107 protein-coding genes and 2 pseudogenes (1 of these 109 running past the window's edge) are annotated in these 115343 nt (G+C 56.3%); 67 read left to right on the forward strand and 42 right to left on the reverse strand.

Annotated features, from left to right (window positions below; translation table 11 throughout):
- Window positions 1-319: 319 nt before the first annotated feature.
- On the reverse strand, window positions 320-769 hold the full coding sequence (locus CPJ18_RS23350; protein WP_103660194.1) for an Rrf2 family transcriptional regulator: 450 nt from the start codon (window positions 767-769) through the stop codon (window positions 320-322).
- 132 nt (window positions 770-901) lie between these two features.
- Here CPJ18_RS23350 and CPJ18_RS23355 point away from each other — a divergent pair, with 132 nt between their 5' ends.
- Window positions 902-1825 (forward strand): NAD(P)/FAD-dependent oxidoreductase, encoded by a 924-nt coding sequence (locus CPJ18_RS23355; protein ID WP_103660195.1) that lies wholly within the window; start codon window positions 902-904, stop codon window positions 1823-1825.
- 73 nt (window positions 1826-1898) lie between these two features.
- Entirely contained in the window at window positions 1899-2483 is a 585-nt protein-coding gene (locus CPJ18_RS23360) for a class I SAM-dependent methyltransferase (protein ID WP_103660196.1), read from the forward strand.
- 64 nt (window positions 2484-2547) lie between these two features.
- Here CPJ18_RS23360 and repC read toward each other — a convergent pair whose 3' ends face one another.
- From repC to repA, 3 genes are all read right to left on the reverse strand, one after another.
- A complete protein-coding gene (gene repC / locus CPJ18_RS23365; RefSeq protein WP_103660197.1) occupies window positions 2548-3786 on the reverse strand; it encodes a plasmid replication protein RepC in 1239 nt (412 codons plus the stop codon).
- 151 nt (window positions 3787-3937) lie between these two features.
- Window positions 3938-4960 (reverse strand): plasmid partitioning protein RepB, encoded by a 1023-nt coding sequence (repB, locus tag CPJ18_RS23370; RefSeq protein WP_103660198.1) that lies wholly within the window; start codon window positions 4958-4960, stop codon window positions 3938-3940.
- Window positions 4957-6165: a plasmid partitioning protein RepA gene (gene repA / locus CPJ18_RS23375; protein WP_080803875.1), complete on the reverse strand. Its 1209-nt coding sequence runs from the start codon at window positions 6163-6165 to the stop codon at window positions 4957-4959. The genes repB and repA overlap by 4 nt, the downstream gene beginning before the upstream one ends.
- Window positions 6166-6539: 374 nt before the next feature.
- Here repA and traI point away from each other — a divergent pair, with 374 nt between their 5' ends.
- From traI to CPJ18_RS23480, 21 genes are all read left to right on the forward strand, one after another.
- Window positions 6540-7178, forward strand: a complete 639-nt coding sequence (gene traI / locus CPJ18_RS23380) for an acyl-homoserine-lactone synthase (protein WP_103660199.1) — start codon at window positions 6540-6542, stop codon at window positions 7176-7178.
- Window positions 7175-8146 carry a P-type conjugative transfer ATPase TrbB gene (gene trbB / locus CPJ18_RS23385; RefSeq protein WP_103660200.1) on the forward strand — a complete coding sequence of 324 codons (972 nt, stop codon included), beginning with the start codon at window positions 7175-7177 and terminating at the stop codon, window positions 8144-8146. The genes traI and trbB overlap by 4 nt, the downstream gene beginning before the upstream one ends.
- Window positions 8136-8540 carry a conjugal transfer pilin TrbC gene (gene trbC, locus CPJ18_RS23390; protein WP_077122578.1) on the forward strand — a complete coding sequence of 135 codons (405 nt, stop codon included), beginning with the start codon at window positions 8136-8138 and terminating at the stop codon, window positions 8538-8540. Before trbB ends, trbC begins: the two co-directional genes overlap by 11 nt.
- Window positions 8533-8832, forward strand: a complete 300-nt coding sequence (locus tag CPJ18_RS23395; RefSeq protein ID WP_077122579.1) for a conjugal transfer protein TrbD — start codon at window positions 8533-8535, stop codon at window positions 8830-8832. Before trbC ends, CPJ18_RS23395 begins: the two co-directional genes overlap by 8 nt.
- A gap of 9 nt (window positions 8833-8841) precedes the next feature.
- Window positions 8842-11310, forward strand: a complete 2469-nt coding sequence (locus CPJ18_RS23400) for a conjugal transfer protein TrbE (protein WP_103660201.1) — start codon at window positions 8842-8844, stop codon at window positions 11308-11310.
- Between the two features lie 19 nt (window positions 11311-11329).
- Window positions 11330-12091 (forward strand): P-type conjugative transfer protein TrbJ, encoded by a 762-nt coding sequence (trbJ, locus tag CPJ18_RS23405; protein ID WP_245445474.1) that lies wholly within the window; start codon window positions 11330-11332, stop codon window positions 12089-12091.
- Entirely contained in the window at window positions 12088-12315 is a 228-nt protein-coding gene (gene trbK, locus CPJ18_RS23410; protein WP_103660203.1) for an entry exclusion protein TrbK, read from the forward strand. The genes trbJ and trbK overlap by 4 nt, the downstream gene beginning before the upstream one ends.
- Window positions 12309-13499, forward strand: coding sequence for a P-type conjugative transfer protein TrbL (gene trbL / locus CPJ18_RS23415; RefSeq protein ID WP_103660204.1), 1191 nt, complete (start codon window positions 12309-12311; stop codon window positions 13497-13499). The genes trbK and trbL overlap by 7 nt, the downstream gene beginning before the upstream one ends.
- A 17-nt stretch (window positions 13500-13516) precedes the next feature.
- A complete protein-coding gene (locus CPJ18_RS23420; protein WP_103660205.1) occupies window positions 13517-14194 on the forward strand; it encodes a conjugal transfer protein TrbF in 678 nt (225 codons plus the stop codon).
- 17 nt (window positions 14195-14211) lie between these two features.
- Window positions 14212-15063 carry a P-type conjugative transfer protein TrbG gene (gene trbG, locus CPJ18_RS23425; RefSeq protein WP_103660206.1) on the forward strand — a complete coding sequence of 284 codons (852 nt, stop codon included), beginning with the start codon at window positions 14212-14214 and terminating at the stop codon, window positions 15061-15063.
- Window positions 15063-15539, forward strand: coding sequence for a conjugal transfer protein TrbH (trbH, locus tag CPJ18_RS23430; protein ID WP_077122584.1), 477 nt, complete (start codon window positions 15063-15065; stop codon window positions 15537-15539). Before trbG ends, trbH begins: the two co-directional genes overlap by 1 nt.
- Window positions 15540-15550: 11 nt before the next feature.
- The gene (gene trbI / locus CPJ18_RS23435) at window positions 15551-16873 is read left to right on the forward strand and encodes an IncP-type conjugal transfer protein TrbI (RefSeq protein ID WP_103660335.1); all 1323 of its coding nucleotides are present in this window, start codon (window positions 15551-15553) and stop codon (window positions 16871-16873) included.
- Between the two features lie 197 nt (window positions 16874-17070).
- The gene (locus CPJ18_RS23440) at window positions 17071-17586 is read left to right on the forward strand and encodes an RNA polymerase sigma factor (RefSeq protein ID WP_103660207.1); all 516 of its coding nucleotides are present in this window, start codon (window positions 17071-17073) and stop codon (window positions 17584-17586) included.
- A 166-nt stretch (window positions 17587-17752) separates the two neighbouring features.
- Window positions 17753-18700 (forward strand): FecR family protein, encoded by a 948-nt coding sequence (locus CPJ18_RS23445; RefSeq protein WP_103660208.1) that lies wholly within the window; start codon window positions 17753-17755, stop codon window positions 18698-18700.
- Between the two features lie 107 nt (window positions 18701-18807).
- Complete coding sequence (locus CPJ18_RS23450) at window positions 18808-21309, forward strand: TonB-dependent siderophore receptor (protein WP_103660209.1); 2502 nt, start codon at window positions 18808-18810, stop codon at window positions 21307-21309.
- A 75-nt stretch (window positions 21310-21384) separates the two neighbouring features.
- Complete coding sequence (locus tag CPJ18_RS23455; RefSeq protein WP_245445475.1) at window positions 21385-22347, forward strand: iron-siderophore ABC transporter substrate-binding protein; 963 nt, start codon at window positions 21385-21387, stop codon at window positions 22345-22347.
- The gene (locus CPJ18_RS23460) at window positions 22347-23177 is read left to right on the forward strand and encodes a siderophore-interacting protein (RefSeq protein WP_103660211.1); all 831 of its coding nucleotides are present in this window, start codon (window positions 22347-22349) and stop codon (window positions 23175-23177) included. Before CPJ18_RS23455 ends, CPJ18_RS23460 begins: the two co-directional genes overlap by 1 nt.
- Window positions 23174-24241, forward strand: a complete 1068-nt coding sequence (locus CPJ18_RS23465) for a FecCD family ABC transporter permease (protein ID WP_245445476.1) — start codon at window positions 23174-23176, stop codon at window positions 24239-24241. Before CPJ18_RS23460 ends, CPJ18_RS23465 begins: the two co-directional genes overlap by 4 nt.
- Window positions 24238-25302: a FecCD family ABC transporter permease gene (locus CPJ18_RS23470; RefSeq protein WP_103660213.1), complete on the forward strand. Its 1065-nt coding sequence runs from the start codon at window positions 24238-24240 to the stop codon at window positions 25300-25302. Before CPJ18_RS23465 ends, CPJ18_RS23470 begins: the two co-directional genes overlap by 4 nt.
- Window positions 25299-26117 carry an ABC transporter ATP-binding protein gene (locus tag CPJ18_RS23475; RefSeq protein WP_103660214.1) on the forward strand — a complete coding sequence of 273 codons (819 nt, stop codon included), beginning with the start codon at window positions 25299-25301 and terminating at the stop codon, window positions 26115-26117. Before CPJ18_RS23470 ends, CPJ18_RS23475 begins: the two co-directional genes overlap by 4 nt.
- Complete coding sequence (locus CPJ18_RS23480; protein WP_103660215.1) at window positions 26110-27858, forward strand: ABC transporter ATP-binding protein; 1749 nt, start codon at window positions 26110-26112, stop codon at window positions 27856-27858. Before CPJ18_RS23475 ends, CPJ18_RS23480 begins: the two co-directional genes overlap by 8 nt.
- A 157-nt stretch (window positions 27859-28015) precedes the next feature.
- Here CPJ18_RS23480 and CPJ18_RS23485 read toward each other — a convergent pair.
- The 7 genes and pseudogenes from CPJ18_RS23485 to CPJ18_RS23520 all read right to left on the reverse strand — a co-directional run.
- Window positions 28016-28411 (reverse strand): annotated as a pseudogene (locus tag CPJ18_RS23485) (transposase); the annotation flags it as partial.
- Window positions 28412-28540: 129 nt separating this feature from the next.
- Window positions 28541-28903: an IclR family transcriptional regulator domain-containing protein gene (locus CPJ18_RS23490; protein WP_167397971.1), complete on the reverse strand. Its 363-nt coding sequence runs from the start codon at window positions 28901-28903 to the stop codon at window positions 28541-28543.
- A gap of 551 nt (window positions 28904-29454) precedes the next feature.
- Complete coding sequence (locus CPJ18_RS23500; protein ID WP_103660218.1) at window positions 29455-30072, reverse strand: outer membrane protein; 618 nt, start codon at window positions 30070-30072, stop codon at window positions 29455-29457.
- 99 nt (window positions 30073-30171) lie between these two features.
- Window positions 30172-30408 (reverse strand): hypothetical protein, encoded by a 237-nt coding sequence (locus CPJ18_RS23505; RefSeq protein ID WP_103660219.1) that lies wholly within the window; start codon window positions 30406-30408, stop codon window positions 30172-30174.
- Window positions 30409-30841: 433 nt separating this feature from the next.
- A complete protein-coding gene (locus CPJ18_RS23510) occupies window positions 30842-31081 on the reverse strand; it encodes a flagellar hook protein (RefSeq protein ID WP_103660220.1) in 240 nt (79 codons plus the stop codon).
- A gap of 63 nt (window positions 31082-31144) precedes the next feature.
- Window positions 31145-32383 carry an HlyD family secretion protein gene (locus CPJ18_RS23515; RefSeq protein ID WP_103660221.1) on the reverse strand — a complete coding sequence of 413 codons (1239 nt, stop codon included), beginning with the start codon at window positions 32381-32383 and terminating at the stop codon, window positions 31145-31147.
- A complete protein-coding gene (locus CPJ18_RS23520; RefSeq protein ID WP_210251751.1) occupies window positions 32380-34512 on the reverse strand; it encodes a peptidase domain-containing ABC transporter in 2133 nt (710 codons plus the stop codon). Before CPJ18_RS23520 ends, CPJ18_RS23515 begins: the two co-directional genes overlap by 4 nt.
- Before the next feature lie 504 nt (window positions 34513-35016).
- Here CPJ18_RS23520 and CPJ18_RS23525 point away from each other — a divergent pair.
- Window positions 35017-35241, forward strand: coding sequence for a hypothetical protein (locus CPJ18_RS23525; RefSeq protein ID WP_146258720.1), 225 nt, complete (start codon window positions 35017-35019; stop codon window positions 35239-35241).
- A 136-nt stretch (window positions 35242-35377) separates the two neighbouring features.
- Here the strand turns inward: CPJ18_RS23525 and CPJ18_RS27670 are convergent, their stop codons facing one another.
- The 7 genes from CPJ18_RS27670 to CPJ18_RS23565 form a co-directional block, all read right to left on the reverse strand.
- A complete protein-coding gene (locus tag CPJ18_RS27670; protein ID WP_103660223.1) occupies window positions 35378-35644 on the reverse strand; it encodes a cysteine hydrolase family protein in 267 nt (88 codons plus the stop codon).
- Between the two features lie 506 nt (window positions 35645-36150).
- Entirely contained in the window at window positions 36151-36867 is a 717-nt protein-coding gene (locus CPJ18_RS23535) for a hypothetical protein (RefSeq protein ID WP_103660224.1), read from the reverse strand.
- A gap of 44 nt (window positions 36868-36911) precedes the next feature.
- A complete protein-coding gene (locus CPJ18_RS23540; protein WP_103660225.1) occupies window positions 36912-37283 on the reverse strand; it encodes a hypothetical protein in 372 nt (123 codons plus the stop codon).
- Window positions 37284-37429: 146 nt separating this feature from the next.
- A complete protein-coding gene (locus tag CPJ18_RS23545; protein ID WP_103660226.1) occupies window positions 37430-38092 on the reverse strand; it encodes a DUF3313 domain-containing protein in 663 nt (220 codons plus the stop codon).
- A gap of 117 nt (window positions 38093-38209) precedes the next feature.
- Window positions 38210-39574 carry an ATP-binding protein gene (locus tag CPJ18_RS23550; RefSeq protein WP_103660227.1) on the reverse strand — a complete coding sequence of 455 codons (1365 nt, stop codon included), beginning with the start codon at window positions 39572-39574 and terminating at the stop codon, window positions 38210-38212.
- Window positions 39571-40335 (reverse strand): response regulator, encoded by a 765-nt coding sequence (locus tag CPJ18_RS23555; protein ID WP_281063049.1) that lies wholly within the window; start codon window positions 40333-40335, stop codon window positions 39571-39573. The genes CPJ18_RS23550 and CPJ18_RS23555 overlap by 4 nt, the downstream gene beginning before the upstream one ends.
- Before the next feature lie 706 nt (window positions 40336-41041).
- A complete protein-coding gene (locus CPJ18_RS23565; protein WP_103660228.1) occupies window positions 41042-41515 on the reverse strand; it encodes a hypothetical protein in 474 nt (157 codons plus the stop codon).
- A 1012-nt stretch (window positions 41516-42527) separates the two neighbouring features.
- Here CPJ18_RS23565 and CPJ18_RS23575 point away from each other — a divergent pair.
- Entirely contained in the window at window positions 42528-43709 is a 1182-nt protein-coding gene (locus tag CPJ18_RS23575) for an efflux RND transporter periplasmic adaptor subunit (RefSeq protein ID WP_103660230.1), read from the forward strand.
- A 6-nt stretch (window positions 43710-43715) separates the two neighbouring features.
- Window positions 43716-46853 (forward strand): efflux RND transporter permease subunit, encoded by a 3138-nt coding sequence (locus CPJ18_RS23580; RefSeq protein WP_103660339.1) that lies wholly within the window; start codon window positions 43716-43718, stop codon window positions 46851-46853.
- A 30-nt stretch (window positions 46854-46883) separates the two neighbouring features.
- On the opposite strand, the gene CPJ18_RS23585 is transcribed toward CPJ18_RS23580, so the two are convergent.
- The 5 genes from CPJ18_RS23585 to CPJ18_RS23605 form a co-directional block, all read right to left on the reverse strand.
- Window positions 46884-47519, reverse strand: coding sequence for a TetR/AcrR family transcriptional regulator (locus tag CPJ18_RS23585; protein WP_103660231.1), 636 nt, complete (start codon window positions 47517-47519; stop codon window positions 46884-46886).
- Between the two features lie 384 nt (window positions 47520-47903).
- The gene (locus CPJ18_RS23590; protein WP_103660232.1) at window positions 47904-48785 is read right to left on the reverse strand and encodes an NAD(P)-dependent oxidoreductase; all 882 of its coding nucleotides are present in this window, start codon (window positions 48783-48785) and stop codon (window positions 47904-47906) included.
- A gap of 31 nt (window positions 48786-48816) precedes the next feature.
- Window positions 48817-49704, reverse strand: a complete 888-nt coding sequence (locus CPJ18_RS23595; RefSeq protein WP_103660233.1) for an amidohydrolase family protein — start codon at window positions 49702-49704, stop codon at window positions 48817-48819.
- On the reverse strand, window positions 49704-50726 hold the full coding sequence (locus CPJ18_RS23600) for an amidohydrolase family protein (protein WP_103660340.1): 1023 nt from the start codon (window positions 50724-50726) through the stop codon (window positions 49704-49706). Before CPJ18_RS23600 ends, CPJ18_RS23595 begins: the two co-directional genes overlap by 1 nt.
- A gap of 146 nt (window positions 50727-50872) precedes the next feature.
- The gene (locus tag CPJ18_RS23605; protein ID WP_245445477.1) at window positions 50873-52162 is read right to left on the reverse strand and encodes a LysR substrate-binding domain-containing protein; all 1290 of its coding nucleotides are present in this window, start codon (window positions 52160-52162) and stop codon (window positions 50873-50875) included.
- A 229-nt stretch (window positions 52163-52391) separates the two neighbouring features.
- Between CPJ18_RS23605 and dctA the strand changes: the two genes are divergently transcribed.
- The 13 genes from dctA to CPJ18_RS23670 all read left to right on the forward strand — a co-directional run bounded on the left by dctA (window position 52392) and on the right by CPJ18_RS23670 (window position 67653).
- Complete coding sequence (dctA, locus tag CPJ18_RS23610; RefSeq protein WP_103660235.1) at window positions 52392-53723, forward strand: C4-dicarboxylate transporter DctA; 1332 nt, start codon at window positions 52392-52394, stop codon at window positions 53721-53723.
- A 40-nt stretch (window positions 53724-53763) separates the two neighbouring features.
- Window positions 53764-54435 carry a 4-carboxy-4-hydroxy-2-oxoadipate aldolase/oxaloacetate decarboxylase gene (locus CPJ18_RS23615; protein WP_103660236.1) on the forward strand — a complete coding sequence of 224 codons (672 nt, stop codon included), beginning with the start codon at window positions 53764-53766 and terminating at the stop codon, window positions 54433-54435.
- Window positions 54428-55492, forward strand: coding sequence for a 4-oxalomesaconate tautomerase (locus CPJ18_RS23620; protein ID WP_103660237.1), 1065 nt, complete (start codon window positions 54428-54430; stop codon window positions 55490-55492). The genes CPJ18_RS23615 and CPJ18_RS23620 overlap by 8 nt, the downstream gene beginning before the upstream one ends.
- Window positions 55493-55651: 159 nt before the next feature.
- The gene (locus CPJ18_RS23625; RefSeq protein WP_407026493.1) at window positions 55652-56605 is read left to right on the forward strand and encodes a Bug family tripartite tricarboxylate transporter substrate binding protein; all 954 of its coding nucleotides are present in this window, start codon (window positions 55652-55654) and stop codon (window positions 56603-56605) included.
- A gap of 195 nt (window positions 56606-56800) precedes the next feature.
- The gene (locus CPJ18_RS23630; protein ID WP_103660341.1) at window positions 56801-57751 is read left to right on the forward strand and encodes a VOC family protein; all 951 of its coding nucleotides are present in this window, start codon (window positions 56801-56803) and stop codon (window positions 57749-57751) included.
- Between the two features lie 579 nt (window positions 57752-58330).
- Window positions 58331-59692 (forward strand): CapA family protein, encoded by a 1362-nt coding sequence (locus tag CPJ18_RS23635; RefSeq protein WP_103660342.1) that lies wholly within the window; start codon window positions 58331-58333, stop codon window positions 59690-59692.
- Window positions 59693-59796: 104 nt separating this feature from the next.
- On the forward strand, window positions 59797-60810 hold the full coding sequence (locus CPJ18_RS23640) for an ABC transporter ATP-binding protein (protein ID WP_103660239.1): 1014 nt from the start codon (window positions 59797-59799) through the stop codon (window positions 60808-60810).
- Entirely contained in the window at window positions 60807-61751 is a 945-nt protein-coding gene (locus CPJ18_RS23645) for an ABC transporter ATP-binding protein (RefSeq protein WP_103660240.1), read from the forward strand. The genes CPJ18_RS23640 and CPJ18_RS23645 overlap by 4 nt, the downstream gene beginning before the upstream one ends.
- 4 nt (window positions 61752-61755) lie before the next feature.
- The gene (locus CPJ18_RS23650; RefSeq protein ID WP_103660241.1) at window positions 61756-62709 is read left to right on the forward strand and encodes an ABC transporter permease; all 954 of its coding nucleotides are present in this window, start codon (window positions 61756-61758) and stop codon (window positions 62707-62709) included.
- Window positions 62706-63656 (forward strand): ABC transporter permease, encoded by a 951-nt coding sequence (locus CPJ18_RS23655; protein ID WP_103660242.1) that lies wholly within the window; start codon window positions 62706-62708, stop codon window positions 63654-63656. The genes CPJ18_RS23650 and CPJ18_RS23655 overlap by 4 nt, the downstream gene beginning before the upstream one ends.
- A gap of 34 nt (window positions 63657-63690) precedes the next feature.
- Window positions 63691-65382 (forward strand): peptide ABC transporter substrate-binding protein, encoded by a 1692-nt coding sequence (locus CPJ18_RS23660; protein WP_103660243.1) that lies wholly within the window; start codon window positions 63691-63693, stop codon window positions 65380-65382.
- Window positions 65383-65435: 53 nt separating this feature from the next.
- Window positions 65436-66443: a D-2-hydroxyacid dehydrogenase family protein gene (locus CPJ18_RS23665; RefSeq protein ID WP_103660244.1), complete on the forward strand. Its 1008-nt coding sequence runs from the start codon at window positions 65436-65438 to the stop codon at window positions 66441-66443.
- Between the two features lie 10 nt (window positions 66444-66453).
- The gene (locus CPJ18_RS23670; protein WP_103660245.1) at window positions 66454-67653 is read left to right on the forward strand and encodes an MFS transporter; all 1200 of its coding nucleotides are present in this window, start codon (window positions 66454-66456) and stop codon (window positions 67651-67653) included.
- A gap of 14 nt (window positions 67654-67667) precedes the next feature.
- On the opposite strand, the gene CPJ18_RS23675 is transcribed toward CPJ18_RS23670, so the two are convergent.
- Window positions 67668-68573, reverse strand: coding sequence for a LysR family transcriptional regulator (locus CPJ18_RS23675; protein ID WP_103660343.1), 906 nt, complete (start codon window positions 68571-68573; stop codon window positions 67668-67670).
- 117 nt (window positions 68574-68690) lie between these two features.
- Between CPJ18_RS23675 and CPJ18_RS23680 the strand changes: the two genes are divergently transcribed.
- The 7 genes from CPJ18_RS23680 to CPJ18_RS27305 all read left to right on the forward strand — a co-directional run bounded on the left by CPJ18_RS23680 (window position 68691) and on the right by CPJ18_RS27305 (window position 75967).
- A complete protein-coding gene (locus CPJ18_RS23680; RefSeq protein WP_080803447.1) occupies window positions 68691-68894 on the forward strand; it encodes a rubredoxin in 204 nt (67 codons plus the stop codon).
- Between the two features lie 27 nt (window positions 68895-68921).
- Entirely contained in the window at window positions 68922-70133 is a 1212-nt protein-coding gene (locus tag CPJ18_RS23685) for an NAD(P)/FAD-dependent oxidoreductase (protein WP_103660246.1), read from the forward strand.
- A 40-nt stretch (window positions 70134-70173) separates the two neighbouring features.
- The gene (locus tag CPJ18_RS23690) at window positions 70174-70914 is read left to right on the forward strand and encodes a hypothetical protein (RefSeq protein ID WP_103660247.1); all 741 of its coding nucleotides are present in this window, start codon (window positions 70174-70176) and stop codon (window positions 70912-70914) included.
- The gene (locus CPJ18_RS23695) at window positions 70896-71675 is read left to right on the forward strand and encodes a transporter substrate-binding domain-containing protein (protein WP_245445479.1); all 780 of its coding nucleotides are present in this window, start codon (window positions 70896-70898) and stop codon (window positions 71673-71675) included. The genes CPJ18_RS23690 and CPJ18_RS23695 overlap by 19 nt, the downstream gene beginning before the upstream one ends.
- Window positions 71676-72172: 497 nt before the next feature.
- On the forward strand, window positions 72173-73315 hold the full coding sequence (locus CPJ18_RS23705) for an L-dopachrome tautomerase-related protein (protein WP_103660249.1): 1143 nt from the start codon (window positions 72173-72175) through the stop codon (window positions 73313-73315).
- Between the two features lie 224 nt (window positions 73316-73539).
- The gene (locus tag CPJ18_RS23710; RefSeq protein WP_245445480.1) at window positions 73540-75243 is read left to right on the forward strand and encodes a carboxylesterase family protein; all 1704 of its coding nucleotides are present in this window, start codon (window positions 73540-73542) and stop codon (window positions 75241-75243) included.
- Between the two features lie 229 nt (window positions 75244-75472).
- Window positions 75473-75967, forward strand: a complete 495-nt coding sequence (locus tag CPJ18_RS27305) for a carboxylesterase family protein (RefSeq protein WP_245445489.1) — start codon at window positions 75473-75475, stop codon at window positions 75965-75967.
- A gap of 299 nt (window positions 75968-76266) precedes the next feature.
- On the opposite strand, the gene CPJ18_RS23720 is transcribed toward CPJ18_RS27305, so the two are convergent.
- The 5 genes from CPJ18_RS23720 to CPJ18_RS23740 form a co-directional block, all read right to left on the reverse strand.
- Window positions 76267-77724 carry an NAD-dependent succinate-semialdehyde dehydrogenase gene (locus CPJ18_RS23720; protein WP_245445490.1) on the reverse strand — a complete coding sequence of 486 codons (1458 nt, stop codon included), beginning with the start codon at window positions 77722-77724 and terminating at the stop codon, window positions 76267-76269.
- Between the two features lie 110 nt (window positions 77725-77834).
- Window positions 77835-78917, reverse strand: coding sequence for an ABC transporter substrate-binding protein (locus CPJ18_RS23725; RefSeq protein WP_103660251.1), 1083 nt, complete (start codon window positions 78915-78917; stop codon window positions 77835-77837).
- A gap of 28 nt (window positions 78918-78945) precedes the next feature.
- The gene (locus tag CPJ18_RS23730) at window positions 78946-79680 is read right to left on the reverse strand and encodes an ABC transporter permease (RefSeq protein WP_407026491.1); all 735 of its coding nucleotides are present in this window, start codon (window positions 79678-79680) and stop codon (window positions 78946-78948) included.
- A 109-nt stretch (window positions 79681-79789) separates the two neighbouring features.
- On the reverse strand, window positions 79790-80653 hold the full coding sequence (locus CPJ18_RS23735; RefSeq protein WP_407026492.1) for an ABC transporter permease: 864 nt from the start codon (window positions 80651-80653) through the stop codon (window positions 79790-79792).
- Between the two features lie 35 nt (window positions 80654-80688).
- Entirely contained in the window at window positions 80689-81804 is a 1116-nt protein-coding gene (locus CPJ18_RS23740) for an ABC transporter ATP-binding protein (RefSeq protein WP_103660254.1), read from the reverse strand.
- A 180-nt stretch (window positions 81805-81984) separates the two neighbouring features.
- On the opposite strand from CPJ18_RS23740, the gene CPJ18_RS23745 reads away from it, so the two are divergent.
- From CPJ18_RS23745 to traR, 9 genes are all read left to right on the forward strand, one after another.
- Entirely contained in the window at window positions 81985-82671 is a 687-nt protein-coding gene (locus CPJ18_RS23745) for a GntR family transcriptional regulator (RefSeq protein ID WP_103660255.1), read from the forward strand.
- 112 nt (window positions 82672-82783) lie between these two features.
- Window positions 82784-84118, forward strand: a complete 1335-nt coding sequence (locus CPJ18_RS23750; RefSeq protein WP_103660256.1) for an aspartate aminotransferase family protein — start codon at window positions 82784-82786, stop codon at window positions 84116-84118.
- The gene (locus tag CPJ18_RS23755; protein ID WP_103660257.1) at window positions 84118-85833 is read left to right on the forward strand and encodes an acetolactate synthase catalytic subunit; all 1716 of its coding nucleotides are present in this window, start codon (window positions 84118-84120) and stop codon (window positions 85831-85833) included. The genes CPJ18_RS23750 and CPJ18_RS23755 overlap by 1 nt, the downstream gene beginning before the upstream one ends.
- Window positions 85830-86609 carry a 3-oxoacyl-ACP reductase FabG gene (gene fabG, locus CPJ18_RS23760; protein WP_103660258.1) on the forward strand — a complete coding sequence of 260 codons (780 nt, stop codon included), beginning with the start codon at window positions 85830-85832 and terminating at the stop codon, window positions 86607-86609. Before CPJ18_RS23755 ends, fabG begins: the two co-directional genes overlap by 4 nt.
- A 36-nt stretch (window positions 86610-86645) precedes the next feature.
- Complete coding sequence (locus tag CPJ18_RS23765; protein WP_077122595.1) at window positions 86646-87326, forward strand: winged helix-turn-helix domain-containing protein; 681 nt, start codon at window positions 86646-86648, stop codon at window positions 87324-87326.
- A gap of 540 nt (window positions 87327-87866) precedes the next feature.
- Window positions 87867-88607, forward strand: coding sequence for a winged helix-turn-helix transcriptional regulator (locus CPJ18_RS23775; protein ID WP_103660346.1), 741 nt, complete (start codon window positions 87867-87869; stop codon window positions 88605-88607).
- Between the two features lie 108 nt (window positions 88608-88715).
- Entirely contained in the window at window positions 88716-89957 is a 1242-nt protein-coding gene (locus CPJ18_RS23780; protein WP_103660260.1) for an 8-amino-7-oxononanoate synthase family protein, read from the forward strand.
- Window positions 89958-90166: 209 nt separating this feature from the next.
- Window positions 90167-91084 (forward strand): nucleotidyltransferase and HEPN domain-containing protein, encoded by a 918-nt coding sequence (locus CPJ18_RS23785; RefSeq protein WP_103660347.1) that lies wholly within the window; start codon window positions 90167-90169, stop codon window positions 91082-91084.
- Between the two features lie 117 nt (window positions 91085-91201).
- Window positions 91202-91906, forward strand: a complete 705-nt coding sequence (traR, locus tag CPJ18_RS23790) for an autoinducer-binding transcriptional regulator TraR (protein ID WP_077122600.1) — start codon at window positions 91202-91204, stop codon at window positions 91904-91906.
- Window positions 91907-91964: 58 nt separating this feature from the next.
- On the opposite strand, the gene CPJ18_RS23795 is transcribed toward traR, so the two are convergent.
- The 5 genes from CPJ18_RS23795 to traA all read right to left on the reverse strand — a co-directional run bounded on the left by CPJ18_RS23795 (window position 91965) and on the right by traA (window position 98097).
- The gene (locus CPJ18_RS23795; protein ID WP_077122601.1) at window positions 91965-92270 is read right to left on the reverse strand and encodes a transcriptional repressor TraM; all 306 of its coding nucleotides are present in this window, start codon (window positions 92268-92270) and stop codon (window positions 91965-91967) included.
- Between the two features lie 177 nt (window positions 92271-92447).
- On the reverse strand, window positions 92448-93074 hold the full coding sequence (locus tag CPJ18_RS23800) for a TraH family protein (RefSeq protein ID WP_103660261.1): 627 nt from the start codon (window positions 93072-93074) through the stop codon (window positions 92448-92450).
- Window positions 93075-93087: 13 nt separating this feature from the next.
- The gene (locus CPJ18_RS23805; RefSeq protein ID WP_103660262.1) at window positions 93088-94353 is read right to left on the reverse strand and encodes a conjugal transfer protein TraB; all 1266 of its coding nucleotides are present in this window, start codon (window positions 94351-94353) and stop codon (window positions 93088-93090) included.
- On the reverse strand, window positions 94274-94801 hold the full coding sequence (traF, locus tag CPJ18_RS23810) for a conjugative transfer signal peptidase TraF (protein ID WP_103660263.1): 528 nt from the start codon (window positions 94799-94801) through the stop codon (window positions 94274-94276). Before traF ends, CPJ18_RS23805 begins: the two co-directional genes overlap by 80 nt.
- A complete protein-coding gene (gene traA / locus CPJ18_RS23815) occupies window positions 94798-98097 on the reverse strand; it encodes a Ti-type conjugative transfer relaxase TraA (RefSeq protein WP_103660264.1) in 3300 nt (1099 codons plus the stop codon). Before traA ends, traF begins: the two co-directional genes overlap by 4 nt.
- Before the next feature lie 259 nt (window positions 98098-98356).
- On the opposite strand from traA, the gene traC reads away from it, so the two are divergent.
- The 6 genes from traC to CPJ18_RS23845 all read left to right on the forward strand — a co-directional run bounded on the left by traC (window position 98357) and on the right by CPJ18_RS23845 (window position 101990).
- Window positions 98357-98653, forward strand: a complete 297-nt coding sequence (traC, locus tag CPJ18_RS23820) for a conjugal transfer protein TraC (protein ID WP_077122605.1) — start codon at window positions 98357-98359, stop codon at window positions 98651-98653.
- Window positions 98654-98657: 4 nt separating this feature from the next.
- Window positions 98658-98873 carry a type IV conjugative transfer system coupling protein TraD gene (traD, locus tag CPJ18_RS23825; RefSeq protein WP_077122606.1) on the forward strand — a complete coding sequence of 72 codons (216 nt, stop codon included), beginning with the start codon at window positions 98658-98660 and terminating at the stop codon, window positions 98871-98873.
- Between the two features lie 31 nt (window positions 98874-98904).
- Entirely contained in the window at window positions 98905-100830 is a 1926-nt protein-coding gene (gene traG / locus CPJ18_RS23830) for a Ti-type conjugative transfer system protein TraG (protein WP_153367005.1), read from the forward strand.
- Window positions 100827-101267, forward strand: coding sequence for a thermonuclease family protein (locus CPJ18_RS23835; RefSeq protein WP_080803310.1), 441 nt, complete (start codon window positions 100827-100829; stop codon window positions 101265-101267). Before traG ends, CPJ18_RS23835 begins: the two co-directional genes overlap by 4 nt.
- A 96-nt stretch (window positions 101268-101363) precedes the next feature.
- A complete protein-coding gene (locus tag CPJ18_RS23840; protein WP_103588107.1) occupies window positions 101364-101630 on the forward strand; it encodes a WGR domain-containing protein in 267 nt (88 codons plus the stop codon).
- Between the two features lie 81 nt (window positions 101631-101711).
- Window positions 101712-101990 (forward strand): HU family DNA-binding protein, encoded by a 279-nt coding sequence (locus CPJ18_RS23845; RefSeq protein WP_003518435.1) that lies wholly within the window; start codon window positions 101712-101714, stop codon window positions 101988-101990.
- Between the two features lie 45 nt (window positions 101991-102035).
- Here the strand turns inward: CPJ18_RS23845 and CPJ18_RS23850 are convergent, their stop codons facing one another.
- On the reverse strand, window positions 102036-102344 hold the full coding sequence (locus CPJ18_RS23850) for a DUF736 domain-containing protein (protein ID WP_080803823.1): 309 nt from the start codon (window positions 102342-102344) through the stop codon (window positions 102036-102038).
- A gap of 938 nt (window positions 102345-103282) precedes the next feature.
- Between CPJ18_RS23850 and CPJ18_RS23855 the strand changes: the two genes are divergently transcribed.
- Entirely contained in the window at window positions 103283-103486 is a 204-nt protein-coding gene (locus tag CPJ18_RS23855) for a cold-shock protein (RefSeq protein ID WP_067653483.1), read from the forward strand.
- Between the two features lie 63 nt (window positions 103487-103549).
- Here the strand turns inward: CPJ18_RS23855 and CPJ18_RS23860 are convergent, their stop codons facing one another.
- The 3 genes from CPJ18_RS23860 to CPJ18_RS23870 are packed head-to-tail and all read right to left on the reverse strand — an operon-like array spanning window position 103550 to window position 108994.
- Complete coding sequence (locus tag CPJ18_RS23860; protein WP_077122610.1) at window positions 103550-106813, reverse strand: error-prone DNA polymerase; 3264 nt, start codon at window positions 106811-106813, stop codon at window positions 103550-103552.
- Window positions 106810-108321, reverse strand: a complete 1512-nt coding sequence (locus CPJ18_RS23865; RefSeq protein WP_103660265.1) for a Y-family DNA polymerase — start codon at window positions 108319-108321, stop codon at window positions 106810-106812. The genes CPJ18_RS23860 and CPJ18_RS23865 overlap by 4 nt, the downstream gene beginning before the upstream one ends.
- Entirely contained in the window at window positions 108242-108994 is a 753-nt protein-coding gene (locus CPJ18_RS23870) for an ImuA family protein (RefSeq protein WP_077122612.1), read from the reverse strand. The genes CPJ18_RS23865 and CPJ18_RS23870 overlap by 80 nt, the downstream gene beginning before the upstream one ends.
- A gap of 329 nt (window positions 108995-109323) precedes the next feature.
- Between CPJ18_RS23870 and CPJ18_RS23875 the strand changes: the two genes are divergently transcribed.
- Together CPJ18_RS23875 and CPJ18_RS23880 are read left to right on the forward strand one after the other, a co-directional pair.
- The gene (locus CPJ18_RS23875) at window positions 109324-110100 is read left to right on the forward strand and encodes an exonuclease domain-containing protein (RefSeq protein ID WP_077122613.1); all 777 of its coding nucleotides are present in this window, start codon (window positions 109324-109326) and stop codon (window positions 110098-110100) included.
- Window positions 110097-110417 carry a hypothetical protein gene (locus CPJ18_RS23880; protein WP_077122614.1) on the forward strand — a complete coding sequence of 107 codons (321 nt, stop codon included), beginning with the start codon at window positions 110097-110099 and terminating at the stop codon, window positions 110415-110417. The genes CPJ18_RS23875 and CPJ18_RS23880 overlap by 4 nt, the downstream gene beginning before the upstream one ends.
- 18 nt (window positions 110418-110435) lie before the next feature.
- Here the strand turns inward: CPJ18_RS23880 and CPJ18_RS23885 are convergent, their stop codons facing one another.
- A complete protein-coding gene (locus CPJ18_RS23885) occupies window positions 110436-111452 on the reverse strand; it encodes an NADP-dependent oxidoreductase (RefSeq protein WP_077122615.1) in 1017 nt (338 codons plus the stop codon).
- A 247-nt stretch (window positions 111453-111699) separates the two neighbouring features.
- On the opposite strand from CPJ18_RS23885, the gene CPJ18_RS27675 reads away from it, so the two are divergent.
- Together CPJ18_RS27675 and CPJ18_RS23895 are read left to right on the forward strand one after the other, a co-directional pair.
- The gene (locus tag CPJ18_RS27675) at window positions 111700-112038 is read left to right on the forward strand and encodes a GCG_CRPN prefix-to-repeats domain-containing protein (RefSeq protein ID WP_080803331.1); all 339 of its coding nucleotides are present in this window, start codon (window positions 111700-111702) and stop codon (window positions 112036-112038) included.
- A gap of 142 nt (window positions 112039-112180) precedes the next feature.
- A complete protein-coding gene (locus CPJ18_RS23895; protein ID WP_077122617.1) occupies window positions 112181-112474 on the forward strand; it encodes a PRC-barrel domain-containing protein in 294 nt (97 codons plus the stop codon).
- Window positions 112475-112575: 101 nt separating this feature from the next.
- Here CPJ18_RS23895 and CPJ18_RS23900 read toward each other — a convergent pair whose 3' ends face one another.
- On the reverse strand, window positions 112576-113370 hold the full coding sequence (locus tag CPJ18_RS23900) for an alpha/beta hydrolase (RefSeq protein WP_245445481.1): 795 nt from the start codon (window positions 113368-113370) through the stop codon (window positions 112576-112578).
- A 189-nt stretch (window positions 113371-113559) separates the two neighbouring features.
- Here CPJ18_RS23900 and budC point away from each other — a divergent pair, with 189 nt between their 5' ends.
- Complete coding sequence (gene budC / locus CPJ18_RS23905) at window positions 113560-114321, forward strand: meso-2,3-butanediol dehydrogenase (protein ID WP_077122618.1); 762 nt, start codon at window positions 113560-113562, stop codon at window positions 114319-114321.
- A 116-nt stretch (window positions 114322-114437) separates the two neighbouring features.
- Here budC and CPJ18_RS23910 read toward each other — a convergent pair whose 3' ends face one another.
- Window positions 114438-114662 (reverse strand): hypothetical protein, encoded by a 225-nt coding sequence (locus CPJ18_RS23910; RefSeq protein ID WP_103660266.1) that lies wholly within the window; start codon window positions 114660-114662, stop codon window positions 114438-114440.
- A gap of 152 nt (window positions 114663-114814) precedes the next feature.
- Window positions 114815-115343: pseudogene (gene xth, locus CPJ18_RS23915) on the reverse strand (exodeoxyribonuclease III) (its annotated part continues 183 nt past the right edge of the window); the annotation flags it as partial.

Below are 115343 nucleotides of genomic sequence, written 5' to 3' on the forward strand. Positions count from 1 at the left end.
CGCGAAGGGAAGGGGGAGGGGGAGGGGGAGGGGGAGGGGTGAGAATGTTTTGACAATCTTACTCTAAGAAATCGACCTAAGTGAGCGGAATAATGTCGTCATTTTGCCGAGGATTATTTCGGTTCGGTCGAACGAGTTTGCGGACCAACGATGCAGGCCTGCTGGATCAATTGTTGGGTGGTCGACTTCCTAAATCTGCTTGAAACGACTAACGCCAATTTTGGATGTATCGATAAGGCTATCAGTTTCGACGTCTTAGGCATCTAATGTCGACCTAAGCTCCGCACTGGGTCCACACGCCATCTCAGGTGCAAGCTACTTAAGGCCCGCAGCGCGCACTGCTAGTATGCTCGCTAATCTTGGTGAAACTTTTTGCCACGTCAGCAAGTGTCATTTCCGCAAACCTCTTCCGCAGAAGTTTATCTGCCTCGCAGAACACATCCTTCAACGTCCCATTGACAGCCTGCTCGATGAGGCATCCAGGCATGTCGTAGGCGGGGCCAACCGCAAATATGGAAGGTTCTCCCACGGCACGGTAAACGTCGAGGAGGGTAATTTCCGCAAGTGGACGCGCCAAAGTCCAGCCGCCGCCATGACCCTTTACTGAGCTTACATATCCCTCGTCGCGCAGCCCTGCCATTGTGCGACGGATTACAACAGGATTGGCGTCCAGCATCTGCGCGATCACGTCGGACGTCATCGCTCCATCATGGCGTCCCATGTGGATCAAGACGTGGAGCATGCGAGAAAGTCGACTGTCTTGCCTCATATCTTTTCCTTCTTTCCATGATTGCCCGACAACAGTAGCACGAAGCGCTCTTACGATACAATCGGAGTATCATGAGTATTGACAAGCCACTATCACGGTACTTATGTTGTTACATGAAACGGGAGAAAGTTTATGAGCGACACCATTTACGACGTCATCATCATTGGCGGGAGTTATGCCGGACTGTCGGCCGCGATGCAGCTTGGTCGCGCTCGGCGCAAGGTACTGATCATCGATGAAGGCCTCAGGCGAAACCGTTTCGCTCCGCATTCCCACGGCTTCATCACTCAAGACGGTACCGATCCGGCTATATTAGCTGCAGAAGCTCGTGCTCAGGTAATGAGGTACAGCACTGTAGAATGGCTGGCTGGTCGTGCAGATGCTGTACAACAAAAAGGGGAGGCGAGTTCGCAAGACCTCTCATTTGAAATCATGGTTGGAGAAACCCGTCACATATCGCGCTTCCTGATCCTGGCTCTTGGTGTGAAAGATAATCTTCCTAAAATCGATGGCTTGGCGGAGCGCTGGGGTAAAAGTGTGTTCCACTGCCCGTACTGCCATGGATACGAATTGAACCAGGGCAAGATTGGCGTTATCGCTGGCTCTGAGCTTTCCATGCACCATGCGTTGATGCTTCCTGATTGGGGTCCGACAACTCTACTCCTTAACGACTCCTTCGAGCCCAACCCGGAACAGCTTGCACGTCTCGCAGCTCGCGACGTCATCGTTGAGCGCGTCGGTATTAAGTCCATCAAAGGTCACGCCGACGTCCTGCTTGCCGACGGTAGGACCATTTCCTTTTCCGGCTTGTTCGCTCTTGCTCCCTTTGAAGTCGCAACCCCAATTCTACAGCAGCTTGGCCTCGACATGGAGCAGGGACCTCTTGGCTCTACTATCAAGACTGATGCGATGAAGCAGACTTCCATTCCGGGTGTCTTTGCCTGTGGAGACGCCGCACGTCCTATGGCGTCTGTTGCTTTGGCTGTGGGAGATGGGAGTCTGGCAGGCGTCAATGCACACCGGTCGTTGATGTTCGGTGCAATCTCCCATGGCTAAGTTCGACGGGCAACATGAAAGATATATTGAAGGTGCAATGCGTAATGTGCCTGGTCTGGACTGTCTCCATCGAATGACGGGTCAGCTTCTGGCGGAACGCGTTCCAGGAGATGGACGGGTGCTTGTTGTCGGGGCAGGTGGAGGCCTTGAACTGAAAGCACTGGCTGAGCAACACCGTGGATGGTCATTTGATGGCATTGATCCCTCAACTGATATGCTCATGTTGGCAAAAGAGACAACAGCCAGCGCTGCAGGGCGGATCGGATTCCACCAGTGCGACATCTCGTCTGCCCCCGATGGTCCCTTCAATGGGGCGGTCTGCCTTCTGGTATTCCATCACCTCTCATTTGAGGAGCGGGCAGCAGCGCTTCATGGTATCAGCCGACGTCTGCATCCAGGATCACCCTTTGTGCTCGCTCATATCAGCATCTCTCAGCGCGAGCCGGACCGCTCGCTTTGGATAGACCGACACATCGCATTCGGCGCGAAGGCAGAAATACATAGGGACAAGCCGGATGCTGCCAGAATTGCGATGAAAGAGCGTCTCTTCATTTCCTCTCCGGAGCAAGAAGAAGCCAATCTACGACATGCCGGGTTCACCGGAATTGCGCAGTTCTATCAGGCATTCAGCTTCCGAGGTTGGGTCGCTTACGCATGAGTGGCTGCCCAAAACCGGAGGCGACGAGGTGGTTGACGAATACCAGCTATAGTTCGTTATATGGTCACGCAGTTTGAAGATTACCTTCACCATTTGCCTTCAGCAATGCGATGACCATTGGCCCAAGTGAAAACTCACCACGCTCCGTCCGCTTCGTCAGATCACGAAGATATCCACCTGGTGAATTGATGAAATTCGCCCGCTCCAAAATACAGGAAATCGCCACCGCAGCATTTTCCGGCCCCATTGCCGCACAAGCCTGTTCGTAGGCCGATGGGCTCACTCCCAGCATTGATCGCACAACGATCGCAGCCGTCATCAACTCCCGCCAGTTGGATATTTTCCCACCCGGCCCATAGTCGTTTATCATCGGGCAGGCCCTCAGAACCATAGACAGGGGGAACGCCTTTAGTTGTTCTCTATTCCGATTAGCTTTCGGCAGGCTTTCCGTTTCAGATCCAGCATCCAGCTTTCCGGCCTGCTCTTCTTCGGAGCAAGGTTCAAGTTCATTAAGGGAGTTGGTATTTGAATTCTGTATGTGACGCTCGATTTGAGCGTCATTGGCGCTCTTATTTCGTGTATTTCCGTTAGTTTCCATATGTTTCACCACTCGGGCCTGCAGTGCCTTCATCTCCTCGAGCAATTGCATCAGGTTTTCTCGCGTAGCCTTTCGCGGAATCCGGGCGACAAGGGCGACATACACAGCCTCTATTGCTTGCCAGTCTCCTTCAACGTCTTCCTCAATCGCGACAGAAATCAATTTGCGAACATCCCGGCGGCACACAGTCAGGGCTTCCTTTGCGTTTTTGAACGCCGTTCGCTCATCAATCACTGTCTGGGCTAAGACCGCGAGCTCTTCGGAACGCGCCAGCAAGGGCGACAAATCAAAGCCGTAAGCAGTATCAATCTCCCCGTTGCTGTCCTTCCGCGCAAAGCGCTTGCCATTCGCACTGTCCTTTCGAGTGATAAGGCCCGCTTGGACCAAGACCGCAATGTGTCGACGCAACGTAGCGCCAGCCATGCCATGTGCTCGAAGACCTAGCTGAAGGTTTGACGGAAAAACAATCAGACTGGCATCTTGCCGCAGTTCTGTTTCGGGATAGAAACTCAACAGCGCATCAAGGACGGAGAGACTATTAGACTGCACACCCAACAAACTCATTGCAGCTGAGGCATCTCTCAAAATTTTCCACTTATCCGCTGCTTTGCCCGGCTTTATATTGGCCGTGGCCGACTGTCTCTGCACGAGGGCAAGCGTCATCGGCCGCCGCCCAAAGGGCGTCGTTATATTCCCAGTCTGCATCGTCTCTCACCTTTCAAAAGGCAAAAGAAATCAGCTCACCAAATCGGTGCCAAAAACTCTTGACGTGGATTCGTGGAAATGCGATTCTCTAGTTGCTTAGACATCGAGAAGGGCTTCCACGGGCAACCGTTGGGGCCTTTTTCTTTACCGCTTAGTCTCCGTGTTTCGTTTTCGCTTCGGCACGATACTCTTGGAAGAGTCTCGGCAATTGTTCGAGCACAAAGGCCGCAAATTCCGGCGTCGTCTTCCTGTCGATAATGATTTCCAGCTTGCTCTTGCTTTTGCTTACCTGAGCAAGCCTATCTCCATCAGGCGTCGCCATGACCTCTGGAACTCCGCGTGCAGTGCGTGCGGGCTTCAGCTTTGCCACCACCGCCTTGAACCGGTCGGCAGATGGGAGAGATTGGACTTCCTTACAGACCGCATAATCGATGGCATCTTTCGGCGACGATATTTTCTGAAACAGCTCTGCGAATTGCTGCCAACTCGGCCGACCAATCCCGGGAGCAGCCCCGATTGCATCAACAAGTTCAGGGGGGAGGGCATCAATCAGCAGGATCATCTTTGACAAATTGCTTCTGTCGATCGAAAGTGCAGCTATGACGACATCGCGCGAAAACTGGCTGTTTAACTTATGCGCAAAGCGTGCCTTCTCAATAAAGGTTAGATCTTCACGTTCGTTGTTTTCCTGACCCTGTGCGACGACCAGCTGTTCATCTGTCAGATCACGCACGACAGCTTTGATCCGCAGTCCTAACTCCGAGACTGCTCTCAATCTGCGGTGCCCGAAAGCGACCTGATAACGATCAGAGTGATCAGGATGAGGGCGAACCAGAATCGGGACTTGCTGGCCTTGCTCCTTAATCGATGAAATTAACCCATCAATTTCACCTTGCATTCGGTCTTGGACAAACGACGGTTCAACTGCATCTGTATCCAGCTCAATGACCGCCTGGCCTTCAGCAAGTCGGCGTTCTATATCTTCTGCACGGGTCAGCCGTTCGTTTTGCTCACGTAGGGCGTTTCCAATACTCGCCGTCAGTTTCTTCGAAGGATCTCGCTCTTTGCGCTCAACACCCAAAAGCGGCATTGGACGGTTCTTTGACGTCCGCGCTTCGGGGAATTGGCTATCAGTTGCTTCTGTAGAAACGCCAAGGATCTGTTTTCTGCTCATGTTCTTCCCCATGCAGTCTTGATCAAGGCTTCAATCTCACCATTGACTGCATTCATGGATTCCAGTGCGCGGTCGTAGGTTGACCGTGTAAACTGGCTGCGTTCGACTTCAAAAAGCGTCTGATTGGTCAAACCTGCATCCGATACAGCCGTCGTCTTGAGCATCGGAAAATTGAGTACGTTTTCTCCAAAGATCGACCGCAAGTATCCGACCATCTGGTTTTGTGGCCCATCACTCGGTTCAAAGCGCGTGATCAGATATCGCATCCAATTAAACTTGAATTCGGCACCGGCGTTTTCAATTTCCCGCAGAAGATTGGACGTCATCGCCAGAAACTGGTTCATCGACATGACGTCGAGCATCTGTGGATGCACGGTGACAAGAATTGACGTGGCGGCAGTCAGCGCCGACAAGGTGAGGTATCCCAGTTGTGGCGGGCAATCGATCACCACGACATCGTAATTATCAGCGATATCCTCAATAACCTGGCTGATACGGCTGTAGAAAAGCGTATCGCCCTCTTTGCGTTTCATCAGAGCGCGAGGCGTGTCATGCTCAAACTCCATGAGTTCAAGATTACCTGGAATGAGGTGGAGGTCAGGAATATATGTACCCCGTACGACCTGTTCGATCGGCACCTGTTCCTCGTCATAGCGGATCGCGCCGTATAGGGTTTCGTTCGGCCCGACGTCTGTTTCCGGCTGGCTGCCGAACAGAGCTGATAAGCTTGCCTGAGGATCAAGATCGATAGCGAGTACTCTATAGCCACGCATTGCGAGATACTGAGCAAGGTGCGCAGCGGTCGTCGTCTTGCCAGAACCGCCCTTGAAGTTCATGACGGAAATGACCTGAAGCTGCTCGTCATCTCTGCGATGAGGAAGATAGCGCCGGCTACCGCGGCCCTGATCCATATGTTTGCGAATCGCGTGGATATCTTCAATCGAGAAAATGCGCCGGCCACCTGGACTTGTTCCGACGTTGAGCTCTGGCATCTCCGACGCAGTTTGCCGTAAATAGGATTCACCAACACCCAGAAGCTTCGCGGCTTCCGAAGGTGCAAATGTCCGTATCCCCTTCTCGGCTGTCGGAGGGAATATCTTGAGGTGATGTGCCTGCAACTGGGTCGACAGAGCGTCAGCGTGACGCTCCATCAACGATGTCAGTCCCTCAACCACGGACGGTGCCTTAGAGGCGGTCTTCGCCATTTCAAAACCCATTTTCTGCCATCGGCGATATTTTTCGCGAAACAGCTAAAGTTCCGCCACTCGTAGTTAGCTCCGATTCGGAATTCTGGGCAAGAGGTTTTAGGTTAATCAATCTTTAACGATAGGTGACGGCCTGCTAGACATGCCAGTGGTTTTCGTGTTGATAAACAGATATTTACATCACTTTTCTAAACGCCCGAGGGCGAAACCGACGTGCAGATTTGCACACGTCTTTCCCATTAACAATTGATTATTGCCCTTTCGACTCTGGGTCCCGGGCGAGATTTAACAGAATCATCCGGTGCAGTTCTGCACATTTGCAAATCCCGAGTGACATGATTTTCTTCCCTCATGCCCACTAAGCGGAGATCAACATGCAGGTTTTGACCGTTCCCCCTAACCGATATGCGGTTCATTCACACCTTCTGAGAGAGATGCATCGCTTACGCTGCGTGGTTTTTCGCCAACGTCTGGGCTGGGACGTCTCGATTACTGATGGCGCAGAGGAAGACGAGTACGACAGTCTCGGCCCGACATACATTCTAGCGGTCACAGACGAAGAGAGGGTCGTCGGTTCCGCTCGTCTGCTTCCGGCGATAGGTCCGACCATGCTGGTGCGGACGTTTCCGCAGTTGCTCGCAACCGGTTCAATAAGAGCTTCTTCCCATATGGTTGAAAGCTCCCGCTTCTGCGTCGACACATCCTTGCCCAAAGGAAGGGTAGGGGGCCAGATCCACTACGCGACACTTACAATGTTCGCCGGGATCATCGATTGGTCGATGAGGAATGGTTACGACGAGATCGTAACTGCAACAGATCTCCGTTTTGAGCGGATCTTGAATCGGGCCGGATGGCCGATGAAACGACTTGGCGATCCCGTGGCGATCGGCAACACGGTGGCCGTCGCCGGAACCCTGCGAGCAAATCGGGAAAGTTTTGAACGAGTTTGCCCGCATGGCTACCGCTCGATCGCCGCCGAAGATCACAGCCGTCAGATCCGGAGTGCTGCGTGACCCAGCTCCGCTCTCATCCCCGCCTCGTCCGCAAACTGCAGGACGCACTCGGCGACCAACTCTGCATCGCGCTCGACGATGCAACCGTCGTGGAGATCATGCTCAATCCAGACGGCCGCCTTTTCATCGAACGTCTAGGGCACGGCGTGGCATCGGCCGGCGCAATGAGCACCGCCGCAGCCGAAGTTGTCATCGGCAGTGTTGCGCATGCCCTGCAGTCGGAGGCCGACGACGAGCGGCCGATTGTATCTGGCGAACTTCCGATTGGTGGGCACCGCTTCGAGGGCATATTGCCACCGGTGGTCTCCGGACCAGCATTCACGATCCGCCGGCGCGCGTCACGCCTTATTCCACTGACAGAGTTTGTGATGTCGAAGGCGATGACCGAAGCCCAGGCATCGGCCATTCGAAGCGCGATCGACGCTCGTATGAACATCGTCATCTCCGGTGGCACGGGGTCGGGCAAAACGACGCTCGCCAACGCCATCATCGCCGAGATCGTGGCTGCTGCCCCGGACGATCGGATGGTCATCCTCGAAGACACGGCAGAGATCCAATGCGCGGCCGAAAATGCCGTGTCGCTTCACACCAGCGACACCATCGACATGGCGCGCCTGCTAAAGAGCACGATGCGTCTGCGACCCGACCGAATCATTGTCGGCGAGGTCCGCGATGGCGCGGCACTGACGCTGCTCAAGGCCTGGAACACCGGCCACCCAGGCGGCGTCACAACGATCCATTCCAACACGGCGATGTCAGCCCTGCGCCGGCTCGAGCACCTGACGGCGGAAGCCAGCCAGCAGCCGATGCAGGAGGTGATCGGCGAAGCCGTCGATCTCGTCGTTTCTATAGAACGAACGGGAAAGGGGAGGCGGGTTCGCGAGGTCATCCACATCGAAGGATACCGCAACGGCCGCTACCAGACCGAACATTATGCCCAGATCGATGAGGACAGCCATGTCGCGTAAAATCAATATTCTTCTCACCTGTGCGGCACTGGCCGCCGTCTCTGTTGGCCTAGCAGAACCGGCGCTCGCTTCGGCGGGTGGAGGAGGCCTTCCTTGGGAGTCACCGCTGCAACAGATCCAGCAATCGATCACCGGGCCTGTCGCCGGGTTTATCGCGCTGGCCGCTGTCGCCATCGCCGGCGCCATGCTGATCTTCGGCGGCGAGCTGAACGATTTCGCGAGACGGCTTTGCTATGTCGCACTGGTCGGCGGGGTACTCCTCGGAGCCACCCAGATCGTCGCTCTCTTCGGTGCGACCGGCGCCTCGATCGGCGAGGGCCACGCACAGGCCGAGCAAGGAAGTTCCGAACCGAAGGCGACGCCGGCCATAGCGGGGGAGGGGGCTCATGGCTGAGGCCGGATCTTCTCTTGCGCGGTCGCGGGTACACAGGGCGCTATCGCGCCCAAACCTGTTGATGGGCGCCGACCGCGAGCTCGTGCTGCTGACGGCGCTGGCCGCCATCATCCTGATCTTCGTTGTCCTGACCTGGTACGCGGCACTGTTCGGCATTGCGATCTGGCTGGTCGTCGTGGCGGCACTCCGCATGATGGCCAAATCCGATCCGCTGATGCGCCGGGTCTATCTCCGCCACATCTCCTACAAGACGTCTTATCGCGCGACGTCGTCGACGTGGCGCAAGTTCTGAGGGACTGAGATGGTTGCCCTCAAATCGTTCCGCCATTCCGGGCCGTCCTTCGCCGATCTAGTGCCTTACGCCGGCCTGGTCGATAACGGCGTCATCCTGTTGAAGGACGGCTCGCTGATGGCCGGCTGGTATTTTGCCGGGCCGGATAGCGAGAGCTCGACGGACGCTGAACGCAACGAGGTGTCGCGACAGATCAACGCCATCCTGTCGCGGCTTGGCTCGGGATGGATGATCCAGGTCGAGGCCATCAGGGTGCCAACCGGCGAATATCCGACTGTGGGTGAATCCCATTTTCCCGATCCGGTCACGCGCGCCATCGATGATGAGCGACGAGTGCACTTTCAGACGGAAAGGGGGCATTTCGAAAGCCGGCACGCTCTGATCCTGACCTGGCGGCCGCCGGAGCCGCGGCGCTCCGGCCTGACGCGGTATATCTATTCCGATGCGGCCAGCCGCTCCGCCACCTATGCCGACAAGGCACTCGAGAGTTTCCTCACCTCGATCCGCGAGGTCGAACAGTATTTCGCCAATGTCGTCTCGATCCGCCGGATGATGACACGGGAGACGCCGGAGCGCGGCGGCTATCGCGTCGCGCGCTACGACGAGCTGTTCCAGTTTATTCGCTTCTGCGTCACCGGCGAGAACCATCCGGTTCGCCTGCCGGACATCCCGATGTATCTCGACTGGCTGGCGACCGCCGAGCTGCAACATGGCCTGACTCCAATGGTCGAGAACCGCTTTCTTGGTGTAGTGGCGATCGACGGTCTGCCAGCCGAAAGCTGGCCAGGAATTCTCAACACGCTCGACCGCATGCCGCTCACCTATCGTTGGTCTTCCCGCTTCGTCTTCCTCGACGCCGAAGAAGCACGGGCAAGGCTCGAACGCACCCGCAAGAAGTGGCAGCAGAAGGTGCGGCCGTTCTTCGACCAGCTGTTCCAGACGCAGTCACGCTCGGTCGATCAGGACGCCATGATGATGGTGGCGGAAACCGAGGACGCCATTGCCGAAGCCTCCTCGCAGCTCGTCGCCTATGGCTATTACACGCCGGTCATCGTCATCTTCGAAGAAGATGCGGTCCGGCTCCAGGAAAAGTGCGAGGCGATCCGCCGGCTGATCCAAGCCGAAGGTTTTGGCGCCCGGATCGAAACGTTGAATGCCACGGATGCCTTTCTGGGTAGCCTACCCGGGGTCTCCTACGCCAATATCCGCGAGCCGCTGATCAACACGCGCAATCTCGCCGACCTCATCCCGCTGAACTCCGTTTGGTCGGGCAGTCCGAACGCGCCTTGCCCGTTCTATCCGCCGGCCTCGCCACCCCTGATGCAAGTGGCGTCTGGCTCCACGCCGTTCCGGCTGAACCTGCATGTCGATGATGTCGGACACACTCTGATTTTCGGGCCGACCGGTTCTGGCAAATCGACGCTGCTGGCGCTGATTGCGGCGCAGTTCCGGCGTTATGCCGATGCCCAGGTGTTCGCCTTCGACAAGGGCGGCTCGATGCTGCCGCTGACGCTGGGCCTCGATGGCGATCACTACCCGATCGGCGGCGATATCGGCTCTTCGGCAAATGGTGAGGTGAAGGCGCTCTCCTTCTGCCCGCTCGCAGAACTGTCGACCGACGGCGACCGCGCCTGGGCATCCGAGTGGATCGAGATGCTGGTGGCGCTGCAAGGTGTGACCATCACCCCGGACTATCGCAACGCCATCTCCCGGCAGATCGCACTGATGGCGGAATCCCGTGGCCGCTCGCTGTCGGACTTCGTTTCCGGCGTGCAGATGCGAGAGATCAAGGATGCACTGCATCACTACACCGTCGACGGACCGATGGGTCAGTTGCTTGATGCCGAGCAAGACGGTCTGGCGCTTGGCGCGTTCCAGTGCTTCGAGGTTGAGGAGCTGATGAACATGGGCGAGCGTAATCTCGTTCCTGTACTATCTTACCTGTTTCGCCGCATTGAGAAACGCCTGACCGGCGCACCCAGCTTGATCATCCTTGATGAGGCCTGGTTGATGCTCGGTCATCCGGTGTTTCGGGACAAGATCCGCGAATGGCTGAAGGTGCTGCGAAAGGCCAATTGCGCCGTTGTGCTCGCCACCCAGTCCATCTCGGATGCGGAGCGATCAGGGATCATCGACGTTCTGAAGGAATCCTGCCCGACGAAAATCTGCCTCCCAAATGGCGCGGCACGCGAACCGGGCACGCGTGAGTTCTATGAGCGCATCGGCTTCAATGAACGGCAGATCGAGATCGTCGCGACCGCTATTCCCAAGCGCGAATATTACGTCGTCTCACCGGAGGGCCGAAGGCTCTTCAACATGGCGCTCGGTCCGGTCGCGCTCTCTTTCGTCGGGGCGACGGGCAAGGAAGATCTGAAGCAAATTCGCAGCCTGCACTCCGAACACGGGGCCGCGTGGCCTTGTCCTTGGCTCCAGCAGAGGGGGATCGCCCATGCCGAGACACTTTTCCCAGTCGAATAACATCGCCTGTGCCACTGCCATGGCGGCCATCATTCTCCCCATCGTGTTTCCGGTTTCAGCTCAAGCCGGCGGCGTGGCGGGCCAGGCGACCGAATGGACACAGATCGCCAACAATACAGAACTGATTTCGCTGGTCGGAAAGTCGGCCGAGCAGGTCAACAACCAGATTACCCAGATCTCGCAGCTTGCCGAGCAGATACAGAACCAGATCAACATCTACAACAACATGCTGCAGAACACAGCGCAACTGCCAAGCCACATCTGGGGTCAGGTCGAGAACGATCTCAAGAACCTGCAGAACGTCGTGGAGCAGGGGCAGGGCGTCGCCTTCTCGATGGGCAATATCGACGATGTGCTCAAGCAACGTTTCCAGAGCTTTGCCGACATGAAGAGCAATCTGCCTGATGGAGCCGGCTTCTCGTCCACCTATCAGAATTGGTCCGACACCAACCGCGATACGATCGCCGGTTCCCTCAAGGCCGCAAACCTGACGGCGGACCAGTTCTCAAGCGAGGAAGGCACGATGTCGTCTCTGCGGTCGATGTCGGAATCGGCCGACGGGCAGATGAAGGCGCTGCAGGTCGGACACCAGATCGCCGCCCAACAGGTCGCGCAGATGCAAAAGCTACGGGGCCTGGTTTCCCAGCAGATGACGATGATGGGCACCTGGTTCCAGTCGGAGCAGGCGCAAAAGGATCTCGCCCAGGCGCGCCGCGAACAATTCTTCAGCGGAAGCGAGCATGACATCCGCGGTGGGCAGACGATGGAGCCCCGCTGGTGAGCCCGCGCCTTGTTATCATCCTTGCCGTCGTGGGGATCATCGCGTCCGGTATCGGCGTGGCCAGGTGGATCGTGCAGCCGTCCCCGGCGCGCCTGTCTGGCGCGGGCGAAGCGTCACCGCAATCTGTATCCGATGCAGACCGCCGGGCTCACCGGGAGAAGTTCTTTGGCGGCAACACCGAGCACGACATTCGCGGCGGCCAGGAGATGAAGCCAAGATGGTGATCGTTCATCTCTCCCGGCGCGTGGAGCTTGCCTTCGTCGCGATCGGCCTTATCCTGATCACGAGCACGCCCGCTCTGGCGCAGCAGGGTCAAGTTCTGACGACTGTGGAGAATTCCGTCGTTGCCGCAGCCAAAGGCTGGGAGACGACGGTCATGAATGCGGCGCGGTCGTTGTTCTGGATCCTGGCGGGCATCGAGGTCGGCATCGCCGCCGTATGGCTGGCGATCAATGCTGCCTCGCTCGACAGCTGGTTTGCCGAGCTGGTAAAGCGCATCATGTTCATCGGGCTGTTTGCCTTCATCCTTGAGCAGGGCCCCGAGTTCGCTAAGGCGGTCGTCGACAGCCTCTACCAGATTGGTGCTGGCGGCGGGTCGGCCTCTCCCGCCAACATTTTCGACGCCGGAATTCGCGTTGCGACCAAAATGTCCGAACAGGCGAAGTTCGGCCTCTGGGAAGACAACGCCCTGGCGATCGCCGCCGTCTTCGCCATGGTCGTGGTTGTCGTCTGCTTCTCGCTTGTCGCTGCCATCTTCGTCTCGGTGATGGTGGAAATGTATGTCGGGCTGCTCGCCGGCATGATCATGCTCGGATTGGGCGGTACGTCCTATACCAAGGATTTTGCCATCAAATATCTGGTCTACGCCTTTTCCGTCGGGATGAAGCTCATGGCGCTGGTGATGATTGCCAAGATCGGCTCCGACATCCTGGTCGGTCTGGCAGAGGCCCCAACAGCCACGTCAGAACAGTTCATCACGACGCTGGCGATCGCCGGCATATCGGTCGTGGTCTTCGTCATTGCCATGTATGTGCCGCCAATCCTGCAAGGGGTTGTCCAGGGTGCGTCCGTTTCCGGTGGCATGGAAGCCATCCGCCATGGGGGCCAGGCCGCATCCTTTGCGGCCGGCGCTGGCTTTTTGGCGACGACGGCAGCCAGCAGAGGATTTCAGGCAGCAGGCGCGGCAAGGGCAGGGGGAGCGTCCGTCGGTAGTGCCGCCATGCGTGGCATGGAGGCAGGCATCGGCGGTGCGGCAGGCGCCGTCGGTTCGGCCGCGAAAGACAAGGCGGTCGGATCGCCCGGCGCCTATGCCGGTTCGCTGCTCGGGCTTGCCAATGCCAAACTCGACCAGCAGCCGGGTCGTACCGCATCGCCGCCTCCACCGCCGCCCCTTAACGAGACCAAATAACTGGAGGCCGATCCGCCATGACTGGGCCCAATCCGCTCGATAATCCCGATTTTGCCAATCCCTATATCGCCGCCCGCAACGAATGGAACGAGCGTTATGGCTCCTATGTCAGATCCGCCGCCGCTTGGCGCATCGTCGGCATCGCCGGCATGACCATGGCCGTGATCGGCTTTGGCTACGCACTGTACCAGAGCACCCAGGTCAAGCTCGTTCCCTATATCGTCGAGGTCGACAAGCTCGGCACGGCCGTCAGTGCCGGCTTTCCCCAACAGATCGAATATGCCGATCCGCGCGTGGTGCGTGCGACCCTCGGCAGCTTCGTCTCCAACTTTCGCAGCGTCACGCCGGATGCTGTCGTGCAGAAGCAATATATCGACAGAACCTATGGGCTGCTGAGGACATCCGATCCGGCGACTGAGAAGGTCAATGCCTGGTTCCGCTCGAACTCGCCGTTCGAGAAAGCGAAGAACTCGACGGTCGCCATCGAGGTGAACAATATCGTCGCGCTCTCGAACCAGAGCTACCAGATGGACTGGACCGAGTTCGAGCGTGACAGGCGCGGCAAGGAAACCGCCGTCCGCCGTTTCCGCGGCATTGTCACAGTGACCCTGACGCCGCCGCAGGACGAGGGCGTCATTCGCTTGAACCCCATCGGTCTTTATCTCCGCGACTTCGACTGGACAGCACAGCTTTGAAAGGCATGGCCCCGCATATGATCATCTTGCGCACAAGAACACGGGCCACGCTGACGGGCGCTCTCGCCTTGGCAATTTTGGCGTCTTCAGTGGTCGCTCCTCTACAGGCTTTTGCGGCCGATGGCGTCACCGCCAACGAAGCAAAAGGCATGGGTATTTCCACACAATGGCGGGGTTCGCGTGGCTTAGTGACCAAGGGCGCCGACGGCAAGGTGATCTTCCTCTACGGCGAGGTGCAGCCCTCCGTCGTCTGCTCGCCGCTACAGGTTTGCGACATTGAATTGCAGGGCGGCGAGGTGGTCCGCGACGTTCTGGTCGGTGACACCGTGCGCTGGAAGGTCGAACCGGCGACCTCAGGTGCTACCGGCGGTCAGGCCATCCATCTGATCGTCAAGCCGTCGGAGCCTGGTCTTGTGACCTCAATGGTGGTGACGACGTCCAGGCGTACCTATCACATTCAGCTCAAGTCCCACTCGACGCAGTATATGGCGCGTGTCGGCTTCGAATATCCGGAGGATGTTTCGGCGAAGCTGGCCGACATCAACGCCCGGATCGAGACGACCACCATCCCAGGCGCAGGCGTCCCCGCCGAGCAGCTGAACTTTTCCTATTCGGTCTCGGGCAACGCCGGCTGGCGGCCTACGCGGGTCTATTCCGATGGGCTCAAGACCTACATCCAGTTTCCACGCTCGATCTCCGGCCAGGATGCGCCTGTTCTTTTCGTCACCTCAGGCGGGCAGAACCGGATCGTCAACTATCGGATGAAGGGCGACATGATGGTCGTCGATTACCATGTCGATCGCGCGGTGCTCGTGTCGGGGGTCGGTTGGAAACAGGAAAAGATCACCATCAAGCGGGGAGGGCGGTAATGAACATCCCTCTCTCCCATTCGCGCCTCTTGCAACGCCTCCGCAATTTTGCCGCAACCTGCGCCCTAGCCGCCCTTCTTTCCGGATGCCAGTCGACCGGAACAGAAGAGCTCGCCTCCAGCAGCGCGCCGCCGGAAATCTCCGGCCCCGCAGCCAGCGCCATCGCCGGCGATCTGGTGAGCCGTCTTGCCGAACAGATCGGTCCAGGAAAGGCAACCGTCGCGCTGAAGACTGATACCTCGCCCTTCGGCCAGGCGCTGGAAGCTGCGCTCAAGGGATGGGGTTATGCTGTCGTCACCGACCAGAAGACGGGTGGCGGCGCGACGGTCATCCCGCTCGCCTATGTGATCTTGACTGTCGATGGTCAGGCGCTGGCCCGTCTATCGACAAATAGCGTCGAGCTCGGCCGCGCTTATTCAGTCACGGCAAGTGGCGCGACGCCCGCGAGCGCCTTGTCGCTCATGCGGCGCGGGTGAGGGAGGGTCATATAGTGCAATCTCTCAATCTAGGCGGGGCGCAAAACAGCCAGGCCCCATCCACTATCCGGCGGATCAACCGTCTGCCGATCGTCGTCGTCATCGTTCTGGCACTCACGTTTCTTGGCGTTATCTTTTTTGGGCTCGCCTCGCGCGGCCTGTACTTCGGCAAGGACACCGGCCCGGAGACAAGTTCGGGCAACCCCGCCTCGACGTTCGCCGAACAGATCAAACGCGGCGTCACCGATGGTATTATCGGCGAGCCGCAGCAGCAGACGGTTTTCCAGCCGACGCCGATCGAGACGAAACAAGACGACGAAAAAGCCAGCAATCCCTTCACGCCGCAGCCAGGGCAACGCGAGGTGCAGCAGCGCGGCCAGGACCTCGAAGCGGAAGCGGTCTGGCGAGCCCGGCTGAAGCGGGAACAGCAGGAGCAGGTTATGCGGGAGCAGCAGCGCCAGCGAATGGCCAGGCTGCAGGCGAACAACGCTGCCTATGATGCGCCGCTTGCCATCGATCGCGGCAAATTGGATGGGCGTGCTGAAACGCATGAAGCGACCGCAGACGCGGCTGCAAGAGCCGCGACAGTTCCGACAAACACCGGAAGCTCCCCCGATCTCTATGCAGCGGCGCTCCGCGCCGGGCTCGGTGGTCAAAATGTTGATCCCAATGCACAAGGCGCCAAGGAGGACTTTTTTAACGCCGACCTGAAAGAGCTTGGCTACCTGCCGAACCGTGTCGTGCCCCAACAATCGCCCTTCGAGCTGAAGCGCGGTTCGGTCATTCCGGCAACACTGATCACTGGCATCAATTCAGATCTGCCGGGGCGGATCACCGCCCAGGTGAGCCAGAGCGTTTACGACAGCGCGACAGGCCAACGTCTGCTCATTCCGCAAGGAACGAAGCTGTTCGGCCGTTACGATAGCAAAGTGTCATTCGGACAGAAGCGCGTGCTCGTTGTCTGGACCGACATCATTTTCCCGAACGGCTCGACTTTGCAGATCGGCGGCATGTCGGGGACAGATGCGCAAGGGTACGGCGGTTTCAGCGACAAGGTGAACAACCATTATTTGAAAACATTCGGCTCGGCGGTGCTGGTCGCCCTGATCGGGACAGGTATCGATATGGCCGTTCCGGAAAGTTCGACGCTCGCGACCCAGGACACGGCCTCGGATGCGACGCGGCGGAATTTCGCAGAAACCTTTGGGCGGGTTGCTGATCGTACCATCCAACGGAACATGGATGTTCAGCCCACGCTCGAAATTCGTCCTGGCTACAAGTTCAATGTACTCGTCGATCAGGACATCGTTTTTCCTATACAATCCAGGAAGTAAGAAAGGCAAGTGAGGTTCGAATCCTGTCAAGGCGCACGCTTAACTTCTCTTTGTTTAATATGATAAATTAACTCCACTATTGTTTCATCAAACTGAACCCGCTAAAATGATTGGCACGTGGCGAGCAAGAATGCCGGTACGTTATTGCTTCTGTTCGATCAGTTTCAGACAATGATATTACCATCGAGAGGTTGCACGTGAGCGCGAGCTTCACTGAGATATTCCTGAGCAACCGTAGGGCTTTGATTTACTCAATCATGCGGATTGTTCGGGACGACCAAGCGGCAGAAGATGTGGCACAGGAAGCATTTGTCAGGGTCAGTCGCGCAGTCGAGACCGGAGCCGTCGAGCATATTGAGGCTTTTCTCTATAGAACAGCGCGGAATCTTGCTATCAATTACAGGCGTAGCAATCAATTGCGCGGCGGAATAGAGCGGAATGATGTCTCCGAGAGTGATCTCGAAAATGTTGCCTCACCTCTTCCATCACAAGAAACAGCACTCATCCATCGCCAGCGGTTGTCACATCTGGAAGAGGCGATCAGGCAACTCCCACACCGCGCACAAACTGTCTGGATGCTGAGTAAAGTCGAAAAGTGGCCATACCCAAAAATTGCAGCGCACCTCGGTGTGTCCCCTAACACCGTGTTCAACGACCTTAAAATGGCGCACGCCCATTGTATGGAAGCCATGGTAAAAATTGACAATGGGTAGCAGGCGTCCGTGTCGACAGACTATTTTTGTGAGATTTATGATGGGCAACTGTCTCATGTATAAGGCCGTTACTTTCGCAACCCCTCGAATAGGATGGAACTGAGTGGGACACGATCGACCGACCACTACCGGCGATACCCAGGGATATGTGCATCCGGACCCTGTCATGGATGCTGCTTTGAATTGGTTCTTTCTGATTCAAGCCGATCCGGACAATCGAGTTTTGCGCGACCGATTTGAAGCTTGGCGTAGAGAAGCGCCCGCGAACAACAGTAAATTCCAAGCTGTGGCTGCGGCGTGGGACATTCCCGAAGCCACCGAGGTCGCTCACAATCTCGCAAAAGCCACTATAACTCCACCTCCTGTGAATGTGGTGGAGTTTAAGCAACCGAAGAAGAAAATCGTTGGCTGGATCGCCGCGATAGCGGCTGCCATCCTTGTAACAATCGGCCTTCAGCAATATCCAAGTCTCAGCATCCGTTGGGAAGCGGATTACTTAACCGCTGCCGGCGATCAGCGTGAGGTGAACCTTCCCGATGGGTCAAAGGTGACAATGAACACCAACACCGCGATTGCACTAGATTTTAAGAATGGCGCACGCTCGGTTCAGCTATTGAAGGGCGAGGCCTATTTCGACGTCGTCCATGATCCTTCCCACCCGTTTATCGTGGCAGCCGAATTCTCCAAGGTCGAGGTCAAGGGTACGGCATTCTCCGTTCGAAGCGACGATAATCAAGACCTGGTTACTCTTGAACGTGGGCATGTTGAGGTTCGCCGACCGTCTGATTTGAGCGATAGAGCTGATCTCGATCCGGGTCAGGCAATTGTTGCGACTGCAACCTCAATTTTGCCTGCCCATTCTATTGATAGCTCGGTAGCATTCGCTTGGCTTAAAGGCCAAGTCGCGTTTCAGGATCGGCCTTTTAAATCTGTCGTTCATGAGCTCTCCCGGTACTACGGTTACTCCGTCGTAATCGCAAACGGTGCGTATGACGGCGTGAAGGTCAATGGTCGGTATAGGGTGAATGATCCCGAGCGCGCCATTCGCTCACTAGCGACGACGGTTGGCGCGTCCGTGACCCGAATTCCCGGCGGAATTTTAATCCTTCGCTAAAATATCAACTTTTTTTGTGAGATTGATCTTCGCGGGGTGTCCTCACTATAGGGACCCACCGAGTAGGATTATTTTGGTCCCTTTGTTTTGTTGAGAGGGACGTGGGAATGACGGGGAATGCTTCAAAGGGCGGTTTGTTAACAAAGCTCGGGAAGGCGAGAAAAGGACGTTGCGCGTCACACCTTGTGTCGGCGCTGATTTCATCCACAGTCTTAGCGACGCTTGGAGCAGGGTCCGCAACTGTGTCGTATGCTCAGCAAACCGATCAACTCGTCAATTTTAACATACAGGCGCAGCCTCTGGCCGCGGCATTGTCTGCTTTCATGCGTACCAGCGACTGGGATGTCAGTTTCACGTCGGAGGCCGTATCCGGAAAACGCTCAACAGTTGTGACCGGCAAGTTGCCACCTGAGCTGGCACTTCGGACATTGTTGGCTGGCACCGGTATAACAATGCGGTTGGCGGGCTCTAAAACTGCAGCTCTGGTTGCTTCGTCGCGAGAACAGAACGAAACTACTGCAACCGGTGCAACAATCTTGGAGCCGATTGTTGTTTCGGGACGGGGAACGTCGACTGAAGGCACAGGTTCTTATACGGCGTCGCAAACCAGCACGGCGACCGGGTTGCCTCTTTCACTGCGGGAAACACCGCAGTCTGTCACAATCATCACCCGGCAGAAAATGGAAGATCAGAACCTCACCACTATCGCAGAAGTTCTGAACCAAACACCGGGCATCACCGTTCATCAGATGGACTCCGAGCGGACGAACGTGTACGCGCGTGGCTTTTCCAACCCCACCTGGCTGATCGATGGTGTGCCGACATGGTACCGCATCCAGTATGGCTCAGGACCGAGCGTGTCGGATATGGTTCTCTACGACCGTGTGGAAGTCCTTCGCGGTGCGACAGGTCTTATGGCAGGTGCGGGCGATCCGTCCACCACTATCAATCTTGTGAGAAAGCTCCCGACCGATACGTTTCAGGGATATGTCTCGGGGAGCGCCGGATCATGGGCGACCTATCGTTCCGAATTGGACGTCAGCGGTCCTCTAAACAAGGAAGGGTCTGTGCGCGGCCGTTTCGTGTCCAGCCTCCAGGATGGCAATTCCTATCTTGACCGCTATGGACTGAGGGAAGGGACGGTTTATGGTGTTCTTGAGGCTGATATCGCAGAGAGTACCACTCTCACCGTTGGAACTGATTATCAACGCCGGAAGTCACACGACACCCAGTTTGGTGGTTTTCCGCTTTTCCATACGGACGGATCGCTCGTTGATTACGACAACTCCTTTAATCCAGGAGGTGGCAATCTTCCCTATAATCAAGATTTTAGGACACATTTCGCGCGTATCGATCATGAGTTCGATAACGGCTGGAAACTCCACTCGGAATATTCTTACTATCGCGCGAAGCGGTGGGGGGCGCTTGCTTCTGCATCCTGGGGCGTCATCAATGACGACGGAACCGGTGCCCAAATGCTCGGCGGCTTTCCGGATACGACAACGACGCAACATGCGATCAATGCCTATGTCGAAGGCCCCATCGAATTTCTCGGCCGCCAACATGACCTTCGCTTTGGCGTGACAAGCACATTCGGCCAGGACGACCATCAAGCATTTGGCTCAAGTTTCGACTACTCACCACTTCCGGGCAGCATTTTCGACTGGAGTGGTGATTTTGATCTTACGCCCTATCAAGGTGATCTCTCATTCCGTTCCCTTACCAAGATCAACCAAACTGGCATCTATGGCAGTGGCAAGTTCAGCCTGACAGACGATCTTTCGCTGATCGCCGGCAGCCGTGTGGTTTTCTACGATTATAAATTCGACACCGAGGATTTTAATTCGGGTGTGACAACCAGCCAGCGTTCGAAAAGGAACGGGGAGTGGATACCCTATGCTGGTCTTGTCTACGATCTTGATGATAACTGGTCTGTCTATGGCAGCTACACGAGCATCTTCAAACAGCAGTCCTATCGAGACAAGAACAACGCCATCATCGATCCCACGACAGGTTCCAACTTCGAAGCTGGCCTCAAGGGTGCGTTTTACGACGATCAGTTGAACGTGTCTTTGGCCGGGTTCTACGTCAAGCAGGACAATCTGGCCACGAGAGACCGCAGCGTCTCTCTCATACTGCCAGATGGATCCAACCCTTACAGGACCATTGACGGTGCGGTGACCAAAGGCATCGAACTTGAAGTGTCGGGAGAGGTTCTACCGGGTTGGCAACTGGGTGGCGGTTTTACCCACAGCCGCACCGAAGACGCAGATGGACAAAGAATTTCGACAGTTATTCCCCAGAACATGATCCGCCTCGCGACGACATACCACGTGCCAAACACAGGTCTTACCGTGGGCGGGAACCTCTCCTGGCAAAGCAAGATATTCAACACTTGGTCCTGGCCGGCGTCGGGAACAGCAGTTCAAGATTCCTATGCTGTTGTCGGTCTGATGGCCAAGTATGATTTCGACAAGGGTGTCACTGCCAGCTTAAACGTGAACAACGTGTTCAACGAAAAATATTACAGCAGCTTCGATGAGACCTATGCCACGGGCAATTTCGGTGCGCCGCGCAACGTCACATTCACCCTCAAAAAGACGTTCTGACAATCGTCAAGGCTGAACCTCCGCTTCTCACAAGCCAAAGGCGGAGGTCTGTTTGTTTCTTTGATAGGAATGAAGATGCAGAAATTTCTTTTCTTAGTATTCGCGATGCTTGTGTTCGCATTTGCCACAATGGCGAACGCGGACGATCCTTTTCCAGTCACCATCAAGCATGCGCTGGGTTCAACGACCATACCGGCCAAGCCACAACGCATTGTCACGCTTGGATGGAGCGGGGAGGATGTCGTCATCGCTTTGGGCAAGATACCAGTGGCAATGACCCGGTACGGCTTTTTTCCGAGCGGCATGTTTCCGTGGGACGAGGAGCGGCTTTCCGGTTCCCTTCCGCAACTTTTTGAGGGTGAGACGGATTACGAAGCGATTGCGGCACTTCGACCCGATCTCATCGTTGCTGTTCTCTCCGGTGTCGACGAGGTTGCGTGGCGGAGGCTTTCAGCCATTGCACCCACCGTTGTTTATCGCTCTGGCCCCTGGCGGGCGGACTGGAAGGAACAAACAGATATTGTTGGGCGTGCACTCGGAAAGCACGAGGAAGCCGAACAGCTTCAGAAGAATACAACGGCCTATCTTCAGGCTCTTGGTGCCACCCATCCGGAACTGCATGGAAAGACCTTCACCTTCGCGACCTATTTCAGGGGTTCCAACAGTATTGTCGTTTATCTTCCTTCGGACCCTCGGGTTGCGGCGCTCTCAGTGCTTGGCTTGACGGTTTCGCCTCGGGTGGCCGATTTCTCCAAAGCGAACCCTTCCAAAACGTCGGTCAGCATTTCGCTTGAAGAAATACAGGCGATAGACGCCGACCTCCTCATCATGTGGTTCGGTGATGGCGCAAGACAGGCCGCAGAGGCGCAGCCCTTGTTCCAGACCCTCGGCGCCGTTGAACGTGGTGGCTACGTTGCTCTCGATGACCCGGTTTCAGTCTGGTCAACCTCAGCACTCAGCGTTCTCTCCATCCCCTATGGTTTTCCCAAATTTGTACCGCGACTGGCGGAAGCAGCGCGCAAGTTGGAGCAAAAATAATGAAATATGCGACCTCGGCGCAATTCGATCATGATGACGGCCATCATGCTCCCTATGTCAGAGATTACTTTTTCGGCGAGACGATCTCGGTGGAGTATGTCTCACCGTCCATGATCCGCGTCATATTGAAGATCGAGAATGGTGAAAGGCTGGTACCTTCAGGGCACCCTGACGAGTGGACACGCCTAGCGCTGCGTCCGGATGCGGACACACCGGTCACGTTGCCCGTTCTCATGGACAGCGGAAAATGGGGTAGACCTGATGGGTCAGATGATTGTCCAAACCGTCCCTACACGATTAGGCGCTGGGATGCCGATCGTTGTGAAATGACCATTGATCTCGTCGCGCATTCGGGTGGTGTTGCTGCGCAATGGGCCATGGAGGCGAAGGTTGGCGACGTGGTTGGGATCTGCAATCCGGAAGGTCGTTTCTGGATTCCGAAAGGTAGCGAATGGCTGTTGATGCTGTCCGACATCACCGGTCTACCTGCAATCGGACGAATCCTTGAGGAGCTACCTGCTGGGTTCAAGACCATTGTCCATGTCGAGATTCCCACCGATGCTGATCGCCAAGAGATAGAAACTGCCGCCGACGTCTCAATAGAATGGCATGCGTGTCATGGCTTAAGACCCTATCGGTCCGGCTACACAGAGCTGCCGGACCTTGCGCGCAAGATCATAGAGCTGCCTGCTGGCCCCGGCTTTATCTACATCGCGGGCGAGGCGCGAGCCGTTTCCGAAAGCCGCAAGCACTTTCGCGACACGCTGGGGTTCGACAAGGAGCGTATCGACGCCATTGGCTACTGGATAGAAGGGCAGGCAAGAGTGTGAGAACGCTCGACCAACAGACAGTTCTCACCGAGACAGAACAATGGCCTACGACGCGGCGTACAGTTGGTCATGGCCGGCTAGTATCAAGCATGCTTTTTGCCCTCGCGGCTTTGCTGACGGTAACCACCCTCAGTTTTGTTGTCGGCACGCGTTCTGTTGCTCTTGACGATGTATGGAGTGCTTTTTTTAATTTCGACGCGAGTTCGGCCACGCAGATCATTGTCCGAGACTATCGCCTCCCGCGGACGCTCCTTGGCCTCTTGTGCGGATCGGCTTTTGGCGTCGCTGGTGCTTTGATTCAGGCGATGACGCGAAACCCCCTTGCCGACCCCGGCATTCTTGGCGTCAATGCGGGTGCGGCATTTTTCATCACGCTTTCGGTCGGTGTGTTCGGCTGGCATTCGATTGATCTTTACATATGGGTCGCCTTTGCGGGCGCTGTTGTCAGTACCATCGTCGTTTATGGTCTTGGTGCGGCGGGTCGATATGGCGCAACCCCAGTTCGGTTGGTTCTGACCGGTGTCGCCTTGGCCGCCTTTCTGGGTGGTGTTGAGTCATCCATCACGCTTCTTAAACCTCAGGCATTTGGCGCAATGCGGATGTGGGCAATCGGGTCGATTGCTGCGCGCGACATGAGCATTGTTGGCACCGCTGCTCCCTTCATCGGTGTGGGATTGGTGCTTGCCATTGCCATCGCGCCATCACTTAATGCCGTGGCTCTTGGGGACGACATGGCTCGGTTACTGGGCAACAATATCCTGCGAACCCGTTTGATCGTCGTGATCGCAGTCACGCTCCTGGCAGGTGCGGCAACGGCAGCGGTGGGTCCAATTGGATTCGTAGGGCTAATGGTTCCGCACGTCGTTCGTTGGCTGATTGGTCCCGACCAACGCTGGATCATGGTGTTCACAATACTTCTGTCGCCCGTGCTTCTCTTGTCCGCCGATATTCTCGGCAGGATTATTCTTCACCCTGGAGAACTCGAAGCTGGAATCGTGACCGCGTTCGTGGGTGCGCCCGTCCTGATCTTTCTCGTCCGCAAAAAGGGTGCAAGCAGCCAATGACGTACGAATTTACTCGTCGACGCAGACGCTTTGAAGGGTCCAGTTTTGCATTGCGAATCGTTGATGGCAGGATTTCGTTTCGCGCCCGATCACGCACCATCATCGTTGTGTGTTTGATCCTGGGGCTTGTGCTAGGCATCGGCATTATTTCGCTCGTTAGCGGCAAATACGCCGTCTCCGCCAGCCAAGCGATTTCGGCTTTGATGGGTGGCGGTGACGAATTCACAAGAATGATCGTTACTGAATGGCGTTTGCCGCGTGTCTTGATAGCCTTCACGCTCGGCGGTGCGCTCGGTGTAAGTGGGGCGATTTTTCAATCGCTGACGCGAAACCCGCTGGGCTCTCCTGACGTGATCGGCTTTTCTGCGGGGTCTTACACCGGGGCTTTGGTAGTCATCATCCTGTTGTCAGGTGGGTACTATCAAACCGCCATAGGCGCTGTGATTGGCGGGATCGTCACGGCGCTCGCTGTATATCTCCTTGCCTACCGGCGGGGCGTGCAAGGGTTTCGGTTGATCATCGTTGGAATTGGCATCGCAGCAATGCTTGGTGCCTTCAACAGTTGGATGATCAAACAGGCTGATCTGAATGTCGCGCTGTCTGCTGCTTTCAGGGGAGCGGGGTCTCTCAACGGTCTTGGATACGAGCAGGCGTTTCCGATTATGCTGACGCTTTCTCTGACAGTACCTTTTATCGCCATACTGTCTCGCCCGATGCGCCAGTTGGAGTTGGGCGACGATGCGGCGCAAGCGGCCGGTGTGAATGCCACGCGGGTAAGGCTCTCTCTCATCGTGCTTGGCGTGACACTCACTGCGATTGCGACTGCAGCCGCTGGGCCAATTTCCTTCGTCGCCCTGGCAGCGCCTCAGATTGCACGCCGACTGTCGCGATCCGCAGGTATCGCGCTTGTCCCGGCTGGTCTAACGGGAGCATCGCTACTGATGGTGGCCGATTGGGCCGCGCAGCATGCTTTAGGGGTCCAGTTGCCTGTCGGTGTGATGACGGTCAGTATTGGCGGACTGTACTTCCTGTGGCTCCTCATACGCGAGGGGTACAAATGATTACTCTGTTCAGCGATAGCCGTTTGTACGCGGATACTGTTACCCTGCGATACGACACGCGAACGATCTCAAGGGATTTGTCGGTGTCAATCCCCAATGGATCGTTCACCGTTATTGTCGGACCAAATGCCTGCGGTAAGTCGACATTGCTCAGAAGTCTATCCCGGCTTCTAAAGCCTTCGGTCGGGCAGGTCGTTCTCGATGGAAAAAGCATTGCAGACATTGATTCAAAAACGGTCGCGCGTCGTCTCGGACTTTTGCCGCAAACCGCGCTTGCACCCGATGGTATTACTGTCGCCGACCTCGTCGCGCGTGGACGCTATCCTCACCAATCGTTTCTGCGTCAATGGTCACGCGATGATGAGGGAGCTGTTGTCAGGGCGATGGCGGCGACCAATGTGGCAGACCTATCCGACCGACTGGTCGATGAACTCTCGGGCGGACAACGCCAGCGAGTTTGGGTTGCGATGGTTCTGGCGCAGGAGACGCCGATCCTTCTCCTTGACGAGCCCACGACGTTTCTCGACATCTCTCATCAGATCGAGTTGCTTGAACTTCTATCTGATCTGAATTCAGAGGGTCGCACCATTGTTGCGGTGTTGCACGATCTCAACCATGCCTGTCGTTACGCATCTCATCTGATCACCATGAGGGACGGTGCGATTATCGCCACTGGCAAACCGACAGACATCGTCACAGCTGATCTGGTCGAAGCCATATTCGACCTCCCTTGTCTTGTCATGCCCGATCCTATCTGCGGCGCACCGATGATCGTGCCGCGAGGCCGCCAGCCAAAGGTGGCCCGTCGTGACTGAGCTCATCAAGCGGTTCGCGACCTATTACCGACCGCATCGCGGTCTGTTTGCTCTCGATTTCGGTAGTGCGGTCCTCGCCGGGGTACTGGAGCTCGCCTTTCCGGTCGCGGTCACCCTGTTCATCGACAAACTGCTACCGACCAATCAGTTGGGACTGATCGTGCTCTCCGTTGCCGGGCTAATGGTCATATATCTGGTCAATGCCGGGTTGCAGGTCATTGTCACCTATTGGGGCCATATGCTTGGGCTGAAGATAGAGACAGAGATGCGACGTAAGGCTTTCGATCATCTTCAAACGCTCTCATTCAGCTTTTTCGACGAACACAAGACCGGGCATCTGGTGGCTCGGTTGACGAAGGACCTGGAAGAGATCGGAGAAGTCGCTCATCACGGACCCGAGGATCTGTTCATCGCAATCATGACACTGATTGGCGCTTTCGCGCTTATGCTTTCGGTCCATGTGCCACTTGCTGTTCTAACGGCACTGATCGTCCCCTTAACGGCAGTTGTTACAACGGTTTACGGCAAACGCATGATGGCCACCTGGCACGCGCTTTACGGTCGGGTGGGTGAGTTCAATGCTCGGATCGAGGAGAATATTGGTGGCATCCGCGTCGTTCAGGCCTTTGCCAACGAGGAGCACGAGCGGGCTTTGTTTGCGCAGAACAACCTCAATTATTTGACGACCAAGCTTCGTGCCTACAGGATCATGGCGGCTTCGATGTCGCTTTCCTATCTTTCTATGCGCTTTGTCCAGGTAGTCGTGATGCTCGTCGGTGCCTGGTACGTAACACGGGGTGAACTCACCGCCGGAGGGTTCGTCGGTTTCCTGCTTCTGATTGGTGTATTCTTCCGCCCGGTTGATAAGATCAACTCGATCATCGAGACCTATCCGAAGGGAATTGCTGGTTTCCAACGCTATGTTGAGTTTCTGGATCGGCAGCCCGATGTTGAGGATCGACCCGGCGCACGCGCGATCCCACGGCTGATTGGGCGGATTGAGTATCGGGATGTCCACTTTGGTTATCAAAAGAGCTCGCCAATCGTTGTCGGCCTCAACCTGTCGATAGAGGTTGGCGAGACGGTGGCCTTTGTCGGGCCCTCCGGCGCCGGCAAGACAACGATATGCGCTCTGCTTCCGCGTTTCTATGAGGTGACGGATGGCACAATAAGTATTGATGGCATCGATATCAGGGATATTACACTCAACGCGCTTCGCTCAAACATTGGCATTGTCCAGCAAGACGTTTTCCTGTTCGCCGGCACGGTCCGAGACAACATTGCCTACGGTCGCCTAGACGCCTCTGAGGAGGAGATTATCGAAGCGGCTCGCCTTGCCCGCCTGGACGATGTCATCTCAGCATTGTCCGACGGGCTCGACACAATCATAGGCGAGCGCGGCGTCAAGCTGTCCGGCGGGCAAAAGCAAAGGCTCGCCATTGCACGTATCTTCCTGAAGAATCCGCCAATTTTGATCCTCGATGAGGCAACTTCAGCGCTTGACGGCGAGATTGAACGGGCTATTCAGCAGTCTCTTGCGGAACTTTCCAACGGTCGCACAACGCTGGTCATCGCCCATCGGCTGGCAACGATCACCAATGCCGATAGGATCGTCGTTGTCGAAGGTGGACGAATCGTCGAGGAGGGAACGCATCACAATCTGCTCCAAGCCATTGGCGGTCGTTATCACGCACTTCACGAAGCGCAGGCCGGCCATGGTCCGCAAAACGTAGCGATATGATCACGGGGGATCTCCTCACTCCGAGCATCGAATTCAATAGTCGAGGGTCAGCAACGTTTTGATCGGTGACATTATTAAGCGAAGTATTTATGAGTGGCTTAAGAAAATGTGTCTCGGCATGGAATATTGGCTCTGACACAATTTTGGTGGTCAGTGGCTATCCGACGCCGATGACGCGGGCCTGAAGGAGGTCAATTTTTCTTCGACCGTACATTTGGCGTTTTACAAGCTTGAGCTTTGTGATTTGCCCCTCTGTCTGTCCGTTCGACCACGGCGAACTGATCGCGGCACTGACAGCCGCCCAATCTTTGGCAACACCATTGGCGAAGGCTGCTACCAGGCTTGATCGAGCGCGTTCCAACCACGGTTCGAGATCGGCAAGAGATTTCTTGCGGATCATGGCTTGGAAAGCGGCGACCACTTCCCGGGCTTCGATGAGTTGAGGCACTCCGCCTTCAATCGCGGCAACCGTAACGGTCTGAGACTTGGAAAGATCGTCGCGCCCGATGGTCATGAGGCGTGCGACAGTCCTTGCCGACGGCGTACGGCTCAAGGCTGTGTTTCGGCGAGCCATTTGACCCCGCCGCAGGTGCGAAAAGATGAACCCGGCTGGACAGCAAAAATTGATACACATCAGGTTCATATTACGTAGCACAAGGGGTCATCCTTCCGCCGAAAGGGGTCAATCTTGGAAGCCGGATGACAAACCTCGCCGTAAACCCGGATCGTTGAACCTCTCTAGGAGTAAATCAGCGAAGCCAAAAAAATCCTCGTTGGTCGCGTCGACGCTCAAGGCGCTGATTGTCAAAGCGCCAAGAAATGTCCTGTCGGCATCGAATAACGGGATCGATATTGAGGCGTAGTGCCGCAATCGCTCGCCGCGAGTAATGGAATATCCGTTCTCGCGAACATCTTGGAAGAGCGGATTGTCGGGCTCCGAATAGGCCTGCAGCACGCTGGCCGCGGAACCGCCATGCGACAAGGATACCGACACGCCGACATCAACGAAACAGCTGTGGTTGCGATTGACGCGGCTGCGCACCACACAAAGATGATTGCCCTCGGTGCGAATGTAGAAGGCCTTGACCTGATGGATGATCGCTGGTCCGGTTGAGCGGCTCGGCAATCCGGTTGACCAGATTGGAGGTCGCCTTGGAGATTGCCGCCAGCCGCAGGGGAATAGCTGCCATCAGCATGCCGTTACAGAAATCCACAATTCGACAGTGATTACAGCGCCCTGAGTGTCGTCGCCTTGTCGAGACCGGATATTTCCGAGATCTCGCGCAGGTGCATCTGGCTGCGCTCTATGTTGAACGTTGAACAGGCTGAGGATCAGAAGTCCCCGGTCGAGGACACCGGAGATGCAGGAATGCTCGCCGAAACGGCTGGAGGACGGCCGCATATTTTGCATGGGCGTCTGATGACTGGTTTTTTTGATGACAGCGCACCGTGCACCCACGAGACCACCGTCGTCAGGCCTGCCAAGCTTCGAAGGCAGTCGATTGTTGATCTTCCACAAGCTCTGATGCTTTGCAGTGACCAACAATCCGCCATTTTACCGGCCTCCGAGACTGGAGGAAATCGGAAGCCGGATTGTCAAAACTTGTAGCTCGCGCCTACCATGACCTTATGTTGGGTTGCTCCGATTTCACCAATCGCCGACCCAAAGTCTTTGTTGCCGAAGTCAGAGTACCGATATTCGCCGCGCACAAGAATATTATCCGTGAAGGCATGCTCGACACCGCCGCCGGCTGTCCATCCAATCAGAATATCGTCTTTCTTGTTCGAGCCAGGAACATCGACCTTAACACCCGCCGCAGCGATACCGCCTGTAGCGAAGAATAAAGTTCGGTCCCAAGCATAGCCAACACGACCGCGGCCGGAGGCGTCCCACTCGATGTTAGCGCCGCTGTTCTCTTCAAAATTGTAGTTGAAGTCGTTCTCGATACCAAAAACGATATTTCCATGTTGAAAATTGTACCCAGCATGCGCGCCTGCTGAGCCACTGTCGAGATCCACGTCAGAGCCAAATAATGCCGCCTGGTTCCAACTGTATCCGCCCTGCGCGCCGAGATAGAAGCCAGACCAATCATACGAGGAGGAAACCTGCTGCTCATTTGGAGCCGAAGGCTGCTCATAGACAATATCTGCTGCAACAACCGGTGCTGCAGAAGACACTGCGAGCGCTGCAAGCGCAAAAATTTTAAATTTCATGTGATCGTTCCTGTGTTGAATGGCGGAACAGGCAACCCGCGACGGTCTAGCCCTGTTCGAGAACGATTATGGCCTAAGCACTTGTTGCAGAGTGTCTTTTCACATTATGTTATGTTGCAATGTGGTCTTGACTTTCTTTGGTGCTAGACCAGTTTTGGTGGCCGATGCAGTCATGGGCGATCCCCGGATGTCGCGGTTGTTGGTGTTCCCGTGACGATCACGCGCTTCACCAAGCAAACTCAGCAATTGACAGGTGGATATTCCATCTGCTTGCATGACTTGAAGAATCAGCGGGTCATTGAGAACTTCTTGAAGCGTCAACTCGGTTTGCGACATACTCGTCTCCTTTGTTTGGAGAGCTTATGCGCTCGCCACGTAACCTTGCGATGTCGAAAACAAGTCGACATAGAGGCAAGGTGTTCAATAAGATTGCAATTTCGGACGGGATGTAGACTCGATTGATAGTTACTTTGTGTGAAGAGCGTCTAACAGATGCTCTTCAATCGACGTCACCACTCAGGCCTACCGACAACGGTGCCACCTGAACTGTTGGCATGACCGAACCTTGTAGCTGGCACCGGTATAGCGAGAAACTCATCCCTTGTCAGCAATGCCTCGCTATCACCCCGCTTAGCATTACCAAGCCTCCATCGCGAGAAATGTCGGTGGGAAAAGACTCTGAGTTCATGACGGGTAAGATGCGAAGGTCCCGGAAGGGGGGGCCTGGCGGCTAGATCTTATCCGCCAGGCTCAGTTTGGTCAGCTAGATCTAGCTAGCAAACGAGTTCTCAAAGCTGAAAGAACCAGACTTATTGCTAAAAGAAAACGTTCCCGCCTTCTGTACGACTTCGGCCGGCAATTTTGCCGAGAAGCTTCCCGAGCGGCTACCGAACGAGTAGTTCCCGGTGACAGCGCCATCAGCACCAATGGTAACCGTGGAAGCGACGGTCGTGGCACCGCCGCTCACGAGATCGAGCATATCGCTGTTGATTTCAATCATCTTGCTCATGTTAGTCTCCTTTGGGTTGGTTAGTCGTAGGTCAGACCAGGAAGGTCGTTCCCTTTGCTGGATTCACCGACTGGCTATGGCTTTTAGCGGATCCGTGATCCAGTCGGTGAAGTGTCGGCGATCTGTAATGATATCGCCGATGAGTGTCATACCGGGCGTCAGTTGGCGCTCCTCGCCGTAGGCGGAAACGCTGGTACGATCGAGGCTGACGGTGACCCGGTAGACGGGATCTTCGAATGAGATTGGAGCCAATAATTCGCCTTCGCGATAGGTCGAGCGCGAAACTTGGGCGACGTGGCCGACAATCACTCCAAAGCGTTGGTAGGGAAAGGCGTCAATCCTGAGCCTGACGTCCTGGCCGATCTGGACCAGACCGCCGGCTCGTGACGGCAAAAGCAGATTTGCCTCAAGAGAACTTCCCGCCGGAACAAGTGCTGCCAAGGGGGACTGAGCCACGGCCGTCTGACCAGGCTGCGCCTGCAGAGCAGCAACCCTACCGGCAACGGGTGCAACGACGACGTAAGCGCGATCAATCTGAAGCTGAGCTAGTGACTGCTGAAGTTCGCTGCGAAGCCCATGCAACTGGGCGAGCTTATCGTTCTGCTCAGCGGGTAGACTTGTCATTTGCGACTGCATGTCATCCAGATCACCCTGGCGCTGTGCATGTTGGCGCTCCAGTTCGTAAATTACACTTTTCTGCGATAGAATCTGCTGCTGCAGGCGCGACAATTCAAACTTTGTGCCGCTGCCCCCCACTTGGAGGCTGGCGTAGCGTTCTACATCTCGCGTTTGGAGATCCTTGAGTTCGCGTTCCGACAAGAGCCGGCGGGTTTGCGAGGCAAGCTCTTCGGCAAGACCGTGAAGTCTTGCAGCCAGTCGACGACGCTCTTCATCAAAGCGTGCTTCGGCCGCTTCAATTTGTATATCGAGGGACTGGATGCGAGACACGATCTGCAAGCGCAGCTCTTCGCCTACCTTCCCTTGAGCACCGGTTGTCTCCAGCGAAAGCTCTACCATCGGCTGACCTTGAGTGACCAGGTCGCCTTCACGGACCAGGACCTTGGAAATGACGCCTCCTTTTGTGGCATATAATTGTGCCAGGCCACCGGTTGGCGCGACATATCCCTGGACCGTCTCCTTTCGTGCGTAGGTACCGGTCATCAGATACGAACCTCCGACGACGACGAAGACAAACAGCACCGCCGTCATCAAACCGTAACTCACGGGCTGTGCAATCATCACCTCACCACGCAACCTGCGACGATGTTCAATTGCTTCGGGTCTAAACAGCGTGTTGCTCATGGCACCACCTGCAATGGATGCGCTGAGATTTCGCGGTGCAATTCGCGAACCTCGCCTGCCTCGATGGTGAAGATACGGGACGCCCCTTCAATAGCGCCAGGGCGATGGGCGACCATGATCTGGGTTATACCGAGTCCCTTGAGAGACTGCATAACGCGACGTTCGGACAGAAGATCGAGATTGGCTGTCCCTTCATCAAGGAAAAGGATTTTGGGTCTTTTGTAGAGAGCTCTCGCCAGAAGCGCGCGCTGCTGCTGCCCGCCCGACAATGTTGTGCCCAGGTCTCCAACCAGTGTCATATAGCCCATCGGCATACGTTCGATTTCTTGGTGGAGATCGACCTTGCGCGCTACATATTCGACCTGCGCCATATCCATCTCTGGATCGAAGAAGGCGATATTATCCGCAATCGTGCCCGCAAAAAGCTGGTCATCTTGCATCACGACGCCAATTTGCGCCCGATAAGTTCTCATACCCACAGCATTGAAGGTCAGACTATCAACCAATATCTCGCCTTCACACGGCGGATAAAGCCCCATCAACACCTTCAGTAGTGTCGATTTTCCACCACCGGAAGGTCCGACAAACACCACTGATTGACCCGCCGTGATGTCCAGCGAAACATTCTTCAGCACCCAGGCTTCGCGCTCGGCGTATCGGAATGAGAGATTCCTTATGCTAAGCCCGCCCACTACAGGGCGAAGTGCGTGCGAACCGGCCTCGATACCAGGCTCCGCATCTTGGTGCACCGCGTCAGACAATCGCTCGAGATGCAGTCCCGTCATGCGAAACTGGAAGCACTGTTCTACGAATGACAGCGCAGCGCTGCTGAATTGGCCACGATAGGACAGGAAGGCCAGCAACATGCCGAGCGTCATCTCACCTCGGATGATCGCGCTCGCACCGAGATAGAACACCAAAAGCAGTTCTCCGCCTGTGACAATCGACAGCCCGGCCGTGCCTTTTAGGCCGATTTTTTGAAGGCGCACATTATTGTTGAGACTGGCAACATAGGCATTCTGCCATACCCCGTGTCGTTCCAGTTCTCGGCCAAAGAGCTTGAAAGCCCGTGCGCCGCGGATGGTTTCCAGGAAAACACTGTCAACTCTTGCTTGATATTGAATCCCTTCGTTGGTGAGATTGCGCAACCAAGGAAATGTGATCAACCTTGTGCAAATGACGACTGCTAGTGAGGCCAACACCACAAGTGCAAGATAGGGCGCATAGACGAGCATGACCGCGAGGGTGAGGATTGCCATCAGCCCGTCCAGAATACCTGAAACCAAGCCACCCGTTAAAAGATCCTCAACAGGTTGGAGGGAATTAAATCGAGATAAAATGTCGCCGAGGCGACGCTTCTCGAACCAAGGCACTGGCAAACGCAAAGCGTGACGAAGCAAATTACCACGCATCTGGAACGTCAAAAGGGTGCTGAAGTGCATCTGAACATAACCACGCAGCAATGTGGTTGCGCCTTGGATCAACAATAAGAGGCCGGCACCTATGACGATAATGTTCAGGAGGCTGAAATCGCCTTTCGCGATCGCTTCATCGACGATCAATTGATTGATCAGAGGTGACACAAGAGCAAAAAACTGAAGCGAAGCAGTAAGAAGGAGGATTTGAACAAGGCTTGGAATAAACCCAGCGCTCCTTGACCACAAATCCGTCAGGTGCACCCGTTCGACTTTTTGGCGTTTTTGAAATGAAGCTGCCGGTGTGAGTTCCAGCGCAACTCCAGTGAAATGTGCAGATGCTTCAGTTAGGGTAAGATGTCTGTATCCACTCGCTGGATCGTGTATTTTGATCCATTTCCTGTTGGCACGACTGAGAACGACGTAGTGCGACATATCCCAGTGAAGGATGCAAGGAGTCTTCAACTGGCCCAAGCCGTCCATTTCTACCTTCAATGCCCGACCGGTAAAGGCAAGGTCGTCAGCAATGGAAATCAGACTCTTGAGGGTGGTTCCTTTGGCCGATACCGCATGGCGTCTTCTCAGTTCGGACATTGTCACGAGATGGCCGTGATGCGAAGCCACCATAGCTAGGCATGCAAGCCCGCATTCCGCGGCTTCCGACTGTAAAATTGGTACAATCCGAGAACGATTGTTCATGACATCGAGAAGCAACGGACAATCCTCCTGCGTGTTTGATTGCAACAAGCGTATTAGAAGTTCAGCGCGTTTCACCGACTTACTGAGCAGAGGCTTTAGTCAACGAGCTTATGAAAACGGTTTTAAACGTTGGCTTGTCCCAGGGTGCATTCAGCGCGACACACTATCCCCAAGCCTTCCCAGCGATATCTTGTCCCGGTTTGCGAATTCACGCGGCCTTGTCGGCAGTCTCCACGCACTCGGCGTTATTGCCTTGGCTCCGTATCGTCCTCAGTCTCTTTTTTGGGAATGACGTCTGTCATTGAAATTTCCCCGCAACCGCCCTCGGGACGCGACGCTGACGTGGGAGGCGGAGGCACTAGTTCGACCCAAAGTTCAAACATCTTTCATCAAAACCACCCTTGGCTTAGGTTTTTAGCTTGTGATGAAACCTACTTTGGGCGCGCGTTGCTGTGTGTTTCAATTTGTTGCGAAATGTTGAGGCTTCAACAGCCTGGTAATCGACTGGGTGAATACGACATGGAATACCGTTTAAAATTCACCGTATTTTCGGATGATGCTGGCGGCCAGGACACGTTCGCGGCTAACCTCCACGGGAAGCGAACCTATGAAGCCGCAATCAGCCTTTATTTTCAGCTTTTAGAGGCTCTGGCGGAGGGTTTGCCTGCGGAGGACATTGGAGCCGCTCAGCGCGTCCTGTCCGCACTAAGTATAAAGCCTGAAACATTTGCCGCTGACGACTAGTGTCGCGCGATGTGGGATTATCCAATCAGCCTTTTGGAAATCGGCTTTAGGCGTGCGAGAAAACGCATGCAGACCGATTTGCAAAAACCTTGATTTCTGCACTGGCAGTAACCGATCCAAGCAACACGGCGGACATTTACGCCCGGGAAATTCGATTAAGGACCTCGATGATCTCTAGTAGAGACCCGGTCTCAGCCAGCATGGGGTAGATGTTGGTCTCACAAGCTGCTTTGGCAGCCGGATTGAAATACGAGATCGCATCAAGCACGATAGTCACATTTAGAGCCAGATCATAGGCCTGACGGGCCGTCGACTCGACGCCTACGCTCGCTGCCGTGCCGCACTGGGTGACGCCGCGAGAGAGCAACAAAGTTTGTAGGTCCGACCCGCTCAACGCCCCCAAGGTCCGCGCCGGACGACAATGTCGGACTCCGCCTGCTCCACGGGCTGTTGGGCCTCAGTGGAAAAAACATGAAACCGCCGCCATCAGGGGACGTGTCTGTTCTACCCATCTTGCCTCCTTCGGAAATGATCAGTAAGACTTGCAGGTCACGTGCGCGAAACGTGCGCGCCAGCAAGGCTGCCACAGCATAAACTTGTGGCCCAGCTTGGCCGACAAAGCATCTGGTGCCTTCCTGGAGATCGATCACGATGAGGGCGGTTGCATCGTCGATTTTGCGGATGTGCATATTATTCACTGTAGTTAACAACAACGTCTAGTAACGACTGCATTTAGATCTATCTATATGGTCGCAAGGGTGGGAGCTTTTGGTGACACGGCTGCGACCAGCTTTGCGGACAGGATTATGACCGATCGAGGGGCTAGGTTTAGGCACTCCCGTGCGGCAGTTGTGGTCGAACGCGATTGTTTCTCGTCTCAGTAGGCCCCATTAACGGGCTCAGAGCTAGTCAATCCAAGTCTGCCGTTTTGATCAGGGCATCCCGACCGAATTTCACCGCCGTAAAAGGCAAGGTTGCGGTCTGAAAAAGTACCATTCCCGCGCTATTCATTGCGGCTGCACCGATATCACGAGTTTTGTCCGTACGCTCACTTACGATGGTTTCGGCGTCGCCCGTGGACGTTGGCACGTAAACTACAGGCCGTATTGTGCCGACAATGAGCGGGTCTTGAGTTTCGCACTTGGGTTGGCAGCGGTCATAGCGAACGACCTTCGCCGAGTTAGCTGTAGAAAATTTACCAGTCGCCTGGGACCCACCGGACTTGATCGTTGCAGAGGTCGGGCGCTTGGTTGGAATGACACTATAGGGAAGAGTGTCTTTCTGAGGTTCGGCCTTGCTTGCCGAGACGGGCACCGACGCTACATCGCGAACTTCTCTCAGGTTTGTCGAAACGACTTTACTAACCTGCCGAACAGGTCTGGAAGCCATAGCTTCCTCAAAAACGGTGGTATGGGCAGGCCCGAGATTGCCATACCATAACATACCGATTGAGCCGAGAAGAAGACCGCCAACCCCAAGTGCGAGCATTGCTAAACGAACGCGCCGCGGCTTTCCCGCTCCGAGCTCGAGATCATGGCGATGCCGCCATACGCGCTCGAGATGTATTGCACTATCCGTGTGTACTGGGGATGGCGGAATGATATCGCCGTTGAGATAAATGGCCATGGGTTGCCTTTCGGTTGACGGTGTTGGAATGATGCGCCTATGCCTCAGTACTGGTCGTGAACAACCCCCATGATATCGCCAGAACGCGATACACTGACGAGCAGGTTGTCGCCTCCGCGGGTCGCCTTGACGAGAAATCGTTCACCAACATCCTGAACGTTTCTTACTCGGTAACCCCTGTCCTCAAGCAAGGTGATGACGTCGTCCGGTCCAAAACGCCTGCCTCGCTGGGACCATCTGTTCTGATCGTCATGGTTGCGGTTCCAGGCATGAAGGAAGTTCGATTCTGTGTTGTCATCCACAGAATAGGGCTCCGATGATTGACCATCATAAATCACGACCTGCGATATGGCAGGTAGCGCAGCGATCGCGCTGAAGACAGCGGTCGCGCTGATTAGTATAACGTGGCGTCTCATGATCTTCTCCTTTAGTGTGCATTGAACAGCATGCTCCAGTGCCCCGAGGGACGGATATTGGCATGTCAAAAGGAAGCATGGCGGCATCATGCACGTGGCTACTGTTGCTGTGTGTCGTTTGTTGTTCTGAGATGTTGCGGCTGGCCTCAGGGACGCAACCGGGACAGCAGCGCATCGGCACCCTTGTCGATCGCCACTTCCGACGCCTTTAGCGAGCCGAAGCTGGCACCAACATTCATCGCGTTGGGATACTGTTTGGTAACGTAGGCCGACAAGAGCGTGCTCGTCGTCGTGTCGAATATCTCAACAGCGTAGGACACCGAGCCGGTCATTGTGCCTTCCTTATCACGAAAGGCCTGCACCGCGTTATACATACCTCCCCCGACATCAAGATGCGAGAAAGGACCTAGAACGGGCGTCGTCGTCTTTGCGCCGGTGAGTGTCAGATGAACGCGCAGCGTTCCGGGCGCGGGTGCGGAAACAACAGAAAAACGCGTCCGTAGTTTCTGCGTGAACCGAGATTGCATGTAGCTGGCAAGAGCGACCTTGTCCTGCTCGCTGACTTTGACGAACTGGCTGTCCTGTCCACGGTAAACCGTGACAGGATCAACAATGACCTTGTCGTAGTGGCTCCAGTTTGCCCCGCTATTGTAACTGTATGGAACACGGCCATTGCGATCACTGGTGTCGGCTTTGAGGTACTGCGCCGACGCCAGACCGCTGTAGGCAGTCGGATCTGCAGTGGTGCAGTTGACAAGCAGGCCACTGGCGATGACAAGGCAAATGCTTGCTTTGTAGGTAATCTTCAATGGTCTGACTCCAGCCGGTTGGCGCCGTGTGGCAAGTGTGGCTGGATGACCGATAGCTGACCGCAACGGTATTGCGTTTTCAAAAATGTTAGGAAATGTTCGCGCGGGTCGGAGACATTAAATTATGAGAGTATCGGAGGGCGAGTTCCGAGACTGGAGAATCTCTCCTTTCGGCAGGTTGATCTCAACGATGAGGCCGTTTGGCTGTCGGTCCCGCAATGTGAACACGCCCTTGTGGCCTATCACCACGATCCCCTGCGCGATTGATAGACCAAGTCCGAAACCACCGGTTTTTGCTCCGGATTGACGGGATGCATCTGCCTTGAAAAACGGCTCTATAACCTTCTCCTTCAAATCATCTGGTAGACCCGGCCCATCGTCTGAAACCGTGATGGTGACTGTGTCATGCCGGTCTTCAAGCGCGATCTCGATATGGTCGGCGTACCGGGAGGCATTATCCACAAGATTTGAAATGGCGCGTGTCAGACCTTGCGGCATGCATATGTATGTGAGGCGCCTGGGCCCGATAAAGCGAGTGTTGACACCAGTATCTGCAAAGTCGTCAGAAATCGTTTGCAGCAAGCTCGACAGGTCCACCTTGCGGGCCGGCTCGAACCTATTGTCGAGAAAGCTGAGACTGGTGTCGATCAGCGAGGACAGCATTGTCACATCAGCCAGCATCATCTCTCTCAGAGCGGGTTCATTCGATCTTTCGATACGCATTCGCAACCTTGTGAGTGGTGTTCTGAGGTCGTGACTGATCGCTCGAAGTACCCTCGTCCTCTCACGTAGCATTGTCTGTATTCGGCCCTGCATGACATTAAGCGATGCCGCCAGGCTCCTGATTTCTAACGCACCCTCGGTTTTGAACGGCTCCTCGGAATGATCGTCCATGCTGACGCGTTGCGCAGCTGCCGCGAACCGGATCACGGGCTCTGTGATTAACCAACTGCCCAGGTATGCCAACAGGATCAGCGGGATGACAATCTTCAAAATGCCGCTTGCCATGGCTGGTACCAGCCAGACGCTGGTAGGAAACTGCGGCATTGTAAAAGAAAGAGCTCTCGTTTCATCGACTTTGATGGTGAGCACGGGTGCGCCATGATCACTGGAGACCGCATTTTGCATCGCTGTCACGATCCCATCATTTATGAGCTCTTTAACACGCTGCAGGATGTCAGGGTTCGGCGTACCAGCCTCGTATAACATGGAAGCTCGGGAAACAGACGCGCGCGTTGTCAAAATGCCGAGCCGATCGGCAAAGCGCAGTGCGGCCTCTTCCTCCATCTCGGTTTGGCCTCGGGAATATTGTTCGAGCACTGTTTCGACACGACCGGCAAACAACCCAATCTCTATGCCCTTATCGTGCCTCCCATATATAAAGGGCTCCGTTGTCGCTGCAACAACTGATACGAGAACGACAAGCAGGATCGCAAGAAACAAGAGCTGTTTGCGGATAGAGGCGCCTCGAAGCCCCTTCATGGAAGACGCTCAACCTGCGAGGCGAACAGGTATCCACCCAGCCGCACGGTCTTGATGAATGTCGGGTCCTTGAGATTAGGCTCAATCTTTTGCCGAACACGGCTGATATGGGCATCAATGCTTCGTTCGATCGGGCCTGCCGAGCCCGCGTGCGTCATCGCAAGAAGTTGTTCACGTGTGAGAACCTTGTTGGGGTGGCAGCAAAAGGCCCAAAGAAGGTCGAATTCTGCTGTTGTCATGGAAACCTGCGCGCCATCCGCATCGAATAGCTGACGACTCCGCGGGTCTATTCGCCATCCCGAAAACGTCATTGGTTCAAGCTCAGCTTCAGGCTCATCATGATCAGATGCTCTGCGCAGGATGTTTCTAATGCGCGCCAGCAGCTCTCGAGAATTGAACGGCTTGGTAACATAGTCGTCCGCGCCCAGTTCCAACCCGAGTATGCGGTCTATATCCTCGCGAAGTGCTGTCAACATCAGGATCGGCGTCTTTCCTGAAGACCGCAATCGCCTGCAGATGCTGAAGCCATCCTCCCCGGGTAGCATTCCATCCAAAAGGATCAGATCGAAACTATGACGGCCAAGGATTCTGTCCATCTCGATGCCGTTTCCGACCGAGGCAGCGTCGTAGCCGTGGCCTTTCATCAGATCGACGAGCATGTCCGCAATATCTCTGTCGTCTTCGACTATCAGGATTTTATGCGACAGTGCGCCCGCTCTAATCGGCGTCAAATTTCCTGGCTGTTGCGGGGATATTGCCATATGCAACCTTTTGTCGGGTGATATCGGAAATCCGTTTGGCGAATTTTAGCGGGACCGCCCGCCTGCAATCCAACCTTTATCCGATCTCATGCAAAACTTTATTAGGAAATATTGCAAGATGTTGCGGCCCCGAAATATTTTGCAGACCGCAGAAATTTATAACAAAATACGCGTGCGGTCCGAACGGGCGCATTGAACTTACTGCCCATCGGAATCGTAAAAAATAAAGACAATCCAACGATGCGCTTACTCTCTTTTGCTGTATTCGATTGGGTTTGACCGAAACTCGGCGTCAACAATGGCTGCTGCGATGTAGCAGGCTCTGACCGTCAGGAGCGAAAAAAATGCGGCGGATACCCAGGTTACCACGTGATGCCTCGATCGTGACCGGCGAGGCAATCTGCCTGCCAATACAAGGCAGCTATGTTTGGCAACCCGCCCAAGCGCCACGAGCACAAACATTGCCAGGATGACGTAACCTGTCAAGGATGCAGCACTAATCAGCCAAGACATTACAAGGCATACTCCCAAAAACCATTGTTCCTTTATTGGTGCGGCCGTTTGCCAAATCTCACTGACGCGCAAAAACCGGCTTGATCGCTGTCGTCTCGCGACCCAGCTCTTCACCCGCCCGGCAGGCGGTTCTGACAAGAGCGCTGAGACCTGCGATACATTTGACGGACGGCCTGTGGAATGCCTGGGTAGATCAGAAGGGAACATCCATCGTATCCTTACGACTGTGAGAGCGTAGCGCATTTGCGGCTATGGTCCACCATCGGAAAGTGCGCTTCGCCCCTGTCGTCAACGGTGTCACGTGACCTGTCGCCATGACCGACCTTGTAGCCGGCACTGGCATGGCAAGAAACTGTACCCTTTCAAGAAAGGCTTTGTTGTCAAACCGCTTTGCATTCACTCGCCTACCATCGCTTGAGATGTCGGCATGGAAAAAAACTTCGAGGTTGATGACGGGTAAGACGCGAATATTACGCAGCAAGTCAATGTCCGGCCAACTCGTTATGGCAAAAACAAACTCGTCCGATCGTAAGGCATCAAAAGCCTCGGGCACCGTGGACAGGCAGACAGACTGAAATCCATGGTCTGCCAGCCTGGCAACGATGGTCGCGCCGGCTGCCTCAGGCAGAAAGACCAGTATTTTCGAAACTTTCGGGGGGTGGAGCATGTGGCGCTTTCCTCATCGGTGATGACGAAGATTAGCCCGGGCCATTGCAGCACTGTGTTCGGTTTTGTGTATTTTTATGTGCGCAAAGCGTGGTTGCAACAAAACATAATCATCCGAAACGCATAGACACTCTTGCGAAACGCGGCCGATAGAAACGTCACCGGGCTTGGAACCGCATCGGGAAACTGATTGATCTGGTCGATCCAAAGGAGGCTCAAAACTACTTCAAAACGTGCGGATATGAGTTACTTTGAATGGGAAACGCTGCAATGTACGAAAGTTCGGATTTTTGGGCGCATAGGTGGATGGTCACACGACCGAAAGCCGCAATTCTGGAATCGCTTTACCGAAACGGTCGGCCAGTCTGAGATCGCTCGTAACTAGAAGGTAGTCACGCTCGATCGCTTGCGCGACGATCCAAAGATCATTTTCGTCGACCTGAAGCGTCTTGCTCGGTACCCGACCCTGCCAATCTTCTATCCATCGCGGAACACGACGTGATAGATCCAAATAATGTGCGGCGAGCCTTGCTTTGACTTCACCGTACGCCTCTGCGGGGTGCCGACCAACTTCCGCCAAGGGATAGGTGGCAGCTTGAGTGAGTGTGGTGCGGCTATGGGTAATATCCTGTCCAGCGAGGACTACGACAAACGAACCGAGCGTTAAACGAAGGTCCGATCCGCATTATCTGGCCATCGCACTTTGCTGACAGCTGCCGCGCGGCGCGGCAAGGCGCATATCCCTGCAACATTTCTGAACATAATAGCATCCTAAGACACAATTGGATCTGGCATGATCGTACGGCACGTATGCCGCATACTGATCATGAACCAAGGGGACGCTCACTCCAAATGCCTCTTCGTGCGCATCGCAGAATTGTGAGACTGAGCCGCAATGGAAATCAACAATGCTGCGCAACAGAAACGCAACGGAACCGTTTCGTTTCTGTTGCGTTCGACTCCTATCGGAAGCGCAGCGTTGCGAGCCGCGCCAATTAATTTCAGGATAAACAATGCACCTTATGACGAACTCCATCCGCTTGGCCATTTTGGCCTGTGCTGCCGTTTCGCTCGCGGCTTGTGGAAAAGGGGAGGGGGAACAGAAACAAGGGGCTGAACGACCGCCAACACAAGTTTCTATCGTTGAAGTCAAACCCGAGACCATCCCGGTTGTCAGCGAATTACCGGGCCGCGTTTCGCCGATGATTACCGCGGATATCCGTCCCCGGATAACCGGTCTCGTGCAAAAGCGGGTATTCCAGCAAGGAGCAGCCGTCAGAGAGGGTGATCTTCTCTACGTCATTGACGCGGCACCATTTCAGGCAAAGGTCGACTCCGCCCAGGCCACTCTCGACGCCGCGCTCGCAGCACAGAGGCTTGCAGGGCAGAAGGCAGACAGGCAGACCCAGCTACGTCAGAGCGGTGTCGCGAGTGCCGACGCCAGCGAGACAGCAATCGGCGAGCTTGCGCAGAGCAATGCAGATGTCGCACGCGCTCAGGCAGACCTCCGATCTGCCCAACTCGAGCTACAGTACACTCAAATCAAGGCGCCAATCAGCGGCAATATCGGCCGTGCACTGATCACAGAAGGCACGCTGGTTAGCCCGACATCCGACGTGATGGCAACTATCCAACAGATCGATCCGATTTACGCGGATTTCACCCAGCCGGCCGACACGTTGATCCTGTTGCGCAACGCCATCAAGAATGGCGATCTCAAGGAAGATGCTGCAGGTGGCGTCGGCATGAAGCTGGTGACGGAGCAGGGTCGTCCCTATCCTCATGACGGCAAGCTTTTGTTTTCTGAGGCAAGCGTCAATGCCCAGACAGGCCAACTCATCTTACGTGGCGAATTCCCCAATCCGGAGCGCAATCTTTTACCGGGCATGTATGTTCGCTCGAAGCTCCAGCAGGGAGCGCTCGAAGGAACCTTTGCTGTGCCCGAACAGTCGGTCCAGCGCGATACCGCTGGAAAGCCGCAGCTCTATATCGTCAATGCCGAGGGCAAGGTCGAAGTCAGGGAGGTCACGCTCGGATGGATACTCGATGGCCGATGGGTGGTCATCAAAGGGCTTAATGCCAACGACAAGGTAATCGTCGAAGGTTTTCAGAAGGTAGGGCCCGGGCAAGCCGTAAAGGCTGAGGCATGGATCAATCCAGTCGCCGCTGACGCCTCCCCGAAAAAGGAGGGTTGATCCTTGATCCCTGCATTCTTTATCGATCGTCCCGTCTTTGCCTGGGTGCTCTCCATTGCCATCATGCTGGCAGGCGCAATTTCGCTGACCGTGTTGCCCATCTCCCAATATCCGGATGTGGCACCTCCGCAGATCACCATCTCCGCTACCTACCCCGGTGCATCGCCTGAAGACACCTATGAGGGTGTGACGCGTCTGATGGAGGAAGAGCTTAACGGAATTCCGGGGCTGCTCTACTACGAATCAACCTCGAATGCCCAAGGTGCTATCACCATTACCGTGACGTTCGAACCAGGTACGGCTCCCGAAACGGCGGCTGTCGAAGTTCAGAACCGTGTTCGCCGCGTTGAGGCCAGACTGCCATCCTCCATCGTCCAGCAGGGTATCAGTGTCGATACTGCAGGCGGTGGCACGTTGCTGCTGGTGGCTCTGACATCAAAGAGCGGCTCGATGGACGGTATCGCGCTGGGCGACTACATGAGCCGTAATGTTGCCAACGAGTTGCGGCGCGTTCCGGGTGTCGGTAATGCCCAGCTGTTCGGCAGCGAGCGTGCCATGCGCGTCTGGATTGATCCCGATAAACTGCTTGGTCTCAATCTGACGCCAGCTGACGTTACAAGTGCTATCCAGGCACAGAATGCTCAGGTTGCTGCCGGCCGTCTCGGAACGGCACCATCGGTGCCAGACAGGCGCACCACGGGATCGCTGTTGATCAAGGGGCAGCTAACCTCGCCGGACGAATTCGGCCAGATCGTACTCCGTGCCGAAACAGACGGTTCGACAGTTAGACTGCGAGACGTAGCCCGGATCGAAGTCGGTGCCGACAGCTATGCCACCTCGGTCAGGATAAATGGCAAACCTGCTGCCGGTGCGTCGATCGAGCTTGCACCGGGCGGGAATGCGCTGATCACTGCTTCGGCAATTAAGGCGCGGCTGGCAGAGCTGGCACCGTCGTTTCCCGAAGACATCGAATATTCGGTCCCCTACGACACCACGCCATTCGTCTATATCTCCATCGAACAGGTTTTGATGACGCTGGCCGAGGCGATGGTCCTCGTCTTTCTCGTCATGTTCCTCTTCCTGCAGAATATCCGCTACACCATCATTCCGACAATCGTCGTGCCGATCGCGTTGCTAGGCGCTTGCGGTGTGATGTTCGTGCTCGGTTTCTCGATCAACGTGCTGACGATGTTCGGCATGGTTCTGGCCATCGGTATTCTGGTGGATGATGCGATCGTCGTGGTTGAGAATGTCGAGCGCATTATGACGGAGGAGGGGCTTTCGCCGAAAGAGGCGACCAAGAAGGCAATGACGCAGATAACCGGCGCGGTGGTCGGCATTACTTTGGTGCTGACTGCGGTTTTCGTTCCGATGGCATTCTTCCCGGGTGCAGTCGGCGTTATCTACAAGCAATTTTCACTGACAATGGTGGCGTCGATCCTGTTTTCTGCTTTCCTCGCCTTGACGCTAACCCCTGCTCTCTGTGCGACGTTTCTCAAACCTGTCGAAAAGGGGCACACTCACACTAAGAAGGGTTTCTTCGGTTGGTTCAACCGTGGCTTTGACCGTAGTTCCCATACATACAGTGGTTGGGTAGGGCGCCTGATCAAGCGTTCAGGACGCGTCATGCTGATCTACCTCGTCGTAGCAGCAGCGACGGCCTGGATGTTCCTGCAATTGCCATCTTCCTTCCTTCCTGATGAAGATCAGGGCACGTTGCTCGCCCAGGTCCAGGGTCCGGCCGATGCTACGGCGGAACGGACGCTCGATTCTATCAAGCTAATGGAGAAGGTCGTCACGTCCGAACCGTCGGTTGATCGCATTGTGGCGATCAGTGGCTTTAGCTTCTCCGGGTCAGGCGAGAACGCCGGACTTTCGTTCATCACCCTAAAGGATTGGAGCGAACGGACCGCTGAGCAGTCGGCACAGGCTTTGTCGAATAAGTTCAATGCCGGCTTCCAGGCCATCAAGGACTCGACGGCTTACGCCCTGTCGCCGCCCGCGATTTCTGGCCTCGGCACCTCCAATGGATTTGCGTTCCGGCTTCAGGATCGCGGCAACCAAGGTACAGACGCTTTAAATTCGGCGCGTGATCAGTTCATGGCAGAGGCCGGCAAGAGCCCAATTCTTGCGCGGGTCATGGTCGAGGGTCTTGCCGATGCACCGCAAACCGTGCTGACCATCGATCGCGAGAAGGCCAACACCTATGGCGTCACCTTCGCCGACATCAACCAGACCATCAGCACCAGCCTCGGCTCTGCATACGTCAATGACTTCCCCAATGCTGGGCGCATGCAGCGGGTCACCGTGCAGGCCGATGCGGACAAGCGCGGTACGATCTTCGACGTCATGAAACTGACGGTGAGAAATTCCGAAGGCGGCATGGTGCCGATCTCGGCCTTCGCCAGATATGAGTTCACCAAGGGTTCGGCGCAGATCGTCGGTTACAATGGCTTCCCGGCTGTCCGTTTCAGCGGTCAGGCGGCCCCCGGTTACTCCTCTGGCGATGCCATCACCGAGGTCGAACGGATTGCTGGCGCGCTGCCATCCGGTTTTGGATACGAATGGAGCGGGCAGTCGCTACAGGAAATCCAGTCCGGCTCGCAGGTGCCGATGCTTTTGGGCCTGTCCGTCATACTGGTGTTTCTCTGCCTTGCAGCTCTCTATGAAAGCTGGGCGATACCGCTTTCGGTGTTGTTGGTCATTCCACTTGGCGTGATTGGTGCGGTCGGTGCAGTAATGCTGCGTGACATGCCGAACGATGTGTATTTCAAGGTTGGCTTGATCACCATCATGGGACTCTCAGCGAAGAATGCCATTCTGATCATTGAATTTGCCAAGGACCTCAGGGCTGAGGGTAAGTCTACGTTCGACGCAGCTGTGGAGGCTGCGCACCTTCGTTTCCGACCAATCCTGATGACGTCACTCGCCTTCGCTCTGGGTGTGGTTCCTCTGGCGATCGCTACGGGCGCAGGATCCGGCAGCCAGACGGCGATCGGGACAGGTGTCCTCGGAGGTATGATTTCTGCAACGATCCTGGCGATCTTCTTCGTGCCCGTGTTCTTTGCCTTCGTGATGAAGTTCAGTAAGAATCCGGCCGAGCAAAGACCGGATCCTGAAAAGCGAACCGCGCCGGCCAAGTGATCAAAGGACACGATGAAGGGCATTGCCGGCTTATGGCCGGATGCCGTTCATGAAAAAGCGGATTCGGTCTTCGATGATACCACCCTCTAACTCTCGCCTGACTTGGTCGGGCGTCGAAAACAGCGCCGTTCGTAGAAGTGGCAGGACCATTAGAACGAGGAAGTTGTTCGCATCTCGATCAGCTTGCTGGCGTTCGCCCGAATAATAGCCCGGCGAAGAGATCAGCATTCGCGCGACATATTCCATATAGCGAGGTGCGGCATGCTCTCTATAGAGGCGTGCTAGATTGGGGAACCGAACGGCCTCCGCCGTGATCGCCCGGTCCAGCTCGAGCGCCTCTGGCTGGAGGACGTGCTCGAGCAAAAGATGGGCAAGCTTCATCAGCTTATCCTCAAGCGTAAACCCCTGCAGCTCAAGGCTATCTATCTCCAAGAGATTCTGGTCGATCCGCCGTTTGATGACCGCGTCGAAGATCGCCTCCTTATCCGCGAAACGAGCATATAGTGTGCGCTTCGCCACGTGGGCAGTGTTTGCTATCCGATCAATCGAGGTACGCTCGAACCCTTGCGCGAGAAACAGGGATTGGGCAACGTCGAGAATCTTGCCGGAGAGTTGTGCCGCTTCCTCTTGCCTGGGTCGTCCGCCTGATTTGGTAGATATTTTCATGATCACTTGATAAGTTATCGGCCTGTTCGTACGAACCTGCTTGTTTGGGATGTATATGCCGCGCCGTTGCCATGTTAATCCGGTTCCCCTCAGAAGGCGAGTCGCGCAGCATCCTTCACCAGTGTGGCCAATGTCGTCCCCCAATAATCGATGCAAGCCAGGCTGTGAAAAAGAGATCCGCTGCCCTTAAATAATAACGGACTCTGCGGTTCGTGTTTTTCCCTTATTTTATGGTGCTCGGCAATGAGCCCGAACTTTTTAATCAGTTAAATCAAAAATTAGTGTTCACTATCGATGTGTCGACGGTTCGTGGCGGCTCAAGGCGAATAAGATGGCCGTCCTCAAGGGCAATAAATTTCTGAAGAAATACACCTTTTCGAAACTTCATCTGTACAGATTTCGCAATAAAATATCAGCGCGTTGGCCTAGATCATCTGGACCGGGCTTCTCCAGTAAAGCGCCAATCTCATCGTGCCATTCCATGGCAGACAAAGCCATTCTATTCGGTAACCCAAGCTCACTCAGAGTGGCGGCAACCTCACGCATTTCTGCTGCTCTACGCTTACCGTGAACCATCATCCGTTCTAGATTGTAGGATGAGCGGGTTTGCCACTCGATCCCTGGCTGAGATTGTTGCAACGAGGCGAGAACCCGTTCTTCAACACCAGCTTTTCTTGCCGCAAGTAGGCATTCGGCGGTTAGCGCCTCCAGACCTTTCACCATGACCGAGCGCAGCATCTTGATGGTCGACGCTTGCCCAACCTCCTCACCGGCAATATTTGCTTGCATGCCTAAGTGTTCTAGAATCGGGATCGCCGCTTGGGCGTGGCACCCGGAAATGAGCAACGGTGTCATATGCTTTGCAGGATAGACGGGAGCCATAACGGCCACGTCAACGTAGCGAACTCCGCGTTTTCCCAAAACTTTAGAGACGGCGACCTTGGTCGCGGGCGAACATGAATTACAATCAAAAAATAGTGCATTCTCCTCCAGATCGTCAGCGACTGAGATCGCAGCTTCCTGCGCCTGATCCGCCGTCACGACACTGAAGATCACGTCGCTATTGGCGAAGGCATGGTTTCGGTCAGTTGCACATTCAACACGAAGCTTATCACACGCCTCCATCAGGACTGTTTTTGAAGCGGGGTCTTCGATTTTGATGTCGAATGTCGAGATCCTTTCAACGTCCTCGAACGGAGGCGTCTCCCGCCATCCTGACACGAAAGCATACGCCGCTTCACCAAAGCCAAGAGTAGAGATTTTCATCGTCAGCTTCCTTTCGATAGGCCCAGAGCATTCAGCTCCAGTAGATCCGCATCGGATTTTCGACGAGGAGTTTCTGCTGCAGCAAGTCCGTCGGCGCGATACGCGGGATGATGTCGACCAGATGGCCGTCGTCGGGCATATGGTTCGTCATGTTGGGGTGCGGCCAGTCCGTGCCCCAGAGAACGCGATCTGGAAAGCGTTCCACCAAACTGCGAGCAAACGGTACGACATCGTCGTAATGCGGCGCTCCGACTTTTGACAGACGCTCCGGGCAACTGACTTTGCTTACAACATTATCATGTTCGGCCATCAACTTGATGAAACGTCCGAATTCCGGGCCGTCAACAGCCTTGGAAACGTCCGGTCGGCCCATGTGATCCACCACAACAGTCGTTGGCAGCGATGTGAAAAAGTTCCACCGCTCCTCCAGATCCGCTGCTTCGAAATAGATGACAATGTGCCATCCAAGCGGCGCGATCTTGTCAATGATCGCGTGGTAGTAGGTGTCAGGTTTCGGATCAACGAGACGACGGACGAAATTGAAGCGGACACCGCGCACGCCAGCCTCGTCCAACTCGTTTAGCTCGTCGTTGGACACCGTGTCGCGAACGGTCGCCACACCGCGCGCTTTGCCGTTGGAAGACCGCAGTGCATCGACCAAAGCACGGTTATCGGCACCGTGACACGTTGCCTGAACGATAACGTTGCGTTCGAAACCAAGATAATCCCGCAGGGCGAACAACTTGTCCTTACCAGCATCGCAAGGGGTGTATTTCCGCTCGGGCGCGTAAGGAAATTCGTCGCCGGGTCCGAACACATGGCAATGTGCATCGACTGCACCGGCTGGTGGGCGATAGGCCGGCTTGCTGGGGCTGGGGTCGAAGCTCAACCAGTTTGGATCCATTGTAAACGCGGCCATTACAACCCCCTTGCCTTGAGTTGGGCGTCGAGGCGCGGATAGACGCGGCGGGCGTTCAGTTCGAATACTTTTCGCTTGTCCACGTCCGGAATATCGAGAGCATCGACATAACGCTTGGTATCATCGAAATAATGCCCGGTCTGCGGATCGATACCACGCACAGCTCCGACCATCTCGGAGCCGAACAGGATATTGTCGATGTCGATGACCTCGAACAGCAGATCAATTCCGGGCTGGTGATAAACGCAGGTGTCAAAGAACACGTTCTTCATGACATGTTGATCCAGCGGCGGTCGCTTCAGCATATCTGCAAGTCCGCGAAACCGGCCCCAGTGATAGGGAACCGCGCCGCCTCCATGCGGGATGATGAAACGCAGGTCGGGAAAATCCTTGAAAAGATCGCCTTCGAGGAACTGCATGAAAGCGATCGTGTCGGCGGCGAGATAATAGGCCCCCGTGGCATGCATGGCGCAGTTGCAGCTTCCCGACACATGGATCATGGCTGGCACGTCGAGTTCGACCATCTTCTCGAAGAAGGGATACCAGGCTTTATCCGTCAAAGGCGGCGAGTCGAAACGACCGCCGGACGGGTCAGGGTTCAGGTTGCAGCCAATAAAGCCGAGTTCGGAAACGCACCGCTCAAGCTCGTCGATTGACGTGGATATCGAAATCCCCGGTGTTTGAGGTAACTGGCAAACGCCCACGAATGTCTCAGGATAGAGATCTACCACCCGTTTGATGAGGTCGTTGGAGCGTCGCGCCCAAACCTTGGCCGCCGATTGATCTCCGACATGCGGTGCCATGGCTGAAGCCCGGGGTGAAAAGATTGTCATGTCCGCACCGCGTTCGCGCAACAGCCGCAACTGGTTGGCTTCGATCGTTTCGCGGATCTCGTCATCCGAGATCTCGGGATAAGCGGGATCGATATCGCCGCCATTCGCGATGGCGTCTTCCTGCTGGCCTCGCCACGTGGTGTGGGGGGCAGGCGCGGTGGTGTAATGGCCGTGGCAATCAATAATCATGGCGTTGTGGTCCTCCAACATTTCCAATCAGCCGCAAGCGTCGGCTTCGGCAGCGTCAATGATCAACGGAGGGCGCCAGGCGCGGTCAGGCTTGGCGAGCTGTTCTCCTCCCTCGTCGTAAAAGCTTTATACGCGTTCGGTCGTCGCTAAGCATATCGGAACGAGTTTCGCGCCATTAGTTTTTCTGAAGTCCAGTCGCTGCATGCCCGTCGGAATTCTGCCACGAACGCGGCCTGGAGGCGTGTCGGCCGCCAATCGTCACGTACCGTCAGCCCGATTTTTCGCTGCGACGAAAAAGCACTCGGCACTTCGACCAACAGTCCGGCTCGACGCTCAAGGATGAACTGATCGCGCGACATCAGGGTCAGCCAGTCATCGCTGAGCATTAAACCTCTGCTGATCGCGACCGAATTGCTCTCGATGCGCATCGCCGGTGGATCTATGTCGCGCTCGGAAAACATTTCATCCCAACGCACCCGCATGGGGGCCCTGCTCGCCGCGATGATCCATGGGAAATCCCTCAAGCGGCCATAGTCGAAATCGTGCTCCATGGTCAGCGGGTGGTCAGCCCGTGCGACAATCACGAGATCATCATCAAACAATTCCTCCTGAACGACATCCTTGGAGGGCGCTGGCTCGCGGATCGCACCAATCAGGACATCCATCTGACCAGTGCGCAGATTTGTCAGCAGGTCAGGGTAGGGTCCCTCAAGCACGGTAATTTTCGCGGCCGGATAGGCGCTAGAGAACCTGGCAAGCGCCCGTGGCAGAAGGATTGCCTGCGCCATGGGCAACGTTCCGATGGTGATACGCCCGGCACCCTCCAGCCGCAATGCCGCCAGTTCGTCGAAGCCAGCCTCGAATTCAGCAAAGGCCAATTGCGCGAAACGCAGAAGATGTGCCGCAGCAGGGGTCGGCTGAACCGTTCGTCCATGGCGTGTCAGAAGCAATATCCCCAAAAGTTGCTCAAGCTCTCGGGCCGAGCGATGGAGGGCTGGTTCTGATAAACCCGTTACCTTCGACGCCAGTGCGAAACTTCCGGCCTGATCGACGGCCGTCAGCGCTCTCAGTTGGCTGAGCGTGATGCGGCGCTCGATATTTGGTAGCGCCGGCAAACGGGCAGAACGCCGAACGCCCTGCCCACCTTTGACGATGTAGGCAAGCGCTCTTTCGATCCGTTCCGTCATCAACGCGCCCGCCGGGGTCATGACCACTCCGCCGGGCTGACGCTCGAGAAGATTGCAACCAACCTGTGCTTCGACCTTTGCCACAGCCTGCGTGACGGCCGGCTGCGACAGGTTCATCGCAAGGGCAGCATTACTGATGCTTCCGGTCCGACCGGCAATGGCGACCGCCTCGAAGTGGCGGAGATTGATTTCACGATGCGTGTACATTGCCATACTTAACCAGAACTTATGGCAGGTGCGCAATTCCATTTTGCTTTTTCCGGCGGCTCGTCGCTTAATTTCACAAGGAGGACGAGGAGGAAGTGTTCCGAAAATCTGACCGACTGCGCCTTCGTCGTGGCATGTCCGCGGTTTCGGATCGTGTGGATCAAATCGATTCCTCTTCACGTGCTGCTGTTCGGACAGGGGTGGGATTTCACAGTCTGGCTTCCGAACGACAGCACCGTCCGCATACGTGATTCAGGGAGGAGACCAACACGTGGCTTATTCAAGTGCAACCAATCCCTCGCCAACCAAGGCGAGTGACCGCAGCAGATTTGGGATTTTCGGGCAGCTCTGGTTCCAAGTGCTCGCAGGAACCATATTCGGCATTCTTCTCGGACATTTCGCACCGGACATCGCCGTTGCAATGAAGCCGTTTGGCGATGCCTTCATCAAGATGATCCGCATGATGATCGGACCCATCATCTTCGTTACAGTTGTCCATGGCATCGCCGGCATGAACGACATGAAAAGTGTGGGGCGCGTTGCGCTGAAGTCGATTATCTATTTCGAGGTCGTCACGACGATCGCGTTGGTTTTCGGACTTGTCGCTGTCAATCTCTGGAAGCCCGGAGCGGGCATGAACATCGATCCGGCGACACTGGATGCCTCGTCGATCAAATCCTACGTAGCGACGGCTCACGACCAGTCGATGACGGCATATTTCATGGGCATCATTCCCGATAGCTTCGTCAGTGCCTTTACGCAGGGACACGTCCTCCAGGTTCTGTTCATCTCGGTTCTTTTTGGTATCGCACTGGCGTCGATCGGGGAGCGCGGCAAGCCGATCTTTCATGTGATCGAGAGCGCCTCGCAGGGCTTTTTCAAGATCATCGGTTACATCATGTATTTCGCCCCGCTTGGCGCGTTCGGGGCCATCGCGTTCACCATCGGCCAGTTCGGCACGTCGTCGCTATGGTCTCTGGGTTCGCTGATTATCGAGTTCTTCGTCATCTGTGCCCTGTTCACGGCGATCGTTTTCGGCGGGATTGCCCACTGGTGTGGCGTCAGCCTGTTGCGACTGTTCAGCTATCTATGGGACGAGATCATTATTGTCGCCGCCACAACGTCGACCGAGACCGTCCTGCCACGGCTCATTGAGAAGATGGGCAAGGTGGGCTGCGAGGAATCTGTCGTAGGATTCGTGGTCCCTGCGGGCTACTCGTTCAATCTTGATGGCACATGCCTTTATCTGACGACGGTCGCTGTTTTTCTTGCCCAGGCCACAAACACGCCTTTGACGATCTGGCATGAGCTTAGCCTAATCGGCGTGCTTCTTCTGACATCCAAGGGTGCGGCAGGTGTAGCTGGTGCGGCTTTTGTCGTTCTAGCGGCCACTTTGAGCACAACGGGTGCTATCCCTGTTGCCAGCATTGCGCTGATCCTTGGGATCCATCGTATTCTGGCCGAAGGCTTGACCTTCGTGAATCTCATCGGCAACGCGCTCGCTTCGATTGTTATTGCCAAATGGGAAGGCAAACTCGACGAGCGGATACTGGCGGAAACCGTCGGAAATGCGCGTCTGCGACGTGCGCACGGCGTAGCCTAAGACTGGATCCGAAAGCTTTTATACAAAGGGAACCAAAGACATGGGTATAGTTGTTCAGAATATCGAACGGGTTGCGGTCGACATCCTTGACCGGCTCGCCACTGCCGGTGTGGCGACCGTTCACGAGGCGCAGGGGCGCAAGGGGATGCTCGCCAGCTACATGCGTCCGATCTACGCGGGCGCGCAGATCGCTGGTTCGGCAGTGACAATCTCGTCCCCGCCTGGCGACAACTGGATGCTTCACGTGGCCATCGAACAGCTCAAGGACGGCGACATCCTCGTCCTGGCACCGACATCACCCTGTGACAACGGCTATTTTGGAGACCTCCTGGCAACGTCGGCAATGGCACGCGGCTGCAAAGGGTTGGTGATCGATGCGGGTGTGCGTGACATCCGCGACCTGACCGCCATGGGCTTTCCGGTTTGGTCGAAGGCAATCTCTGCGCAGGGTACGGTCAAGGAGACCGTCGGTTCGGTCAACGTGCCGATTGTTTGTGCCGGTGCCCATATCGAGGCGGGCGATATTATCATTGCCGACGATGACGGCGTCTGCGTCGTCAAACGCACGGAAGCCACGGAAGTTCTTGCCGCGGCCGAAAAGCGCCTTGCCAATGAAGAGGCCAAGCGTAGCCGTCTTGCCGCAGGCGAGTTGGGTCTGGATATCTATGACATGCGCCCGACCCTGGAGAAGAAAGGTCTGCGTTATGTATGAGAACGGCATACCCTGCCTCTGGATGCGCGGCGGCACGTCTAAAGGGGCGTATTTTCTGGCCGAGCACCTGCCCGTCGATCCGCCTGAACGCGATGCGCTTTTGCTGCGCATCATGGGCTCGCCGGATCCGCGCCAGATCGACGGTATCGGCGGGGCCGACCCCTTGACGTCCAAGGTCGCCATCCTCTCACCCTCCAGCCGCGAGGATGCCGATGTCAATTATCTGTTTCTGCAGGTCTTCGTGGAACAGGGACTGGTCAGTGACGCCCAGGGATGCGGCAACATTCTGGCCGGGGTCGGACCGGCAGCGATCGAGCGTAGTCTGGTGGCGGCGAAAGACGGTGTCACGGAGGTCAGGATCCATATGGTCAACACCGGTGAAGTGGCAGTTGCCAAGGTCGTGACGCCAGACGGACGCGTCACCTATGCGGGCGATACCGAGATCGCTGGTGTGCCCGGGCGACACGCGGCTGTCCCGCTTCTGTTCGAAAACATAGCCGGATCGATGTGCGGCGCTCTTTTGCCGACCGGAAACGAGGTCGATGTCATCGACGAGATTCCGGCGACATTGATCGATAATGGCATGCCCTGCGTCGTGATGCGGGCTGCTGATTTTGGCCTGAGCGGTTCAGAAACGCGCGAGGAAATCGAGGCGAATGAAGCGGTTAAGTCGCGTATCGAAGCCATCCGTTTGAAGGCCGGCCCGATGATGAACCTGGGTGACGTGACGACAGCCTCTGTTCCCAAGATGACACTGGTTTCTGCGGCGCAAAATGGCGGTGCGATTTCTACCCGCAGTTTCATCCCCCATCGTGTCCACGCATCCGTTGGCGTGCTGGCTGCAGTGACGGTCGCCACGGCGACGCGGCTTGCGAATAGCCCGGCGGCGGATCTCGCGACGCAGCCGTCAGACGGACGATATCTGATCGAGCATCCAACCGGTGCCATGGAGGTGTTCCTCGATGCCGGACAGGATGGGGAAATCAAAGCGGCTGGCACTGTGCGGACCGCACGTAAGCTGTTCGAAGGATTGGTGTTTCCCGCACCTGCCAGCTGAGGCGGAATGGTGTTGTGGCGTCCTCTCGAGGAGGAGCTTTGGGTGATGCTGCAACTAAGATGATAACGATCTTTGAGACGCCCGCCATGCGGGACAAGATAAATGGGAGGAGTAGACATGAACAGTTTGACAAGATGGGTTTGCCGGTGCGTTCTAATCATGACGATGGTCGGTTCGGCCCTCGCATCATCCCTGATGCCGACAGCGGCGGCAGAGAACTACCCCAGCCGTGATATCACTTTGGTCCTGCCATTCGGGCCGGGCGGCATCGCTGACATCACCGCTCGTATCGTCGCAAATGCGCTGGGTAAAAAGCTCGGCCAACAGATCATTATTCTAAACCAACCCGGTGCAGCAGGTGCGACGGCTGCCCGAGCCGTTCTCAATGCCGAGGCGGATGGCTACACTCTGGCACTGTTTTCGAATGGCACGGCAATAAGCGTTCCGCTGTTCAAGAAACTGCCGTTTGATCCGGTTGCAGAGTTTGTTCCGGTTTCGAGCCTTGCCTATTTCGATTTTGTCTTTGTCACCAAGGCCGACAGCAAGTTCAAAACGCTTAAAGATGTGCTTGATGCCGCCAAGGCCCAGCCAGGTGCACTGAACGTCGGAACGATCAACACGGGAAGCAGCCAGAATCTGGCAGCTGAACTGTTCAAGTCAGTGACAGGTGTTGATTTCACCATTGTCCCCTACAAGGCGACGCCAGATCTGCAGGTCGCACTTCTCGGCGGTGAACTCGATATGATCATCGACAGCCAGACCGCACTCAAGTCTGCCTTGCAGCAGAATCAGGCCATTGCGATCGCATCGTCTGGGCCGCAGCGGTCCATTCTAACCGCAGATGTGCCGACCGCAACAGAATTGGGTGTGAGCGGCTTCGACGTCACATCGTGGAACGCAATTTTTGCCCCGCAAGGAACCCCGCCCGACATTGTATCGGCGCTGAACGCCGCGCTGATCGAAGTGCTGTCAGATGAGGCGGTGCGCAAGCGTTTTGCGGATCTCGGCGTTGAGGCGCGGTCGAGCACCCCACAAGAGATCGGCAAACGTCTGGCTGATGACATCGCCAAGTGGGGAGCCGTGATCCAGACGGCCAACATCCCCAAGCAGTAAGAACATGCGTGGTTGGACGCAAGTCGATTGCAGACGCGTTGCCAGCGTGAACATGTTTGGCGTTCGCGCGCCTGCAAGCGCGATGTGTGGGCCGCTCTTACGCGGCCTGATGGGTTAGAGCGAAAGCCCGCCCCATGTTCCCGGTCCCGTGACCGGGAACGGTGTGTAAGGACAAGCGATTGGATGGAAAGAAACATGGAACCATGCTTTGACATAGCGCATCTGGCGCATGTCGAGATGTATTCGGACAGGTTCGAAGACAGTCTCGATTTTTTTATCAACGTCTATGGTCTAACCCTCACCGACAGGGACGAAAACTCAGCCTATTTGCGGGCGTGGGATGACTATGAATTCCACACGTTGAAACTCACCCGGCATACCACAACCGGTGTTGGTCATATCGCCTACCGGACCTCATCTCCGGAGGCGCTGGCCCGGAGGGTCGAAGTGATCGAAGCAAGCGGGTACCCGGTGATCGGTTGGGTCGATGGTGATCGCGGCCACGGCAAAGCCTTCCGCTTCGCGGACCCGTTCGGGCATGTCTTCGAAATCTACTTTGATACGGTACGCTACCAACCCCCGGTGACGGAAAAACCCAGACTGAAAAATTTGGCGCAACGGTTCCACGGTCGCGGATGCCATCCACGCCGGCTCGATCACCTCAACCTGTTGGCAAGTGACGTTTCGGAATTCCGCCGTTTCATGGAAACATGCCTGGGCTCGCGTGTGACAGAAATGATCCAGCTCGACAACGGTCGGCTTGGCGGCTGCTGGTTCACCATCAACAACAAGACCTACGATCTTGCCTGCACCGAGGAGCACGGACGCGGCGATGGTCGGCTGCATCATGTTACCTACGCGACGGATACGCGCGAGGATATTCTAAGGGCAGCGGATATCTTTCTGGAAAACGGGGTCCATATCGAAACCGGGCCACACAAGCATGCCATTCAGGGTACATTCTTCCTGTATGTCTGGGAGCCGGCTGGAAACCGCGTCGAACTCGCCAATTCCGGTGCCCGCCTGATCCTCGCCCCCGACTGGGAACCGGTTGTCTGGACAGAAACGGAGCGCAAGAAAGGCCAGGCATGGGGCCTGAAAACAATCGAGACATTCCATACGCACGGCACGCCACCAGCCGTTTAGTAAGACGCATGATTTCGGTTGGCGGCAACATGATATTGGGACGCACGTGACGCAAAAGGTGCTGTAGCGCGAAGGCACGTCTGCGATGTATGAAACGTCGTCGGCAAAGCCCCTCTGGCACGCCTTATTGATAGATGCACCGCGCCATCGGGCATAGCCGCCAGGAGCGATCGATCTCGATGGGTTAACTCGCAATCGTGAACCGTCCCACGAAGCCGCATATCCGAAGATATCGGAAAGCCCAAGGTGGGCAGGAATAGCCCTCAAACGCGCTGCATACATGTTGTGATCAACGAGATGCCGGGCGTCTTGTTTCGGTGAGAGGATCCGGGCGCGCACAGCCGTCGCGTGATCTGAATGTCTGGGTCCCGCAATTGCGGCAACATCACGAAGATATGCCAAAACGGCATTTCTGAAAGGCGCATTACGAAACTGGTGATATCGCAGAGTGCTGATATGGTTGCTGGGCGATCGAAGGAGAGCGGTCGCAAGGGAGTTTCCAGGTTTACGCAATCAAGAATGCAGCGATGCACGGGTCGCACAATGGTGGCGAGGCGGCAGCACGTGCAGGAGGTTATTATGGTATCATCTCGGAATTGGAAAGTTAGTCTGGCCGGCGAAGTCATGGTGAGCAGGCCGTTCAGCATGCATGACGAACCGGAGTTTCAAAAGGTCTGGGAATTGCTGAAAGACGCGGACGTGACTTATGGTCACCTCGAAATGAATTTTGCCGAATATGAAGAATTGAAATGGCCTGCACGCGGACAGGGCATTGGCAGTTTCATGATGTCGGACCCTGAAATCGCCAAGGACCTGAAGTGGGCTGGCTTCGACATTATGTCGACGGCGCACAATCACAGTTTCGATTTCGGTGCAGAAGGTCTGTTCGCCACGAAAAAGCACATGAAAGCGGCCGGCATCGTCACAGCAGGCACTGGTGCCGATCTCGAACTTGCCAGCGAACCTGGATATGTCGAGAAGAAAAACGGACGTGTCGCGCTTGTCTCGACCAGTTCCGGCAACCAGCATTTCATGTGGGCGGGTCATTCCAAAGGCGCACTTCGTGGCCGGCCTGGCGTCAATCCGCAGCGTCTCACGTTCGAGTTCATGCTCGACCAGGAGACGGCCGATCAACTCAAGGCCTTTGGCGATAAGCTCAATATTGCCAAAAAGCCAAAGCACGGCCGGGAGGGCTCCTTCGGGATACAGATCCCGGGTGCACAGCAATGGGGCGATCCGGAATCGTTCTTTGTCGGCGACCACTGCGAAATCATCAGCCGTTGTCACAAGCGCGATCTCGAGCGCAATCTGCGCTCTGTCCATGAAGCGAGGGAAATGGCCGATCTGGTCATCGTCGCGCATCATTTCAGCGTTTCCGACGGTCCGCGTGGCGATACTCCGCCAGGTTTTGTGAAAGAGTTCGCTCGGGCTGTCATCGATGGTGGTGCCGACATTTACGTCGGCCATGGCTGGCACCGGACGCTCGGCATTGAAATCTACAATGGCAAGCCGATTTTCTACGGTGTCGGAAATTTCTTCGCACAGTCGGAATTCATCCAGCGCGTGCCCTATGACAGCTACGATGCATGGGGACACGATGTCGACCGCCTGCAGACACTGACGCCAGCCGCTTATCCACTGCATCCGGGCCTCGATACTCCGGTCGATACATGGTGGAGCTCGGCGATCATCCAACTCGAAATGCAGGACGAAAAGCTGAAACGCATCCTGTTGCATCCGGTCGAAATGGGCCGCGATACGACACCTGACGTTAAGCAGACCCGCCGCACCGGAAACGGCGAACATCACAACACGGAAGGTCGTCCGATCCTGGCAAAGGGAGATGACGCTGTCCGAATTCTTGATCGCTATCGCCGTCTGTCCGAGCCGTTTGGAACGACGATTGTCATCCGGGACGGTGTCGGTGTGATCGAGCTGTAAACAGAAAGACCGAATTGCGGCGGAGGAGGATGTCGCCGCAATTCGACAAGAACGACCAGATTGGCCGGATGAACAACGGCCATGGACACGTAGGGAGGTAAAGAATGCAACAAGCGATCCAATCGGATTTTGATGCGAGCATTTCGCAGGCGACGGTCGGCTCGCGCGCGTTGCTCGACGTTCGCGATCTTACCGTCAGCTTCCCGAATGGTGCCGGTACCACCCAGATCGTCAGGGGCCTCGACTATTCCATCGCCAGGGGCGAGACACTTGGGATCGTCGGCGAAAGCGGTTGCGGCAAGACGATGACATCGCTGGCATTGCTTGGGCTCATTGCTGGATATGGCAAGGTCGGTGGTACGATCGGTTTTGATGGCCAAAACCTCGCGGCCTTCAGCCAGAAGCAATGGCAGAGACTGCGCGGCCGGCGCATTGCGATGATCTTCCAGGAGCCGATGACGGCGATGAACCCGGTGATGTCGGTAGGCCGCCAGATTAGCGAAGTCCTGGTCAAGCATGAGAATATTTCCAGGAAGGAAGCTGCCAGCCGCGCCGTAGACCTTCTGGATCAGGTGGGTATTCCGTCGCCGGCGCGCAGGGCAGAGGATTATCCGCATCAATTGTCCGGCGGGATGCGCCAACGCGCCATGATCGCCATGGCGCTGGCGTGTAAACCCGACCTTCTTATTGCTGATGAACCGACGACCGCGTTGGACGTCACCATCCAGGCGCAGATCCTCGACCTGATGCTGACGCTTCAGGACGAGGCAAGGATGTCGATCCAGTTCATCAGCCACAATCTCGCGGTGGTCTCGGAGGTCGCCCACGCGATCATGGTGATGTATGCGGGAAAGGCCGTGGAATACGCACCCTCCCAGGCACTGTTTGAAAATCCACTTCATCCCTATACCCAGGGACTGATCGCGACCCTTCCCGATCCGGACAGACCGGTCAAGCGCCTTTATGTCATTCCCGGGCGGGTCACCTCGGAAGCCATCCCGGGATGTCGCTTTGCCAGGCGCTGTCCACTTGCCGACGATCACTGTCGCGCGGTTGAGCCAGCGCTTCTTGACGTCATTCCCGGCCATCGCGTTGCATGTCACAAGGCAAATCCATGACCGACCTTCTCACGCTCGATCACATCAATGTCGACATTCCACTAGGCGGCGGCTTTATGAAGCCCAAACTGTGGCTGCAGGCGGTTAACGACGTCTCTCTGACCGTTGCCAAGGGCGAAACCTTGGCACTGGTCGGCGAAAGCGGCAGCGGCAAGAGCACGCTTGGGTTCGTCGTGGCGGGACTGCGAAAGCAGACCGGCGGGTCGGTGACCTTCAACAGCAGCAGGCCAACGCCAGACGGCAGGCCGCCGGTTCAGGTCATCTTTCAAGACCCGTTCTCGGCACTTGATCCACGGATGATGGTCGAAGATATCGTCGCGGAGCCATTGAGGCTGGCGGGCGTCCCTGCGGCAACGCGTAGCGCCCGCGCCATTGAGGTTCTCGGGCAGGTAGGCTTGCCGCCGGAAGCGGCCCGTCGGTATCCGCATCAGTTCTCCGGCGGCCAGCGCCAGCGCATCGCCATTGCGCGTGCCCTGATCGCGGAACCCGAGATGATCGTCGCCGACGAACCGCTCTCGGCGCTGGACGTTTCCATCCAGAGCCAGGTCCTCAACCTGCTCGACGACATAAAGCAGCAGCACGGCATCAGCTATCTTTTCATCAGCCACGATCTTGGCGTCGTTCGCCATCTTGCCGACCGGGTGGCGGTTCTCTATCTGGGCCGTGTGATGGAAATCGCAAGTCGAGATGATCTCTTCGAGACCCCCAGTCATCCTTACACACAAGCTTTGCTTGCTGCCGTGCCGCGGATCGGCAGGGGCAGGCGAAAGCGCGAGCAGCTTCTCAAGGGTGAAATGCCGTCTCCGCTAGCGCCGCCATCGGGCTGCGTCTTCCATACACGCTGTCCCAAGGCTCAGGGTATCTGCCGAACGGAAAAACCGCTGCTTTCGCCGGCACCCGGTCGACCCAAGCAACTCTCCGCCTGCCACTTCAAGGATTGAACCGATGTTGAGATATACGATATCGCGTCTTCTCCAAGCGGTCCTCGTCATTTTGGTGATGTCGCTGCTTCTCTTCATGCTGATCGGCCTGATGCCGGGCGATCCGGTCGAAAACATGCTGGAGGGCAACCCCTCGCTGACACCGGAATCCATGGCCCAGATGCGCGCGCTTTACGGCGTCGATCAGCCGATCTGGACGCGTTACGGCCACTGGCTGGTTTCGGCCCTTCACGGTGATCTGGGCTATTCGAGCGTTTATTTCCGTCCTGTGATGGATGTCCTGGGCCCAGCCGTCATCCAGACGGCAAAGCTGTTGATCCTGACGGAACTGATCAGCATTCCTCTGGCGATGCTGCTGGGTGCGATCGCTGCGCGCAAGCCCGGTGGCTGGACCGACAGCCTCGTCAGCCTGTTTGCCTTTGCTAGCATTTCGCTGCCGGGCTTCTGGACATCTTTGATCCTGATCATCGTGTTTTCCGTCAAGCTCGGCTGGTTGCCGGCCAGCGGCACGCCGCTGCTGGGTGATGCTTCGCTTGCCGAGCAGCTCTATCACCTGATCCTGCCGGTCACGGTGCTTACCTTCTTCCACGTAGGACCGCTCGTTCGATATGTGCGCGCGTCGATGATCGAGACGCTGAACTCGGACTTTGTCCGCACGGCACGGGCAAAGGGACTATCGGAAACCACGGTCGTCATGCGCCATGCTCTACGCAACGCACTCATTCCTATGGTGACAGTGCTGGCCCTTGGCTTTGGCTCCCTTTTTTCAGGAGCGCTCGTGGTCGAGACCATCTTCGGCATGCTCGGAATGGGCAAGGTCATTTACGACTCGATTAGCAACATCGATTTCAACCTGGCTCTCGTCGGCCTTCTTCTGGCAACCATCGTCACGCTTGTGTCGAGCTTGCTTGCCGACCTTGCCTATGCCTGGCTCGATCCGAGGATTTCGCTGACATGAGTACTGTTACCATTGAAAGCCGGCCGCTGAAGGCCGAGAAGAACTCCGTCTGGAGCAAGCGCTGGGACCGTTTTCGGCACAACAAGCTGGCGATGATTTCACTTGTTTTCCTGCTCGTCCTGACAATTGCCTGCGCAATGGCCGGCCCGATCGAATATTTCAGTGGCATCGATGCGAACGCGACCAATCTGCTGAGGCGTTTCAAACCACCGTCAGTCCAGCACTGGCTTGGAACTGACGAAATTGGACGCGATGTGCTGCTCCGTCTGCTGTATGGTGGGCAGGTGTCGATCGCGGTCGGGCTGCTGGCTACGCTCATCACCGCAGCCATCGGCATCGCGATCGGCGTCACTGCCGGCTATATCGGTGGTCAGTTCGACAATATCCTGATGCGGATCACAGACTGCATCATAGCGCTTCCGCTGATCCCCGTTCTGATCGTGCTTGGCGCGGTTGATCTCACCAAGCTCGGCCTCAGCCCGGATGCCGCGACCTCGCCAACTGCGGTCTTCCTACGGATTGTCATCATTATCGCTCTGGTAGACTGGACCACCATCGCCAGGATAGGCCGGGCTGGAGCGATCGGCCTGCGGGATGTCGACTATGTCAGGGCGGCGAGCGTCAGCGGTGCCAAGGGTCGCTACAACGTCTTCGTCCATGTGCTGCCCAACATCGCCACGCCCTTGATCGTTGCGATGACGCTTTCGGTCGGACGTATCATCCTGTTTGAATCGACGCTCAGCTTCCTTGGTTTCGGTATCATTCCGCCGACGCCCACCTGGGGCAACATGCTGACCAATGCTCAACAGTTGATAATTTCCGCGCCAATGCTCGCCGTCTATCCCGGTCTGTTGATCTTCGCCACCGTGATGGCGGTCAATTTTGTCGGAGATGGCGTTCGGTCGGCATTCGATCCACGGGCTGATTCCGGTTCGTCGGGGCATTAAACGTTTAAAACAGAAATCTAGGGAGGAGAACACGATGACGTCTGTGAGATCAACCATCAAGAGATTTGCAAAGGCTGCGCTGACCGGGGTGGCGATAGCGGTTGCCGGCACTTCGAGCGCATCAGCGCAGGCAAACAAGAGCCAGCTTGTCGTTGGGCAGCTCCAGTTTCTGACTAATTTCCACCCGTTGATCCAGGTCAACAACACCAAAAGGCTGGTGGTCAACTATTCGCTTCGGCCGATGACCGCCTTCGATCAGAATGTCGTCAATCAATGCATTCTTTGCGAGACGTTGCCAACCATCGAAAATGGGCTCGCAAAGATCGTTGATTTGCCCGACGGCAAGAAGGGCATGAAGGTGACCCTCAAACTGAAGAAGGGTCTGGCCTGGGGAGATGGCCAACCGGTGACGTCAAAGGATATCGCATTCACCTGGAAAATGGCTCGCGACCCGAAGATCGGCTTTTCGAATTATAATTCCTGGGACCGCGCGTCCGAAGTGGAGGTGGTCGACGAAAGCACCGTGATCCTGACGCTGCCGCAGATCCTGTCCAGCTACAACTCTTGGGACCAGGTCATTCCCGAGCATCTCGAAGGGCCGGTCTACGCCGCCAATCCGACACTCGAAAGCTACGTGAAGCAGTCTCTTTACAACACTCAGCCAACCAATCCGGGCCTGTGGAATGGCTCCTACCTGTTGAGCGACTATCAGATAGGCACCCGCATCGTCTTCACTCCAAATCCGCATTGGGTCGGTTCAAAGCCGCATCTGCAGCGCATCGTTTTGAGTTATCGCGACAACTCTTCCTCACTCTTGCAGAACCTGCTGGCTGGTTCCGTCGATGCGGTTCCTGTCAGCCCCGGCGGTATTAGCTTTTCGCAAATGCTCGATTTGAGGACACAGCAGCCGACCAAGTTCAATTACCATCTGGACTACGGGACAAACGTCGAGCGCATCGCCGTCAACTTCGAAAATCCAATCCTCAAGATCAAGGCCGTTCGCCAGGCTCTGCTATATGCGATTGACCGCCAGGCCATCAGCGACGAACTTTTCGGCGGCCTGCAACCCGTGGCCAATGGCATTTTGAGTGATCAGAACGTTTATTACAACAAGGACATGACTGTTTATAAATACGACGCGGAGAAGGCGAAAGCCCTTTTGGCGGAGGCGGGATGGAAGCCCGGGGCCGGTGGCATCTGCGTCAACGACAAGGGCGAGCGGCTATCCTTGGAACTGGTTTCGACGGCAGGAAACCAGACGCGTGAACAGATCGCCCAGGTCCTGCAGAGCCAGATGAAGGAGGTCTGCATCGAGATAAAGCCCAACTTCGTTCCACTGCAGGAATTCAATGGCGATATGGCGAGAAAGCGCAAGTTCAAGGCGCTGATCATGTCTTCGATCGACTTTTCGCCCTCCGTGTCCCCGCGTATCGCGCTCGGCTCCGACACCGTGCCCAAGCCTGAAAACAACTTCGTCGGCAACAACTTCTCTGCATATGCCAGCCCGGAGATGGACAAGGCCATTTCCCAACTTGAAGTCGCGCTCGATCCCCAGGCGACGAAGGATGGATGGGCCGAGGTCCAGAAGATCTTCGCCGAAGATCTGCCGATGCTACCGCTCTACTTTTACCCACGTGCCTATGTTGCCGTTCCGGATCTCGTCAATTTCCGGCAGGGCACGCTCGACCCGCTGCAGATCTGGGCTGAAGAATGGGAGCGGAAATAACGCTGGCACCTGAGAGCTTGTCTGTCGAGCAACACATAAAGCAGGGACTTTCTATGCGGATGAATATAGCCATCCTTGACGATTATATCGGTGTTTCGCAGCAGGTCGCCGATTGGACATCGTTGACCTCTCGCGCCAATGTTGTGGTGTTCGACAGACCGCTTGCCGTTCCGGACGAGGCCGCACGAGCGCTTGCGGACTTCGATGTGATCTGCACTCTGAGAGAGAGAATGCCGATCCCGGCGGACCTTATCACTTGCTTGCCGCGCCTCAAATATATCGTGGTGACCGGAAAGAGATATGACACGGTGGATGTTGCAGCGGCGGCTGCGCGTGGCATTCCCGTTTCCAATACCCCCGTCGTAGGCGCCGGTGCCGGGGGTGTTGCAGAACTCACCTGGGGTCTTATTCTGGCGGCCACTCGGCATATCGCTTCCGAAGATCGGATGATGCGAGATGGCGGATGGCAGCATCAGGCAGGCACGACGATCGGCGGGAAGACACTCGGTATCCTCGGGCTCGGCGGGCTTGGCCGCCGCGTTGCGGAAATCGGCAAGGTGTTTGGCATGGATCTCGTGACCTGGAGCCAGAACATGACTGACGAGCAGGCGACAGCGTGCGGCGCGCGGCGCGTGACCAAGGAAGAGTTGTTTGCAACCTCCGACATTATCACGGTACATCTGGCATTGAGCGAGCGTACCCACCGTATCGTTGGCCCGAACGAATTGCGGATGATGAAGAAATCCGCCTATCTCATCAACACGGCGCGCGGTGCAATCATCGACGAGCAAGCGCTCATCGATGTCCTGGCGTCCGGTGCAATCGCCGGTGCTGGACTCGATGTCTTCGAAAACGAGCCGTTACCGATCGACCATCCGTTCCGAAATCTTCCCAATGTGGTGATCACGCCGCATCTTGGCTATTTCACCCGCGAAATGCTGGGAACCTATTACGGCGATGCGATCCGGCTGATCGGATGTTTTCTCGACGGCAAGCCCGATCGCGTGGTCAACATGGTCAAGCCGGAGACCGCGGCGTCAACAATCCTGACATGTCGATAAAAGTTCGCACATGTCGCTGATACGGCTACTGTCGCGGGGGCAGTTTGCGGTCTATACAGCCGGCAACTGCATTTCGCTTGTCGGAACCTGGATGCAACGGATTGCCTGCAGCCTGGTTGTCTGGGATATGACGCAATCGGCGGCATGGCTGGGAGTGCTAGCTGCAGCTGATCTTCTGCCGACGATCGTTGTTGGACCGCTGGGCGGAGCTGCAGCCGACAGGTGGAATGTTCTCAAACTGAACCAACTTTGCCAGTTCATCCTCGCGGTGATCGCGACACTTGTGGCTGCGCTCATCTATTTCGATCTTTTGTCTCTGTGGACCCTGATCGGAGCGATCCTGTTTCAGGGCTGCATCATTGCCCTTGGACAACCGGCACGCATGACGATCGTCCAGGAGCTGGTCAGTCGGGACGACGTCCCGAGAGCTGTCGCCATCAATTCGATGAACGTCAATCTCGCCCGACTAATCGGCCCGGCCTTGGCCGGCCTTCTTATTGTACAGTTTGATGTCGTCTGGGTGTTTGTTCTGAATGCCATCGCCACCATCGTCTTTGTTCTGGTCCTGCACCGAATGAAAGCGCCTATGGCGGGCCTGAAGGACCAGCCAGTTGGAAATTTTTTGATCGAGATCGTTGAGGGCTTCCGATATGTTGCCTCCAATCGCGGCATGCGCCGGATGTTGCTCCTGCTTCTCGCAGGAGGAATATTCGTTCGTGCGATTGCGGAAATGCTTCCGGCATTTGCCGCCGGATTTTCCGGTCCGGCGGCAACAGGCCTCGCCGTGCTGACCTCGTCCATGGCATTCGGGTCGGTCACTGCCGGTCTGACCATGAATTTATATATTGTCCCTTCGAAACTGCCGATCCAGGTCACGATGGCATGGCTGCTCGCTGCCCTTACAGCGATCGCCTTTGCTCTCAGCCATTCTTTATGGCTCATGGCGCTCTTTGCCGCGGCAATGGGTTATCTAAGCTCGGTCAGCCTTGTGGCGACGCAGACCTACATACAACTAGCAGCACCAGCCGGGTTGCGAGGCCGAGCGCTGAGCATTCACGGCCTGATTTTCCGGGCAAGTCCTTCATTGGGTGCAATGATCCTTGGCTTTACTTCGGATGTCTTTGGCTTGACCATGCCGGTCCTCGCAAGTGCAGCAGTCATGATCGCCATCGTGGGGCTGATCGGGCTTTCCTCGTGCAGTTCAAAGTGATGAAGCCTTTACGCTCATGATTCTTGCAGCAGACGAAGGCTCAAATCTCGCAATATCCGAAATGCCGCCTCGTGCAATTTGTTGGAAAGCCGGCGCGACGGCAGTACAAGTTGGACGGAAAGAATAAGCTCGGGGCCGATGATCTTGCGCAGGGCCAGACCGTGTCCCGCATCAGGGCCCTTCGATGCGAGAGTGCGTTTAGATGCGACAGTGAAGCCATATCCGTCCCTGGCGAGGTCGAACATCGTGTCGAGAGGATCGAGTTCAAAGACGATATTGAGCTTCTGTCCCATCCGCGCTAGCTCAGAATCGAGTAGCACCCTGGTGCTGTTCGGCCGGCAGGCGATCACCATCGGGAGTGAAGCAAGCGATTCCAGCATGACGGGATCGGTGTCATTGAAAGCACCCTCGCGGCCAATTAGAAAAAGATTTTCGTCCACCAGATCATGGATCTCCAGCATGGCAGACGAGGGGGCGTCATACATGATCGCCATGTCTAGTCGGCCCGATAGGATCCATTCCTGCAACTGGTTAGATCGGCCGTGGACAAGCATCACCTGTGCGTCGGACAACTCGTCCCGAAGCTTGCGAATCAAGGCCGTCGCGATCGCAGTCGAAATCGTGGCGGGCAACCCAATCGCCACCTTGCCGGACTTTCCGGTCCGGGAGTTTTCGATATCTTCATAGGTACGCTCGATCTGTCGCAGAATGCCGCGAGCATTGTCCAGAAGACGCTCGCCGGCTTCGGTAAGTTCAACACCGCGTCCATTGCGGATCAGCAGCCTTTCCTTGAGCTCCGTTTCCAGGTTCTGGACCTGTCTGCTCAGCGCGGGTTGGGCGATGTGTAAAAACGCAGAGGCCCGGCTGAAGCTGCCAAGTTCCGCGACACGTACGAAATAACTGAGCTGCCGAATATCCACGCCGCTACCTCCTCCAGATATGCCGAAATGATATGTCTGATAGTTATCCAGAACGTCTAGCGATATCAAGCATCCCGTAATAGCTTCTATCATCACGTCAATTCTGGAGGAGATGCGATGTCGGTTACAGATGACCTTTCGCAACGGAGCGATTTTAAAATTTGGCAGTGTATTTTGTGTGCCTATGTCTACGACGAGGCACTTGGCGATCCCGACGGCGGCGTAGCTCCCGGGACCAAATGGGAGGACGTCCCGGACGACTGGGTCTGTCCTGAATGCGGTGCTCGCAAGAGCGAGTTCGACATGATCGTCGTTGGTTGACGACACAGGGATACGGTGGTTCTCGTTATGGCAGGCATATTGATCCTAGGCGCATCCCATTCAGGCGTCGCTACTGCGGCAGCGCTGCGTGTCGCTGGCTGCGAAGACGCCGTCACATTGGTGACCCAAGAAAGCGCGTTGCCCTATCATCGACCACCTCTTTCCAAGGATGGGCTGACAAAACAGGACTTCGCGCCGCCTCTTCTGCGCCCGCAGAGCTTCTACGCCGCCAATCGCATCGAACTGAAGCAGGGCGTGATGGTCGAGAGCATTCACCCTGCGGAAAAATACGTCCTCTCTACCAACGGAACACGTTACCCTTATCAAAGGCTGATCCTTGCCTGTGGCGCAGAGTCCCGCCGTCTGCCGCGGACGATCGATCCAGATGGGATCGCACACTATTTGCGCACCCATGATGACCTTCAAGCATTGAAAGCCCGTCTATCCCAGGCCGGATCTGTCGCGATCATCGGCGGGGGACTGATCGGGGTGGAAATAGCCGCGATCGCGGTTGAGAATGGCCTTCGCGCTACCATCATCGAGGCAGGCAACCGGCTAATGGAGCGAACCGTCAGCAAGTCGATTGCCAATTACGTGCTGGACCGGCACGAAGCCAGAGGGCTCAGCGTCAGGTTCGGCGTGACGCTGACAGCTCTCCATCATGACAGCGGGCGTGGTGCCGATATAGTGACGCTCGACGGCGGTGAAACGATCGCGGCCGACCTTGTCGTGGCGGCAATCGGAGCGGTACCGCACGACAGTCTTGCTGGTCGCGCCGGACTGAAGGTGAATGGCGGGGTTCTATGCTCAGAGACGGGGCTGACATCGGATCCTTCGATCTATGCGGTCGGGGATTGTTCGGCTTGGTACGATCCAATTCTCCAGCGTCACATTCGCAATGAGGCGGTCAATCCCGGTCAGGATCAGGCCAAGATAGTCGCCGCCTCCATCGCGGGCTCGCCCTTGCCGGTCAAGCGGCTTGCACGATATTGGTCGCATCAGGCAGGGATCCAGATCCAGATGGCCGGGGACGTACATGGCTCCGATATGGAGGCGGTTCTCAATGCACCCGTCAGTGGCGCATTCTCTGTGCTTGGATTTAAAGGCGATCGCCTGATTGCCGTGCAGACGATCAACGGCGCACAGCAGTTCGGCAAATTGCATGACATGATCGGCATGGACCGCGATGCGCTGGCGGTTGCCCTAGACGTCGAATTTCCACCACCGCACCATCACTGAACACAGACCGTAAACCCATCGTCAGAGGAGGACTTCCCGCATGCAGGCTGCATCTTACACGGAAAAGGAACCGGGCAGGTTCCGCCGCGGCCAATCCTGGAAGATCAACATGTTCGGAAAAAACTCCGACATCGCGGCACCAGACCCCCAGGCATTCCGGCTTGACCTCAATGCCCACCAGAAACTCGACTCGCATTTCCATATCGTCGACCAATTCCAGGTATTTATCGCCGGCAGCGGCACGATCGGACGCGACGACGTGCATCTGGTAACGGTTCACTATGCCGACCACCACACAGGCTACGGTCCGCTGATCGCCAGCGCTCAGGGGCTGTCGTACCTGACGCTGCGCAGCAAGACGGATGCCGGACTGGTCTATCTCAGCACCCCGAATGTCCGCGACAAGCTGCGACCCACCAAACGGCGCCATCGCACGTCGGGCGCAGTTGCACTGTCAATCGAGCCAGTGCTTCGAAACCGGACGGAATTGACAATCGATACGGTGATCGAAGAGCAAGAAGGCGATGAGGGCATGAACGTCAAGGTCCTGCGCCTTGGCCCAGGCATGATGGCGCAGACGCCTGACCCGGCCGAAGGCGGTGGTCAGTATCTCATCATTTTGAACGGCAGCCTGATCTACGAACACCAGACGTATAAGCCTTACTCTCTGATTTTCGTGCACTCTGACGATATGGCAGCGGAGGTCCGGGCAGGCGAAGATGGACTGGAACTGATGATTACGCAGTTCCCGCGTGAAGACGAATGGATGAAATCCATCTGAACGGCTTGAGACGGACACGGGAGATTGCTTTGCAAGAATTCAACATGGATGCCGTTCGGGCCGAACTCACGCCATCAGGGACTCTCAATTGCGCTTTGAACCACGGTAACGTGGTGCTCGTCCGTCGCGGCCAAACGAATGAGACACCAACCGGTGTATCGGTCGATCTCGCCCGAGCGCTTGCGGCAACACTGGGCGCACCGATTGCATTTCGCCATTACGACAAGGCCGGATCCGTTTCGAAAAGCGTCGATTCGGGCGAATGGGACGTCTGCTTCCTGGCAATCGACCCACAGCGGGCCGAGCATATTGCCTATAGCGAAGCCTATGTGCAGATCGAGGGTGCCTTTCTCGTCCAGCACGCCAAATCGGTGAGGGTCGTCCAGGACGTCGATCGACTGCAGCTACGGATCGGTGCGGTTGTGGGGAGCGCCTACGAGCTCTTCCTGTCGCGCATCGGCGGGGCAGGGCAACTCATCCGCTTCGACAGCTTCGCCGACGCGGTCGCCGCGCTCAAAGAGGGGGTAGTGGACGGCCTTGCGGGTGTTCGTCAGGCTATGAATCAGGTTGCTGCATATGACCCCGATTATGAGGTGATGACTGAACCCTTCATGTCCATTCCCCAAGCCGTCGGAGTCAGCGTGAAAAATACTCTGGCCGCAGAGTTTGTCATGGCCTTTGTGCGTGAGAAAAAGGCGTCGGGATTTGTGCGGCGCGCGCTGGATGAAAGCGGGCATCCGGATGTTATCGTCCCTGAATAGGCAGTCCGGGTCCTCATCTTATCATTTTCGCAAAAGCCGCGCGGGCTTAACGCCAGCGAACACTGTCGAGATGCGGGCCTCATCAAGGCTGACATTCTCATCGATTGACGCGATCCGGTGCGCGTCAATCGATATGCCGTGGCTACATGTCCGTTGTCCGCTTGTACATTCTGACGTGCAGGGCGGCGGCGCCCAGGTGATGGCGCGTCGATGCGAACGCATGTCGGACTGCTCTGTCGAAGGAGAGGATACGCGACATGCTTGGGTTGTCTCATGCCAAAACGGCACGACTGATATACCCGATAGCCAACTGGAAACGACAGCTGTTATCCCACACTGTCCTTGAGCGGAGAGGCCAAAGGAGGAACCGGCCAATCCGCTGCCTGAGTGTCATCCACATCAAGTCGTCCATCGCGCATTGCCGATGCGCGCCGTCGTGCTGTGCCTGATGCTGGTCGCTTGCAATGCCGCTGAACACTAACACGAGGGAGGAAATCATGAGACTTTCACGTCGATCATTCATCGCTGCCGCCGGGATTGCGACAGCGGTCGCGCCGCTATCATTCCGGAAAACATTCGCAGAAGGTGTCGAACTTCCGCACACCGTTGCGGCTGAGTTGCCCTGGTTCTGCAACCAGGTTGCCCTGACAAGCTCCGGTGAAATGTTTTTCGGTCTACCCCGCTATCCCGGCTATGACGACACCCCCTGCCTTGCGAAGCGTGGATCTGACGGGAAGGTAGTGGCTTTCCCGGGCAATGCCTGGAACGCGTGGACGCCCGGCGACGATGGACGCGACAGTTTCGTCTATGTGAACTCGATCCACATTTTCAAGGACGATACCGTCTGGGCGGTGGATCAGGGTGCGTTGCGTGCAGATTCCTACCCACCCGAGCTTTCCGAACCCAAACCTGGCGCCCAAAAACTGGTTCAGCTCGACCCGAAGTCCGGCAAGGTCCTGCATGTCCTGCGTTTCAACGACAGCGTGCTTCCCAAGGGTGCCAAGATGAACGATTTACGGGTCTTCGGTGACCATGTCTACGTCACCGATTCCGGGATTGGTGCCTTGATCTATCATAACCTTTCAACTGGCCAGACATTGCGGCGGATGTCGGGCTTTCCGCAGATGCAGGCAAAGGTCGAGCCCAATCTCCAACAGGGCAATCACCAAACGCCGAAGATCGACATGATAGAGATCAGTAACGACGGCGAATGGATCTATGTAGCGGCTCCCACCGGACCGTTCATCAAGATCAAGGCAGCAGCCGTGCGCAATGCAGCCCTCTCGGACGCCGATCTTGCGAAACAGGTTGAGGAGTATTTCCCGATTGCCCGCAGTGGCGGCTGCGCACTCGACACTAAGGGAAATCTCTACCTTTCCGAACTCGACAACAAACGGGTGACGATCCTCTCGCCGAGCGGGCAGATGGCAGTGCTGACCTCCGACGCGGAGTTTGTCAGCCCGGACGGGTCATTCATCAGCGTCGACCGCAAGCTTTACATTCCGATCACCCAGTCGCGGCGAACCAAGCTGTTCGGTAACAAGGAGGACATGGTCAAGCGCCCATGGAAGATCTATGTCGTTCAATTACCCGAACAGTTTGGCGGCATTAAACTTGGGAATTCGTTGAATGGTTCTTGAAGTACTCAAGAGAAAAGAAGCCGCACTCTTCCAGGCGGCATCCCTTGGTGATCCGATGCCGTGCCGGCATAACTGATTTGCCTGACGCAAACTTGCCGGCGCGCGACGATGCTCCTTATGATCGGTTCTTTGCAGGACTGCTCCCTGTCACAGCAAAGAGCAGAGACGGTCAGATCAGGTTGTCAGAGATCCCGATGCCCATGAAGCTATCCTTGGAGGATATCGTGAAGAAAACAACGAATTTCAAACAGTCGGCCCAACATGTCCGTCGAGCGGTGAAGGGCCTTGCGCTTGGTGCACTCATGACCCTCGGACAAGGTTTCGGCGAGATCGCGCACGCCGCACCGATTATCGAAGCATCCGTCGCCGGTGGAAAGGTACAGGGTGTGCCGAGCGACACGCCCGGCGTCGCGCAATTTCTCGGAATTCCGTTTGCAGGCAGTGTAGGTGGTGAAAACCGCTGGAAACCCGCGCCGCCTGTGAAGGCGTGGGATGGCGTCCTGATCGCCGACAAGTGGGGCGACCAGATACTTCAGGATGTCAATAGGCAGGGCGAGAGCCCGATCAGCGACAACGGATTGAACCTTTCGATCTGGACGCTCGCCGAGCATACGAATGATCGTCTGCCCGTCTACATGCTGATTCACGGCGGTGCGAACCGCTTGGGCTCGGCCGCGATGAAAGACCTGTATGCCGCGCAATTGGCCGCAAAGGGCGTCGTCGTCGTTTCGGTCCAGTATCGGCTGGGAGCGTTGGGCTGGCTGTCTCTGCCAGAGATGGCCAAAGATAACCCGAACGGGCCGAAGGGCAATTTCGGTGTCCTCGATCTCGTCGATGCGCTGAAATGGATCCAGACCAACATCGAAGCATTCGGCGGCGACCCTGCCACCGTGACGATCGGCGGACAATCAGCGGGCGGCGAAAACACGGTGGCGTTGCTGCGAACGCCTCTAGCCAAGGGCCTGTTCAAACGAGCATTCATTCAGTCGAGCTTCACCGGCTTCCTGCCTGGAAAGATCGTCGATTTTTCGAAAAAGTCGCAGGATAACCGGCAGGCGGTCAACAAGCTGTTCGGCAAAGAGACAACCCTTGCCGAGCTGCGGAGCATTGGCAATGATGCTTGGCTGGAAAAATGGAAGGGCGGAAAGGAAACACTGTTTGGCGTCATGGCGGGTGCCGTAGCGACCAACCAGTTCTACACGATCGACGACTACGTCTACACGCCGGATTCCGTGAACCTGCTCCAGCCGGGCGACTTCGACGGGCTTGATATCATCATTGGCCAGACAGCGGACGAGTATACCGGGTTGCGCCCGAATGATCTGAAGATGACGCAGGAGGAACAGCAAAAAGCCATGCTTTCCGCAATTCGTCCGCATCAGGCAGGGAATGTCGACGAAAAGGTCTTTCCTCTTTACGCAACGGATGATCCGACCGAGGCCTATCGCCTGTCGCTGCGCATGCTGAACGACTACATGTTCGAATATGTGCGTGTCGGAGCCGAATATGCGAAAGCGCATAGCAAGTCCAACGTCTATCTTTATTACTGGGATCACTGGCCGCCTGGCAAGGACCAGGGTTTCCGGCGCGCTTGGCACGCTGCCGATAACTGGTATTTCAATGGTTCCATCCGCGCTGACAAACCCGGCCAACTGCCCTGGACCGATCCAGATTTCGCGATGCGTGATATCGCCGTGAGCTATCTCGCGAACTTCGTCAAAACCGGCGATCCAAACGGGAACGATGTCTCACACTGGGGACAGGTCACGCCACAGTCCGGCGGACAATTCCTTCGCTTTCACGAAGGCGAGGTGGCCATGCGAACCTCGACGATCTATCCGACCCGAGATGCGTACTTGCGCAAGAAGGTCCTCGAAGGGATCGGTATGACCGAAGCAGAGATAAGAGGCCAAGCGCAGCGTCCATGACCTAAACTTCTCGATTAGGAGGAGACAAAATGAAAAAATCTCTTGTATTAATGGCATAGATTGTCTGCATGTCGGTGCTAGTTCCAGCCCCTACGGCCTTTGCTCGAACGACAGCAACCGACGCGAAGAACACGCCGGTCGATATCGTTAAGATTGACGGAGGCCAGGTTAGAGGTGTTCCAAGCGACGTCGTGGGTGTTCAGGTCTTCAAGGGCCTTCCCCGTGCGGCATCGACCACAGGAACCACCGCTTCGGTGTCGCGCAACCCTTCCAGCCTTGGAGCGGAGTCAAGCTTGCCGACAAGTGGGGCGACCAGGCTATGCAAGACGTCAACCTCAATCCAGTCGGCATGTTCTGGGGAGATGAATTCTATTTCGACAAGGAGCTCATGCCGCCAGCAAGTGAAAACGGCCTGAACCCCAACGTCTTTACACCCGCGCAGTCCCCTGAAGACAAGCTCCCTGTTTATGTGTGGGACCACGGCTACGCATCGGAGATTGAATTCTACGCGTCCAAACTGGCTGCCAATGGGATCATAGTCGTCCCCGTCCAATATCGTGTCGGTCCTTTCGGATTTCTCTCGCTTGAGGAACTCAGTAGGGAAAGCCCGGACGGGACCTCTGGCAATTACGCGGTCAAAGATCTGGTGACAGCCCTCGAATGGGTCAAGAAAAATATCGGTGGGTTTGGCGGCGATAGTGCAAACGTCACGATCGGAGGGTAATCGGCCGGTTCGAGGAACGTCAATATGCTGTTGAGGACGCCGGCGGCCCGGGGTCTTTTTCATCGTGCAGGCCTTCAAAGCGCGTCAGGTGGTCTTCTCGCAACGGATTTTCCGACACTACGCCTCAAAAGCCGCCGGACCGCACTCAAAACCGGATAAGACCTGGGGGCAAGGTCAGGTAACCCGCTACAGTTCTGTTTCCCAGATGGTCGTAAGATTCTCTTCATTCGACCAGCGACGGCGACGCACAGGCGAGGCGAGACCACGACTAATCATGCGAAGCTTATCCCACTCGAGGATTATAATCCGCTCAAACACATGTACTTCCAAGTTAGATAATCATCCAGCCCGTGGGTTGATCCTTCTCTTCCGATACCGCTTTCATTCACCCCGCCAAAAGGGGCCACTTCGGTGGAGATAAGTCCTGCATTTACCCCTATCATGCCGAACTTGAGGCTCTGAGAAATGGCAAATGTGCGCTTGAGACTCTGAGTATAGAAATATGCAGCTAGTCCGGAATCCGTCGCATTCGCTGCTGTTATAACCTCTTCATCCGTACGAAATCGAGAGACGGCAGCCAAGGGCCCAAATGTCTCTTCTCGGCAGACAGCCATATGATCCTTCACGTCAGCCAACACAGTGGGCTGAAAGAACGTTTTTCCAAGCTTGTGTCGTTGGCCTCCGACCACGATCCGGCCACCATCCGCAACGGCATTGGAAATGTGGTGTTCGACTTTCTCGAGTGCGGCCGTGTTTATGAGAGGACCTTGTTCGACACCTTCATCGAAACCATTTCCGATTTTCAATGTCTCCACGGCATAAGAGAGCTTTTCGAGGAAGGCATCGTACACGCTGTCATGAATATAGAAGCGGTTTGTACAGACGCATGTTTGCCCCGAATTGCGAAACTTTGAGGCCATCGCGCCTTCGACTGCTTTGTTGATGTCCGCATCGTCGAAAACAATAAAGGGCGCGTTGCCCCCCAGCTCCATGGAGACGCGCTTCATAGTGTGCGCCGATTGACCATACAGAAGTTTTCCCACCGCCGTCGAACCCGTAAAAGTGATTTTCGAAACCATTCGACTGGACGTCAACTCGGCCCCGATTGCGATGGGATCTCCGGTAACGACGTTGACTACACCCGCAGGAACACCCGCCTCAACAGCGAGCTTACCCCAAGCGAGGCCACAATAAGGCGTCAGTTCTGAAGGTTTAACGACGATAGTACAACCGGCAGCCAGCGCCGCCGCCAGCTTTCTGGCAATCATGGAGAATGGGAAATTCCATGGCGTGATCGCGCCGACAACACCCACTGGCTCGCGTGCCACAATGATTCTGCGGTCAGCCCAGGGCGACGGAATCGTTTCGCCGTTGATACGCCTTGCCTGTTCCGCAAACCAGGTGACGTAGGCGGCTGCGCTGTCGATCTCGCCTCGGGCCTCGAGAAGCGGCTTCCCCTGCTCCAAGGTTAGCAATCCGGCAAGTTCATCGCGATGCAGATGGATAAGATCAGCCATGCGGTGAAGAACGCGTGCACGCTCGCCTGCGGTAAATTTGCTCCAGGTTAGAAAGGCGTTGTTTGCAGCGAGGATGGCACGGGCCGTTTCATTTGCACCGCAATAGGGAACAGTTCCTATGATGCAGTCGGTTGCAGGGTCGGTGACGCCAAGTGTTTTGCGGTCGTCCGCTTCGATCCAGGCACCGTCAATGAAATTACGTTCATTCAGCCAGTCGGTGCCCACGTGATTATGCGACATCATGATTTCCAGAATAGAAGGTGTAAGGTGGAGCCTTTGTTTCAAGGCAAATTTTCAAAAGGAACAATGTACTAGGAGGCAGCACAGTGCCTTGCCTCCTAGAGAACAGATCAGCGGATCCATTCATTCCAACGCTGTACCAGCATGCTCATATTTGCGTTGATCCATTGCGCATCAGGTACGATAATGCGTTGCTCGACATCTGAAGGTGATGGGAGACTGTCGCGGGCTTTCTGAGACATCATAGAAATTGCTTGTTGGCTTGGAGGAGTGCACGAAAGCGTCTCGCAGGCCTTCGACTGAACCGATGGGTTTTTCAGCCAGTACGTGATCAGCTTCAAAGCATTTTCGCGGTTTTGCGCACCTCGAATGAGCGCGATACGATCGCCGACGAGGAAAGCTCCGTCGTAACTCCAGCCAATGTCAAACCCTTCAGCCTGCAGCGCTTTAGCGCGTGTCAACCAGATCTGTCCGAGGCGATACTCGTCGTTGCGAAAGCCCTGGACGCTTTGGTCACCGGTCTTCCACCACAGTTGCACAGCAGGTCGAATTTCATCCAGCTTGCGGAATGCGCGATCAACGTCGATTGGGAAAAGCTCTTCCTTTGCAACGCCATCAGCAAGCAATGCCGCGGCGAGCACCCGCCAGGGGTCATCGAAGTTTGGGAATGCTCTCCCACCTGGAAATTTTTCAACGTTCCACATATCACCCCATTTTTTCGGGTCACTGCCATTTCCACCAGGCTTGTAGGCCAACAGGGTTGCGGTGGACTGCAGTCGCGCTCCGCCACGTGTACACGCATCGGCCACGAGATGAGTATCATCATCGAACTGCCGGCAATATTCTGAGAGATCCTCGGTGATCATGTAATGAGCGTCGGATCCTGCCTGAATTTCCCCGTCCAGATAAAGGTCCCATGTCACGTTGTTGGTTTGTACCATGGCCGTGACCTTGGCTCGTTTTTCCGCGTCTGTGGCAGATACCGTAACAACTTCTATCCCAGTTTCCTTGGTGAAAGGGATGAACCAGGCATCCCGCAGGGCCTTTTCATAGGTGCCACCCGTTGTGGCGATGACGACGCGCTCGTTTGCATGTGCGTTGGCGAGGTCGAGAGATGTTGTGAAAGCGAGTGCCAACATCATTCCAAGACCTGATTTCAGGCAAGCCTTCGGCGTCCGATTCAGTTTGATCATTTCAAATCCCCTTATTTGTAAAGTTGAGTTAGCGTCTGCGTTGTGATGTCAAAAGTTGTGCTCCGGTCATCAGTGCAAGCGAAATAGCAACGAGCACTGTCGACGCTGCAGCGATGACAGGTGTCAGATTGAAATCGATATCCTCGAACATCTTGCGTCCGATCGACTTGCCCCCGATGTCAGATATGAAGAACGAGACTGTCGCGTCGTCGAAAGAGGCTAGAAAGGCAAATACGGAAGCGGACGCTATGCTCGGCCCGATGCTAGGCAGCATGACCAGAAAGAACGCTTGAACTCTATTGGCACCGCAGTTCAGTGCGGCCAATTCCAATGACGAGTCAAACTTCTGAACTGCCGCTCCGACCACAATCATGACATAGGGTATGGCCAGAACCGTATGAGCGATCACAAAGCCGCTGAGCGTCCCAGTCATTCTCCAGGGTGAAAAGACGAGGTAAAGTGCGACGCCGAGAACCACGTGTGGCACGATCATAGGGCCCAGAGCCAAGCCATGCAGAAAACCCTTGAAGGGAAGTTTACTCTTTGCGAGAGCCAGCGCGGCCATTGTCCCCGTGACGGTTGCAACAAGGGATGTTGCCAGCGCGATCTGGAGGCTGAACCCCGTTGCAGCCATCCAATCTGGGTCCGAGAAATACGCGGCATACCACTTCCAAGTCAGCCCTTGTGGTGGGAACGCAAGATAGCTGCTTTCATTCAAGCTCATTGGAATGACCAGAAATGTCGGCAAAATGAGAAAGATCATGATTGCGCACACCAATAGGCCTGCAACATACAGGGCAGCAATGCTGCGACGAGACTCTCGTGACGACCTTAGAGAGTTGGTCTGGAACTGCGTTTTAAATGTCGGGTTGTCAGATGCCATTGGTCAGCCCCTTGCTCAACGATAGTGTCTTGCGGAACGCGACTATCACCGCGAGTGTGACGATGAGAAGCGTTGTGGAGAGGGCTGCTGCGAAAGGCCAATCCAGCAAGACAATCGTCTGTTGGCCAATCAGTGTAGCCATCATGAGTGAACCTGCGCCACCGACGAGCGCCGGTGTTACATAAAATCCAAGTGCAAGAACAAAACTCATGACACAGCCTGCGAATATGCCGGGCAGGCTCAATGGAACCGTAACCTTGCAGAATGCGTGTACAGGGCCCGAGCCGAGGTTTCTCGCTGCCTTGACATACTCGTTAGGAATTGCCCGCAACGCGGCGAAGATTGGCAATATCATGAAGGGAAGAAGAACATGCGTCATAGCTAAAATGACTGCACCTTGCGTGTAGATCATTCGCAAGGGTCCATCCACGAGGCCTGCGGAAACCAGAGCCTGGTTGATGATGCCGTTACGCTGAAGCAGAATAATCCACGCGTATGATCGGATCAGGACGGAAGTCCAAAGCGGGATCAACACGCATGCTGTTACAATTGTAGCCCCCGGTTTTTTCAGTCGCGTCATGGCGTAGGCCACAGGAAAGCCAAGGATAAGGCTAGCGCACATAACGACGATTGCGACAAATACAGTCGAGAGCAGAACGTCCAGATAAAGGGGTTCTCGAAAGATTCGCAGATAGTATTCCAGGCTCATCGCTGGCATGCTTATCGCCACGAGCTTCGCAAGCGGATAAGCGAACCCCGCCAATAGGAAGGCAGCTGCGGGCGACAGCAATAGAAGTGCTGTTGCGTGAGAGTAAGTCTTTGCAGAGGCCGATAAAAACAAGATGTGAGCCATTTTGCGAGGCGCGTGATGTGCAGTCGAAGAAGCAGTCATACCGCACGCCTCTCATCTTCTAGAAAACAGCTGGCCGCCTCTGGGTCGGGTAGAAGGTCAACGCTTTGACCTACCGAGAATTCCGCTTCCCTGCCTGTTACCACCTGAACTTCGACCACTGGTGATCGAGGTAATTCCAGCCGGACAAGGAAAACGTGGAACGAGCCGGTGAAAACGCAGCTCTCGATGACACCTGGTATAGCTCCAAGGGTCTGAGATCCGCGGCTCTTGAGTGCTAGTCGCTCAGGCCGCATCGCAAAGCATATTCTATCGCCTTCTCGCGTTGCCGTTAGCGCGACCTGGGAACTAACTGTGGTGCGGACGACCACATCCCCGGATAGCCGTATGAGCACCTTCTCATGCTCCACAGACAGGATTTTTCCGTCAAGGAAGTTCATTTTTCCAATGAAATCAGCCACAAATCGGTTGGATGGCGCGTGGTAGAGCGCAGCAGGGGTTCCTATCTGAACGACACGTCCGGCATGCATGATTGCGACCCGATCTGACATAGTCAGCGCCTCTTCCTGGTCGTGGGTGACATAAAGGACGGTGGCTCCGACCTGTTTCTGGATTCGCTTGATCTCGAACTGCATTGCTTCCCGCAGTTTTTTATCGAGCGCCCCCAGAGGCTCGTCCATAAGCATCACCGGCGGCTCGAACGCGAGCGCACGGGCCACGGCCACACGTTGTTGCTGGCCGCCGGAAAGCTCCGAAGGCAGCCTGTCCGCGAGATGGCCCATTTGCACCAATTCCAACATCTCGTCGGCCCGTTGTTTCCATCCGGACTTCCACTTCGATCTGAGCTTGAGAGGAAACGCGATATTTTGGCGTACCGTGAGATGGGGAAAGAGCGCATATTTCTGAAAAACCATCCCAATGTTGCGCTTGTTCGGCGCAAGGTTGGTAATGTCCCGGCCGCTGATGGTTATCCTCCCTGCCGATGGGCGCTCGAAACCTGCAATCATTGTCAGTACGCTTGTTTTCCCGGAGCCCGAGGGCCCAAGAACAGAAACGAATTCGCCAGGCAATGCACGGATATCGACTCCGTCCACCGCGATCGTATCTCCGTAACTTTTCACCAGACCATCGAGATTTAGTGCTTCGCCAATCAATTGAATCCCCTTTTATTTTAGGTGCGTTCTAAGCAGATGCAGCGTTATTCTGATGTCCCAAGAGACAACATTTGAAATCAATGATATTCAGTCTTTGATGTCACATAGCCTTCGCAAAAGCTTAGTATTTGATTTTTGTGACATCAAAAATATGACGAGTCAACGTGCTTCGGAGGCAAAATGATTGAAAATTCACGTCAAGAGGGTGATGCAAACCTACCACACCAGAGAATGGGGAGTGCGGTCTATGATATCCTTCGTGAAAGGATGATCCGCGGCACCTACCCTCCAGGGTATAAGTTCACAGTGCGCGGCGTAGCTGGGGAACTCGACGTGAGTACAACACCTGCACGCGACGCCCTGAACCGACTGATCACTGAGTCTGCGCTCACCTTCTCCGGGCCAAAGACACTGGTGGTGCCTACGCTGACCAAAGCCCAACTGCGCGACATCACGGTAACGCGCATCGCGCTTGAAGGGGTAGCGGCGGAGTACGGTGCCAGGACCTTTGACGAGAAAACTGTGTCAAACCTTCAGGGAATTCAATGTCTTATAAACGCTAGCCTTGAGACTGGCCGCTATCATGACGCGCTCTGGCATAACAAGGAGTTTCATTTTGCAATCTACGAGTTGTCGGGCATGCCTGGTCTTTTGAGCATGATTGAATCGCTCTGGGTGAGGGTCGGTCCGACGCTTCTCAATCTTTATCCAGAGTATGCACAACACCGTCAGGGCGTTCAAAATCACATGGTAGCAATTGAAGCGTTGGCAGACCGGGACCCGACAGGCGTAAGGGCCGCTATTGAGAATGACATCCGGGAGGGTTACCGAAAACTGCGCTCCGCAGCACCCGACAGCCCGGAATAACAACTAAACCCCAAATTGACGTCACATATTGACTCTTCATATTTTTGTTGCAACAAAACTGTGAAGGACGGGTAAACTTCGTCCGTTTTTCTCCATGAAAGGATGAGGGTCAATGCAATCACACAGAAATGCTGTTCGTAACCCCGCAATCAAGCGGCAAAGGTCGATCGAGTTATTTGGCCGGGCCCAATCGGTTTTTCCGGGAGGAGTAACACGTTCAACTATCGAGCTAGATCCTCACCCGATCTTTTTGTCGTACGGACAAGGCGCGTACGTGACCGATATCGATGGTCATCGGATGCTCGATCTTAACAATAATTTCACGACACTGATCCACGGACACGCTTTCCCTCCAATAACCGAGGCTGTTGCTGAGTTGTTGCGGCTGGGAAGCTGTTTCGCAAATCCTATGACCCACGAAATCGATCTAGCAGAACTGCTGATCGGCCGTATTCCCGCAGTCGAACATCTGCGTTTTGTCGTCAGCGGGACAGAGGCTGTGATGTTCGCTATCAAGGCTGCGAGGGCGGCGACTGGTCGCGTCGCTATTGCGAGGGTTGAAGGCGCATATCACGGAGCTTATGACTGGGCTGAGGCTGGCCAGTCCGCATCGCAGACCACGCCTCGCGGCGCATATCTTGGAACGCCAGAAAGTGTTCTTGATGATGTGGTCGTCATTCAGTTCAACAACGTCCAGAATTTGGAACAGCAGGTATCAAAACACTCGGAGCGCTTGGCGGCCATCCTCATCGATCCGATGCCAAGTCGCGCGGGCCTAATACCACCTACGCCGGAGTTCATGAAAGCAATCAACGCCGTTGGCAAGCGCTACGGAATTGTCATCATAGCCGATGAAGTCCTCAACCTTCGACAAGGGCGTGCGGGTGCCTCCGCGCGGTACGGCCTTGAGCCAGACCTTGTCACAATGGGTAAGATCATCGGTGGCGGCTTTCCTGTGGGCGCAATAGGAGGCCGAATGGAAATCATGTCGGTGTTTGGCAAAACTGGAGGCAAACCAGTTGTGCCCCAAGGCGGTACTTTCTCGGCCAATCCGGTTTCAATGCTTGCGGGACGCCTTGCCATGGAAGCGCTGAACGAAGAGGCTTTCGAACATCTTGAACGCCTTGGCAATTTCGTGCGTGACGGGTTGAGTTCAAGGATCGCGCATCATGGTGCCGATTTGTGCGTCACGGGGGCAGCATCGCTTTTTCGCATTCACGCAAGGGCATCCGAACCCTCTTCGTTTCGCGAAAGCCTGCCGACGCCAGCGGGGGGAAATGCCCTGAAGATGCTGAGCCGCCACTTCTTGAGCAATGGCATCTTGATGCCACACGGAGCAGCGGCGTCGATTTCGACACCAATGACGGAAGAGGACATGCGCAACATCATCTCCGTCTTCGACGATTTCCTCTTAAACTTCAAAACGCATGCCGGGAAGGCAGCCTGATGGATACTACAGTTCTTAATAATACTGTCGCTGAACGAATCGCACATGCGTTGAAGCGCCATGGCGTCGAGGTCATATTTGGCCAAAGCCTTCCGTCCGCTGTCATACTTGCAGCTGAAAATATTGGCATTAGACAAGTATCTTACAGGCAGGAGAACATGGGCGGCGCTATGGCAGACGGCTATGCCCGGCGCTCCGGCAAAGTCGGGATTGTGGCCGCACAGAATGGGCCGGCTGCTGCACTGCTCGTCGCTCCGTTGGCAGAGGCACTCAAGGCAAGCGTTCCCGTCATTGCCCTTGTGCAGGATGTGGAGCGCGACCAGACCGATCGCAACGCTTTCCAGGATCTTGATCACATCAGTTTGTTCCAGTCGTGCACGAAGTGGGTTCGACGTTTGTCGGTTGAAGAGCGCGTAGAAGACTACGTCGATGCCGCTTTCACCGCAGCAACATCAGGTCGCGCGGGCCCTGCCGTCCTACTGTTGCCCGCAGATTTGCTTCGATCCGCAGACATTGCTTCATCAAAGGCTCGCCGGAAAAATCTTGGTCATTGGCCGCTGGATAGACCCCGACCTGCCGACAACGATCTCGACATTGCAGCGCAGGCGATCGCTGCCGCAAGAGCACCGGTCGTGATTGCGGGCGGCGGCGTGCACGCCTCCGGCGCTGCATCGCAATTGCGAATGCTCCAGGACGAGGGCTCTTTACCCGTCTTCACGACCAATATGGGCAAGGGTGCGGTGGACGAGTGGCATCCATTGTCCGCAGGCGTTTTGGCATCACTCGTAGGACCAAAATCACTAGGCCGACATACCGTCGAAATGGTTCGGGAGGCAGACCTTGTCGTTCTGGTCGGCACAAGGACCAACCAGAATGGTACTGACAGCTGGCGTCAATATCATCCAGATGCTGATATCATTCACATAGATGCCGATCCTCAGGAGGTCGGCCGGAACTACGAAGCAATCCGGCTCGTCGGCGACGCTCGCGAGACCCTTGCAGGTCTCCGTGAAAGGATCCAGCTTTGCGATCTGCATCTCAGATCGGAATCTCGCGAGGCATTAAGTAAGCGCATCCGCGCATGCTGGGAAAACTTCAACGCCGATCGTCAGGTTTTTTATGGCTCTGATGCAAGCCCGCTGCGCCCTGAAAGGGTAATGGCTGAACTTCAAAACATCCTCGACGAAAACACAACGGTTGTTGCGGACGCCAGTTATTCCTCAATGTGGGTTCTCGGTCAGTTGAGGGTGGCGTCGGAAAAAACGCGGATTATCACACCCCGAGGGCTTGCTGGCCTTGGGTGGGGCGTGCCGCTTGCAATCGGGGCAAAAGTCGCAGCACCACATTCCGATGTTGTTGCATTGGTGGGTGATGGCGGATTTGCACACAGCTGGGCCGAGCTCGAAACGCTGGTACGCATGCAAATTCCAATCGCCATTATCGTGCTCAACAACGGTATTCTCGGTTTTCAACGTGACGCGGAAACCGTGAAATTCGGCAAGTACACGACGGCGTGCCATTTCGCGGAGGTGGATCATGTCAAAATCGCACAGGCATGTGGATGTGAGGCAGTGCGGATCAGCCACACTGGGGAACTTGAAATTCAGATCAAAAAAGTCAGGGGTCGCAACGTTCCGTTGCTCATTGAAGTGGTCACAGATCCAGAGGCTCACCCAGCCATTTCCCTATTCGCGCAGATGGACAGCGCCGCATGATACAAAACAATAGAAACAGGGTGGCCGTCGTTGCCGGTGGAACCTCAGGTATTGGGTTGTCGGTTGCGCAGCATCTCCTCGGCCTTGGCCATAGGGTTGCATTGTTCGGACACACGGAGGGCGCGGCAGAAGCCGCGCGCTCCACTTTTCGAAGAGACATCGAGTCCAACAGTGCCATGATCAAATGCTGCGACGTGAGAAACCAGAGTGAGGTGAGGGGTTTCTTCAAGGATCTTGAGTACCAGTGGTCTGCTCCCGACATCCTTGTCTATTGCGCGGGCATCTCACCCAAAGGGCCGGATGGCTCGGCCCAGCCTTTTATGTCGATTGATCTGGACGAATGGAAGAATGTGCTCGACGTGAACCTGACTGGGGCCGTGCTGTGCTCCCAGTTGGCACTTCCCGGTATGGTGGCCAACGGTTTCGGGCGTATTGTGCTAATAGGGTCGCTCGCAGGGCGTACTCGACCGATGATTGCTGGAGCGGCCTACGCGGCCTCAAAAGCCGGACTTGGTGGTCTCGCCCGCGCGCTTGTTAGTGAATTCTCGTCAAACGGCATTACCGTCAATGTCGTCGCACCCGGACGCATTATCACGCCTATGGCGGGAAGCCGAACAAGCCAGGTTAATCTCGACGCAACAAAACGAATTCCGGCTGGACGAGCAGGAGAAAGCGACGAGGTTGCGGCGCTGGTGGGTTTTATCATCTCCGATGAAGCGGCTTTCATCAACGGAGCTATCGTTGACATCAATGGTGGCGAATACACACCCGCATAACGACCGAGCGATCAGCAGAACACAATTTTATGGGAGATGTACGTGCGTCACTCGCTCCTTATCCACACGACTGACCCCGAATTCTATCTCATTTTACGGTACATACTTGAAGAGGCGGGCCATATCGTGGATCTGGTACCCAATCTCGATGTTTTGCTGCACGCGACACCGCCTTCAGATGCGAAGGGTAACACAATCCTTCTCTGCCTTGCTGCAGATGATCTGCTCCGCACCTCTTCGCTGATAAAAAAAGAACGGCCAGACTTGCGTATTGTCGGTTTTCCTCTTGGAGACAAGCCAATCGACGAAGCGAACCTCGGCTTGTTTGACCATCTGGTGAAACGCCCTTTTAATCCGTTGGACCTACTCAACTCTCTACAATTCGGCGAAGTTTCAAAACCCACGTCAAAAAACCATAAAAGAGTGACGTTCGCGGATGTAGAAATCGACCTGGCGGCCATGCGTGTCCGCCGAGGGGATGCTGACATCACTCTCTCAGCATTACATTTCAGGCTGCTTGTGCATCTTGCGAAACACGCTGACAGGGTCGTCAGTCGTGACGAACTTATTGCGTGTTGTTGGCCCACCGGAGCGATCGTAGAACCTCGTACGGTCGACATCCATGTCGGCCGGATCAGGCAGGCGTTGAACCAGTCCGGCGCCAACGTGATCCGAACGGTTCGATCAATCGGATACGCCGCCGGAAACGGTCGATAAGCCTTATCGCGTCAATCGCGTGTCAGTGTGTGGAATACGGACGTCCAGAATCGAAAATCACTGTCTCTGCCGTCAAGGCGTGCATCAAGGGCACTGAATGCGACCGCAAGTGCTGCGTCTGCACCAAAGAGTTTGCATGCTGCGGATGCCATATCGAATGCATTATGATGCGTCGAGATCGCATCGCCGAGGCAGTTGGCGACGTTAGTACTGGTTCTAAATTGCATGTAACCTCCTACGAGCCTGGCGCAGGATCTTGAATAGCCGGGCGTTTGGCCTCGTTTCAGAGATGCAGGACTGTCAAACAGCTGCACGTTCGCCCCTGGCAAACCATCGCGGTTACAGAATTTTCCACCCCCATATCATGACGGTGGAAAGTCGCGCTATTGATGTCACAAAAATATATTCAAGATCAAGTCAATAAGACAAATTATGCTGATTTCTTCTACTTTCCCTCAGCGATATAGCATTGTAACCATCTTTTGTATGATTTTTGTGACATCATAAATGCCTCTCAATGCCAGATATCGCGGAGCTGGAATGCAACAAAATTTCGATACGGCCACAGCAGTCGCCATCATCACGCGAAGTGCTGATTACTTCGCTATCCTCAAGCATATTCTATCGACGGAGGGCATCAGAGCAGTGTTGTGCAACGAAACGGACGTAGACATTAGATGTGCAGATCCGGATATCGTTGGACTTATCATCGATGTAGATGCCGATGGCGAGGACGCGAGCATGATTTGTCACCGCATAAAATCCAGCGTGTCAGGGAAAAGCCTGCAAGTTCTCGCAGTCATACCCAACGGGCAGACAGAGACATATTTGGCCCTCATGCGCGCAGGGGCGGACCAGTGCTTGATACGTCCTTTCTGGCCGCCGCATCTTCTTACGTTTCTCAAGGGCATCAATCCTGCTCAAACGGATCGATCAATGCCGCTGTCAGACGCTCGCTTGAAGCTCGGAGACATCGAGCTTTGGCCAGAGCGTAAGCGCGCGACGGTCAACGGAGCAGAACTCCTCCTTGGTCCGATTGAATTCAAGCTCCTCGAACATCTACTCACCGACCCAGGGAGGATATTCAGTCGCGACGACTTGATTGCGGCGGCGTGGCCACAGGAAGTCTACGTGCAACCAAGGACTGTCGACGTTCACATTGGCCGCATCAGACGGCACCTCAAAAAGGCGACGGGATCAAATGTGATCCGGACCGCTCGCTCCAGCGGTTACGCAATCGAGTTGGTAAAAGGAGACGAACCTGCTGCTCATATGATTTGATGACAACAGCCTTCACAAAGATTTCTCATAATATTCTGCAACCGTTTGTTGATCAATTTGTCCATTTGCCGATCCTGCCGTCATCCGTTTCGATCAAGGATCACAGAAATGTCCACCGATGAAGAGCTTCTTACTGCGCACCGAAACACAGCTGGCCTTATAAGTCACGCGGAAGGGTATTTCACCGCCGCGCATCATCAGGGACTAATGGCACTCTATGCTCAGCCGCGGCCGGGCAGGGAGGTCGATATCGTTTTCGATGGCTTTGACGCTAAACGGGTAACCGATTTCGTTCGGTGTTCTTATCTTGGACTCGACAATCATCCAATGGTGGTTGATGGAGCGATTGAAGCGCTGCGGGAATACAGGGCCCTGCATTGGTCTTGCGCGAGAACCCGGCTCAATTTCGCGATACTTCGTGATCTGGAGTTGACGCTTGCGGACCTTTTCCAGGCAAGGATCATAACCTATACCACGGTCTTGGCGGCAAACATGGGTGCACTACCCATTGTCGCTTCGGGCCATCTTACGGGTGGGGTCAGGCCGCTCATGGCCTTCGATCGGCACGCACATGCGACACTCGCGTTCCACAAGGGTACCATCGCGCTGGAGACGCAGGTCCGCACGATAGGACATAATGACCTAAATATGCTGGAAGATCTTTGCAAGACGAACAAATCTGTCGCCTACATTTGCGATGGCGTCTATTCCATGGGCGGAAATGCACCGATGCACGATTTGCTCTCCTTGCAGGATCGATATGGCCTTTTCCTCTATATTGACGACGCTCACGGGATCTCGATATGGGGGAAACAAGGCGAGGGTTTTGCCCGGTCACATTTCGGCAGCGATCTCGGCCCGCGTACAATCATTGCAGCATCTCTGGGAAAGGGGTTTGGCGCCTCCGGCGGGATGCTGATGCTGGGCACGGCGCGGCAAGAAGAACTCTTCAGACGTTTTGCCGTAGCGCACGCATTTTCTGCATCACTCAACGTCGCGTCAATCGGCGCGGCGCTTGGCTCGACCGCAATCCATCGCAGTGGTGAGCTCGCCGAGCGGCAAAGCGCCCTCAGGTCGAACATCGAGTTGCTGGACTCGCTTTTGCGCTCAAAACAGGCGGGCGCATCATTGCCTATCCGCACAGTCGATCTTGGTTCGGAGGAACGAGCCGTGGCTGTCACGAGAGGACTACTGGATCGGGGCATCTACGGTTCCGCTATCTTTTTCCCTACCGTTGCAAAGGGAAGGGCAGGAATTCGTGTTTGTGTTACCGCGGACCATACGACCGAACAGGTCCACGATCTGTGCGCGGCCCTATCTGATGCTTTGGATTTTCAATCGGAGGGGTAGCTGAGAGAGGGCACCTTGCGTCGGATCAGCGAGGCTGCTCTCGTGCAGCCTACCGACAACACCCTCATACCAGTGGCGGCTATGGACGTTACAAATTTGCGGAGAGAGGTGATGGGTATGCATTTGTTGTTTGTGACGTGTCATGTAAACTACTGATCTGATGTTTGAAACCAGTTCTTGCCATCGCAGAAAAAGATCTATTACCGACGATGAAAACAACGATTGACCACATTCCTCCACAAAAACAGCGGCAGCTTTCGAAAGCTCTGGAAATCCTCCACGAGGAGTTCGAGGACGCATTGAAGGACGCGACCGCAGACTTCAAGAAACGCGGTCGGATCCTGAAAATCATATTGTTCGGATCCTATGCCAAGGCTACCTTCGTGGATGAACCCTTCACATCGAAAGGGTACAGATCCGATTTCGACATTCTCGTGATCGTCAACAACCGCAAGCTTACGGACTTAGCAGAGTACTGGCACAAAGCGGAAGACAGACTGATACGGGATAAGGAAATAGAATTACCGGTTCAGTTCATCGTGCATTCGCTGCGCGAAGTGAATACCTCCCTGAAGGAAGGTCATCATTTCTTCTCGGATATTCGCAAGGAAGGCATTGTCCTTTACGAGCTGAATGACGAACCGCTGGCTGAACCAACGCAACTCGAACCGAGTGAGCGGCTAAGGATGGCAAGCATTCATTTCGAGAAGCGGTTCAAGGTCGCTACCAATTTCGCGCTGCTTTCCAAGCAGGCTTTGCGAATTGATATGATGAACGAAGCGGCATTTCTCCTGCACCAATCGCTTGAACAAGCCTACTCTAGCGTTCTTCTTACGCTAACGAACTATGCCCCAGCATCTCACAATCTTAAAATCTTGCGTTCTTTCGCCGAGGAACAGGACCGCCGTTTGGCGGAAGCTTTTCCACGCGAGCACCACCGGGAACGAGCGGCGTTCAATGTCATCAACGAAGCTTATGTGAAGGCACGCTATTCGAACCATTACAAAATCAGCACGGAGGCACTCGAATGGCTAGGCGAGCGCACCGCAGTTTTACTTGCTCTGGTGAACGTCGTTTGTAGCGATCATGTCTCTGCACTCCAACAGGCCGCAGATAAGACGAACTGACCAAAAGTTCCATAAGATATATTATGCAATTTTAGATTTATTCTAAAGTGAGTGTTATAACGAGCTTTGAGTGACTCGCGTGGCCTGTTTCACCTAATCACCGAAACGGAGTGAAAAATGCAGCACTGGCTGGACAAGCTGACCGATCTTGCGGCTATACACGGCAACGAAAGCATCCTAACGCAGGGCCTTTCTGACCTCACCCAACATTACGGCTTCACGGCTTACGCCTATCTCCACATCCAGCATAAGCACAGCATCGCAGTTACCAATTATCATCACGAGTGGCGGTCGACCTATTTCGAGAAGAATTTCGACAGGCTCGATCCCGTCGTCAAACGCGCGCGGTCAAGCAAGCAGGTTTTTACTTGGTCTGGCGAACGGGACCGTGCAAGGCAATCGAAGGAAGAGCGCACCTTCTACGCGCGTGCCGCCGATTTCGGCATCCGGTCCGGGGTCACCGTTCCGATCAAGACTGCCAACGGCTCTATGTCGATGTTCACTTTGGCGTCGGAAAGGCCGGAGATCGATCTCAACCGTGAGATCGACGCGGTCGCAGCGGCTGCGGCCGTTGGACAACTCCATGCCCGCATTTCGTTTCTCCAAACCACTCCGACCGTGGAAGATGCCGCCTGGCTCGATCCGAAAGAGGCGACCTATCTCAGATGGATTGCTGTCGGCATGACGATGGAGGAGATTGCTGACGTGGAGGGCATTAAATACAACAGTGTCCGTGTCAAGCTCCGCGAGGCTATGAAGCGCTTCAATGTTCGAAGCAAAGCCCATCTTACCGCGCTCGCAATTCGTAGAAAGCTGATCTGAAAGACCGGTGGCCGACCCCGCTCGATCTTTTTCGCATCAGGCTTGACCCAAATCGGGATCATTTCGCGGCCATCTTGGGAATGTACCCGAGAACGCCCAGGAGCGTGTTGACCGCACTCATCTGTGCATGCATCTCGATCATTGCTTCAATGTATTCGAGATGCTGAACCCCGCCATTGGCTTTTCCTGTCCTGTAGTCCTCCGGCAAAGCCTGGAACAGCTGATCCGCCTTCTCCAAGAGCTGCCTGTGCAGCCGAATGGCATTGATGGTCAGCCTCTCGACGTCTGCCGTTGCGAGGCCACCCGTCAGACCGATCACCGGGCGCAGATTACATGTGTCCACTTCTAAGTCTTCCGATTCCATTTGTGATCCAACCCTTGATATTGTCTGCGGTTCGCCCCCGCACACGTTAATCTTCGAGAGGTTTCCAAACCCTTGGGACAGCGCGTACTACCTTGTCCGCCCTCATAGAATGTGGATATCTTTTCCGATAGGGCGATGGACGAACAATCGCCGTGCAGATCTGCAGATACGGAAGTGTCAGCGCTTTGCGTCAATACCGGACAGGTCGATCCTGATGCCTGCTGTGTTGGGATCGGATGCCAAAGCCTCGGCTGGCACGTCGGGCTTGACGTCATTTTCTGGAAGGCCAGATTGTGTGCCTTTGCCTTCGCGCCTGACCGGCCCTGGCTGGGCGAGCTCTATATTACCCGGATCTTCTGCGCGAAACACTGCCATTCCCTCGAAATATCCCGTCTGCCAGGCGATGATCGCATCGTTGAACACTTGCGGTAGAACATCGCTGGCCGTCGGATACCCATACCATTTGGTGACAATACGGTAGACCTTGGCGAACAATGCAGTGCCCATGCGAATGTTCTCGCAAGCATCGACCAAGTCCGGCTTCATCTGGCCCGCCTCCACGACGCCGAGCCCAGCGGGATATTGTGTGATCCCGACGCGAACGGTATTGCGACCGAGGTTGTCTCGGATAAGCGCCAACGACTCCTCCGCTGTCCTCGGCGCGGGTACGAGCACCACTCGGTAGCCTGAGCGAACCGTTACCGACAACGGATCCTGCGACCCTGCCCGCTCGATGAACTGTTCAACGATCGCCGGTTTCAGGCCGCGATCACTGCATTCCTTGATGAGGGCGGCATCGACCATCGCGATTATCTCCTTATGTATTGAACGCCGTGACGACGGGCAACCCGAACAGTTTTGCCCAAGCCATCACGCTGGCGTTCTGAATGGCGACGATCGACGTTCCCGCGGTCCACCATCCGTTGCCCGGGGCAACGATTGCGGTGGGGGAATGCAGCACCGAGTGCAGGACCGGCCAAAGGAGGAGCTGTTCGTAGCAGATCAGCACGGCAAGCTTCTGGCCGTCGCTTTGCACAACTGGATTGCCGAAGAGGTTGGCGCGGGCTCCATCGCCCTGCCCGGTCCATACCCGCCATGGCTGCCACATGGAGACCGGGACCGGCATGCGTTGACGATAGAGAATGCGTGCTTCATCAGCCGAAATCGCCACCATGACATTGTCATAGCCGCCCGGATCGATGACATCAGCGCCGGCGATCACAGTGAGTGCCGAGCCTCGCAAGCCTTGGCTCCAGAGCTTTGCCAAGGTCGGCGTCCAGAAGCCCAGTGCACTTTCGGGAAGAACGATGAACCGGGTTTTCTCTCCCACATCCGTTAGCACCGTTGCGATCAGGTCACGGTGATAGTCTAGCGAGCCGTCTCGTCCGAGGCGCTCGCCCTGTTCGAGGTCGACGCCCTTCCATCCCTCGGGTATATCAGGTGATGTCCATGTAGCGGCGGACCAGAGCCACAATCCTCCCAGGACGATGGCGGTTGCTGGCCAATATCGCGATGTCATCATCGCGAGGCCGGCTGTCGTCGCGACCAGCCCCCACCATCCCCATCCCGGAAAGAGCACACCAGTAGCGGTGAGCGGATGTGCCCAGCCGGTGATGCCGAAGGGCGGCAGTCCCATGAGCATCACCGCCGCCAGATAGCGCGCCGCCATTGCCATTCCCGTTCGACCTTCTCCCGGAGACTTGCCTTCCGGTCGCCCCTTCCAGAGCACCGCATGCACGCCGGCGAAGGAGAGTGAAGCAGCTGTCCAGAGCAGAAGTCCAGGCCAGAGATCGGCGCCATAGAAGTTGGCGACGCCCTGCGGCAGCCCACGCGAGGCAGCCAGAAAATATCCGGCCGACACGAGCACCGCCATCAGCCGCGACGGCGACATCGCCCAGAGCGTCGGGAACAACACAGCGACAGGAAGGGCCAGCACATGACCGCTCCAGGCAGTCCAGCCGCAAGCGACGGATACCGCAATGAGCAGGCAGGAACGCCACCAGTTATGGTTCGAACGTGAGGACCGGCCGCGCCAGGCCGAGAAGGCCCGTGTCGGGAACCGGCCCAAAGTACCGACTATCATAGGAGCTCGCAAATGATGAGTGAAGAAACAGATTTCTCAGTGGCACGATGCCGGTTTTGAACGGTGTGATCGGCCTGCCTTCTCCATCGCTCGCGCGAACGATCGATGAGGCAAGAGGCGTGCGATCGACAGTGATATTCCCGCCGATTTCGACATGCTGTCCGGGAAGTGCCACCACTGTCTTGATCAGCGGCGCATAGCCACCAGGGCAGAGGCCACGCCTGACATAGCCGCGGTGCCGTGCCTCCTCGAATGAGGCGGTCGCCGGTGGGCAGATGAACACGAGATCGCCGGCCTCGACCCGACGCTGCAGGGTCACGATACGCCAGAGCCCAAGCGGCTCGCTCGGCGTCAGGTTCAACCGAAAGCCGCCGAAGTATGCGATTGCCGCCAGAGCGGCGATCATCCCGCTCAAGCCGGCCGGGAATAGGAGAACGCGCCGCCTCATTGTTTCATCACCGGAGTCTGGCGCTGGGCGAGATGCAAATCTTCGGCCTGCCGCAAGGTCTGGACGGTGCGCTCGTGAGCACTAAGCTGCTGAGCCGTGCGCATAACCGGCCAGGCTTCTTTCAGCCGCTCCTTCAGGTCTGCCTGCATTCCGTCGGAGAGTTTGTCGAAGAGTTTTCCGGACGGTTCACGCGCGGCATTGGTGAGCAGTGTGCGTTCCCCGAACCGCTCAGTGACGGCCTGGTTGAACCCGTCGATCTCAGTCTTGGTTTCGCGATTACTGAGTGCATAGGCCATGGCCGCCGGCAGATCGTTGCGGTCGATCGCATCACGCACACGCTCCAGCACCAGATGTGCTGCCGGCGACAATGCTGGGATGTCGATCGACACGCGCTGACGCAATACCTGCTCGTCAGCCCGCAGCCGCTGCGCGGCGGTCTCGCGCATCCTCAGATACTGCTCAAGATCGCGCTTCAAGGCCGGAACATTGAGGTCTGCGACACGGCGGTCCTCGCGCTCAGTCTTGCTGGCAAGAATGCCGGTCTTGCCCCTTAGCGGTCCGATCGACGCCGGGGCGGTCGTCAGCGTCTGAAGCGCCAGTTTGGCCGTTTCCTTATCCACTAGCACCGCATCGAAGTTCATCGCCCGGAAGGCGGCCTCGGGATCGGCAAAGACGTAGGCAAAACGGGTCGAAACCTCTTCCCATTGTCGTCTGAGGGTTGGATCGGTGTCGAGCTTGTTCTCTACAGTGTCTTCAACGGAACCGGAAAATGTCTTGATGCCTGCGACCATGGGCACGGCCTCCATCGTTTGGGTTTTTAAGGGGTGGTGCAGACCGAGACGCTCTGCAAAGTCTGCAAGGCGCTGGCCGAGATCGACCAATTTCGTCTTTTGGCGCAGCGTCCAGTCAAGCCGGTCGCGGACAAGTGTGCGGGCCACCTGGATGATGTTGAGCCCGCGACTTTCCGCAAACCGCAGCGCCTCGCGGTAAAGCTTTCCGCGCTCGTAATCGAGCGTGGTCTCCTTAGCATTTTTTCGGGAGAATAACTTGGCCAGGCCGCCGTTAAAGGCGAAGGATCGCGTCCCATAATAAAGCTGCAGATCCTCGCGATGGCGGGTCATCGCCACATAGGTCAGATGCCGGTCCAGCGAGAGACTTGCCAACACCTTCACGCGGTCGACGGTCGCGCCTTGGCTTTTATGGATCGTGGTGGCGTAACCATGATCGAGATTGCTGTAAAAGCGTTGCTCGACGATGACCTGCCGGCGCTGATCACCTTCTCCGACGACAGCAACGATCCTGTTCGGTGCGGCCTCAGTGACATGAGCGATCATGCCGTTCTTGACGCCGAGCGAGGTCTCGTTCTTCAAGAAGACGATCTGGTCGCCTGCATCGAACTGGCGAATACCGTCAGCCGTCTTGAAGACGTGGCCATCACCCACAATGCCGCGCTCGACCAGTTTTTCGCGGGCCATGACGTTCAGCATGCGGACATCGCGGCGCAGATGCGCGAGGATGAGCGCGGTCTTCGCCGGATCGTAGCTATGGTTCCAGTCAGCGATCAGGCTCTCGACTGCTTCCGCCTTCAAACGCTCGCCGGTAATCCTGGCATTTGAATTGTAGGCGGCCAGCGCCCTTTCGACATTCCCCCGCGCCAGATCAAGCGACGCTTTACGCATCCAGTCCTCGCGCTGGCGATAGATCGTCTCGAGTTCGGCATAGCCGATGCGGTCGACAATGGCGCGGAAGGCAGCACCCGCTTCGATCGGCTGCAACTGTTCGGGGTCACCGACCAGGACGATCTTGGCACCGGACCTGACCACGGCATCGACAAAGCCCGCCATCTGTTTTGATGCGACCATGCCCGCCTCGTCCATGACGAAGACTGTCTTCTCATTGAGAACGTCACGGCCACGGTTCCAGCGCAGTTCCCACGACGCAAGCGTGCGGCTCTGGATCCCGGCTTCCTTTTCCAGCCCCTCCGCTGCCTTACCAGCCAACGCGCCACCGACCACACGATATCCGGCCAATTCCCACACCTCGCGGGTTGCCTTCATCATCGTGGTTTTGCCGGCGCCGGCGCGTCCAACCACGGCGGCGATCCGAGCGGGACCGGCGATCCGCTCGATTGCGGTTTTCTGCTCGCCAGACAACCGCTCATGCCGCCGGAACGTTGCGTCCAGAGCAGCTTCAGAGACAGCATGACCGTCCCGGTTCGACAGCCAGATTGCCTGCCGCACCATCGTCGCTTCCAGCCGGATCATCCCCCGGGTCGAATAACGGGCCGGCACCTTTTCTCCGGTCGCGAACTCGATCGTGTCGCGCTGCAAACGCAAGACTTCCGGGTTCAGGATGATGCGTAACATCAGCTGCTGAAAAACAGCCGGGTCATCGACATAGCGATGCAGAACCTTGGCGACATCGCGTTCATCGAAGACGCTCTTCTCTCGCATGATCAGATCGAGCACGATGGCTGGATTGTTCAGAATGCGGCGGGTGTTTTCCGACCGCCGCTCTTCGTTCAAATCCATGCGCTCAAGCTCTGGCCGGACGCCCTGTTCCCGCGCCTTGCGCTCGATCGCCTTGGCACCAACGCCGAGATGGATCGTCGGCTCGAGGTCGATCCCCTGCTTATCGTAGGAACGGCCGTCGATCTTGAGATCGATGCCGCCAAGCGCCAGGTGATGGTTCAGCCGCTCGAACCATCCATCGCGTAAGGAATTGAAGTCGTCGGTCGAACCCGCCCAGAGCTGATAAAGGATTTTCCCGGACTTGGTGCGGACCGGCTGGCCGTCCTCGCCGATGACCGCCACCTTCTTCGATCCGAACCCGTCCTCGGTCAGCGGGCGCAATGTGGTCATCAGGTGGATATGCGGATTGCCGGGATTGTCATGGTAAACCCAGTCGGCAACCATGCCCTTGGCGAGGATATGTTTTTCCACAAAATCCCTGACCAGGGCGATGTTTTGCTCGTGCGTGAGCTCCAGCGGAAGAGCGATTGTCAGGTCCCGGGCAAGCTGCGCATCGGAGCGCTTTTCGAACGCCTCGACCTTGTTCCAGAAGGCTTCCGAAGCTCCGGCGACAGAGCGGTCGCCGATCATCGCGCGGACCCATTTAGGGGCATCGGCCGGGAGCAGAAATTCCTCATGCACAAGCCCCTGTTTGCGGGTGTAGTCTATAGTACGGGCCTCGCGCTCGTATTCCATCTTCGCGCAGTGCCGGTAGGCCGCAGACAGCACCACGCTGCGGCCGCCGCCGCGGCTGACGATGCTGGCTGAGAAATGGGCGATGGCCACGGCGCAAGAAACTCCCTGTTCGAACTGCGTTCGTCAGGAGTGGTGGTCACCACGCGGCCCCCGAACCGGGGTCTTGAGCAAGCACGTCGCATCGCGACGTATAATTGCGCCCTTGGATCCGCTCCTTCGGAACGGCGGGATCATCCTCCAAAGTGTCGGCCGTGACGACGTGCAAATCTGCACATTCCTTCGGACGTGCTTTTGCGGGAATCTTGCAGCGTCTCAAACGACGCAAAATTTCCAGGGAGATGCGACCGGAATGAAGAAACCATCATCGAAGATCAGGGAAGAAATTGCCAGACTGCAGGATCAGTTGAGACAAGCAGAAACACGCGAGGCCGAGCGCATCGGCCGTATCGCGCTGAAGGCAGGACTTGGTGAGATCGAGATCGAGGAAAACGAACTACAGGCGGCGTTCGAGGAGATTGCAGGGCGGTTTCGCGGAGGTAATGCCGCTTCGACCGGAAAGAAAAATGCAGGTAACGGTAGGACCGCAGGCGAGACGGTCACGACGATCGAAACTGGCGCGCCTGCGGGCAGGCCTGGTGAGGCTTGAACGCATGGCCCGCACGATGACGGCTGACGCACGCAAAAAAGACACCCGCGAAAAAATCGAACTCGGTGGCCTGATCGTCAAGGCAGGACTGCGCTACGAGAAGCGGGTACTGCTGCTGGGCATACTGATCGATGCAAGCCGCCGCATCAGAGGCGACGATGCCGAGCGATCGCGCCTGACAGTGATAGGAGCGGAGGCGTTCGACCGTGAGGGCGAGTAGACTGGTCCTAACTGCCTTCCCGGCCACAACGATGATCGCCGTGGTGGTTTTTATGCCGGGGATCGAACACTGGCTGGCCGCGTTTGGGAAAACCGCGCAGGCCAAGCTGATGCTCGGGCGGATCGGCCTCGCGCTGCCCTATGCGACCGCGGCTGCTATCGGCACGATCTTTCTGTTCGCGGCGAACGGGACAGCGGCTATTAAGGCGGCAGGATGGGGGATCGTCAGCGGAAATGGTGTGGCAATCCTCATCGCGGTGCTACGTGAGGGGGTTCGCCTGGCCGGGATCGCTGGTGACGTGCCAGCAGGACAGTCCGTGCTCGGATACGTGGACCCCGCAACGATGCTTGGCGCATCGACAATGTTCCTCGCCGGCGTCTTCGCACTGCGCGTCGCGATGAAGGGGAACGCCGCCTTTGCCAAAGCCGCACCACGGCGGATCGGGGGAAAGCGAGCGGTGCATGGCGAGGCCGACTGGATGAAAGTGCAGGAGGCCGCAAAACTTTTCCCCGATCCCGGTGGCATCGTCGTCGGTGAACGGTATCGTGTCGATCGCGATAGCGTTGCGGCGGTGTCGTTCCGCGCCGATGATCCGTCGACCTGGGGCGCGGGAGGCAAGAGCCAGCTCCTATGCTTCGACGGCTCGTTCGGCTCCTCGCATGGCATCGTCTTCGCCGGCTCCGGCGGTTTCAAGACGACGTCGGTCACGGTCCCGACCGCGCTAAAGTGGGGTGGTGGACTCGTTGTCCTCGATCCATCGAGCGAGGTCGCGCCGATGGTATCGGAGCATCGCCGCAAGGCTGGCCGGAAGGTGGTCATTCTCGATCCCTCGGCGTCAGGCGTCGGCTTCAACGCGCTCGACTGGATCGGGCGACGTGGCAGCACGAAAGAAGAGGACATCGTCGCCGTCGCAACCTGGATCATGACCGACAATTCGCGCTCGGCGTCTGCCCGCGACGACTTCTTCCGGGCATCGGCGATGCAGCTCCTGACGGCCCTCATCGCAGACGTATGCCTGTCCGGTCACACGGACGAAGAAGACCAGACGCTGCGCCGTGTGCGTAAGAACCTTTCGGAGCCTGAACCCCAGCTACGGGCGCGCCTGACAAAAATCTACGAGCAGTCGGAATCGGGCTTCGTGAAGGAGAATGTTTCGGTCTTCGTCAACATGACACCCGAGACCTTTTCTGGCGTCTACGCCAATGCGGTGAAAGAAACCCACTGGCTGTCCTATCCGAACTACGCCGCGCTCGTCTCAGGCGACAGTTTCTCGACCGACGATCTTGCCGATGGCGGGACAGACATCTTCATTGCGCTCGATCTGAAGGTACTGGAAGCCCATCCGGGATTGGCCCGTGTGGTTATCGGATCGCTGCTCAATGCCATCTACAATCGAAACGGCGATGTGAAAGGTCGCGCTCTCTTCCTGCTCGACGAAGTCGCCAGGCTCGGCTATCTGCGCATCTTAGAGACCGCACGGGATGCCGGACGCAAATACGGCATCACTCTGACGATGATCTTCCAGTCCATCGGCCAGATGCGCGAGGCCTATGGCGGTCGGGACGCGACGAGCAAATGGTTCGAATCCGCGTCGTGGATCTCGTTTGCCGCGATCAACGACCCTGATACTGCCGACTACATCTCGAAACGCTGCGGCGATACGACGGTAGAGGTCGAACAGACAAACCGCTCGTCAGGGATGAAGGGATCGTCGCGCTCACGTTCCCGGCAGCTCAGCCGCCGACCGCTGATCCTGCCGCATGAAGTGCTACGCATGCGCAGCGACGAGCAGATCGTGTTCACATCGGGCAATCCGCCGCTCAGATGTGGACGCGCGATTTGGTTCAGACGCAAGGACATGAGCGCGTCCGTCGGAGAAAACCGCTTTCACAGCCGAGCCACAGAAGGGATGAAGAGCTATAAGGCCGTTCCGACGACAGATACTGAGGAGACATGACATTGAGATTTTGTACGGCTATTGCAAGACTATCCCTCTTCGCCGTTGGCATCCTTGCATTTGTTGCCTTAGCGTCGCCAAGCAGCGCAAGTGAAACCTTCTCGATGTGTAATGGCGGCCATAGGATCACCTGCGTGGTGGATGGTGATACGTTCTGGTTTCGAGGTGAGAAGATCAGGATCGCCGACATCGACACGCCGGAGCTCAGCCCGCCAGGATGCCAGCGCGAACGCGAGCTGGGCCTTGCGGCAAAACAGCGTCTGCTCGAGATCCTCAATTCAGGTCCGCTCTCGTTCAAGACGACCGCCAGGGATGAAGATCGCTTCGGTCGCAAGGTCAGGATCGTCTACCGCGAGCGACGATCGGTCGGCGATATTCTCGTCGCCGAAGGCCTAGCCCGGAAGTGGGAAGGATCACGACGGAGTTGGTGCGAATGAAACGGACCACGACAGATCAAAGTTGTGAATCGATAATGCCCGACCGATTCAAAACTCTCATTGGACGGCGGAATCCGAACGCGCGATTCTGCTCTTATGATCAAGCAGCCCTACCACCTCTACGTCGAGCGTATCGCGCCGGAAAAAAATATGGCGCGGTTTTACACGCTCGCCGTTCAGCCGACATTGTTCGGCGATGTCTCGCTTGTACGCGCCTGGGGGCGGATTGGAACGCGCGGACAGCAGATGGTGCATCTGTTCGATAATGAGAGCCAGGCCATCAACCTGTTCCTCGACGTGCTTCGCGAGAAGCGCAAACGAGGTTATCGGCCAAAACGACCTGTGGACATCAAGCGGATCTGACACTCGTCTTCATCATCGCCGATGACAACTTGGTCAGAAGCTGACACGGATTTTATCTTTGATAAGAAGATGAGGAATTCCATGACCACCACCAACGAAATCGCCGACAAGATCGCAGCTGACAACGGCCTGACCAAGGTTCAGGCCAAGGGCATCGTAGAATCCGTCTTTCAGGCTATCGCCGATGCTGCAGGCTCCGACGCTGAAACGTCGATCCCAGGCTTCGGAAAGTTTAAGGTGAAGGCTTCGCCTGAGCGCGAGGGTCGCAATCCGGCGACCGGAGAGAAGATGACGGTCGCCGCATCGAAGAAGCTGACCTTTGCGCCTGCCAAGGCGCTCAAGGATGCGCTGAACAAGTGATCCCTGACGTGGAGAGCCCCGCCTTGGCGGGCGGGGCATCCAGTCTCAGTCCCGGTTCGACCGGGACCAGATGAGAGAGAGACCTTCCTCGCCTTCGACCTCGATCAGCGTTGCGTAGATCGGGGCCGGGAAGCTCGGGTCGTCGAGCTTGACGGAGAGGTAGTCGCGACCTTCGTTCGAGGTCTTCTTCCAGGCTGCGCCGAATTCCGTGGCTCCCGCGAGGATGCGGTAGTCAGGGCCTTTGTCGGAAGTTCGCTCGACGGTGCGGATGGTTGCCTTGACGTTGAGGTTGAGGGTCTTGATGGTGCCGGAGAAGCCGTTGCTGGAAGCGGTGAAAAAGCCCATGGTTGCCATTGTCGTATTCCTTTTCGGTTGTTCGGGCCGCGTCCATCGCGGCCTCGATGGCAGTCGATTGGACCAGAGGCGATCGGCCTGCACCTGAAAGGCCGAAACGGAGTGGAGGACGGCCAGGAAAAGGCTTTCTTGTCTCGCGAGGAATGGGCGCTTCAGCGCACAGGGGAAGAAAACGACCCGGCCGTTGCGGATGCCGATCGAGCAGAGCATCGCGAGGCGGTCTTTGGTCAGACATGCCCCATCGAGACCGCAGTGGACGTGCCAGCTGGCGGATCAAGGGATACACATTGGCATCATCGGGTGGCGACCAATGGGAATGGATGCATAGCGCCCACAAGCCCCAAACACTTGATCGAAGCCAACGACTGGATTTGGGAGGTTCCCGGGAACGCTGCATTGCTTCTTCGCGCTGTTGGTTGTGGTACCATGCCTGGATGGGTGACAAGACTGAGACTTGCTCACTCCCCCACTCCCAGCTTCAGATAGACCACACCCTGGACCAATCAGGGCTTCAAGCCGCTCGAAGTTTTCCGCCGTGCAACCGGTTCCTTAAAGTCACCAACGGCCAGATCGCGAGGAGCAACCTGGCCGCAAATCGACTTTACCAATTTTAGTTCTGGCTTTGTTTGACATCCGCAAGCGGCGCGGCTTCACCCTCGAGCGCATGGCATGCGCCGGGCCATGCACCTTCATCCGCTCCCAGCCGTTGACTAAAATAGAATGTCAGCGATGATCTTTGCAAACCCACCCGGTTTCGATGCGGTCATGGCGAGTATTGAAGCACTCGAGGAGGCTGTCAACGCGGCCAAGTAGTCGATCAGCGGCCTGCAAAAAATCTCGGTGCAACTATCATGGTATTGGAGGTTGCCGGTCAGGCAAACGGACGGTAAAAAGCCTACTGCGGGTCAAGTGGCTGCAGGACATTAAAAGGAATTCTTATGCCTACCGGTACAGTAAAATTTTTCAATGACGACAAGGGATTTGGCTTCATTACGCCTGAGAATGGTGGAACGGACGTGTTCGTTCACGTATCTGCCTTGCAGCAAGGTGGGTCGCTGAGAGAAGGTGACAAGGTCACTTTCGAAGTTGGCCAGGACCGGAAAACTGGAAAATCGAAGGCTGAGAACGTTAGCGTGCTCTGACCTGCGGTCCGCGAGACCAGCCAGACCGCTGAATAGCGGCAAGCTGTTCTCGCCCTATGGGGCTCAATGAAAGTTCCGGCTTTTCACGTTCAGAGTATCGATGTGCAAGTCCCGCACGAAGATGTCTCGCGCCTCTGGCACCGGCTTCGGTCGGTCGCGAGAATCTCCACCACCAGCCGATCCGTGAGCGAATTCGTCTCCGCGTCCTGATGGTGACTTAAACACGACGTCCATGTCAGCCAAGCCGGAGAGGTCGGCAGACAGGTCGAATAGCTGCTGGGCGACCAAGTGCACGACCTCCCCTTCCCGCTGGATTCGTCCGTTGATTGCCATCATCGATGCACCCAGCACGACACGGCGCCGCTTCTCGAACAAACTCGGCCAGACGACGACGTTCGCGGGACCCGTCTCGTCCTCGATCGTCAGGAACATCACCCCCTTGGCACTCCCCGGCTTTTGTCGCACCAGAACGAGACCTGCGGTGTAGACCCATCGCCCGTCGCGGGCCGACATTGCGTCTTCGCATGTCACCATGCTGCGTTTCGCCAAGCTCTCCCGCAAGAATGCCATTGGATGTTCGCGCAGCGTCAGGCCGAAGTGTCCGTAGTCCGCAACCACGTTATGGCCTTCGGTCATCTGCCGGAGCTCGACCTCAGGCTCCGCCTGCTCAGCGATCGATTTCTGCTCGCGGTCCGCAGCCGCTGCAAACAGCGGCAAGGGTTCGTCACGCAGGGCTTTTATCGCCCAAAGCGCATCGCGCCGTTCAAGCTGAAGCGATGGCCGGAAGGCGTCTGCCTCTGCAAGCTCGACCAGGGACGCAGCAGGAACACCGGATCGCCGCCACATATCATCGACGGAACCGAAACCGTCGTTCATGCGCGCGGCAACGATCCGGGCCGCGTCCGACGCTGCCAGGCCCTTTACCATTCGCATCCCCAGGCGCACGGCATGGCGATCGGTATTTCCGATCCGCTCCAACGTGCAGTCCCAGCGGGATCGATTGATGCAGACAGGCCGGATCTCAACGCCGTGGGCGCGGGCATCGCCAACAATCTGCGCAGGGGCATAGAAACCCATAGGCTGGGAATTCAGGAGTGCGGCACAGAACACATCCGGGAAATGACACTTGATGTAATTCGAAGCGTAGGCGATCAGCGCGAACGAGGCAGCATGGGATTCTGGAAAACCGTAGGACCCAAATCCCTCGAGCTGCGAAAATGTCTTCTCGGCAAATTCGGCGGTGTAGCCGTTTCGCACCATTCCGGAGACCAGCTTCTCCTTGAACCTGCTGACGCCGCCCGTAAATTTGAAGGTCGCCATTGACTTGCGCAACTGATCGGCCTCACCTCCCGTGAACCCAGCGCAGACCATGGCGACGCGCATGGCGCTTTCCTGAAACAGCGGCACGCCCAGTGTTTTGCCCAGCACGGCTTCCAGTTCCGGCGTTGGATAGTCCACCTTTTCCTTGCCTTCCCGGCGGCGCAGATAGGGATGCACCATATCCCCCTGAATAGGACCGGGACGCACGATCGCCACCTGAACGACCAGATCATAAAATGTCCGCGGCTTCAGTCGTGGCAGCATGGCCATCTGGGCTCTGGATTCGATCTGGAACGTGCCGAGGGTGTCGGCTTTGCGGATCATCGCATAGGTCGCCGGATCCTCCTGGGTGATCTTTGCGAGATCCAGATCGTCGTCCTTATGCTTGCGGATCAGATCGAATGCTTTGGACATGCAGGTGAGCATGCCCAGTGCCAAAACATCGACCTTCATGAATTTGAGGGCTTCCACATCATCCTTGTCCCATTCGATGATCTGCCGGTCTTCCATCGTGGCAGGTTCTATGGGAACGAGGTCATCGAGGCGGTCGTGGGTGAGCACGAACCCGCCGGGGTGTTGTCCGAGATGACGTGGTGCGCCCATCAGTTGCTGTGCAAGTTGCAGCGTCAGCTTCAGCCTGCGGTCATCGGGATTGAGGTTCAATTCCCTCACATTGCGATCACTGACCTCTTCCGACCACGACCACATGCCCGACGACAATGCCTTGATCACATCCTCAGGCAGGCCAAGCACCTTGCCGACATCGCGAATGGCACCCTTGGCACGGTAACGGCTGACGGTCGCACACAGTGCCGCCTTCTCGCGGGTGTAGGTCTTGTAGATCCACTGAATGACCTCCTCACGTCGTTCGTGCTCGAAATCGACATCGATATCCGGCGGCTCGTCACGCTCCTGGCTGATGAAGCGCTCGAACAAGAGGTCATTCGTCGAAGGGTCGATGCTGGTGACGCCGAGGATATAACAGACGGCCGAGTTGGCAGCCGATCCTCGCCCCTGGCAGAGGATTCCCTGCGAGCGCGCGAACTGGACGATGGAAAACACCGTCAGAAAATACGGCGCATATTTCATCGCCTTGATAAGATCAAGTTCGTGCCGAACAGTCGCCAGAACGTCTGGAGGCATGCCTTCCGGATAGCGGTCCGGTACGCACTCCCAGACATAATGTTCGAGAGACTGTTGCGCGTCTTTACCCGGAACGATCGCCTCCTCGGGATACTGATAGGTCAATTCCTCAAGCGAGAACTTGCACTGATCGACAATCTCCATCGTCCGCCGCAATGCTTCGGGATAGCGCGGAAACAGCCGTTCCATTTCCTCTGGCGGCTTGAGATATCTGTCGGCATGACGTTCGCGCTCGAAGCCGACGTCGTCGATGGTCGATTTGGTCCGGATGCAGGTGACTATGTCCTGAAGCTGCCGCCGTCCCGGCTCATGAAACAGTACGTCATTGGTGACGACGGTTTTGACCTTGTGGCGCGTGGCCATGTTGGAAAGATCGTGTAGCCGAAGCTGATCGTTTGGTCTGCGGCGCAGGCAAAGGGAAACATAGGCGCGACTGCCGAACACCTCCGCCATCTTCCTGAGCTGCAAGGCGCATTTATTGTCGGCGAGATCGGGAATGAGGATGCCGATTATGCCATCGGCGTATGTCACCACGTCGTCCCAATGGAGGACGCAGTTGTTCTTGCCCCCTCGCCCCTTCCCGAGCGTGATCAGCCGGGTCAGACGCGAATAGGCGGCCCGGTCCGTCGGATAGACCAGGATCGACATCCCATCCTGTAGGTCAAGCCGGCAGCCGATGACGAGACGAAGGCCGGTGGCACGCGACGCTTCAAGTGCCCGGATAATGCCCGCCAACGAATTGCGATCCACGACACCGATGGCGTCGATGCCGAGGCTTTTCGCCGTCTCGAACAGTTCGGTCGCGCTGCTCGCACCGCGCAGGAACGAGAAATGGGTGGTGACCTGAAGCTCGGCATATCTCATGCGAATATTCCCTGGACGAACCATTTGTGCGACCCGGTTTCGCTATCTACGCCGTCGCCAGCCCGGAAAACCCAAAGGCGTTCGCCCGCTTCGTCCTCGATGATAAAGTAGTCCCGGACTGCGGCCCACTCGGATGTTCGCTGCCACCACTCGCCGAATATTCGTTCGGGACCATCGGCGCGTTTCACCTTGCGGCGTTTGCCACGCCATGTGACGGAAACGGGAGGATGGTCGGGCATCAATGCGATGACCTCGACCAGTTCAGGGTGAGCGAGCAGTCGTACCGGACGCGGCCAGTGATGCGGCCAGGCGGCGACAACGTCATCTGCAACAGGTGCAATCCTCTGAACGCTGCGCTCGGGAACATCGGAGGCAACGGGTGCGAGACGATAGACGCGCTGACCACGATTGCCCAAGATGTCGATGAGCGGAGTGATGTCCGCGATCTCATCTTCGACAAGCGACGACGCCTTCTGTGTTTCCTCAAGCGGCTCAACCATGATCGCCGCAAGGGTAAGCTTCTCGATCCCGAAGCCAGGATCGATCTTCTCGGTCATGTCGCGAAACAGTTTCGTCAACCAGGAGACATCGCGGGCGGCCTTTGCCGTTCCTGCCCGCAGCGCCTGGGTTGTGTTGTCGACCTTGTGGACGATAAGATCGACACGGCGAACACCCAGACCCTTTTTCTGGAGCTGGCTGCAAAGTTCGATGACCAGACGACCGACATATTTGTCGATCGTTTCGGCTGCCCCGATCGGCTCCTGGAAAATGCGGCTGACTTCGATCAGTTCGGGCGTGCGGATGGGGTCGATGGGTTCGCCGATGCGCCCGAAAATCTGGTCAAGGCGGCGGGCAATTTCCGGGCCGAAGCGCAGTGTCAGCGGTGCCCGCGGCGTCGCAGAAAGCTCACCGATGGTTCGAAAGCCGAGCGTTCTCAGATCGCTGATGACCTTTTCAGGCAGACGCAGCAGGGAAATCGGCAATCGCTCGACCGCTTTTACGGCTTCACCCCGCGGCACGATCACTGTCTCTCTGGTGATGGCACGTGCGCAAGCATGAGCGGCACCCCATGTGTCGGCAATGGCAACACGGGCCGTCAGCCCCCTGCCCCGAAAGCGATTGGCAATCCCCGTCAACATGGCAAGCTCTCCGCCCCGGAGATGGTCGGCACCATCTGTGTCCATGACGATGCCATCAGGCGCATCGACTGCGACGATCGGAGAGTATTGGCTCAGTGCCCAGAAGGTAATGCGCTCCAGCGCTTCGGCGTCCGCCTTCGGATCGGCATCGATCATCATCAGTCCCTGAAACAGAGCCTGTGCCTTTGCAGCCTGCATGCCGACACGCAGACCTGCCTTTTTAGCTGGAGCATCTGCCGCCGATACCCAGCGTTTCGATCCGGATTTTGCGATCACGGCGATGGCCTGTTCAGCCGGAATGCCGGGATCGGCGCGACGAATGCGATCCGTCGACAGATCCGGAAGGTAGATCGATACGACCCTGGTCATCACACGCTCCAACGATAAATTCGGCACATTCTCCAGCACGCGACCGCATCAGTTCCAGCAACCATCTTGCCCGCCCGACACCCGGCACGGGTAACTCCTGCGACGGCAGCACACTTACCCTCCATCGGGTGGTCGACGCCGTCGGCTGCCCAAAATCATTGGCTTCCGTCTGTCGTCGCCACCTGCGTACAACAAGCGCCAGGCTTCCCTTCTTTTCCGCAGCAAGCTGAAGCCGCCGGCTCGCCAGCATCGGCAGTCGCACGACCTCACCGACGACCGCACCCAGCCCACCGAAGGAGAGCGCCTCTTCCATTGAGGCAAGCACGTCCTCCTCGCGATCGCTTTCCACGAAGATGACGCGGTTAGGATTGAGACCTGCCTGCGCGAGCGCAGGAAAGAACAGATCCGGGCGCGTCAGGCACCAAACGATCTGGCCTTTGGTACGGGAGGCAACGCCTGCCACGAACAGGGCCGCGGCTGCCCCATCGACTGTTCCGGCGCCACCACCTGCAAATTCATGAAGAGCGCCTCTGGCGAGACCACCTCCTGGCAGCACCGCGTCGATTGCGCTTACCCCGAACGGCAGACACTCAGCTTGCTTGGCCACGACGCCTTCCAACGAGGCGATGCGATCACGCAGATCCGCTATGACATGCTCGCGCGCAGCAGCCATCGTTCACGCAATCCTTCCGGTTCGTGTCGTTTATGGGAACGGCTTCATGCCGTTTTCAATGTTGAAGTTCACGTTCTGTTCCTGCGATGGACAGGAGTCAAGAGGCGCTACATTAGGAATGCAGTCCTCTATTTTTAGCAACTTGAGAGATTCGCAAATTGAATCAGTGAGTAAGATTTGGAATGGTGCTGGGTGACGCGCACAAAATAAATTTTAGGGTAGCCTGATCAATCTCTCAGCATCGGCTGTCGATGCGTGCAAGCTGCGCTGATCGCAGGCATCATATTCAGGAACCATCCTACGCCGATCGCGCTTACCAATGCTGAAGCTTGAAGAAAGGTAGCACCGAAGTGATCGAAGCCAGGGTACGCGTCATCGATCTCGAAACAGGAGGCAATGGCCCGAACGACGTCTGCGAGATCGGCTGGCAGGATGTCGTCATCGACCAAGCTGGAAAGTGGGAGGTTACCGATGAGCGCGGGGCGCTGTTCGTCAACCCTGGCCGTCCGATTTCACCCGACACTATGGCGATTCATCATATCCTGGATGCCCAAGTCGCGGATTCTCCCTTCTGGAAGGAAATAGCCTCGACGGTCCTTCGCCCACCCGGCCGTATCGACGCCTTGGCAGCCCATCGAGCCGCTTTCGAACAAAGATATTGCACACCGCGGTTTACAGGCGGAACACCCTGGATCTGCACGTGGAAATGCGCGCTGCGCGTCTGGCCGGAGCTTCCGCGGTTTTCCAACCAGATGCTGCGTTATCAACGAATGCCAACAGGACTGGTACACGAAATCGGCCTGCCAGCGCATCGGGCGATGCCTGACGCCTACGTTACGGCTCATCATCTCCGCGACATGTTGAACCAAACCTCGCTTGAGGATTGCCTGGCATGGAGCAGCGAACCAGGCCTTCTGCCACGCATACCTGCCGGACCAGATCGAGGAAAACCGTGGGATCGCATCAGCCTTGAAACACTGAACGCGTTTATAGCAGATCGGGATGTTGACGTGCGTTTCAGCGCACAGACCGAACTGTTCCGTCGGAATGAGGACAAGCCATCTCAGGATGCGGAACCAGCGCAACGGACGCTTGGATTCGAATGAGCAAGAGGTATCCGGACACGCCCGATGGTCGATACTTCGTCGTAAAAGAACGGCTGTGGCGTCGCAGCAATCCTGCACTTGATGAACTCACTCGTGCGGCACTGGTCAAGGATTTGATGGCTGCACGCCGGGCGGTTCGCGATGCATCGGCAGGATCGCCAGAGATGAAAGAAGCCCGCGAGAAAGTGGATGCAGCCAAGGTCGCGCTTGGTGAACGCGGCCCAGTCTGGTGGGATGACGGGGCGCCGGATTTCAACCGGCACCTTGCCAAGAATACTCCTTACGCAGCGTGGCTCGAACAGTTCGAAAGTGACTGACGGAGTACTCTTTCTACATCAATCGGCGATCTTGATGATAAGCTTGCCGAAGTTGCCGCCTGTCAGCATGCTGATGAAGGCTTCCGGCGCGTTTTCAAGTCCATCAACGATGTCCTCACGATAGCGGATGTCCCCTGACGCTACGCGAGGCCCGATTTCACTCAAGAATTCGTTGAAATGCTCAGCCGCGAACTCTGTCTGAATAAAACCACGGACGAGAATGCTTCGGCGCAGGATCGCAGACATGGTCGCGGGGAGCCTATCGGTATCGGCCGCACCCGAACCATTGTAGTGTGCGACTAGCCCGCAAACTGGGACACGGGCGAACTGATTGAGCAGCGGAAGCACGCCGTCCCAGACTTGGCCGCCCACGTTTTCAAAGTAGACATCGACACCATCCGGGCACGCTTTTTGCAGGTCAGACGAAAAGCGGTCCGATCGGTGATCGACAACGGCGTCGAAACCGAGTTCGTTCTTCACGAACGCGCATTTCTCTGCTCCACCAGCGATGCCGACAGCGCGGGCTCCAGCGAGCTTGGCGAGTTGACCCACCATTGATCCCACTGGGCCAGATGCCGCTGCAACGGCGACCGTTTCACCCGCCTTCGGCTGTCCGATAAACTTAAGTCCGGCCCAGGCCGTGAAACCGGGCATTCCCAGCGAACCAAGCGATGTCGTGATCGGCGCGCCGTGGGTCTCGACGCCACGGAGTTCGTCGCCTTTGATCACGGCGTGACTGCTCCAGCCAGTCCTTCCCCGGACGAGATCGCCCGGAGAAAAGCCGTTGTGCCGTGACTTGACCACTTCGGAAATCGCCTCGCCTTCCATGATGCCGCCGATGGGCACGGGAGCAGCATAGGACTTCGCGTCGCTCATGCGACCACGCATGTAAGGATCGAGCGAAAGATACAGAGACCTGACAGTGACTTCCCCCTCATTTGCCTCTGGCAATTCAAAGTCTTCAATACGGAAATTGTCCTGTCCAGGCTGACCTGTTGGTCTGCTTGCCAGAAGGATGCGACGCGCGGAAATCATGTCCTGCTCCTCGGTGATGCTTGGTACTCCCTATTTAGGATCATCTCCGCCAAATCCAAGCCACGGGTGTGGAAACCTGGAATTTCGCGCATTGCTCTTCCCGCCTCCAGTGCGATGAGAGTAGGTTTCAAAATGCATCCTCGCTAATCTTCGTAACTCGCAACGCCACGAAAACGTCAAAGTTCATTCAGGCATGGTTCACGGTGCAGGTCGCTAAATCACGTCATCGGCAACGGAGTGATGTGAGATGCGCACGATAATTTTCAGCGCGGGAATAATTCTGGGTAGTGTCTTCGCAAACGGAGCTAACGCGATGCCGGCGGCGCAACCACCTGTCCCCTCGGCCTCAGCCGTGCAGAAGGTCGACTACGCTTGCGGACGAGGCTTCCACCTTTCCCCACGTGGCTATTGCCGACCAAATGGCCCTCCACGCGAGTATCGCGATCGGTGGGATCGACGTGACCCCTGGGAAGCCAGACGAGAATGGCGCGACAGACGCGATCGTCGCGAATGGCGAGAACGCAGGGGTTTTTATGACCAGCGCGAATGGCGTGGACGACATGAGTATCGTGACTACAGGTGGTAATACTTGGATCCTATCGCGAATATAAACCTGTAGCGTGGAGAGTCAGAACAGCTGTTAGTTCGGGTCAGTTAACGCTTTGCCTTATTAGGGAACCAGAGGAGCGTGATTCCGTTACGTAATCATCCAACAAGGAGGAAAACCAATGGATCATACAAACCACGTTCGCTTATCGACGACAGAGTTGACCCAAGAAATCCTGGAAGGTGCAACCGTATATGGCGCAGATGACCATAAGGTTGGAAAGGTCGATCACGTACATGGCGGAACAGGTGGCCAAGCCATCATAGATGTTGGCGGCTTTCTCGGAATCGGTGCCAAGCCGGTAGCCGTCGCGTTAAGCGATCTTGATTTCATGCGCGATGAGGATGGCGATGTTCATGCTGTGACGTCGTGGACCAAAGACCAGTTGAAAGAGATGCCAGAACATCACCACTGATGTTGTCGGGGTCCGGTCTCAATCGGACCCCGTACCTGCCGCTTTTACCGTGGCTAGAACGAACCAATCAAGAGATAGCGACCCGACCTCCCGATTATGCGTTATTTGAAACCGTCGCGGAGGAAGATGACGGCATCCTTTGCCTCATCCGACGATATGGTGTGGCCGACCCCAGGATAGATTTTGGACGTCACCGTGAAGCCTGCCGATCGCAGTTGGCCAGACGCGACAGTTGTCGCCGCCGGTGGAATTGTCTTATCCTCCGCACCATGCATCATCAGAATATCTGTTCGTGTCGAAGATGACGTCGGCGGCAGAGGCAACAGCCCTGCAAAAGTGACGAGAGCGCCGACCTTCCAACGACTCGATGCGACCCCATCCAGCGCCATAATGGCGCCTTGCGACACCCCGACGAACGCCACTCGGTCCAGCGCGCCTTCGAACCCTTCACGTTTGACAATTTCAGAGACCACCCTGTCGAACGCTCGACGCGCGGCGTTTATCCGCTCGGGGCGCATTAGCTGGTCATCGATTGCAAACCATTGACGACCGCCTGACCTATGCGCAAATGGCGCGTCTGGCGCAACAAATACTGTGTCTGGCAGCGTAGCCCGCCAAGAGTTCCCGAGCGCTTCCATCACCGACCCTCGTCCCCGGATGCCGTGGAACAGGATCACCAGATGATCCGCACGCGTTCCTACTCGAGAAGCGGTCGATCTGGAGGTGCTTTCTGCCTGTACCATCTGCAAGGGTTTGGCCGCAGGGTCGACCTTGGGCGACACCATTCGGGGTCTTGTCTCCGCAGCCATCACAACACCAGGGCTTGCGACGACGTACATTGTGCCGATGAATATGACGAATAAGGAGAAGATTGGGGCGAGATTTGAGGGCGTCATGGTACTTTCCTGTTGCACCCCCCTCAACCTTCACTCGGAACGTTCGTTCCGCTCCAAAGCTACGCCGCCACTGACAATCTCGTTATTGCCACTTGTCTGCCTCTAATCGCCAAGGTCACTGCGCCGGGAACAACCCCGCACATGTCCCGTTTCAGAATGAGGCACCACTGCACACTCAAGGAGATTTCAATGCATCGATTTGCGGACAAGGTTGTCGTCGTGACTGGCGCTGGTTCAGGAATAGGCAAGGCAACGGCGGAGCGTTTCCTCAGCGAGGGCGCGATGGTGACCCTGGTCGGCCGCACGAGGAAAAAGCTTGAGGATGTCGCCAAGCCTTATCCTGACGATCGGGTTCTGCTCACTGAGGCTGACATATCGAATGACGGTGACGTGAGAGACCTGATTTCTCGGACGGTCGAAAAGTTCGGGCGCCTAGATGTTCTTGTCAACAATGCAGGTGTTGTCGCCCAAGGCGATGTCGGCACCCTCACCACAGATGATTGGCGCACTGTCATGGCGACAGATGTGGATGGCGTCTTCTACGCCTGCCGTGCGGCCATCCCACATCTGAAGTCGTCGCGCGGCTCCATCATTAACGTCAGCTCCGTATCGGGCACAGGTGGGGACTGGGGTATGGCGGCATACAATGCCGCCAAGGGTGCCATTACCAACCTCACGCGGGCGATGGCTATGGACCACGGCAAGGACGGCATCAGGGTCAACGCAGTATGCCCTAGCCTGACGCGCACCGGAATGACCGAGGACATGATGGACGACGACAAGTTGATCGCGAAATTCAACGAACGCTTCGCGCTCAAAGGCCCTGGCGAACCAGAAGACGTTGCGGCGGTGATCGCATTCCTCGCAAGCGACGACGCTCGGTTCGTGACAGGCGTCAACCTGCCCGTCGACGGTGGAATGTCGGCCTCGAACGGTCAGCCGCCTCAGTAAGATGTCGAACGGCCCCTGAGGGATTATCCTCCGGGGCCGCCACAAACCTTCAATCTACAGGTCGTTTGCCTTCCGCCGCTGGCCAGTCGTTGGCCGGCTCCTCGATCNACAAACCTTCAATCTACAGGTCGTTTGCCTTCCGCCGCTGGCCAGTCGTTGGCCGGCTCCTCGATCACATCATCATCTGCGGGATCTGGATCATGCTCATGAGCGACCAACATGCTGTTGACCTCCACGACAATAACACTGCAGGCGTCCTCATAACTGATGCCGTTTACAACGAGGCCATCAACCAGCTCTTCAAGCTTTGAGCGAACCTCACGTTTCCAATTATCGGTCATTTTTCTCTCCTTTGTTTGGCGGTTTTTTCAGCAAGTTCAATCCAGACAGGCGCGTGATCGCTGGTGTGCTCCCAGCTACGGACGTGCTTATCGACCTCGGCCTTCACGAGCTTTTCGACGAGATCCGGGCTCAGCAAAAAGTGGTCGATCCNGCTTATCGACCTCGGCCTTCACGAGCTTTTCGACGAGATCCGGGCTCAGCAAAAAGTGGTCGATCCTTAGACCAGCGTCGCGCGCATATGCGTTCCGAAAGTATGCCCAGAAGGTGTAGAGCGGGTCGTTCGGATGGATATGCCGTAACGCATCCGTCCAGCCTTGCGCCACCAGATTCGCATAAGCCGCTTTGACCTCGGGCCGGAACAGCGCGTCATCTATCCAACGCTCTGGTTTGTAGACATCGAGATCGGTCGGCATGACGTTGAAATCGCCGACGAGCGCAACGGGCACCTCGAGTTCGAACAGTTCTTCCGCGTAGGAATGCAGTCGCCGAAACCAGTCTAGTTTGTATTGGAACTTCGGACCTGGGACCGGATTGCCGTTTGGCAGGTAGAGGCATCCGACAACCATTCCGTCGATGACAGCCTCTATGTAACGACTTTGGTCGTCGTGCTCGCCGCCGGGCAACCCACGTCTCGTCTCAAGCGGCTCCTGACCGCGTGCAAGGATCGCGACACCGTTCCA

This window comes from Agrobacterium rosae (assembly GCF_002915175.1).
Lineage (GTDB): Bacteria > Pseudomonadota > Alphaproteobacteria > Rhizobiales > Rhizobiaceae > Agrobacterium > Agrobacterium rosae.

Coding starts and splice junctions, on each gene's coding strand:
- CPJ18_RS23625 (WP_407026493.1), top strand. CDS start 55,652: ATGACGATGGTCGGTTCGGCCCTCGCATCATCCCTGATGCCGACAGCG.
- CPJ18_RS23555 (WP_281063049.1), bottom strand. CDS start 40,335: ATGGCAATATCCCCGCAACAGCCAGGAAATTTGACGCCGATTAGAGCG.
- CPJ18_RS23835 (WP_080803310.1), top strand. CDS start 100,827: ATGACATTGAGATTTTGTACGGCTATTGCAAGACTATCCCTCTTCGCC.
- CPJ18_RS23785 (WP_103660347.1), top strand. CDS start 90,167: ATGAAAACAACGATTGACCACATTCCTCCACAAAAACAGCGGCAGCTT.
- CPJ18_RS23685 (WP_103660246.1), top strand. CDS start 68,922: ATGGCAGGCATATTGATCCTAGGCGCATCCCATTCAGGCGTCGCTACT.
- CPJ18_RS23500 (WP_103660218.1), bottom strand. CDS start 30,072: ATGAAATTTAAAATTTTTGCGCTTGCAGCGCTCGCAGTGTCTTCTGCA.
- trbH (WP_077122584.1), top strand. CDS start 15,063: ATGAACATCCCTCTCTCCCATTCGCGCCTCTTGCAACGCCTCCGCAAT.
- trbC (WP_077122578.1), top strand. CDS start 8,136: ATGTCGCGTAAAATCAATATTCTTCTCACCTGTGCGGCACTGGCCGCC.
- CPJ18_RS23595 (WP_103660233.1), bottom strand. CDS start 49,704: ATGGCCGCGTTTACAATGGATCCAAACTGGTTGAGCTTCGACCCCAGC.
- CPJ18_RS23750 (WP_103660256.1), top strand. CDS start 82,784: ATGCAATCACACAGAAATGCTGTTCGTAACCCCGCAATCAAGCGGCAA.
- CPJ18_RS23755 (WP_103660257.1), top strand. CDS start 84,118: ATGGATACTACAGTTCTTAATAATACTGTCGCTGAACGAATCGCACAT.
- CPJ18_RS23720 (WP_245445490.1), bottom strand. CDS start 77,724: ATGTCGCATAATCACGTGGGCACCGACTGGCTGAATGAACGTAATTTC.
- CPJ18_RS23705 (WP_103660249.1), top strand. CDS start 72,173: ATGAGACTTTCACGTCGATCATTCATCGCTGCCGCCGGGATTGCGACA.
- CPJ18_RS23470 (WP_103660213.1), top strand. CDS start 24,238: ATGACGTACGAATTTACTCGTCGACGCAGACGCTTTGAAGGGTCCAGT.
- CPJ18_RS23895 (WP_077122617.1), top strand. CDS start 112,181: ATGGATCATACAAACCACGTTCGCTTATCGACGACAGAGTTGACCCAA.
- CPJ18_RS23800 (WP_103660261.1), bottom strand. CDS start 93,074: ATGGTCGATGCCGCCCTCATCAAGGAATGCAGTGATCGCGGCCTGAAA.
- repA (WP_080803875.1), bottom strand. CDS start 6,165: ATGGCGAAGACCGCCTCTAAGGCACCGTCCGTGGTTGAGGGACTGACA.
- CPJ18_RS23645 (WP_103660240.1), top strand. CDS start 60,807: ATGACCGACCTTCTCACGCTCGATCACATCAATGTCGACATTCCACTA.
- traC (WP_077122605.1), top strand. CDS start 98,357: ATGAAGAAACCATCATCGAAGATCAGGGAAGAAATTGCCAGACTGCAG.
- CPJ18_RS23620 (WP_103660237.1), top strand. CDS start 54,428: ATGTATGAGAACGGCATACCCTGCCTCTGGATGCGCGGCGGCACGTCT.
- trbG (WP_103660206.1), top strand. CDS start 14,212: ATGATCATCTTGCGCACAAGAACACGGGCCACGCTGACGGGCGCTCTC.
- CPJ18_RS23840 (WP_103588107.1), top strand. CDS start 101,364: ATGATCAAGCAGCCCTACCACCTCTACGTCGAGCGTATCGCGCCGGAA.
- CPJ18_RS23695 (WP_245445479.1), top strand. CDS start 70,896: ATGGATGAAATCCATCTGAACGGCTTGAGACGGACACGGGAGATTGCT.
- CPJ18_RS23745 (WP_103660255.1), top strand. CDS start 81,985: ATGATTGAAAATTCACGTCAAGAGGGTGATGCAAACCTACCACACCAG.
- CPJ18_RS23665 (WP_103660244.1), top strand. CDS start 65,436: ATGCGGATGAATATAGCCATCCTTGACGATTATATCGGTGTTTCGCAG.
- CPJ18_RS23690 (WP_103660247.1), top strand. CDS start 70,174: ATGCAGGCTGCATCTTACACGGAAAAGGAACCGGGCAGGTTCCGCCGC.
- trbJ (WP_245445474.1), top strand. CDS start 11,330: ATGGCGGCCATCATTCTCCCCATCGTGTTTCCGGTTTCAGCTCAAGCC.
- CPJ18_RS23765 (WP_077122595.1), top strand. CDS start 86,646: ATGTACGTGCGTCACTCGCTCCTTATCCACACGACTGACCCCGAATTC.
- CPJ18_RS23635 (WP_103660342.1), top strand. CDS start 58,331: ATGGTATCATCTCGGAATTGGAAAGTTAGTCTGGCCGGCGAAGTCATG.
- CPJ18_RS23540 (WP_103660225.1), bottom strand. CDS start 37,283: ATGAGACGCCACGTTATACTAATCAGCGCGACCGCTGTCTTCAGCGCG.
- CPJ18_RS23660 (WP_103660243.1), top strand. CDS start 63,691: ATGACGTCTGTGAGATCAACCATCAAGAGATTTGCAAAGGCTGCGCTG.
- CPJ18_RS23870 (WP_077122612.1), bottom strand. CDS start 108,994: ATGGCTGCTGCGCGCGAGCATGTCATAGCGGATCTGCGTGATCGCATC.
- CPJ18_RS23805 (WP_103660262.1), bottom strand. CDS start 94,353: ATGATAGTCGGTACTTTGGGCCGGTTCCCGACACGGGCCTTCTCGGCC.
- traD (WP_077122606.1), top strand. CDS start 98,658: ATGGCCCGCACGATGACGGCTGACGCACGCAAAAAAGACACCCGCGAA.
- CPJ18_RS23505 (WP_103660219.1), bottom strand. CDS start 30,408: ATGTCGCAAACCGAGTTGACGCTTCAAGAAGTTCTCAATGACCCGCTG.
- CPJ18_RS23450 (WP_103660209.1), top strand. CDS start 18,808: ATGACGGGGAATGCTTCAAAGGGCGGTTTGTTAACAAAGCTCGGGAAG.
- CPJ18_RS23860 (WP_077122610.1), bottom strand. CDS start 106,813: ATGAGATATGCCGAGCTTCAGGTCACCACCCATTTCTCGTTCCTGCGC.
- CPJ18_RS23605 (WP_245445477.1), bottom strand. CDS start 52,162: ATGGAATTGCGCACCTGCCATAAGTTCTGGTTAAGTATGGCAATGTAC.
- CPJ18_RS23575 (WP_103660230.1), top strand. CDS start 42,528: ATGCACCTTATGACGAACTCCATCCGCTTGGCCATTTTGGCCTGTGCT.
- CPJ18_RS23650 (WP_103660241.1), top strand. CDS start 61,756: ATGTTGAGATATACGATATCGCGTCTTCTCCAAGCGGTCCTCGTCATT.
- CPJ18_RS23350 (WP_103660194.1), bottom strand. CDS start 769: ATGAGGCAAGACAGTCGACTTTCTCGCATGCTCCACGTCTTGATCCAC.
- CPJ18_RS23445 (WP_103660208.1), top strand. CDS start 17,753: ATGGATGCTGCTTTGAATTGGTTCTTTCTGATTCAAGCCGATCCGGAC.
- CPJ18_RS23850 (WP_080803823.1), bottom strand. CDS start 102,344: ATGGCAACCATGGGCTTTTTCACCGCTTCCAGCAACGGCTTCTCCGGC.
- CPJ18_RS23420 (WP_103660205.1), top strand. CDS start 13,517: ATGACTGGGCCCAATCCGCTCGATAATCCCGATTTTGCCAATCCCTAT.
- CPJ18_RS23395 (WP_077122579.1), top strand. CDS start 8,533: ATGGCTGAGGCCGGATCTTCTCTTGCGCGGTCGCGGGTACACAGGGCG.
- CPJ18_RS23360 (WP_103660196.1), top strand. CDS start 1,899: ATGACGGGTCAGCTTCTGGCGGAACGCGTTCCAGGAGATGGACGGGTG.
- repB (WP_103660198.1), bottom strand. CDS start 4,960: ATGAGCAGAAAACAGATCCTTGGCGTTTCTACAGAAGCAACTGATAGC.
- CPJ18_RS27675 (WP_080803331.1), top strand. CDS start 111,700: ATGCGCACGATAATTTTCAGCGCGGGAATAATTCTGGGTAGTGTCTTC.
- CPJ18_RS23855 (WP_067653483.1), top strand. CDS start 103,283: ATGCCTACCGGTACAGTAAAATTTTTCAATGACGACAAGGGATTTGGC.
- budC (WP_077122618.1), top strand. CDS start 113,560: ATGCATCGATTTGCGGACAAGGTTGTCGTCGTGACTGGCGCTGGTTCA.
- CPJ18_RS23550 (WP_103660227.1), bottom strand. CDS start 39,574: ATGAAGGGGCTTCGAGGCGCCTCTATCCGCAAACAGCTCTTGTTTCTT.
- CPJ18_RS23865 (WP_103660265.1), bottom strand. CDS start 108,321: ATGACCAGGGTCGTATCGATCTACCTTCCGGATCTGTCGACGGATCGC.
- CPJ18_RS23515 (WP_103660221.1), bottom strand. CDS start 32,383: ATGAGCAACACGCTGTTTAGACCCGAAGCAATTGAACATCGTCGCAGG.
- CPJ18_RS23885 (WP_077122615.1), bottom strand. CDS start 111,452: ATGATTTCCGCGCGTCGCATCCTTCTGGCAAGCAGACCAACAGGTCAG.
- CPJ18_RS23355 (WP_103660195.1), top strand. CDS start 902: ATGAGCGACACCATTTACGACGTCATCATCATTGGCGGGAGTTATGCC.
- CPJ18_RS23795 (WP_077122601.1), bottom strand. CDS start 92,270: ATGGAATCGGAAGACTTAGAAGTGGACACATGTAATCTGCGCCCGGTG.
- traF (WP_103660263.1), bottom strand. CDS start 94,801: ATGAGGCGGCGCGTTCTCCTATTCCCGGCCGGCTTGAGCGGGATGATC.
- CPJ18_RS23725 (WP_103660251.1), bottom strand. CDS start 78,917: ATGATCAAACTGAATCGGACGCCGAAGGCTTGCCTGAAATCAGGTCTT.
- traI (WP_103660199.1), top strand. CDS start 6,540: ATGCAGGTTTTGACCGTTCCCCCTAACCGATATGCGGTTCATTCACAC.
- trbL (WP_103660204.1), top strand. CDS start 12,309: ATGGTGATCGTTCATCTCTCCCGGCGCGTGGAGCTTGCCTTCGTCGCG.
- CPJ18_RS23680 (WP_080803447.1), top strand. CDS start 68,691: ATGTCGGTTACAGATGACCTTTCGCAACGGAGCGATTTTAAAATTTGG.
- CPJ18_RS23535 (WP_103660224.1), bottom strand. CDS start 36,867: ATGGCCATTTATCTCAACGGCGATATCATTCCGCCATCCCCAGTACAC.
- CPJ18_RS23730 (WP_407026491.1), bottom strand. CDS start 79,680: ATGATCTTTCTCATTTTGCCGACATTTCTGGTCATTCCAATGAGCTTG.
- CPJ18_RS23640 (WP_103660239.1), top strand. CDS start 59,797: ATGCAACAAGCGATCCAATCGGATTTTGATGCGAGCATTTCGCAGGCG.
- CPJ18_RS23780 (WP_103660260.1), top strand. CDS start 88,716: ATGTCCACCGATGAAGAGCTTCTTACTGCGCACCGAAACACAGCTGGC.
- CPJ18_RS23565 (WP_103660228.1), bottom strand. CDS start 41,515: ATGCTCCACCCCCCGAAAGTTTCGAAAATACTGGTCTTTCTGCCTGAG.
- CPJ18_RS23735 (WP_407026492.1), bottom strand. CDS start 80,653: ATGGCTCACATCTTGTTTTTATCGGCCTCTGCAAAGACTTACTCTCAC.
- CPJ18_RS23655 (WP_103660242.1), top strand. CDS start 62,706: ATGAGTACTGTTACCATTGAAAGCCGGCCGCTGAAGGCCGAGAAGAAC.
- CPJ18_RS23510 (WP_103660220.1), bottom strand. CDS start 31,081: ATGAGCAAGATGATTGAAATCAACAGCGATATGCTCGATCTCGTGAGC.
- CPJ18_RS23630 (WP_103660341.1), top strand. CDS start 56,801: ATGGAACCATGCTTTGACATAGCGCATCTGGCGCATGTCGAGATGTAT.
- CPJ18_RS23775 (WP_103660346.1), top strand. CDS start 87,867: ATGCAACAAAATTTCGATACGGCCACAGCAGTCGCCATCATCACGCGA.
- CPJ18_RS23845 (WP_003518435.1), top strand. CDS start 101,712: ATGACCACCACCAACGAAATCGCCGACAAGATCGCAGCTGACAACGGC.
- CPJ18_RS23910 (WP_103660266.1), bottom strand. CDS start 114,662: ATGACCGATAATTGGAAACGTGAGGTTCGCTCAAAGCTTGAAGAGCTG.
- CPJ18_RS23455 (WP_245445475.1), top strand. CDS start 21,385: ATGCAGAAATTTCTTTTCTTAGTATTCGCGATGCTTGTGTTCGCATTT.
- CPJ18_RS23590 (WP_103660232.1), bottom strand. CDS start 48,785: ATGAAAATCTCTACTCTTGGCTTTGGTGAAGCGGCGTATGCTTTCGTG.
- fabG (WP_103660258.1), top strand. CDS start 85,830: ATGATACAAAACAATAGAAACAGGGTGGCCGTCGTTGCCGGTGGAACC.
- CPJ18_RS23525 (WP_146258720.1), top strand. CDS start 35,017: ATGGAATACCGTTTAAAATTCACCGTATTTTCGGATGATGCTGGCGGC.
- CPJ18_RS23670 (WP_103660245.1), top strand. CDS start 66,454: ATGTCGCTGATACGGCTACTGTCGCGGGGGCAGTTTGCGGTCTATACA.
- CPJ18_RS23900 (WP_245445481.1), bottom strand. CDS start 113,370: ATGACGCCCTCAAATCTCGCCCCAATCTTCTCCTTATTCGTCATATTC.
- CPJ18_RS23400 (WP_103660201.1), top strand. CDS start 8,842: ATGGTTGCCCTCAAATCGTTCCGCCATTCCGGGCCGTCCTTCGCCGAT.
- repC (WP_103660197.1), bottom strand. CDS start 3,786: ATGCAGACTGGGAATATAACGACGCCCTTTGGGCGGCGGCCGATGACG.
- CPJ18_RS23600 (WP_103660340.1), bottom strand. CDS start 50,726: ATGATTATTGATTGCCACGGCCATTACACCACCGCGCCTGCCCCCCAC.
- CPJ18_RS23880 (WP_077122614.1), top strand. CDS start 110,097: ATGAGCAAGAGGTATCCGGACACGCCCGATGGTCGATACTTCGTCGTA.
- CPJ18_RS23585 (WP_103660231.1), bottom strand. CDS start 47,519: ATGAAAATATCTACCAAATCAGGCGGACGACCCAGGCAAGAGGAAGCG.
- CPJ18_RS23460 (WP_103660211.1), top strand. CDS start 22,347: ATGAAATATGCGACCTCGGCGCAATTCGATCATGATGACGGCCATCAT.
- CPJ18_RS23475 (WP_103660214.1), top strand. CDS start 25,299: ATGATTACTCTGTTCAGCGATAGCCGTTTGTACGCGGATACTGTTACC.
- CPJ18_RS23615 (WP_103660236.1), top strand. CDS start 53,764: ATGGGTATAGTTGTTCAGAATATCGAACGGGTTGCGGTCGACATCCTT.
- traR (WP_077122600.1), top strand. CDS start 91,202: ATGCAGCACTGGCTGGACAAGCTGACCGATCTTGCGGCTATACACGGC.
- traG (WP_153367005.1), top strand. CDS start 98,905: ATGATCGCCGTGGTGGTTTTTATGCCGGGGATCGAACACTGGCTGGCC.